At 43.7% G+C, this 115343-nt stretch carries 94 protein-coding genes and 2 pseudogenes (2 of these 96 running past the window's edge); 39 read left to right on the top strand and 57 right to left on the bottom strand.

All coding sequences use genetic code 11. The features are described from left to right. The 10 genes from pyrH to BM294_RS01045 form a co-directional block, all read left to right on the top strand. Window positions 1–659, top strand: partial view of a UMP kinase gene (gene pyrH, locus BM294_RS01090; protein ID WP_091204051.1) — the 3' portion only. 46 nt of this gene lie to the left of the window's left edge; the window shows 659 of its 705 coding nt (coding positions 47–705); its start codon lies beyond the left edge, outside the window; its stop codon occupies window positions 657–659. A 55-nt stretch (window positions 660–714) separates the two neighbouring features. Further along, on the top strand, window positions 715–1269 hold the full coding sequence (gene frr, locus BM294_RS01085) for a ribosome recycling factor (RefSeq protein WP_091204049.1): 555 nt from the start codon (window positions 715–717) through the stop codon (window positions 1267–1269). Between the two features lies 1 nt (window position 1270). Further along, window positions 1271–2023 (top strand): isoprenyl transferase, encoded by a 753-nt coding sequence (locus BM294_RS01080; protein WP_091204048.1) that lies wholly within the window; start codon window positions 1271–1273, stop codon window positions 2021–2023. A 115-nt stretch (window positions 2024–2138) separates the two neighbouring features. Beyond that, on the top strand, window positions 2139–2990 hold the full coding sequence (locus BM294_RS01075) for a phosphatidate cytidylyltransferase (RefSeq protein ID WP_242944374.1): 852 nt from the start codon (window positions 2139–2141) through the stop codon (window positions 2988–2990). A 145-nt stretch (window positions 2991–3135) separates the two neighbouring features. After that, window positions 3136–4296, top strand: a complete 1161-nt coding sequence (locus BM294_RS01070; RefSeq protein WP_091204046.1) for a 1-deoxy-D-xylulose-5-phosphate reductoisomerase — start codon at window positions 3136–3138, stop codon at window positions 4294–4296. Window positions 4297–4493: 197 nt separating this feature from the next. After that, a complete protein-coding gene (locus tag BM294_RS01065; RefSeq protein WP_091204045.1) occupies window positions 4494–5828 on the top strand; it encodes a M50 family metallopeptidase in 1335 nt (444 codons plus the stop codon). A 112-nt stretch (window positions 5829–5940) separates the two neighbouring features. Continuing rightward, window positions 5941–6999, top strand: a complete 1059-nt coding sequence (gene ispG / locus BM294_RS01060) for a flavodoxin-dependent (E)-4-hydroxy-3-methylbut-2-enyl-diphosphate synthase (RefSeq protein ID WP_091204043.1) — start codon at window positions 5941–5943, stop codon at window positions 6997–6999. 204 nt (window positions 7000–7203) lie between these two features. Continuing rightward, the gene (locus BM294_RS01055) at window positions 7204–11808 is read left to right on the top strand and encodes a PolC-type DNA polymerase III (RefSeq protein WP_091204041.1); all 4605 of its coding nucleotides are present in this window, start codon (window positions 7204–7206) and stop codon (window positions 11806–11808) included. Window positions 11809–12227: 419 nt separating this feature from the next. Continuing rightward, complete coding sequence (locus BM294_RS01050; protein ID WP_091204040.1) at window positions 12228–13319, top strand: prephenate dehydrogenase; 1092 nt, start codon at window positions 12228–12230, stop codon at window positions 13317–13319. A gap of 598 nt (window positions 13320–13917) precedes the next feature. Then, on the top strand, window positions 13918–14256 hold the full coding sequence (locus BM294_RS01045) for a hypothetical protein (RefSeq protein ID WP_091204038.1): 339 nt from the start codon (window positions 13918–13920) through the stop codon (window positions 14254–14256). A gap of 104 nt (window positions 14257–14360) precedes the next feature. Here BM294_RS01045 and BM294_RS01040 read toward each other — a convergent pair whose 3' ends face one another. Beyond that, the gene (locus BM294_RS01040) at window positions 14361–15053 is read right to left on the bottom strand and encodes a GntR family transcriptional regulator (protein ID WP_175494390.1); all 693 of its coding nucleotides are present in this window, start codon (window positions 15051–15053) and stop codon (window positions 14361–14363) included. Window positions 15054–15286: 233 nt separating this feature from the next. Here BM294_RS01040 and BM294_RS01035 point away from each other — a divergent pair, with 233 nt between their 5' ends. From BM294_RS01035 to BM294_RS00905, 27 genes are all read left to right on the top strand, one after another. Next, window positions 15287–16387, top strand: coding sequence for a TRAP transporter substrate-binding protein (locus tag BM294_RS01035; protein ID WP_091204035.1), 1101 nt, complete (start codon window positions 15287–15289; stop codon window positions 16385–16387). A gap of 94 nt (window positions 16388–16481) precedes the next feature. Then, entirely contained in the window at window positions 16482–16973 is a 492-nt protein-coding gene (locus BM294_RS01030; protein WP_242944373.1) for a TRAP transporter small permease, read from the top strand. A 14-nt stretch (window positions 16974–16987) separates the two neighbouring features. Continuing rightward, window positions 16988–18280: a TRAP transporter large permease gene (locus BM294_RS01025; protein ID WP_091204033.1), complete on the top strand. Its 1293-nt coding sequence runs from the start codon at window positions 16988–16990 to the stop codon at window positions 18278–18280. 139 nt (window positions 18281–18419) lie between these two features. Beyond that, window positions 18420–18614, top strand: coding sequence for a hypothetical protein (locus tag BM294_RS01020; RefSeq protein WP_091204031.1), 195 nt, complete (start codon window positions 18420–18422; stop codon window positions 18612–18614). A 383-nt stretch (window positions 18615–18997) separates the two neighbouring features. Next, window positions 18998–21091 carry an elongation factor G gene (locus tag BM294_RS01015; RefSeq protein WP_091204029.1) on the top strand — a complete coding sequence of 698 codons (2094 nt, stop codon included), beginning with the start codon at window positions 18998–19000 and terminating at the stop codon, window positions 21089–21091. Window positions 21092–21373: 282 nt separating this feature from the next. Further along, the gene (gene plsX, locus BM294_RS01010; RefSeq protein ID WP_091204028.1) at window positions 21374–22426 is read left to right on the top strand and encodes a phosphate acyltransferase PlsX; all 1053 of its coding nucleotides are present in this window, start codon (window positions 21374–21376) and stop codon (window positions 22424–22426) included. A gap of 33 nt (window positions 22427–22459) precedes the next feature. Continuing rightward, window positions 22460–22699, top strand: coding sequence for an acyl carrier protein (acpP, locus tag BM294_RS01005; RefSeq protein WP_091204026.1), 240 nt, complete (start codon window positions 22460–22462; stop codon window positions 22697–22699). Between the two features lie 302 nt (window positions 22700–23001). Beyond that, window positions 23002–23709, top strand: a complete 708-nt coding sequence (gene rnc / locus BM294_RS01000) for a ribonuclease III (protein WP_091204025.1) — start codon at window positions 23002–23004, stop codon at window positions 23707–23709. Then, the gene (smc, locus tag BM294_RS00995; RefSeq protein WP_091204023.1) at window positions 23690–26974 is read left to right on the top strand and encodes a chromosome segregation protein SMC; all 3285 of its coding nucleotides are present in this window, start codon (window positions 23690–23692) and stop codon (window positions 26972–26974) included. Before rnc ends, smc begins: the two co-directional genes overlap by 20 nt. 40 nt (window positions 26975–27014) lie before the next feature. Then, on the top strand, window positions 27015–27887 hold the full coding sequence (gene ftsY, locus BM294_RS00990) for a signal recognition particle-docking protein FtsY (RefSeq protein WP_091204022.1): 873 nt from the start codon (window positions 27015–27017) through the stop codon (window positions 27885–27887). Between the two features lie 469 nt (window positions 27888–28356). After that, entirely contained in the window at window positions 28357–28671 is a 315-nt protein-coding gene (locus BM294_RS00985) for a sigma factor-like helix-turn-helix DNA-binding protein (protein WP_091204020.1), read from the top strand. Continuing rightward, complete coding sequence (ffh, locus tag BM294_RS00980) at window positions 28661–30058, top strand: signal recognition particle protein (RefSeq protein ID WP_091204019.1); 1398 nt, start codon at window positions 28661–28663, stop codon at window positions 30056–30058. The genes BM294_RS00985 and ffh overlap by 11 nt, the downstream gene beginning before the upstream one ends. Before the next feature lie 185 nt (window positions 30059–30243). Beyond that, window positions 30244–30483 carry a 30S ribosomal protein S16 gene (gene rpsP / locus BM294_RS00975; protein ID WP_091204017.1) on the top strand — a complete coding sequence of 80 codons (240 nt, stop codon included), beginning with the start codon at window positions 30244–30246 and terminating at the stop codon, window positions 30481–30483. 19 nt (window positions 30484–30502) lie between these two features. Next, the gene (locus tag BM294_RS00970; protein ID WP_091204015.1) at window positions 30503–30730 is read left to right on the top strand and encodes a KH domain-containing protein; all 228 of its coding nucleotides are present in this window, start codon (window positions 30503–30505) and stop codon (window positions 30728–30730) included. Between the two features lie 62 nt (window positions 30731–30792). Beyond that, window positions 30793–31311, top strand: coding sequence for a ribosome maturation factor RimM (gene rimM / locus BM294_RS00965; protein WP_091204013.1), 519 nt, complete (start codon window positions 30793–30795; stop codon window positions 31309–31311). Next, window positions 31308–32090 (top strand): tRNA (guanosine(37)-N1)-methyltransferase TrmD, encoded by a 783-nt coding sequence (gene trmD / locus BM294_RS00960; RefSeq protein WP_091204011.1) that lies wholly within the window; start codon window positions 31308–31310, stop codon window positions 32088–32090. Before rimM ends, trmD begins: the two co-directional genes overlap by 4 nt. Window positions 32091–32385: 295 nt before the next feature. After that, on the top strand, window positions 32386–32733 hold the full coding sequence (gene rplS / locus BM294_RS00955; protein WP_091204010.1) for a 50S ribosomal protein L19: 348 nt from the start codon (window positions 32386–32388) through the stop codon (window positions 32731–32733). Window positions 32734–32813: 80 nt separating this feature from the next. Then, window positions 32814–33341: a signal peptidase I gene (gene lepB, locus BM294_RS00950; RefSeq protein WP_091204008.1), complete on the top strand. Its 528-nt coding sequence runs from the start codon at window positions 32814–32816 to the stop codon at window positions 33339–33341. A gap of 93 nt (window positions 33342–33434) precedes the next feature. Beyond that, window positions 33435–34319, top strand: a complete 885-nt coding sequence (gene ylqF, locus BM294_RS00945; protein WP_091204006.1) for a ribosome biogenesis GTPase YlqF — start codon at window positions 33435–33437, stop codon at window positions 34317–34319. Between the two features lie 313 nt (window positions 34320–34632). After that, window positions 34633–35298: a ribonuclease HII gene (locus BM294_RS00940; RefSeq protein ID WP_091204005.1), complete on the top strand. Its 666-nt coding sequence runs from the start codon at window positions 34633–34635 to the stop codon at window positions 35296–35298. 11 nt (window positions 35299–35309) lie between these two features. Further along, window positions 35310–35828, top strand: coding sequence for a YraN family protein (locus BM294_RS00935; RefSeq protein ID WP_091204156.1), 519 nt, complete (start codon window positions 35310–35312; stop codon window positions 35826–35828). 145 nt (window positions 35829–35973) lie between these two features. Continuing rightward, the gene (gene trpS / locus BM294_RS00930) at window positions 35974–37119 is read left to right on the top strand and encodes a tryptophan--tRNA ligase (RefSeq protein ID WP_091204003.1); all 1146 of its coding nucleotides are present in this window, start codon (window positions 35974–35976) and stop codon (window positions 37117–37119) included. Beyond that, on the top strand, window positions 37119–37688 hold the full coding sequence (locus BM294_RS00925) for a Holliday junction resolvase RecU (RefSeq protein ID WP_091204001.1): 570 nt from the start codon (window positions 37119–37121) through the stop codon (window positions 37686–37688). Before trpS ends, BM294_RS00925 begins: the two co-directional genes overlap by 1 nt. Before the next feature lie 105 nt (window positions 37689–37793). Next, entirely contained in the window at window positions 37794–39155 is a 1362-nt protein-coding gene (gene trkA, locus BM294_RS00920; RefSeq protein WP_091203999.1) for a Trk system potassium transporter TrkA, read from the top strand. Window positions 39156–39169: 14 nt separating this feature from the next. Beyond that, window positions 39170–40618 (top strand): TrkH family potassium uptake protein, encoded by a 1449-nt coding sequence (locus BM294_RS00915; RefSeq protein WP_091203997.1) that lies wholly within the window; start codon window positions 39170–39172, stop codon window positions 40616–40618. Between the two features lie 393 nt (window positions 40619–41011). Next, window positions 41012–42475 (top strand): sensor domain-containing diguanylate cyclase, encoded by a 1464-nt coding sequence (locus BM294_RS00910; protein ID WP_091203996.1) that lies wholly within the window; start codon window positions 41012–41014, stop codon window positions 42473–42475. A 179-nt stretch (window positions 42476–42654) separates the two neighbouring features. Beyond that, complete coding sequence (locus BM294_RS00905) at window positions 42655–43584, top strand: SGNH/GDSL hydrolase family protein (RefSeq protein WP_091203994.1); 930 nt, start codon at window positions 42655–42657, stop codon at window positions 43582–43584. Window positions 43585–45017: 1433 nt separating this feature from the next. On the opposite strand, the gene BM294_RS00895 is transcribed toward BM294_RS00905, so the two are convergent. Further along, window positions 45018–45575 (bottom strand): SH3 domain-containing protein, encoded by a 558-nt coding sequence (locus BM294_RS00895; protein WP_091203991.1) that lies wholly within the window; start codon window positions 45573–45575, stop codon window positions 45018–45020. Window positions 45576–45854: 279 nt separating this feature from the next. After that, window positions 45855–47153, bottom strand: coding sequence for a phosphopyruvate hydratase (gene eno / locus BM294_RS00890; protein WP_091204154.1), 1299 nt, complete (start codon window positions 47151–47153; stop codon window positions 45855–45857). A gap of 427 nt (window positions 47154–47580) precedes the next feature. Between eno and BM294_RS00885 the strand changes: the two genes are divergently transcribed. Continuing rightward, window positions 47581–48654, top strand: coding sequence for a tyrosine-type recombinase/integrase (locus BM294_RS00885; protein ID WP_091203990.1), 1074 nt, complete (start codon window positions 47581–47583; stop codon window positions 48652–48654). Window positions 48655–48692: 38 nt separating this feature from the next. On the opposite strand, the gene BM294_RS00880 is transcribed toward BM294_RS00885, so the two are convergent. The 22 genes and pseudogenes from BM294_RS00880 to mreD form a co-directional block, all read right to left on the bottom strand. Then, window positions 48693–50132: a sensor domain-containing diguanylate cyclase gene (locus BM294_RS00880; RefSeq protein ID WP_175494389.1), complete on the bottom strand. Its 1440-nt coding sequence runs from the start codon at window positions 50130–50132 to the stop codon at window positions 48693–48695. A 106-nt stretch (window positions 50133–50238) separates the two neighbouring features. After that, window positions 50239–50667, bottom strand: coding sequence for a hypothetical protein (locus BM294_RS00875; protein ID WP_091203987.1), 429 nt, complete (start codon window positions 50665–50667; stop codon window positions 50239–50241). Between the two features lie 39 nt (window positions 50668–50706). Next, the gene (gene lexA / locus BM294_RS00870; RefSeq protein ID WP_091203985.1) at window positions 50707–51369 is read right to left on the bottom strand and encodes a transcriptional repressor LexA; all 663 of its coding nucleotides are present in this window, start codon (window positions 51367–51369) and stop codon (window positions 50707–50709) included. Window positions 51370–51603: 234 nt separating this feature from the next. After that, window positions 51604–51963, bottom strand: coding sequence for a ribosome silencing factor (gene rsfS / locus BM294_RS00865; RefSeq protein WP_091203984.1), 360 nt, complete (start codon window positions 51961–51963; stop codon window positions 51604–51606). Window positions 51964–52151: 188 nt separating this feature from the next. Continuing rightward, window positions 52152–52787 carry a bis(5'-nucleosyl)-tetraphosphatase (symmetrical) YqeK gene (gene yqeK, locus BM294_RS00860; protein WP_091203982.1) on the bottom strand — a complete coding sequence of 212 codons (636 nt, stop codon included), beginning with the start codon at window positions 52785–52787 and terminating at the stop codon, window positions 52152–52154. Window positions 52788–52883: 96 nt separating this feature from the next. After that, on the bottom strand, window positions 52884–53507 hold the full coding sequence (nadD, locus tag BM294_RS00855) for a nicotinate-nucleotide adenylyltransferase (protein WP_242944372.1): 624 nt from the start codon (window positions 53505–53507) through the stop codon (window positions 52884–52886). Between the two features lie 437 nt (window positions 53508–53944). Then, window positions 53945–54241, bottom strand: a pseudogene (locus tag BM294_RS16525) (YhbY family RNA-binding protein); the annotation flags it as partial. Further along, entirely contained in the window at window positions 54238–55623 is a 1386-nt protein-coding gene (gene obgE / locus BM294_RS00845; protein WP_091203978.1) for a GTPase ObgE, read from the bottom strand. The pseudogene BM294_RS16525 and the gene obgE, both read right to left, overlap by 4 nt. Window positions 55624–55773: 150 nt before the next feature. Beyond that, complete coding sequence (gene rpmA / locus BM294_RS00840) at window positions 55774–56037, bottom strand: 50S ribosomal protein L27 (RefSeq protein WP_091203977.1); 264 nt, start codon at window positions 56035–56037, stop codon at window positions 55774–55776. A 30-nt stretch (window positions 56038–56067) separates the two neighbouring features. Continuing rightward, window positions 56068–56373, bottom strand: coding sequence for a 50S ribosomal protein L21 (gene rplU / locus BM294_RS00835; protein ID WP_031553068.1), 306 nt, complete (start codon window positions 56371–56373; stop codon window positions 56068–56070). 130 nt (window positions 56374–56503) lie between these two features. Beyond that, window positions 56504–59197, bottom strand: coding sequence for a C40 family peptidase (locus BM294_RS00830; protein WP_091203976.1), 2694 nt, complete (start codon window positions 59195–59197; stop codon window positions 56504–56506). A 190-nt stretch (window positions 59198–59387) separates the two neighbouring features. After that, window positions 59388–60299 carry an RluA family pseudouridine synthase gene (locus BM294_RS00825; RefSeq protein WP_091203975.1) on the bottom strand — a complete coding sequence of 304 codons (912 nt, stop codon included), beginning with the start codon at window positions 60297–60299 and terminating at the stop codon, window positions 59388–59390. Continuing rightward, complete coding sequence (gene lspA, locus BM294_RS00820) at window positions 60296–60850, bottom strand: signal peptidase II (protein ID WP_091203974.1); 555 nt, start codon at window positions 60848–60850, stop codon at window positions 60296–60298. Before lspA ends, BM294_RS00825 begins: the two co-directional genes overlap by 4 nt. Window positions 60851–60870: 20 nt before the next feature. Beyond that, window positions 60871–61965 carry a 3-dehydroquinate synthase gene (gene aroB, locus BM294_RS00815; protein WP_091203973.1) on the bottom strand — a complete coding sequence of 365 codons (1095 nt, stop codon included), beginning with the start codon at window positions 61963–61965 and terminating at the stop codon, window positions 60871–60873. Window positions 61966–62165: 200 nt separating this feature from the next. Continuing rightward, window positions 62166–62681 carry a cell division protein SepF gene (locus BM294_RS00810; RefSeq protein ID WP_091203972.1) on the bottom strand — a complete coding sequence of 172 codons (516 nt, stop codon included), beginning with the start codon at window positions 62679–62681 and terminating at the stop codon, window positions 62166–62168. A 156-nt stretch (window positions 62682–62837) separates the two neighbouring features. Beyond that, on the bottom strand, window positions 62838–64193 hold the full coding sequence (locus tag BM294_RS00805; protein ID WP_139225827.1) for a biotin/lipoyl attachment domain-containing protein: 1356 nt from the start codon (window positions 64191–64193) through the stop codon (window positions 62838–62840). Window positions 64194–64291: 98 nt separating this feature from the next. Then, window positions 64292–64711 carry a twitching motility protein PilT gene (locus tag BM294_RS00800; protein WP_091203970.1) on the bottom strand — a complete coding sequence of 140 codons (420 nt, stop codon included), beginning with the start codon at window positions 64709–64711 and terminating at the stop codon, window positions 64292–64294. Between the two features lie 165 nt (window positions 64712–64876). Continuing rightward, window positions 64877–65893 (bottom strand): D-alanyl-D-alanine carboxypeptidase family protein, encoded by a 1017-nt coding sequence (locus BM294_RS00795; protein ID WP_091204152.1) that lies wholly within the window; start codon window positions 65891–65893, stop codon window positions 64877–64879. Window positions 65894–65904: 11 nt separating this feature from the next. Then, window positions 65905–66294 (bottom strand): methylglyoxal synthase, encoded by a 390-nt coding sequence (locus BM294_RS00790; RefSeq protein WP_036609125.1) that lies wholly within the window; start codon window positions 66292–66294, stop codon window positions 65905–65907. A gap of 23 nt (window positions 66295–66317) precedes the next feature. After that, the gene (locus tag BM294_RS00785; protein ID WP_091203969.1) at window positions 66318–67460 is read right to left on the bottom strand and encodes an FtsW/RodA/SpoVE family cell cycle protein; all 1143 of its coding nucleotides are present in this window, start codon (window positions 67458–67460) and stop codon (window positions 66318–66320) included. A gap of 4 nt (window positions 67461–67464) precedes the next feature. Beyond that, window positions 67465–70338 (bottom strand): penicillin-binding transpeptidase domain-containing protein, encoded by a 2874-nt coding sequence (locus tag BM294_RS00780; protein WP_091203968.1) that lies wholly within the window; start codon window positions 70336–70338, stop codon window positions 67465–67467. A gap of 11 nt (window positions 70339–70349) precedes the next feature. Further along, the gene (mreD, locus tag BM294_RS00775; protein WP_330389735.1) at window positions 70350–70790 is read right to left on the bottom strand and encodes a rod shape-determining protein MreD; all 441 of its coding nucleotides are present in this window, start codon (window positions 70788–70790) and stop codon (window positions 70350–70352) included. Here mreD and BM294_RS16175 point away from each other — a divergent pair. Continuing rightward, window positions 70729–70899, top strand: a complete 171-nt coding sequence (locus BM294_RS16175; RefSeq protein WP_242944384.1) for a hypothetical protein — start codon at window positions 70729–70731, stop codon at window positions 70897–70899. The two genes, mreD and BM294_RS16175, sit on opposite strands and share 62 nt — an antisense overlap. Before the next feature lie 488 nt (window positions 70900–71387). On the opposite strand, the pseudogene mreC reads toward BM294_RS16175, so the two are convergent. The 32 genes and pseudogenes from mreC to BM294_RS00610 form a co-directional block, all read right to left on the bottom strand. Further along, a pseudogene (gene mreC, locus BM294_RS16665) lies at window positions 71388–72206 on the bottom strand (rod shape-determining protein MreC); the annotation flags it as partial. After that, window positions 72196–72897 (bottom strand): RadC family protein, encoded by a 702-nt coding sequence (gene radC / locus BM294_RS00765; RefSeq protein ID WP_091203965.1) that lies wholly within the window; start codon window positions 72895–72897, stop codon window positions 72196–72198. The pseudogene mreC and the gene radC, both read right to left, overlap by 11 nt. A gap of 111 nt (window positions 72898–73008) precedes the next feature. Then, window positions 73009–74289 (bottom strand): methionine gamma-lyase family protein, encoded by a 1281-nt coding sequence (locus BM294_RS00760; RefSeq protein ID WP_091203964.1) that lies wholly within the window; start codon window positions 74287–74289, stop codon window positions 73009–73011. Further along, entirely contained in the window at window positions 74253–75254 is a 1002-nt protein-coding gene (gene miaA / locus BM294_RS00755) for a tRNA (adenosine(37)-N6)-dimethylallyltransferase MiaA (RefSeq protein ID WP_242944371.1), read from the bottom strand. Before miaA ends, BM294_RS00760 begins: the two co-directional genes overlap by 37 nt. Window positions 75255–75270: 16 nt before the next feature. After that, window positions 75271–77649, bottom strand: a complete 2379-nt coding sequence (gene mutL, locus BM294_RS00750; protein WP_091203963.1) for a DNA mismatch repair endonuclease MutL — start codon at window positions 77647–77649, stop codon at window positions 75271–75273. A gap of 330 nt (window positions 77650–77979) precedes the next feature. Next, window positions 77980–80658, bottom strand: a complete 2679-nt coding sequence (gene mutS, locus BM294_RS00745) for a DNA mismatch repair protein MutS (RefSeq protein WP_091203962.1) — start codon at window positions 80656–80658, stop codon at window positions 77980–77982. Window positions 80659–81219: 561 nt separating this feature from the next. Further along, window positions 81220–82674 carry a tRNA (N6-isopentenyl adenosine(37)-C2)-methylthiotransferase MiaB gene (gene miaB / locus BM294_RS00735; protein ID WP_091203960.1) on the bottom strand — a complete coding sequence of 485 codons (1455 nt, stop codon included), beginning with the start codon at window positions 82672–82674 and terminating at the stop codon, window positions 81220–81222. Window positions 82675–82821: 147 nt separating this feature from the next. Next, a complete protein-coding gene (locus tag BM294_RS00730; protein WP_091203959.1) occupies window positions 82822–84108 on the bottom strand; it encodes a glutamate-5-semialdehyde dehydrogenase in 1287 nt (428 codons plus the stop codon). 97 nt (window positions 84109–84205) lie between these two features. Then, complete coding sequence (locus tag BM294_RS16425; RefSeq protein WP_175494388.1) at window positions 84206–84520, bottom strand: DUF896 domain-containing protein; 315 nt, start codon at window positions 84518–84520, stop codon at window positions 84206–84208. Window positions 84521–84686: 166 nt separating this feature from the next. Then, the gene (gene proB, locus BM294_RS00720; protein ID WP_091203958.1) at window positions 84687–85556 is read right to left on the bottom strand and encodes a glutamate 5-kinase; all 870 of its coding nucleotides are present in this window, start codon (window positions 85554–85556) and stop codon (window positions 84687–84689) included. 202 nt (window positions 85557–85758) lie between these two features. After that, on the bottom strand, window positions 85759–87402 hold the full coding sequence (locus tag BM294_RS00715) for an NAD(P)/FAD-dependent oxidoreductase (RefSeq protein ID WP_091203957.1): 1644 nt from the start codon (window positions 87400–87402) through the stop codon (window positions 85759–85761). A 97-nt stretch (window positions 87403–87499) separates the two neighbouring features. Further along, a complete protein-coding gene (srtB, locus tag BM294_RS00710; RefSeq protein ID WP_091203956.1) occupies window positions 87500–88258 on the bottom strand; it encodes a class B sortase in 759 nt (252 codons plus the stop codon). A gap of 274 nt (window positions 88259–88532) precedes the next feature. Continuing rightward, window positions 88533–89360: a hypothetical protein gene (locus BM294_RS00705; protein ID WP_091203955.1), complete on the bottom strand. Its 828-nt coding sequence runs from the start codon at window positions 89358–89360 to the stop codon at window positions 88533–88535. 14 nt (window positions 89361–89374) lie between these two features. Continuing rightward, the gene (gene srtB / locus BM294_RS00700; protein WP_091203954.1) at window positions 89375–90124 is read right to left on the bottom strand and encodes a class B sortase; all 750 of its coding nucleotides are present in this window, start codon (window positions 90122–90124) and stop codon (window positions 89375–89377) included. A 195-nt stretch (window positions 90125–90319) separates the two neighbouring features. Continuing rightward, window positions 90320–91603, bottom strand: a complete 1284-nt coding sequence (locus tag BM294_RS00695; protein WP_091203953.1) for a DUF7601 domain-containing protein — start codon at window positions 91601–91603, stop codon at window positions 90320–90322. A 186-nt stretch (window positions 91604–91789) separates the two neighbouring features. Continuing rightward, window positions 91790–92386: a signal peptidase I gene (gene lepB / locus BM294_RS00690; protein WP_242944370.1), complete on the bottom strand. Its 597-nt coding sequence runs from the start codon at window positions 92384–92386 to the stop codon at window positions 91790–91792. Continuing rightward, entirely contained in the window at window positions 92386–92622 is a 237-nt protein-coding gene (locus BM294_RS00685; RefSeq protein ID WP_091203952.1) for a hypothetical protein, read from the bottom strand. The genes lepB (BM294_RS00690) and BM294_RS00685 overlap by 1 nt, the downstream gene beginning before the upstream one ends. Window positions 92623–92646: 24 nt before the next feature. Continuing rightward, window positions 92647–97965 (bottom strand): vWA domain-containing protein, encoded by a 5319-nt coding sequence (locus tag BM294_RS00680; RefSeq protein WP_091203951.1) that lies wholly within the window; start codon window positions 97963–97965, stop codon window positions 92647–92649. A gap of 310 nt (window positions 97966–98275) precedes the next feature. After that, window positions 98276–99646: an aminoacetone oxidase family FAD-binding enzyme gene (locus BM294_RS00675; RefSeq protein WP_091203950.1), complete on the bottom strand. Its 1371-nt coding sequence runs from the start codon at window positions 99644–99646 to the stop codon at window positions 98276–98278. Between the two features lie 73 nt (window positions 99647–99719). Further along, a complete protein-coding gene (locus BM294_RS00670) occupies window positions 99720–101465 on the bottom strand; it encodes a putative polysaccharide biosynthesis protein (protein ID WP_091203949.1) in 1746 nt (581 codons plus the stop codon). Beyond that, a complete protein-coding gene (gene ybeY / locus BM294_RS00665; protein WP_091203948.1) occupies window positions 101462–101959 on the bottom strand; it encodes an rRNA maturation RNase YbeY in 498 nt (165 codons plus the stop codon). The genes BM294_RS00670 and ybeY overlap by 4 nt, the downstream gene beginning before the upstream one ends. Before the next feature lie 121 nt (window positions 101960–102080). After that, window positions 102081–103124 carry a PhoH family protein gene (locus BM294_RS00660; RefSeq protein ID WP_091203947.1) on the bottom strand — a complete coding sequence of 348 codons (1044 nt, stop codon included), beginning with the start codon at window positions 103122–103124 and terminating at the stop codon, window positions 102081–102083. 259 nt (window positions 103125–103383) lie between these two features. Further along, complete coding sequence (gene rpsU, locus BM294_RS00655) at window positions 103384–103560, bottom strand: 30S ribosomal protein S21 (protein ID WP_005539624.1); 177 nt, start codon at window positions 103558–103560, stop codon at window positions 103384–103386. A 262-nt stretch (window positions 103561–103822) separates the two neighbouring features. After that, window positions 103823–106528 (bottom strand): alanine--tRNA ligase, encoded by a 2706-nt coding sequence (gene alaS, locus BM294_RS00650; protein WP_091203946.1) that lies wholly within the window; start codon window positions 106526–106528, stop codon window positions 103823–103825. A 90-nt stretch (window positions 106529–106618) separates the two neighbouring features. Continuing rightward, window positions 106619–107164 carry a hypothetical protein gene (locus BM294_RS00645; protein WP_139225826.1) on the bottom strand — a complete coding sequence of 182 codons (546 nt, stop codon included), beginning with the start codon at window positions 107162–107164 and terminating at the stop codon, window positions 106619–106621. Between the two features lie 426 nt (window positions 107165–107590). Continuing rightward, the gene (locus BM294_RS00640; RefSeq protein ID WP_091203944.1) at window positions 107591–109219 is read right to left on the bottom strand and encodes an MBL fold metallo-hydrolase RNA specificity domain-containing protein; all 1629 of its coding nucleotides are present in this window, start codon (window positions 109217–109219) and stop codon (window positions 107591–107593) included. 592 nt (window positions 109220–109811) lie between these two features. After that, window positions 109812–110525 (bottom strand): ABC transporter ATP-binding protein, encoded by a 714-nt coding sequence (locus BM294_RS00635; protein ID WP_091203943.1) that lies wholly within the window; start codon window positions 110523–110525, stop codon window positions 109812–109814. Window positions 110526–110537: 12 nt separating this feature from the next. Continuing rightward, on the bottom strand, window positions 110538–111299 hold the full coding sequence (locus BM294_RS00630; protein ID WP_091203942.1) for an ABC transporter ATP-binding protein: 762 nt from the start codon (window positions 111297–111299) through the stop codon (window positions 110538–110540). 1 nt (window position 111300) lies between these two features. Next, window positions 111301–112377: a branched-chain amino acid ABC transporter permease gene (locus BM294_RS00625; RefSeq protein ID WP_091203941.1), complete on the bottom strand. Its 1077-nt coding sequence runs from the start codon at window positions 112375–112377 to the stop codon at window positions 111301–111303. Window positions 112378–112383: 6 nt separating this feature from the next. After that, entirely contained in the window at window positions 112384–113265 is an 882-nt protein-coding gene (locus tag BM294_RS00620) for a branched-chain amino acid ABC transporter permease (protein WP_175494400.1), read from the bottom strand. Window positions 113266–113523: 258 nt separating this feature from the next. Further along, window positions 113524–114738 (bottom strand): ABC transporter substrate-binding protein, encoded by a 1215-nt coding sequence (locus BM294_RS00615; RefSeq protein ID WP_091203938.1) that lies wholly within the window; start codon window positions 114736–114738, stop codon window positions 113524–113526. 531 nt (window positions 114739–115269) lie between these two features. Then, window positions 115270–115343 carry the 3' portion of an NAD(P)H-dependent glycerol-3-phosphate dehydrogenase gene (locus BM294_RS00610; RefSeq protein ID WP_091203936.1) on the bottom strand. 934 nt of this gene lie beyond the right edge of the window, so only the last 74 of its 1008 coding nucleotides appear in the window; the start codon falls outside the window, past its right edge; the stop codon is at window positions 115270–115272.

The following is a 115343-nucleotide window of genomic DNA, read 5'->3' as shown; positions in this document are numbered from 1 at the left end:
TTGCCGGTGAGAAACATTTCGGTTTTGACGATGATACCATCAGAGAGGTTGCTCAGGAAGTCAAGTCAGCTGTTGATGCAGGTGTTGAGATTGCTATCGTTATCGGTGGCGGAAACTTCTGGAGAGGACGTCAGTCAGAGGCTGTTGACCGCTATAAGGCTGATCAGGTCGGAATCCTCGCCACAGTTATGAACTGTATTTATGTATCAGAGATATTCCGTACACAGGGTATGAAGACCAGGGTTATGTCATCCATCCAGATCGGAGATATGGCTGATCTCTTCAATAAGGATGAGGCTCTCAAGGCTATGTCAGAAGGTGCGGTTGTATTCTGCGCAGGCGGCACAGGCCATCCATACTTCTCAACAGATACAGGTGTTGTACTTCGTGCTGTTGAGCTTGAATGCGATGAGATCCTCCTTGCCAAGGCCATCGACGGCGTTTACGATTCAGATCCTAAGGTTAACCCTGACGCCAAAAAGTACGATGAGCTTTCTATACAGGAGGTTGTTGACAAGCGTCTCGGCGTCATCGACCTTGCAGCTTCAGTTATATGCATGGAGAATCACATGCCATTGGCTATATTCTCACTTAATGAAAAAAACGGTATTTCCAATGCTCTAAAGGGGAAGATCACCGGAACAAGAGTCACTGCGTGATTTATAAAATAATATAATGAACATTTCCCCGAAAAGGGGTTTAGGAGGAATAATTATGGATGATCAATTTACTATTTATATCGAGAAGATGCACAAAACTCATGACAATCTGATGTCAGAGCTTGCAACTATCCGTGCAGGTCGTGCAAACCCTCATGTTCTTGACCGTATCATGGTAGACTACTACGGAACACCTACACCTATTCAGCAGGTAGGTAATATTTCCGTTCCTGAGGCTCGTCTCATCCAGATCCAGCCATGGGACAAGACTCTCCTCAAGGAGATCGAGAAGGCTATCAATATGTCTGAGCTCGGTATCAATCCTACAAACGACGGAACAGTTATCCGTCTTGTTTTCCCGGAGCTTACAGAGGAAAGACGTAAGGAGCTCACAAAGGACGTAAAAAAGAAGGGCGAAGAGGCCAAGATTGCTATCCGTAATATCCGTCGTGATGCCATGGATCTTGCCAAGAAGCTTGAGAAGTCTTCTGAGATGACAGAGGATGACCTTACACGTGCAACAAAGGACATTCAGGAGCTCACTGATCATATGTGCGAGAAGATCGACAAGTCAGTAGAAGCTAAGAATAAGGAACTCATGACAGTCTGATATGGAAAACATTAATGATATCATAGACAGTGAAGGGAGAAATATCCCTTCACATATCGCCATAATTCTGGACGGTAACGGACGCTGGGCAGAGAGAAAAGGGCTTCCCAGAGCCATGGGACACAAACAGGGATGCGAGACTCTTGAAACCATCGTTGCGGATTGCGCCAGACTCGGTGTCAAATACCTGACGGTTTACGGTTTCTCCACAGAGAACTGGAAGCGCTCAGAAGAAGAAGTCGGCGCACTTATGAAGCTTTTCCGTTTATATATGGTTAAGCTCATTAAGGTTGCAAACGAGCACAATGTCAAAGCCCGCATGATTGGTGAGAGAAGCCGTTTTGCTCCTGATATCCGTGAGGGTATCGAAAAGCTGGAGCAGGAAACCTCACAGAATACAGGTATGACATTCGTTTTTGCCGTTAATTACGGTTCTCGTGACGAGATAGTCCGTGCCATAAGAAAATTCACTATTGAGGCCGTCAAGTCAGGAAAGACCGAGGAAGAGATCGAATCTCTGACAGAGCAGGAGTTTGCAGGATACCTCGATACAGCCGGTATGCCGGATCCTGATCTTGTCATCAGAACCTCAGGTGAATTCCGTATATCCAATTATCTTCTTTGGCAAAGTGCGTATGCCGAGTACTATATCACGCCTGTACTCTGGCCTGACTTCAACAAAGAAGAACTGCTCAAGGCCATTGACAACTTTAACAGCCGTGAGCGTCGTTTCGGCGGCAGATTAAAAAAATAATTTATGACTCAGGCTTCTTTTATAAAAAAGAAGCCTGTCTTTGTTGTTAACTGTATTAGTACATTTGCTGCATTCCGGCAGCATGTACAGTATCTTTGATCACTCAGGAAAATATATGACAGAAACAGATAATTTGAAAAAAGATCATAACGAAAAGAAGATGAGTTCATTCATCACCCGTCTTATAAGCGGTATCATACTTGTGCTTTGCTCAGTTGTGATAGTACCTATGGGCGGACCATTGCTCTTCCTTCTTACATTCTTCACCTCAATGATCGGACTGTATGAACTCTACAGAGTATTTGGCATCGAAAAGAGATCATTGGGTTTCATAGGATATCTGACCACCATAAGCTACTATGTTTTGGTATGGTTCAATATAAATGACTATTTCACCATCATGATCGTGCTTAGTCTCATGGCACTTATGGCTTTTTATGTTATTACCTATCCCACCTACAAGATTTCAACAGTAGCAAAAGCATTTATGTGTGTCTGCTACGCCGGTATCATGATGAGTTATCTCTATCAGACAAGGGAGATGCCTGACGGGGCTTATCTGGTCTGGCTGATATTCCTTGCAAGCTGGGGTGCCGATACCTGTGCATATTGCGTCGGCATGCTCTTCGGCAAGCATAAGATGACTCCCATACTCAGCCCGAAAAAGTCTGTAGAAGGCGCCTTTGGCGGAGTTATAGGTGCTGCGCTTTTAGGTTTTATCTACGCAAGTATCTTCAAAAGCAGATTCACTTTCATCATAGATCCTGCCGCCACCTGTGCAATAGCCTGTGGTATCGGTGCACTTATATCCATGGTGGGCGACCTTACAGCTTCCGGAATAAAGCGCGACTACTCCATAAAGGATTACGGAACCATCATTCCGGGACATGGCGGAATCATGGACAGATTTGATTCAATGATCTTTACCGCTCCGGCAGTATACTTTGCACTGACATTTTTAAATTAAAGGAAGCGCAGGTTTTCACAAAACTATCACGTTTTGAATATAGATTAAAGTGATCATATTCATATACCATAAACTCTAATGTATTATGTCAGACTCCCCGGAAGGATACTTCGAAAGTCTGATACTGAAAACGGAGAAATTATTCATGAGAAGATTAGTTATTCTTGGTTCTACAGGTTCCATTGGAACCCAGACCATTGACGTCATAAAGGATGATCCAGAGATTGTTGTTACAGGTCTCGCTGTTTACGGATCCATCGAGAAACTTCGTGAGCAGGTCGAAAAACTGCATCCGGAAACCGTATGCATCTATGATGAGACAAAAGCTGAAATATTCAGATCCTATGGTCTGCCGGTGAAAGTTCTTTCAGGCATGGACGGCCTCATAGAGATCTCCACCATGCAAAGCTGTGATGAAGTGGTGGTATCTGTTGTGGGTATGATCGGCATTCAGCCTACCATAGCAGCCCTTAAGGCTCACAAGAAGGTGGCTCTTGCCAACAAGGAGACCCTCGTTTGCGCAGGTCACATCATCATGCCTCTCGCTGAAGAGTGTGGCATCGAGATAAAGCCCATCGATTCTGAGCACAGTGCCATCTGGCAGTCTCTTACAGGAGAGCCGCACAATCGTATAGAACAGATTCTTCTCACCGCTTCGGGCGGACCTTTCAGAGGAAAGAAGAGAGAAGATCTTCGCGGCAAAACCAAGGAGGATGCATTAAAGCACCCCAACTGGGCAATGGGAAGAAAGATAACCATAGATTCTTCAACCATGGTAAACAAGGGACTTGAAGTACTTGAAGCCCATTGGCTCTTTGATGTACCTGTAGATATGATAAAGGTTGTGGTACAGCCTCAGTCCATAGTTCATTCAGCGGTACAGTATGTTGACGGTTCAGTCAAGGCACAGCTCGGTCTTCCGGATATGCGCATCCCTATAGAGTATGCTCTTTATGCTCCTGACCGTCATCCGCTCACAGAGGACAAGCGTCTTGACCTTGCAGAGCTCGCCACACTTACCTTTGAGAATCCGGATATGGAGACATTTAAGGGACTTGCCCTGGGATACCGTGCTGGAAGAACAGGCGGTTCCATGCCTACTGTATACAATGCAGCCAACGAAGAGGCCGTAGCAATGTTCCTTGAGAATCGTATAGATTTCCTTGAGATAGCAGATGTTATCGAAGAAGCCATGGACGCTCACGAGAAGAATCTGGTGGTTTCACCTACCCTTCAGGAAATTCTCTCTATAGAAAAGTGGGCAAGAGACTTCGTAAAGACCAATTCTATGGAAACACTGACTTAATCAGTGTTTTCCATAGAACCTCCGGCGTCGGGACACGGATTTTCAAAAGAAATTGATGCTTCGCATCGAAAATCCCACCGGGGAAACGCCTTGATAAGCGTTTCCTTAAGATGATAGTCCTTTAAACAAAGATATTAACTGACTGTCTTTATGTCAGCTATAATCGGAAAAAACATATATTTATAGAGGAGAACTACTTGAGTATCATCGTCGCAATTTTAGGTTTAAGCTTTTTGATATTCTTTCATGAACTGGGACACTTTCTGGCAGCCAAACTCTGCCATGTCGGTGTCCTTGAGTTTTCCATAGGCATGGGGCCAAGAATCTTCAGTCGTGTGTGGAAAAACACCCGTTATTCACTGAAGCTCCTTCCCATAGGCGGAAGCTGCGCCATGCTTGGAGAGGATGCTGCCGGTTCAGGAGATTTCTCTACAGCAACAGGCGAGGAGATTGAAGAAGAGGAGCCGCAACAGGAGTCCGGGTCTGATACGGAACTTACCGTCACGGAGTCATCTGATTTAAGTCAGGACACATCCGTCACATTGAGCGCTTATGAAGAGTCAACAAGAGAAGATACTTCTGAACAAATCGGTTACGAAATCAAGAACAGAGACCCGTGGATAGACTATGACGGAGTACGTTTCCGCCGTTCTGAGATCCAAAAATACTCATTCCAGGACAAGCCTGCATATCAGAGATTTTTCATCTGCATAGCCGGGGTACTGAACAATTTCATACTGGCAGCCATACTGGCAGGCATTATCGTCTTTTTCTGCGGCTTTGACAACCTTTATGTAGCAGGTTCCGTGGATAATGCTCCTGCCGCAACCGCAGGATTCGAAGACGGAGACTCATTCCGTTATCTAGGCTATCATGATAAGCATTTATCCTTCGTACCGGGTTACAGAGATCTTTCAATCTGGCTTTACATCAATTCAGAAGATTTCGATGATAACACACTGCTTGATGCGGTAGTCATCCGTAACGGTGAAAAGAAAACCATAACCTTCAAGCCATACTATAACGAAGAAAACAGTCGCTACATGCTTGGACTCTCTTTTTACGGTGGAAGATTTGCGGCTGGAAATCTTTATGAGTTTTTAACAGATACATTTTATGAAGTACGTTATAATATGACCATCGTTTTGCAGAGCCTGGGTCTGGTGCTTCGCGGAAAAGTTCACAGAAACGAAGTCATGGGGCCTGTGGGCGCTGTAACTGTCATGGGTACAACGGTGGAGAAGTCAACGGAATTTGGCCTTTTAAATGCCTTCCTGGTGCTTCTTGCACTCCTTGTCATGCTGTCATCCAATCTCGGCATCATGAATCTTTTGCCCATACCGGCACTTGACGGGGGACGTTTGATATTCATCCTGTTTGAGATGATATCGAGAAAACGGCTTGATCCCGATCTTGAAGGCCGCATCAATCAGATAGGAATGATCGCCCTTCTTGCTCTGATGGCATTTATCATGTCAAACGATATCTGGAATATTGTTTCCGGCGCTTACGCGTCTATACTCGGTGGATGATTGCCGGAATACCGGCATTTCTCCGGATGTGCCTGAATCAACAATTTCCGGGTCTGATCATAATTAACTACTATTTATGTCGGGGAAAACCCGACGGAATGGAGATTTATATATGTTACCAAGAGAAAATACACATGTTGTTTCCATAGGAAATGTCAAGATCGGAGGTAACAATCCTGTTGCCATCCAGTCTATGTGCAACACAAAAACAGAAGATATCAAAGGCACTGTAGAACAGATTCTCAGGCTTGAAAAAGCAGGTTGTCAGATCATACGTTGTACAGTGCCTACCAATGAGGCTGCAAAGGCTCTTAAGGAGATCAAGAAGGAAATTCACATCCCTCTTGTTGCAGACATACATTTTGATTACAAGATGGCTATCGCCGCAATGGAGAACGGTGCAGACAAAATCCGTATCAATCCGGGAAACATAGGCTCCATCGAAAAGATAAAAGCTGTAGTAGACTGTGCGAAGGAGAGAAATATCCCTATCCGTGTCGGAGTTAATTCCGGTTCCCTTGAGAAGGATCTCATAGCAAAGTACGGCGGACACGTTACCGCTGAAGGTATCGTCGAGTCCGCTCTTGATAAGGTAAAACTCATTGAGGATATGGGTTATGACAATCTGGTTATTTCCATCAAGTCCTCTGATGTTCTTATGTGCGCAAAGGCTCATGAGCTTATCGCTGACAAAACCAACCATCCGCTTCATGTAGGTATCACAGAGTCGGGTACCGTGTGGTCCGGAAATATCAAGTCATCCATCGGCCTCGGCATGATACTTGGTCAGGGTATCGGTAATACCATAAGAGTTTCATTAAGTGCCGACCCTGTAGAAGAAATCAAGTCCGCAAAACTTATATTGAGAACCCTTGGTCTCCGTACCGGAGGAATCGAGGTTGTTTCCTGCCCTACATGCGGAAGAACCAACATTGATCTCATCAGTCTGGCAAATGAAGTTCAGACTCTTGTAGAAGAGTATGATCATAAGAATCTCAAGGTAGCGGTTATGGGCTGCGTGGTTAACGGTCCGGGAGAGGCAAAGGAAGCCGACATCGGAATCGCCGGCGGCAAGGGCGAAGGTCTCCTTATCAAAAAGGGCGAGATCATCCGAAAGGTACCTGAAGGCGAGCTTCTCAGCACTCTCAAAGAAGAAATAGCAAAGATGTAAGAAAAAAACTGCTGTATCCGATAAAATACAGGCAATCCCCGTGTTTTATCAGTGACTCCGGCCAGGGAAACGCTTTAATCAGCGTTTCTCTAAATCGTGCACTAAGGAAGCATTATTGGATCCCGGAAATATCTCTTTATATCAGTGAAAGGGTCTCAACGCAGATTACCGTGGAAACGAGGGCGCTGAGACAAAACGAAACCTATGAAAAAGTTTTTCGAAGTATTTGAAACTCTCGAACTTAGTGCAGAGCTCGAGAGTTTATTTCGTGACACATATGTGACTCGTGTGACCATTACGAAAGATCACAAAATGATCCGCATCTACATCACAAGTCCACATCTCATCGACAAACGATCAGTTTTTGCAGTAGAAAAGATCATCAAGGAACAGCTTTTCGGTCGAAAGCATATCACCGTCAAAATATCTGAAAATTTCCATCTGAGTTCTCAATATAATGCGAGAACTCTTTTTGACATGTATAAGGACAGTATCCTTATAGAACTGAAGAACTACAACATCGTCCTTCACAATATGCTGACCAGAGGAAAGCTTTCCTGGCAGGATGACGATACATTGGACCTCACTGTCCCAAACTCTCATCTATACAAGGAGTCAGCCAAGGAACTTCTTCATGTCTTAAAGCGTCTGTTTGAGGATCGATGCTCTATAGCATTCAATCTTAACATGCTTTATGAGGAGAAGAAGATAGAGTATCCACAGGAGCTTGACAGGAACTATGTTCCACCTGAGTTCAGAGGTGACACCGACGAATCAAGACGTCGCAGGGCGGAAATACAAAAGGAAGAGGGCTTCATGAAATCCCGTGATGTCTTCAATATATCCGGCATGGATATGGCAAGCGGCGGAAATAATCAGGCTGCTGCCATGGCCGCTCTCGAGGCTCAAAAGGCCAGAATGGATGCCGAATTTGCCGCAAATGGCGCACCAAAGAGCAATGATCAGACGAAAGCAGCTTCTTCAAACGGAGCAGCTAATGGCTCCTCACAACCCGGAAGCAATCGTTTTGGCGGCGGAAACGGACAGTTCCAGCGTAAAAAGCGTGCATTCAAGATGTCCGAAAACGAAGAGGTTCTTTACGGAAAGTATTTTGAAGGTGAAGCTGTACCTCTCAGTGATATAGATGCAGGCTCCGGCAATATCATTATCGCCGGAAACATTTTCCTCGTACACGATCCTGTTCATACAAAGACCGGCAAGAATATCCTCAAGTTTGACATAACAGACTACACAGATTCCATCACCTGCAAGATCTTCGTGGATGACGAGGATATGGAACTTGCCAATGCTTTCATAAAGGCAGGAACCGGACTCATGATCAAGGGTTCGGTATCTTTTGATACCTTCGACAAGCAGGTTGAAATGAGTTTTGTCGACGGTATCCTTAAGCACGACATCAAACGTGCAAAGCGTACAGATGACAATCCTGACAAGCGTGTAGAGCTTCATCTTCATACAAAGATGTCTGATATGGATGCTGTATCCGATGTCAGTGAATATATTAACACCGCCATATCTTTCGGTATGAAAGCCATGGCCATCACTGATCACGGAGTGGTTCAGGCATTCCCGGATGCCAACCTTCATCTGAAGAAGACAGGTCATGATAAGGACTTCAAGCTCATCTACGGCTGCGAAGGTTATCTTGTCGATGATCTTGAGACCATAGTTGTAAATGATAAAGGTCAGGAACTCTGTCACGATACCGTTGTTTTCGATATAGAAACCACCGGTTTCAACTCAGACACCGACCATATCATTGAGATCGGTGCGGTTAAGCTTCACAATAACGAGATCGTGGATCGCATGGATGTTTTCGTGAATCCCGGAGTTCCCATTCCGTTCCGTATCACAGAGCTTACATCCATTGACGACTCCATGGTTATAGGTGCAGATCCCATCGAAGTGGTTCTTCCAAAGTTCCTTGAGTGGTGCGGTGACGCTGTCATAGTTGCCCACAATGCCTCTTTCGATACAGGCTTCATCGGTAAAAATGCAAAGCGTCTGGGACTCACTTACAATCCCACCATCATTGACACCGTAAGTCTCAGCCGTTTGCTGCTGCCACAGCTCAACAGATATAAGCTGGACACTGTTGCCAAGGAGCTTAATGTTTCCCTTGAACATCATCACAGAGCCGTGGATGATGCAGGATGCACAGCCGAAATCTATATTAAAGAGATCGAAATGGTTAAAGCAAGAGGCTGCACAAAGCTTGCCGAAATCGATACTCTCGAGTACGACCATGCGGCAAATGTCATGAAGCTTCCGACATACCACATCATACTTCTTGCAAAAAACGATATCGGGCGAATAAATCTTTACCGTTTGATATCAGAAAGCCATTTGCATTACTTCAAGTCAAGACCTCGTATTCCGAAGTCTCTGCTTCGTGAGTACAGAGAAGGTCTCATCATAGGAAGCGCATGTGTAATGGGTGAAGTCTTCGAGAACATGCTTCGTGGCGCGGATGATGCACAACTTTTAAATATTGCCGCCTTTTATGACTATCTTGAGATACAGCCATTGGGCAACAACAGCTTCATGCTGGGAAGTGACAAGTATTCCGCAACCACCACTCAGGATCTCATTGACTACAATATGAAGATCATTTCTCTTGCGGATCAGCTTGGCAAACCTGTATGCGCAACCTGCGATGCACATTACGTAAATGAAGATGATGACATCTATCGTAAGATCATTCAGGCAGGTCGTGGATTCGATGAAGAAGAAAGTGATGCAAAGCTTTATTTCCGTTCCACAAAAGAAATGCTTGATGAGTTTTCTTATCTTGAGCCGCAAAGGGCAAGAGAGATAGTCATTGACAATCCGAACATGATCGCAGATATGTGTGACCCCATAAGTCCGGTTCGTCCGGATAAGTGTCCTCCGGTCATCGAACACTCGGATGAAACATTACGACAGATCTGCTATGAGACCGCCCACAGAATGTACGGGCCCGAGCTTCCGAAGATAGTGGAGAGCCGCCTTGAGACAGAGCTTAACTCCATCATCAGTAACGGATACTCGGTTATGTACATCATCGCCCAGAAGCTGGTTGACAAGTCAAACGAGGATGGATATCTGGTTGGTTCCCGTGGTTCCGTAGGTTCTTCCTTCGTAGCCACCATGTCCCATATCACGGAGGTTAACCCTCTGAGTCCGCACTATGTGTGCCCGGACTGCTTCTGGTATGATTTTGATTCACCGGAGGTCAAGCAATACTCCGGTATGGCAGGTTGTGACATGCCGCCCAAGAAGTGTCCGAAGTGCGGTGCCGAACTTAACCGTTGGGGTTTTGATATTCCTTTCGAAACCTTCCTGGGATTCAACGGAGACAAGGAGCCTGATATCGACCTTAACTTCTCCGGAGAATACCAGGCCAAGGCACATGCCTACACCGGCGTCATCTTCGGAGACGGGCATACCTTCAAAGCCGGCACCATCGGTACACTTGCGGATAAAACGGCTTACGGAATGGTCAAAAAGTACTATGAAGAAAGAGGTGTCGAGAAGCGTACCGCAGAGATAGACAGACTTGTTCAGGGATGCGTTGGAGTCCGCCGTACCACCGGTCAGCATCCGGGCGGAATCGTAGTTCTTCCTCACGGTGAGGATATCAATACATTTACACCTGTACAGCACCCTGCAAATGATATGTCTTCGCCTATCATCACTACGCATTTCGACTACCATAAGATCGACCATAATCTTTTGAAGCTTGATATCCTCGGGCACGACGATCCTACCATGATACGTCGTCTTCAGGATCTCATAGGTATCGACCCGGTTAAGGACATTCCTCTTGACTGTAAGGAAGTTATGAGCCTGTTCCAGTCAACGGAGGTCTTAAACATTGAACCTAAGGATATTCACGGTGTCAAACTCGGATGCCTTGGAATCCCCGAGTTCGGAACTTCCTTCGCCATGCAGATGGTTGAGGATACAAAGCCGAAATATTTTTCTGACCTTATCAGAATTTCGGGTCTGTCTCACGGAACTGATGTATACCTGAATAATGCACAGGATCTCATCAAGGATGGAGTAACCACTCTGCAGCAGGCGATCTGTTGTCGAGACGATATCATGGTTTACCTCATGCACAAGGGCATGGATCCCGGCGAGTCCTTCAGTATCATGGAGGCTACACGTAAGCATAAACCTCTGAAGGACAGTTGGTGTCAGGACATGCTGGACCACGATGTTCCCCAGTGGTACATCGATGCCTGCAAGAAAATCAAGTACATGTTCCCGAAGGCTCATGCCGCAGCTTACGTTATGATGGCATGGCGTGTTGCCTGGTGTAAGGTGTTCCACCCAATCGAGTACTACACGGCTTACTACAGTATCCGTGCCGACGGTTTCGACTACGATAAGATGTGCGGTGGACTTGATAAACTCAGGTTCTACATCGATCAGTACATGAATATTCCGAAACCTACCAACACAGAAGCCGTGTGTCTCCGTGACATGCGTATCTGTGAGGAGATGTATGCCCGAGGAATTGAGTTTGCACCTCTTGATATCTATAAGGCAAAGGCCAAGGACTTCACCATAACTCCGGATAAGAAGATCATGCCGAGTTTTACATCCATGGCAGGTCTCGGAGAAGCCGTTGCCCAGGGTATCGAGGACGGAGGAAAGAGCGGAGTTAAATATCTCAGTAAGGACGATTTCATTAACCGTACTCACTGTCCTAAGGGATTCGTGGAGAAGTTCAGTGAACTCGGGCTTCTCGGTGATATACCGGAGTCTAACCAGATGAGTATTTTTGATTTCATGAGCTGAGGGATTGAATCCTATAGCTCTTAAAACTCGCGTATAGTTCATCAGATGTAATTCATTCCACCTGTATATCTTCATCAGAACCGGGCAGCTGACGGTTTCATGAGCCCGTCAGCTGCCCGGTCGCAATAATATATATTTAAGTTTACAGTTAATAGAATATGATAATTTAAACAGTCGGGTATTTTGGTATAATGGTTTATATCAATCACCCGACTGTTGAACTATCCGCAGGTATAAGTTGTAAAGTATTTTTACTAACTTATCTGATGGCTCAGACAGGATTTCATATAAATCCTATATAAATCCGATTAATGAAAGTACCGTGGATTTAAAAATCTGATTGTTTTGTTGACTTTTGCACTTAAACGCGTTAAAGTGTGTAAGTGTTTTAAATAATAACGAGAAGAGGGAAGCTAATTATGAAAACAGCAGCATTTATTGGATTTGGCCTCATCGGAGGCTCCATTGCAAAGGGACTCAAAAAGAAGGATCCTTCCATCCGCATCATGGCTTATGCAAGAAACAAGTCAAATCTTGAAGTTGCTCAGGAAGAAGGAATCATCAATGTAGTGTTGGACACTCCTGACAGCGAAAGAATTTCAGAGGCTGATATCGTATTCCTTTGCGCACCTGTAGAAACCAACATTTCCTACATGGATAGCATCAGTAAGCTTCTGAAAGAGGGCGCTGTACTTACAGATGTAGGTTCTACAAAAACGGCGGTTTGCAACAAGGCACTTGAGCTTGGACTTCAGGCCAAGTTCATCGGTGGACATCCTATGGCAGGTTCGGAACAGACCGGTTATAAAGCTGCAACAGATTATCTTTTCTCAAATGCTTACTATATCATCACACCGATATCAGACCAGAATCCGAGACTTGTTGATACACTTCGAGAGGTAGCAACATCCCTTGGAGCAATCCCTATCATAGTACCTGCCGAGAGACATGACAGAGCGGTGGCTGCGGTTTCACATCTTCCGCACATCATCGCAAGCTCACTTGTTAATATTGTGAAGGACTCTGACGATGAATCACACCTTATGAAAACTATCGCAGCAGGCGGTTTCAGAGACATTACACGTATCGCAAGCTCAAGTCCGGAGATGTGGGAGCAGATTTGTGACACGAATTCCGTTCCGCTTGTAACACTTCTCGACAGCTACATTGAGTCCCTTCAGGATATCTCAACTTCACTAAAGAAGGAGGTATCGGACAAGAAGATTCTTCATATGTTTGAGAGTTCAAGAGCCTACAGGAACTCTATTGACTCAAAGAACAAGGGTGCCCTGACACCGGATTACAGCTTCTCCGTTGATATCGCAGATGAAGTCGGTGCTATTTCCACTATATCAGTTATCCTTGCATCAAAGGGTATCTCCATAAAGAACATCGGCATCAACAATGCCCGTGACCATGGTGAAGGCGCTCTCCGTATTTCCTTCTACGAGGAAGAGGCAAAGGAGCAGGCAATCACGACACTTAGAAGATATATGTATGATATAAGATGAATACCTACCGGATTAACCGGAAATATATAGTACGTCAGCACCATTGTGCTTGATTTATAGATAAGCCATTATGGCTGACTGACTATTCAAAAAGTATAATGCCAGACTGAAAAATGTCTTTATTTCCAACCGATGTGAGCTATACTAACAAAATGATATCCTTCAGTAGGTTTTGTTAAAAAGAAAGGTTCTTTATATCTTGGGGTCATGGAGAAATGGAGAAGCATAGGGATTCAGTGAAAGCGGAAGATAAATAAATATAAGACTGGAGCACAAAAAAAGAACCTCGAATCCATGAAGCTCACGCCATTTCATCTACCGTTCTTTGTTCGTCACGAATCGTTTTGGATCTGTGAAGCACTCGCCACATCTCTTTAACTTGTTTATATTGTACTGATTTATATACAATTTGTCAATACCAAAATATTGCGATTTTAAGAGAGTTTATAAGCACTCGTTACACTTTCCGTGAAGAAAGATGATTTTTAACTCAGAAAAAAACACATTTAGTTCACAAAATCATGTTAAACTGCTTGAGTTTTGTCCCCGGATTTCAGACAAAAGACGAGGATAATATTTCAAGAAAGGTGGAAGGGAAATGAAACTTGAAGAGTTACAGGCAAATGAAGGCGCAGGTATGACAGAACTCAGAATGACTCTTATGGAAATAGCAAACAATATCAGCAGAAGTATCAATGGGCATTGGTCTGTAGAACCCGATATAAGAGCGGTAGAACCATTTTGCGCATACAGGATCAACGCCAATGAAACCGGCTACGAATTATGCCGTTTTTACCCGTTCCTTGATGCCGATGGTGAACTGCTTATTTCTATCAACTCAACCAGAGTAAATCTGAAATGCAGATATGAGAAAAATCTTGTGTCAGCAATGTATGATATAATCATAAAAAGTGTTTTACCGGCAAAAGCAGTTTAAAAAGCTTTTATCATCACAAGTTATCTTTATCGAATATCAACTTCACAAACAAACCGGAGGCATAAAAGTCTCCGGTTTTATTTTATGAGGATACTTTTGGTGCCCTATGATTTTATGTATCGATTCAATTCATCAGAATATATTCTCGAACCCAATCTTCGAATTCCGCCATATAAGTGTCTGGAAACTATACCTTCTATAGCATCAGAATCTGAACGTTCTATTGCATCCATGAGCTCGGAGTGTTCCTGTAAAACATCGGGGATATTATTTCCACCCATTAGATCTAGTCGTATAAATCTTGAATATCCAGGTTTGGGCTGGCTTATTACATCCCACAGTATTTCTTTATGCATATATTCGAAATATACCTTGTGGAATTCCAAATCTTTGGAAAGAAGTTCATTCATTTCTTCGGGATTTTTTTGAGAAAGGTCTCCCGCAGCTTTGACTGATCGCTCAAAAGCCTGTTGATAAAAACGCAGCTTTTCAATCTGAGGTGGAGTAATAGTCTTTATAAAATCTCTAATGACTTTAACCTCGATGGCAATTCGCATATAAATAAACTGATTCACTTCCTCCAAATCTATAGATGTCACTTTAGTACCAACATGAGGAATTATATCAAGGAAGCCTGCCTGAGCCAGACGCTGGAGGGCACTTCGTATTATGGTTCTGGATACATCGAACCGTGCACTGAGGGCATTTTCACTTAATATCTCCTCAGGCTTTATCCTTAGTGTGACCAAATCATTTTCAAGGATTCTATATATTTCTTCCGAACTATATTTAGACATAATACAATTTTCCTTTAAAACGCTCATTGATGTATACAAGAAGAATTATATCATAAAGTATAATCATCCGTGTAGTATATAACTCAATTTATGCATAATGCACATATTTTCAGCCTTAATGCTGTAAATATCTAATGTATTGACAACAATTTAATTATGAAATAGAATCAAAATATAGAACTTGTATACAAGCAATGTGAGATTTGATTTTTTTATACAAAGGGAGAAAAGTAATGAAAAAAAGATTTCTGGCAACTTTATTGACAGCTACTATGTCTATAGCAATGCTTGCCGGCTGCGGCGCATCAGGAGCAGCATCGACATCAACCGCAGCAGCAAATTCATCTACCGAAACAACTCAGGCTTCCGGTGAAACAAAGGCTGCTGCAGAAGTTGAAAATCTCGGTGATTTCACAATGATCGTTGGACACGCACAGCCTGAAGGTAATCCAAGATTTGTTTCCATGGAAAAGTTTGCTTCAGATGTTGAAGAGAAGACAGGCGGTCATGTCAAAGTTACAGTTTACGGAAATGGTCAGCTTGGCACAGAAAAAGAGATGCTTGAGCAGGTAGTACAGGGAACCGTTCAGGGTATGAGAGGCGGACAGTTTGATTTTTCACCGAGACTTCTTATGTTTACAGCGCCTTTCCTTACACAGAACAGAGCACAGGTTACAGCACTTTTACAGTCAGATCTCGCAAAAAGCGTATGCGCTGAAGCCGAGGAATCTACAGGAACAGTAATTATCAACCTCTGCGATGCCGGCGGATACCGTCAGTTCTCAAACAACAATCATCCTATAAAGACTCCGGATGATCTTAAAGGTCTCAAGATGCGTACCAATGGCATGAAGACCATTGATCTTACCTTCCAGGAGATGGGTGCTTCAACAGTATCTGTTCCTTATGCCGATCTTTACATGGGGCTTAAGACAGGTGTTGCTGATGGACAGGAAAACCCTTGGGTAAATGTTGTCGGTATGAAATTCTATGAGGTACAGAAGTATTTCACAGCGGTTAACTACCAGTTCCATCCGGATCCATTCTATGTAAATGCTTCATGGTGGAATTCACTTCCTGAAGAGTATAGAAACATAATAAGCGAATGCGCAACTGAAATGGGTGAGTATAACGACCAGCTTATTGATGAGAATTCCGAAGCTGCAAAGCAGGAAATCATCGCATCAGGTGCAGAAGTTTATGATCCTACCGAGGATGAGCTTCAGGCTTTCAAGACAGCTGCCGAGCCTGTATACAAGAAGATGATAAGCGAAGGAATCTGCACTCAGGAAGAGATGGATCAGATGCTTGAAATCGTAGCTAATGCAAAGTAACAGCTGCAAAACCGAATAAGATCTTAAAATAGCGCACTATCCTTATGTGCGCTATTTATATGGAAACCTATTAATAGAAGATTAGGAGAATATCGTGAAACAGTTAAGGAAATATGGACGGTGCCTGTTTAATGTTTATTTTAATATCGGAGTGATAGCCCTGGCTTTACTTGCTGTATCGGTTTGTTTTGCAGTTATAATGAGATATTTCTTTTCCAAGAGCTGGAAAGAACTTTCAGAGTTTAATGTAACGCTTTTTGCATTTACAACTTTCTGGGGAATGGGGATAAATGTCATTAAGGGCGAACATGTAATGATTGACATTCTTTATAACTCTTTGAAACCGGGGATAAAAAAGATCCTTAATATTGTAAATCTCATTATTATGCTCATCGTTGATCTTGTGTTTACAGTTCAGGGCTTCAATTATGTAGCTATGGCAGGAAAGCAGATCAGCATGGGTATGGAAATTCCCATGAAGTATATGTACGGAATCATGCCGGTAAGCGGAGTTATCTGTGCGATCTGTATCATTGTGAAGTTGATTGAAGTTTTCCTGCCCGAAGATCAGGCAGAGGCAGCGTGAGGAGGGATACGATCATGGCAATGGTAATACTTTTAGTACTGTTGATCATATTTGCGATAATAGGAGTACCCCTGGCGTTTGCCATTGGTGCAGCATGTATCACTTATATTGAGACATTTTCGCCTAACTTTATAAGTATGATACCTCAGAGAATATGGAATGGTACTTTTTCCGAACTAATGATAGCAATGCCTCTGTTTATGCTTGCTGGTGAGCTTATGAATGTCGGCGGAATCACAGACAGACTTATGAATTTCTGTACCGTTTTAGTTCATCCTATAAATGGTGGTCTTGGAGAGGTGAATGTTGTAGCTTCCATGATATTTGGAGGAATTTCAGGTTCATCTGTTGCAGATACATCTGCTCTTGGATCAATCGAGATTCCCGCAATGGAAGATGCGGGATATCCCAGCGGTACTGCCGCCGGAATCACTGTTGCATCATCAACCATGGGAATGATCATTCCTCCATCAACACCTATGATTGTCTATTCGATGATTTCAGGAGGTTCGGTTGGCGCTTTGTTTATGGCGGGTGCTATTCCGGGAATCCTCATCGGTATCACACAGCTTATACTTGTATATATTCTTTCGGAAAAGAATCATTGGCATCCAAAGAAAACAAAGATTTCAGGCAAGGAAGTAAAGCAGGCTTTATTTGAAGGTCTTCCGGCACTTCTTCTGCCATTGTTCATAATCATCTGTGTATCAGGCGGAGTATGTACCGCTTCTGAAAGTGCCGGTGTAGCGGTTTTGTATTCATTGATTATCGGATTCTTTATTTATCACGAATTAACATGGGCAAAAATCTGGGCTGCTTTAAAAAAGAGCTTTATACAGAGTTCTTCCATAATGATAATCATTGGATTTACAACTATTTTTACATGGGTTCTTACAATGCAGGGAGTCCCTCAGATGGTTGCAGCATTTTTTGAGGGATTGAATCTTCCGAGATTTTGCGTAGCAATCATATTTGTTCTGCTGATTCTTATGATTGGAACATTTATCGATGTTTCTCCTGCCATACTGCTTCTTACACCGATTCTTTTACCGGTTATGCATGCGTATGGTTTTTCTACACTTCAGTTTGGGGCAATCATTATAACCGGACTTGCTATAGGCCTTGTTACGCCCCCTGTAGGAATGTGTCTGAATGCATGTAACAAGATAAACGGCATGCCGGTTATTGAAATATTCAGACATGCACTTCCGTATATCACCTGTAATATAGTTGTTCTTGTTGCTATAGCAATATTTGAACCTCTCACAACATGGCTTCCGCTAATGTTGGGATATAGCTTAAACTGATTGAAATAATACTCCTTAAATACAAATCAGGAAATGATTGAGTCATGAATTATCCCTTGAAATCCTACTACTTATAACTGATGGAGTTGTTGCCGAGTGATAATGTAGTAACTTAGGAAATAGTATTGAGGGATTTATTATGAACGAAGAAGAGTTAAAGAGACAGCTTGCTGAAGCCGGTGGCATTTCGGTGTGGATGAATAATAGTGATCCCGTTGCTGCAGGAATGAAGATGGCCAGTCTTGCGCATTATTTAAAGGATAAGCCTGATGCTGAGCAACGTGCGATTATCAATGACATTAGGATCAGAGGGATAGATGATGCTTTGAAATGAACCTGTCCGGGTGTCTATGATTCAGTGCCTGTTATTATGATGCAGATAAGCCAATAGTCATAAATGTAAAATCGAAAGCTTGTCATTCCGGTTTTCATGAAATCGTTGCATCCAATAAACATTTTTCATATCTGTTTTTAATTTTTCATATCATCCTTCAGGCATTTCGCCCGAAGGATTTTTATTTTGTTTTTATATTCTTTATACATATTTTCCTAAATTCTTGTATTAACCTCTCTTTTTTAGTAAAATACTTACATATTACATACTTCGTATGCATACAGCGGTTTGGGAAGTCGTGAAATCCGGACCGCAGCGCCCGGTCACTTGCCGAAGGCGAATATAAAAGTGACAGGCGTTTGAGAAGACAGGAGGTAAGACTTATGAAGGTATTTGACACCGGCAACATACGTAATGTTGTTCTCTTGGGACATGGCGGCGCAGGAAAGACAACTGTAGCCGAGGCGCTTGCTTACGTAACCGGCACAACAAGCCGTATGGGCAGCATCCCAGAGGGCAACACAGTTTCAGATTTTGACAAAGAAGAAATCAAAAGAAAGTTTTCTATCTCCACATCAACCATCCCGGTTGAATACAAGGGTGAGAGCGGAGATTTAAAGATCAATATACTCGACACTCCGGGTTACTTCGATTTCGTGGGCGAAGTAGAGGAGGCTATCTCAGTTGCTGACGCAGCCATCATCGTTGTGAACTGTAAGGCAGGCGTAGAGCCCGGCACAGTCAAGGCATGGGATATCTGTGAGAAGTTCCACATTCCACGTATGTTCTTCGTAACCAACATGGATGATGATCATGCATCATTCCGTCAGCTGGTACTCGATCTTGAGAAGCGCTTCGGCAGATCTGTCGCACCTTTCCAGATTCCAATCCGTGAAAATGAAAAATTCGTAGGTTTCGTAAACGTAGTTAAGATGGAAGGACGTAAGTTCACCAATCTCAACCAGTATGAAGCCGCAGAGATTCCTGACTATGTAGAGAAGAACCTTAATATCGCAAGAAATGCGCTCCTTGAAGCGGTTGCCGAGACTTCCGACGAGTTCATGGAGAAGTATTTCGGCGGTGAAGAGTTCACAGTCGAAGAGATTCAGGCTGCATTAAGAGCAAGCGTAAAGACCTGTGAGATGGTTCCTGTACTTATGGGTTCCGGCATCAACATACAGGGATTCAATGTTCTTCTTCAGGTTATCGACAAGTACTTCCCGGCTCCGGACGAGTTCGAGACTGTCGGCGTTGACGCTTCAAACGGCGAACGTTTCACAGCGAAGTACAATTCAGATGCCACACTTACCGCTAAGGTCTGGAAGACCATCGCAGATCCGTTCATGGGCAAATATTCTCTGCTCAAGGTTTGCACCGGAACCCTTACACCTAACACTGAAGTTTACAATGTAAACAAGGAACAGGTTGAAAAGGTAGGAAAGATCTACATACTTCGCGGAAAAGAGAATATAGAGGTTACTGAGTTAAAGGCCGGAGATATCGGTGCAGTGGCAAAGCTTACTGTTACCGCTACAGGCGACACCATGGCTGACAGAAATGCTCCTATCATTTACCATGGACCTCAGATTTCAAAGCCTTACACATATAAGGCTTATCGTGCCGAGAACAAGACTGATGAAGATAAGCTTTCAACAGCTCTTGCACGTATGATGGACGAGGACAAGACACTGAAGACCGTTGCAGATCCCGGTAACCGTCAGTCACTTATCTACGGTATAGGTGATCAGCAGCTTGAGGTTGTTGCATCCATGATCAAGGAGCGTTTCAATGTAAACATTATCCTTGAGAAGCCAAGATTCGCTTACAAGGAGACCATCAAGAAGGTTGCCAAGGTTCAGGGCAGATACAAGAAGCAGTCCGGCGGACACGGTCAGTTCGGCGATGTCATCATGCAGTTCGAGCCATCAGGCGATCTTGATACACCTTACATCTTCGAAGAGAAGGTATTCGGTGGTGCGGTTCCCAAGAATTACTTCCCTGCTGTTGAAAAGGGTATCCAGGAAGGGACAGAGAAGGGACCTCTTGCAGGTTACCCTGTAGTTGGTATCAAGGCTACACTCCTTGATGGTTCATACCATCCTGTAGATTCTTCCGATATGGCATTCAAGACCGCTGCCAATATGGCATTCAAGGATGCTTTCATGAAGTGCCAGCCTGTCATCCTTGAACCTATCGCAGCCGTCAAGATCACCGTTCCTGACGCAAACACAGGTGATATCATGGGCGATATGACAAAGCGTCGCGGAAGAGTTCTCGGCATGGAGTCTATCGGACAGGGCAAGCAGGTCGTTCAGGCTGAAGCTCCTATGTCAAGTCTCTACGGCTACAGCACAGACCTTCGATCAATGACCGGTGGTGCCGGTGATTACGAGTATGAGTTCGTAAGATATGAGCAGGCTCCTGGTGACGTTCAGAAGCAGATCGTTGAGGAGAATGCTGCTGAGGCAGAAAAGTAAAACTGAATTTAAGAGTTTTCAACTCCCTTGCCCTTCCCGGTCAAGGGAGTTTTAGTGTATAAATCCAAGGCGTGATCGAAGCGTCCTTTATGTCAGAGAAAATCGATCACATCAGTATGTTCCGTGCCCGGCAATGCTTTATCCCCCTACTTGACGCAAAACATCGTGCATATTAGAATAGCAAAGTATGTATAAAGCATTACTATGCCCATAAGCGGCATGATTAGTTGACTGCCAAAATCCCAAACATGGCGCAGCAACAATACATCAGATTGGAGCAAGATGGTTAGAATAGCTATAGATTGTATGGGCGGAGACAATTCACCTTCCGCCATCGTTAAAGGTGCACTTGATTCTCTCAAGTCAACAGCCGATACAAAGCTTTTTTTATTTGGACCCGAAGAAGCCGTAAAGAAGGAGCTTTCCTATGCAAAGGAGTGCGGAATCAGCGAGACCGAGCTTTCTGAGCGTGTAGAGGTCATGGATGCCGCAGAGGTCATCACTCTTCATGAATCACCAGTCACCGCAATCAGACGAAAGAAGGACTCAAGCATCGTCAAGGCCCTTCACTTTATAAAAGAAGGCAATGCTGACGCTTTCATCTCAGCCGGTTCCAGCGGAGCCGTACTTGCAGGCGGGCAGCTCATCGTCGGCCGTGCCAAGGGAGTACCACGTCCTCCATTCGGAGCACTTATCCCGACTCAAAAAGGAGTTACCCTGCTGCTTGACAGCGGTGCCAATGTTGACTCAAAGCCTGAATGGCTTGTTCAGTACGCCAAGATGGGCACCATTTATATGAGAGAAGTCGTAGGCATCAAAAATCCTGTTGTAGGTCTCGTAAATGTTGGTGTCGAGGAAGAAAAGGGTAACCAGCTCGTCAAGGAAACCATGCCTCTTCTTAAGGAAGTAAAGGACATCAACTTCAAAGGCTCATGTGAAGCAAGAGACATTGTTTTCGGAGAGTGTGACGTAGTCATCTGTGATGCATTTGTGGGCAACTGCATTCTCAAGATGTACGAGGGCGTCGGAAAGATGCTTCTCGGCGAGATAAAGAGTGCCATCAAGTCCAGCCCGATTTCACTTCTGGGCGGTGCGCTCATCAAGGGCTCTCTTAAGAACACACTCAAGAAGTTTGATGCAAAGCAGTACGGCGGAGCGCCTGTACTCGGTCTCAAAGGACTTGTTGTAAAGGTACACGGCAATACCGACGGACGCGAAATCACACACGCGGTTCAGCAGTGTTACGATTTCGTAAAAGCTGATGCGGTGGCAAAGATTGCCGAAAGCATCGAGGCTGAGACTGCCGAAAAGGAAAACAGTACAGTAAACCCTTAATAAAGTCATCATGGTGACAGATTGGAGAATATTATGGAATTTGAAAAATTAAAAGAGATCATCACAAAGGAAGTTTCACATGTTGAAGCTGACAAGATCACTCTTACAGCAAAGTTTGTAGATGATCTTGAGATGGACTCGCTGGATGTTGTTCAGGTGGTTATGGCCATCGAAGAGGAGTTCGGAATCGAAGTTCCCGATGATGCTGCAGAGCATATGATCACAGTTCAGGATGCTGTATCAGCCATTCAGGAAGCTGTAAAGAACAAGTAAAACATGATTCGGGTGAGCTTCAGATCCCTCATGTTTTCCTGCGATGCCTAATGAAACGCTGATTAAAGCGTTTCCCCGGCCGGATTTTCGATGTGAAACATCAACTTCCTTTAAAAATCCGTGCCCCGGCGCCGGAGGCTCTTGGCAAAACACTGATATAATCAGTATTTTGCCAAGTTGAATTCTTTTGACACGCATCACTATATACGTTCAGAATTATGTGAGTGGCATTTCGTGTCACTCACTGATTTACTTTCCGGTCGTTACATAACGGCCTATCACAAAACCATAAAGGAGAATTAATGAACACCAATTTAGAAATGCTCCAGGACGCGCTGGGGTATCATTTCAATGATGTAGGACTGCTGAAACATGCTCTTACTCATCCATCATTCAGCAACGAAAACGGAGAACCCAAGGAAGCATCAAATCAGAGACTGGAATTTTTAGGAGATGCTGTTCTCGAGTTGATATCAAGCGTATTTCTTTTCAATCGCACTCCTGTATTACAAGAGGGTGTCATGACCAAGGTTCGTGCCGCGCTGGTATGTGAGCCAACACTTGCAGAAGCTGCCCGCAAGGTAAATCTTGGTGATTACATCATTTTAGGCAAGGGTGAAGCAAGAGAATGTATCAACAATCGTGATTCAGTCATTTCGGATGCATTTGAATCTGTTATAGGTGCAATGTATCTGGATGGCGGTTTTGAGCAGGCAGAGAAATTCGTGAAAAAATTTGTGCTGTCTGACATTGAAAATACAGGCCTTTACAGAGATGCCAAGACTGTTCTTCAGGAATATGTTTCACAGAACAAGATGGAACTGGAATATAAGGTCATAGAAGAGTCCGGACCATGTCACGACAGATTCTATCGTGTACAGGCCATCCTCGACAACAAGGAGTATGGTATCGGTGAAGGCTCAAGCAAGAAGAAGGGTGAGCAGGGCGCTGCCTACCAGACATTAAAGCAGATTAAGGCGGAAACCGGATATGTATTTAAAATCTATTGAGATTCATGGCTTTAAGTCCTTTGCAAACAAGACTGTCCTCGATTTCAGTAAAGGAGTCACAGGTATAGTAGGACCTAACGGCTCCGGAAAATCAAACATCTCCGACGCAGTACGTTGGGTACTTGGTGAACAGAAGGTCAAGCAGCTTCGTGGTTCATCCATGCAGGATGTCATCTTTGCAGGTACCCAGCTTCGTCGTCCCCAGAGTTCCGCATTTGTAGCTATAACTCTCGACAATTCCGACAGAATTCTGAATATCGACTATGATGAAGTGACTGTTTCGAGACGTCTGTACCGTTCCGGTGAGTCCGAGTACATGCTTAACGGTACCGAATGTCGTCTCAAGGATGTCAACGAGCTCTTCTACGATACCGGTATCGGTAAAGATGGATACAGTATCATCGGACAGGGTCAGGTAGAGAAGATTCTTTCCGGTAAACCGGAGGAACGCCGAGACCTTTTCGATGAAGCAGTAGGTATCGTTAAGTTCAAGCGTCGTAAGGCTTTGGCTGAGAAAAAGCTCAGCGATGAGCAGGCCAACCTCACCCGTGTCACTGACATTCTGAATGAGTTGGAACGTCAGGTCGGGCCTCTCAAGAAACAGTCCGACGAAGCAAGACAGTACCTCTCTATCCGTGATGAACTTGTCAATGCAGATTCAAACCTCTTTATCCGCGACATGGACGATACCCTGAAGGGTCTCGATTCTGTCAATGAAAACGCCAACACCGTCAATGACGAGTTGGATGCCGTAAAGAAGGAATCCGAAGAGCTGAACGGCAAGTACACAGAGATTGAATCAAAAATCAGAGCTCTGGATGAAGAACTCAGCCGGGCAAAGGATGAGATCAACAAATCAGACCTTTTAAAGACCAATCTCCGCGGACAGATAGATGTCTTAAACGAACAGATAAATACAGAGAAGAACAATGCCCTCCACTATACCCAGCGTATCAATGCATTACAGAAGGATATGTTCGACCGCATCTCTCAGATTGAGGATAACCTCAGTCTCCTGAAGTGGATAAAAGAACAGATCAGTTTCATCAAGGATAATAAAGCCGGCACCGACGAGATGATGGAGAATATCGATCTTGATCTCGAGATGATCCGCTCAACCATGGATGAAACAGAGCTTACGGTATCATCCTGTATGGGGGCTGATTTCCAGCTTGAAGACCGTCCTGTAAAGGAGTCCGAAAAGGCTTCCAATATAAAGAGTGACGGATTCCTTTCAAACATTGAAGAGCAGCGCAAAGAACTGGAAAGACTTAACCTGAGACTGGAAGAGGTCAAACAGCTGATTGCATCAGATTCACAGCTCGTTATGAAACTTGGCGAGATGAATCAGCAGTTACGCGATCAGATAAATCACAAAACCCGTGAGCATGACAGTCTCCGCAACCGTCTGGAAACTCTCCGCAATCTGGCTGAGCGTTATGAGGGCTATGGTAATGCCATAAAGATGGTCATGGATCGTCGTGATCAGGAGCATGGAATCCTCGGCGTTGTGGCAGATCTCATTGAAGTTCCAAAGGATTATGAAACTGCCATTGAGACAGCTCTAGGCGGTTCCATTCAGAACGTGGTAACCGAAGACGAAAATACCGCCAAAAACATGGTACAGTTCCTCAAGCAGCACCGTTACGGTCGTGCCACATTCCTTCCTTTGACCAACATTAAAGGAAAACGTGACGAGAACTGCGAAAGAGCAAGTTCCGAGAAGGGGGCCATCGGTCTTGGATGTGACCTCATCAAGTTTGATTCGAAGTATAAGACGCTTTCCGAGTACCTTCTCGGAAGAGTTCTGGTAGTTGACAGGATTGAAACCGCGCTTCAGATTCAGAGGAAGTACCGCCAGTCCCTTCGTATCGTTACTCTCGAGGGTGATCTTCTTAATCCGGGAGGTTCAATCTCCGGTGGTTCCTTCAAGAACAATTCGAACCTTATGGGACGTAAGCGTGAACTTGAAGAGATAGAAGAACACATCGAGACATCAAAGAAGACCATCGATGAACTCAGTCGCAAACTTTCGGATTCCGAAAGCAGACGAGACATTGCCAAGGCATCTGTCGAGTCTCATCGTCAGGAGATAGAAAAGCTCACCATCGAGCAGAATACTCAGACCATGGCCATTGCTTCACAGATCAATGTCGAGTATTCTTCACTTTCGACACGTACAGATTTCGTCACAGAGAATCTTCACAGACTCAACTCTGAGCTCGAAGATATTACCGGCGAAAAGGGTATGATGGAGGATTCACAGCAGAATTCCGACAGTGTTCTTCAGGGAAAGGAAGAGAAGATCCGTGAACTTGAAGCATTGATTCAGAATGCCGACACCGCAGCCGAAGCTCTCAACGGACAAATGGCAAAAAATGAAGAAAGCAAGGCGAAACTTCAGGAAGAGCGTGCCTCATTCTTCCAGAAAAAGGACGAAATATCGGTTCGACTCCTTGATATGGAAAAGGAATCCATGCGTGTCCAGAACAAGAAGGAAAAGCTGGATGAAAAGATCGATAAGCTCACCAACTACATGTTTGACGAGTACGGTCTCACCTACGAAGAAGCAAAGAAACGTTATTCCGATGAGTACAAGAACACCAACGAGGTCCGCACACTTGTTAATCAGTTGAAGGGGCAGTTAAAGGCTCTCGGTCCTGTTAACCTTGATGCCATTGAGCAGTATAAGGAAGTATCCGAGCGATATGAATTCCTGAATAACCAGTACCTTGATCTTACAGAATCAGAGAAATCTCTTAACGAGATCATCGAAGAGCTTGATCAGGGTATGCGTAAACAGTTCAATGAAAACTTCAAACTCATACAGGAACAGTTCAACAAGACCTTCAAGATACTTTTCGGTGGCGGACAGGGACGACTCGAGCTTGACACGGATGATCCGGATGTTCTTACAGCATCCATCTCCATCATCGCAGAGCCGCCCGGAAAGAAGCTTCAGAACATGATGCAGCTTTCCGGTGGAGAGAAGGCCCTTACCGCCATAGCTCTTCTGTTTGCCATCCAAAGTCTGAAACCTTCACCATTCTGTCTACTTGACGAGATTGAGGCGGCGCTGGATGACTCAAACGTATCACGTTTTGCAGAGTATCTGCACACGCTTGTACAGACACAGTTCATCGTCATCACACACCGTAGAGGTACCATGGAGAATACCGACCGTCTGTTCGGTATCACCATGCAGGAGAAGGGTGTATCAACTCTGGTATCCGTAGATCTGGTACAGGATCAGCTGGACGCCTGATTAAGGAAAAACTCATCTATCACAAAGGAGATATCAGCTCATGGCTAATTTCTTTTCAAAACTTATAAACAATATCTTTCAGTCCAACGAAGTTGCGGATGACGCATTCTACGAGGATCTGGAAGATGCGATGATCATGTCCGATGTAGGCGTCACTACAACCCTGAAGGTTATTGACGCTGTAAAAACCGAAGCTTCCCGCCAGGGAGTGAACACCACCAGAGAAATCAAAAAGATTCTTCGTGATTACCTTTACGAACTGATGCGTGTGGATGATTCCTACTATGACTTTGAGAAACAGAAAAGCATCATTTCCGTCATCGGTGTAAATGGCGTCGGAAAGACTACTTCCATCGGAAAGCTCGCAAAGAACTTCAAGGACCAGAATAAGAGAGTTATTCTTGCGGCAGCCGACACATTCAGAGCCGGTGCCATTGAGCAGCTCAAGGAATGGGGAAACCGTATCGACGTTGATGTCATAGCACAGAAGGAAGGTTCCGATCCTGCCGCAGTAGTATTTGATGCCCTTCAGTCATTCAAAAGAAAGAATGCGGATCTCCTCATCATTGACACAGCGGGAAGACTTCATAATAAGAAGAATCTCATGCAGGAACTCGGGAAGATCAACAGAATCATTGATAAGGAATTTGCCGAAGGCTACAGAGAGACACTTGTAGTTCTCGATGCCACCACCGGACAAAATGCCATGTCACAGGCCGAGATATTCAAAGATGCCTGTGAAGTAACAGGCATCATCCTTACAAAGATGGACGGAACAGCCAAGGGCGGTATCGCACTTGCCGTGCAGTCAGAGCTTGGACTCCCTGTAAAGTATATCGGTGTAGGTGAAAAGGCTTCTGATCTGCGACGCTTTGATTCCAAAGAGTACGTGGATTCCATATTCGAGGATTGATTTTACTGATTTTGGGCAAGTTTCCCCAATAATAATCCTGCATTAACCAGATGATCAATGGAACGGCTAAAGAGAGCTCCGCGTTTCAACTTGAACGCCACTGGGATTGAGCAGGTGGATTGCATTTTATAACGGGACGCTTCGGTGGAAAAATCTGAAACAGCCCCCTAAGAAACACCAGGCCCCCGGCAGTTTCTTAGTATTCCTGATGAATACTAAGAATTGCCGGGGGAAACAAGGAAAAATCCAAGTGTTTCTAATGGGACTGTTTTGATTTTTCACACCGTAGCTTTACGTTATAAAATCGCACCCCACCTGCTCAATCCTATCATCGCTCAGGCCAGAACCGTGCACCATCTTTAATCTCAATAAACATAATTATTTTCAAAACAAAAAAGCGCCTGTCAATATTTTTTGTTGACAGGTGCTTTTTTTATGTTATACTAGCAAAGGTTTGAGGGAGAACTCTATGGATGATTTTGTAGTACGCGGCAATCTGTATGAGCTTTACGGCGGATTGCTCAATGAAAACCAGCGAAAGGTTTATGAGTACCACGTAATTGATGATATGAGCTTCACAGAGATCGGTGAGGAGCTCGGCACATCAAGACAGGCTGCTCAGGAGCTTTTCAGAAGAGCTGATAAAAAGCTTCAGGATACAGAAACCACTCTCGGACTTCAATCCAAACTCAGGCATATACGTGAACGTGCTGTAATGATACTCGAGCACACAGAAGATAAAGAAATCCAGAAACTGGCAGGAGAAATCATAGATGGCGTTTGAAAATCTGACAGACAGATTAACCAATATATTTTCCAATCTCGGTCATAAAGGAAAGCTTACCGAAGATGATGTAACACAGGCACTCAGAGAAGTACGTATGGCGCTCCTCGAAGCCGATGTCAACTTCAAACTTGTTAAGGACTTTATTGCCAAGGTCAAGGAGAAAGCAATCGGAGAAGAGATTCTCAACAGTCTTACTCCGGCACAGACAGTTGTAAAGATCGTCAATGATGAACTCACATCCATGATGGGTTCTGAAACTACTGAAATCGTGCTTAAGCCCGCGAGTGACATTTCCGTTATCATGATGGTAGGTCTTCAGGGTGCAGGTAAAACAACAACAGCTGCAAAGCTTGCGGGAAAGTTCAAGTCAAACGGACGTACACCTGTGCTTGTAGCCTGTGACATTTACAGACCGGCCGCCATTGACCAGTTGAGAGTCAATGCCGAGAAGGTCAATGTTCCTTTCTTCTCACTGGGAGATAAGGTAGATCCTGTAGAGATAGCAAGACGGGCTATCGTCGAGGCAAAGGAAAAGCACTACAACGTAGTTATCCTTGATACCGCAGGTCGTTTACAGATTGACGAAAGGCTCATGGATGAGCTTGAAAACATCAAGAAAGCTGTTTCGGTTCAGTGGACAGTACTGACAGTCGATGCTATGACCGGTCAGGAAGCCGTTAATGTTGCCGAAACATTTTCAGACAAAGTCGGCATAGACGGTGTCATCCTCACCAAGTGTGACGGTGATACACGAGGAGGTGCCGCACTTTCCATCAAGGCCATGACAGGTAAGCCTATCTTGTACCTGGGTATGGGCGAGAAACTTGATGACCTTGAGCAGTTCTATCCGGACCGTATGGCCGGAAGAATCCTCGGCATGGGCGATGTGCTTTCCCTTATCGAGAAAGCTGCCAAGAATATCGACGAGGAGAAGAGCCGTGAGTCAATGGGCAAGCTTACAAGAGGTAAGTTTGACTACAACGACTTCATGGACCAGATGGATCAGATGTCGAAGCTTGGTGGCCTCGGCGGTATCCTGAAGATGCTTCCAGGTCTATCCGGACTCGGGGATATCGATATGGACGATACCGAAAAGCAGCTCGGTAAAGTTCGTGCCATCATCCAGTCCATGACAGCAAAGGAAAGAGCCAATCCCGATCTCATCAATCCTTCCAGAAAGCGTCGTATCGCCAATGGTGCAGGAGTAGATATTGCAGAAGTCAATCGTATAGTTAAACAGTTCGAGCAGATGCGCAAGATGATGAAGCAGTTCGGCGGTGCTATGCGAAGCAAACACGGTCGCGGGGGCTTAGGCGGTTTCGGAGGTCTCGGTAATCTCGGAAATCTGGGCGGCTTTGGTCGCGGGGGAAGATTTCCTTTCTGATGCACTCACCGTCAGTGAACAATCGCAATATAAATTAAGTAATTGATACATTTAAACTGAATCAATCAAACACCGGGGTGTATTGTATTCCATACAGCCCGAACAGAAGCATTAACCATAGATTTAACAGTAATCAACTGTTGATCATATATACATTTATTTTTTGAAAAATAGGAGAAAAAACCATGTTAAAGATCAGATTAAGAAGAATGGGACAGATTCACGCACCTTTCTACAGAGTAATCGTTGCAGATTCAAGATCACCAAGAAACGGTAAGTTCATCGAGGAGATCGGTACATACAACCCATGTGTTGAGCCATCAGAGATCAAGATTGATGCTGAGAAGGCTAAGCAGTGGATTTCAAACGGTGCACAGCCAACTGAGTCTGTAGCAAAGCTTCTTAAGAGAGCCGGAATTAACTAATCCGCCGAGAGGAGACCTAATGAAGGAATTACTCGAAACAATTGCCAAAGCCCTTGTTCAGAATCCTGACGATGTTTCTGTCGTTGAGGAAAACAGGGATGGTGAGATCGTCCTGACCCTTTCTGTGAATGAGCAGGATATGGGTAAGGTCATCGGACGTTCAGGTCGTATCGCAAAGGCAATCCGTTCTGTTATGTCTGCTGCCGCTAGTAAGGCAGATATCAAGGTATCCGTAGATATAAAATAATCATTGATTACTCAGTATAGTTTTTTACTATGCTGAGTTTTGTTGTTAATATAAAGGAAATTATGCAGGAAAAACTTAGAGTCGGTACAGTAGTTACCACCCATGGTCTTAAAGGCGAAGTTAAGGTTTATCCGACAACTGATGATCCGGATAGATACTATGATTTAAAGAAGGTCTGGCTGGATCGTTCAGGTTCAATGAAGGATATGATCCAGCTTGAAGTACAGAATGTAAGATTTTTCAAGAATCTTGCCATCGTCAAGTTCGCAGGCTTCGACAACATAGATGATGTCATCCCGTTCCGTAAGGGAGAGCTTTATGTAGACAGAGCCGATGCCATCCCTCTCGCTGAAGGCGAATATTTCATCGGAGACATCATTGGCTGCAAGGTCATCACTGATGAAGGTACAGAACTCGGAACCGTTAAGGAGTTCATCGAAACAGGTGCCCATGATGTCATGCTTGTAAAGACAGAAGGAAAAGACCTTATGATTCCTTATTGTGAGCCGTTTATACTTGAGAAGGCTCCTGAAGAAGGATATATCAAGGTACACCTTATACCGGGACTTTTAGATCTATGAAGAATTATTACGTGATGACACTTTTTCCGGAGCTCATCGAAAATGTCACAAAAGAAAGCATTTCCGGAAGAGCTATCAAGTCCGGACTTATGTCAGTTACCGCTTTCAATATACGAGACTATACAAAAGACGCCCACAATCATGTGGATGACTATCCCTACGGCGGTGGAGCCGGTATGCTCATGCAGGTGCAGCCGGTAGTAGACTGTTACAAGCACATAGTCAACAAGATCGGACACAGACCGGCTAGAGTCCTTTTCATGTCTCCACAAGGCAGAACATTTGATCAGAAGATGGCTGAGGAACTGGCACAGGAAGAAGATATCCTGTTCCTTTGCGGTCACTACGAGGGCATAGACGAACGCGCACTCGAGATTCTGGATGTTGAAAATGTTTCCATCGGAGATTATGTACTGACAGGCGGTGAACTACCTGCCCTCAGCATGATAGATTCCATTTCCCGCCTGGTTCATGGAGTACTCAATAAAGACGAGTCTCATGAAATCGAAAGTTTCTCTGACGGACTGTTGGAATATCCTCAGTATACAAGACCTGAAAATTTCGAAGAACATTACGTTCCAAAGATCCTTCTTTCAGGAGACCACAAAAAGGTTGATGAATGGCGTCATCAGATGAGCCTTGAAAGAACCAGAGAACGCCGCCCGGATCTGTATGAAAAGTACGTTGCGGAGCATCCCGACGAGTTTGCTCCAAAGAAGCCGAAAAGGCGTCGCAGAAAGACTAACGGTACGGAAACACAGTCAACTGACAGTATCTGAGGAAACACTGATTATATCAGTTTTTCCTCAGAGTCTCCGGCACCGGGGCACGGATTTTCAAAGGAAGTTTACACTTCTCATCGAAAATCCGTCCGGAGAAACGCTTTAATCAGCGTTTCCTAAAAATAGTCTAAATTCGCTTGCATTATGCATGGATGTATGTTAAATTACAAAAGTTGTGACTAAAAGAGATATTCCTCTGACGGTTCCGATGCTCGGAATAGGGGATTCCGGATATATAAGGCCGGACGAGAAATCCGTGAATGAATGTCAAATAGTATTAGGAGGTAGCACAATGGCAAACAGCGATATCATCAAGAGCATTGAGCAGGGTCAGCTTAAGGCTGAGGTTCCCAGCTTCAACACAGGTGACACAGTAAAGGTTTACAACAAGATCAAAGAGGGTAACCGCGAGAGATTACAGGTTTTCGAGGGTACAGTTCTCAAGATCCAGGGTGGTTCAAACAGAATCACATTCACAGTTAGAAAGACATCTAACGGTGTAGGTGTTGAGAAGACCTGGCCACTTCACAGCCCAATGGTTGAGAAGGTTGAGGTTGTTAGAGCTGGTAAGGTTAGAAGAGCTAAGCTTACATATCTCAGACAGCGTACAGGTAAGGCAGCTAAGGTTAAGGCTCTGTAATCTGTTATTGATTAAGATCTTTTGGGGTGTTCCGTTTACGGGATGCCCCTTTTCTTAATTAACCAAATCGAGGGATCATTATGCGGGAAAAGAGTTTCATACAAAAAACAGTACATACACTAACCAATATATTTGTTCTTATCGCGCTGGCCTGGTTCATAGTACACAGTTTCCTCACTACCGTGGAGATATCAGGGCACAGCATGGAACCGGGCTTATCATCCGGTGAGATCGCACTGGTCGATACATTGAAATACAAGTTCTTAAAGCCTTCACGCCTTGATGTGGTTATTTTTCAGAAGAATGATTCTACAGAGAATATCAAAAGAGTCGTAGGTCTTCCGGGCGAAACTGTGGTCATCCAGAATGGCCGTATATACATAAACGGAACACTTCTTGAAAGTGATAAAATATCAAACATTTCCCTTGCCGGCATTGCAGAAAAGCCGGTTCAGCTCATGGAGGACGAATACTTCCTTATCGGAGACAATGCCGACTCTTCCGAAGACAGCCGTTTTATCAACGTCGGAAATGTTCATAAATCCCAAATCACCGGTAAGGTCTGGTTCATATTATTACCTTTAGATAAAATAAATTTTGTCAAATAAAACTTCGGAGAAAAACTCCGTATTTCCTCAGTTTGCAGTTTTAAACATGGACAGTAATTCAGTCCGTATCTGTACCTAAAAAAGGAGATTTAAATGCATATTCAATGGTATCCCGGTCATATGGCCAAGGCAAAACGAAATATTCGCGAAGATCTGAAGCTTGTAGACCTGGTTATCGAAGTAGTTGATGCCCGTTGTCCGGAGTCTTCAAGAAACCCGGATGTAGACAGTTTTGCAAAGGAGAAATCACGTATACTTCTTCTTAACAAAGCCGACCTTGCAGATAAGAAGGAAACCAAAAGATTTGCTTCCTACTATGCAAAGAAGGGCTTCTATACTATGGAAATCGATGCCAGAAACAAGGGAAGCCTCAAAAAACTCCCATCACTTATCGATGAAGCATGCCAGCCGCTGATTGAAAAGAATCTGAAGCGCGGTATCAAAACTCCAACCATCAGAGCCATGGTTCTTGGCATTCCAAATGTCGGTAAGTCAACATTTATCAATACCTATGTTGGAAAGGCAATGGCAAAAACCGGAAATAAGCCCGGTGTCACCAGAGGAAACCAATGGATCAATGTGGGCAAGCGCCTTCAGCTTCTTGATACTCCGGGTATCACCTGGCCAAAATTCGAGCGCGAGATAGTCGGTCTCAACCTTGCCATGATCGGATCAATCAACGATCAGATCATCAACATTGACGAGCTGGTATTTTACCTTTTGAAATACCTGGTCCGTTACTATCCTGATGCCCTCACAAACCGCTATGGAGAGACTGTAACCGATGACGAGGAAGCTATCAAAGTATTCGATGCCATCGGAAAGAAGCGCGGCTGCATCAAGAAAGGCGGAGACGTTGACTATTCAAAAACCGCCAAGATAATCCTTGATGATTTCAGAAGCGGACGTCTCGGAAACATTACTCTGGAACATGTTCCTGGTGGTATTGATGACGAACAGGATCAATCCGAAACCTAATAATATGCACTTTCGATACCGGCATCAGCAGTATTTCCCATTAGACTGCGTGGTTGTGGTACTTATTTAAATTAAAGTATACCGATTCCTGTATCGAAAGTCAGTGCCGGAAAAAACGTCCTTACGTGCTCTATCGAAACACCGGCTCATTAAAAGTTGCTTTGCGAGAGCCGGCGCTACAAAGCAGATTGGACACATCAAGAAGCCTGTCACCTAACTTGCGTGCGAGCAAAAGAAGGAGACAGGCTTATGGCTTTTATGTCATACATTATTTAGAAAGGGCATGTCCGAATAAATATCGGATTCAGTATATATGAGAGAATTAAAAGGTGAACGTTTGGAAAAAGAGCTTGAACGTCTCAAACTGATGCATGAATATGAGGAAGCTCATTCTGAATATGCTTTGATTGCAGGTATTGACGAGGCAGGAAGAGGACCGCTTGCAGGACCTGTTGTTGCCGCCTGCTGCATACTTCCAAAAGATGCGGTGATACTTTACCTCAATGACTCAAAGAAACTCAGTGAAAAGCGCCGTGAAGCCCTGTTTCCTGAAGTAATGGAGAAAGCTTTGGCCTACGGAGTAGGCATAGTCGATGAAGAACGTATCGACGAGATAAACATACTTCAGGCCGATTATGAAGCCATGCGTATAGCCATAGACAAGACTTCGACAATGCTTAAAGAAAAGGGACTGGGAGAGACTCCTGAGCTCCTCTTAAATGATGCGGTTGAGATTCCCGGTGTCGAAATCCCTCAGATTTCCATCATCAAGGGTGATGCAAAGTCAGTGTCTATAGCTGCTGCAAGCGTACTTGCGAAAGTCACCAGGGATCACCTAATGGCAGAGTACGATGAAAAGTATCCGGGTTATGGATTTGCCAAACACAAAGGTTACGGCACAGCGGCCCACATAGCGGCTCTCAAGGAGTTAGGGCCATGCCCGATACACAGAAGATCTTTCATAAAGAAATTTGTTTAATGATTCCGGACATGACAGAAAACAGAAAAACATCTGACAGTGAGAAAACATTACCCCCTGTATTCAGTTCCTATAAAAGGCCTTCTCACTATGGAAGAATCTCTTCGACGGAATATTCATCAGGAGCCCGGGCAGATAAAAGGACATCATCCGATAACAAAAACAATGTCCGTTCGGAAGCAAGGCGGGATAATCACCTGAAGGGGTTTCTATCAGAAACAAAAGCTTCCTTATATCTTGAAGAGAATGGGTATACGATACTTGAGCGCAATTTTCGATTCCATAAGAATGAAATCGACATTATCGCAAGGGACGGCCAGTTTCTCGTTTTTGTTGAAGTAAAGGCCAGAAAGAGTTCCCGGCATGGTTATGGCTGCGAAGCTGTAGACATTAAAAAGCAGAGTCTGCTGAAGAAAGTTGCCACTGCCTACCTGATGTCAAAGCATCTCAGTCTCACAGGGACTCCATGCCGTTTCGACGTCATTTCTATAGACGGGGACTCCATAAGTTTGTTTAAAAATGCATTCTGATATGTTATAATTTACGGAAATGTGTTGATGTGCAGCCATTTGAAGGAACTTACGGGCATCTCAACAACAGTGAGGTTAAACCTCAGCTGTGCGTGTCAAGAGCTTTGACATTCACGTAATTATATGTATTTTACCGGAGGCACACATGTTAGCTAAAGACAGTGAAAAGAAAATAATCCTTACCGGAGACAGACCAACCGGAAAGCTTCATCTTGGTCACTACATCGGTTCTCTCAAGAGAAGAGTTGAGCTTCAGAACTCAGGTAAGTTTGATGAGATAAATATTCTTGTTGCAGACGATCAGGCACTCACCGACAACTGGGCAAACCCGAAGAAGGTTCGCGACAACATCATCGAGGTAACACTTGACTACCTTTCAGTCGGTATCGATCCTGCAAAGTCATTCATATCAATTCAGTCCGCGATTCCTGCACTTCACGCACTGACTTTCTACTATATGAATCTGGTTACAACCCAGCGTCTTTCCAGAAACCCGACAGTAAAGTCAGAGATGCAGATGCGCGGTTTCAGCGGTAATGATTCCGACGATAACGAAGCAGGTCTCCCGGCAGGTTTCTTTACATATCCTGTATCACAGACTGCAGATATCACAGCATTCAAGGCAACAACTGTTCCTGCAGGTGAAGACCAGATGCCGATGGTTGAGCAGTGCCGCGAGATTGCTCACCGCTTCAATACTATCTATAAGTGCGATGTTCTTGTTGAGCCGGATATCCTCATTCCTGATGTTGCGGCCCAGAGAAGACTTCCGGGTATAGACGGCAAGGCCAAGATGTCAAAGTCTCTCGGAAACTGCATTTATCTGTCTGATGATGAGGCTTCTGTAAAGCAGAAGATCATGAGCATGTATACAGATCCTACTCATATCAATGTTGCAGATCCGGGTCACGTTGAAGGCAATATGGTATTTACATACCTTGATGCTTTCCTTCGTGATGACAGTCAGTTTGCGGATTACCTTCCTGATTACAAGAACCTTGACGAGATGAAGGAGCATTATCAGAGAGGTGGTCTTGGTGACGTCAAGTGTAAGAAGTTCCTTCTCAAGGTTGTTGAAGAGATGCTTACACCTATTCGTGCCGAGCGTACAAAGTGGGAGAAGGATATCGCTTCTGTTTATGACATCCTTAAGGAAGGTACAGACCACGCAGTCAAAGTCACAAATCAAACTCTCGCAGAGTGTCGTGAGGCAATGCGCATCAACTATTTTGATGACAAGTCTACTATGGTTTCCGATTGGAGCGACTGGCTTAACGAGAGCCGTAAATAATGGGCACATGGAAATCCAGAGGTCTTCGAGGTTCACAACTTGAAGACCTCATTAATCGCACAAATGATGCGTATTTCGACAAGCACCTTGCAGTGGTGCAGAAGATTCCCACTCCTATCACGCCTATCAATATGAATGAAGACCACACTCAGATAACACTGGCATATTTTGACCAGAAATCTACTGTGGATTACATTGGCGTAGTTCAAGGCATTCCTGTATGTTTTGATGCGAAGGAATGTGCCAAGGATCTTTGGCCTCTTCAAAACCTCCATCCACATCAGGTCAGATTCATGAAGGCCTTTGAGGAGCAGGGTGGAATAAGCTTTATCATTCTTTCTTTCACTACAAGAAATGAAACCTACTATATTCCATTCAGAGACATACTTTACTTTTGGGAGCGAATGGAAAACGGTGGCAAAAAGTCCTTCAATTATGACGAACTTGACCACAATTATTCCATACGTTCACACAAGGATATGTTCGTACATTATCTGGAACCGTTGCAGCGGGATCTGGATGAGAGGGATAAGGCAGGTTCAGGAGAAGAGGATAAAACCAATATTTAGTAATTATGTATAAGTCCCGTCAATACTTCTGCACAGGTGATTCTGAAAAAATATTTCATTTCACATTTGCTATTTGACCGGACTTATTCATTAATGGAGATTTGTATGAATATAATCGTTGTAGGTTGCGGCAAAGTCGGTCTGACTCTGGCCGCACAGCTCAACAAGGAAAATCACAACATTACAATCATAGATCACAACGAAAAGGCTCTTCGCCATGCTGTGGATACCATCGATGTAATGGGAATTAACGGAAACGGTGCCATGCTGAAAACACAGCAGGAAGCCGGAGTTAAGAATGCAGATGTTCTCATCGCTGCCACTGATTCAGATGAGATAAATATGCTTTGCTGCCTTATCGCAAAGAAGGAGGGTAACTGCAGCACCATAGCACGTATCAGAAATCCGGAATATACAGATGAGATCACATATCTTCGTGATGAACTTAACCTGGCTATGGTCATCAATCCCGAAATGGCGGCAGCCAAGGAAGTTTCAAGACTTCTCCGTTTCCCGTCAGCCATGAAGATTGATAGCTTTTCACGAGGAAAAATCGACCTTATCAGAGTTAAGGTTCCTGAACACAGTGAAATCTGTGGCATGAAGATCATGGATATCTCCAGAACTCTTGGCATCAATCTCCTGATATGTTCAATCGAAAGAGGTGAGGAAGTTATCATTCCTTCAGGTATCCATGAGATCATGGAGGGGGATGTCATCAGCTTTATAGCAGGTGCACAGCAGGCAAACTCCTTCGTAAAGAAACTGGGCATCAGCTTCTCACCTATAAAGGATATCATGATCGTAGGCGGCGGTCGTGTGACTTACTACATTGCAAAGTCAATGAAAGCTTCAAAGCTCAAGGGTAAACTCAAAATCATTGAGATCGACAAGGATAGATGCGATTTCCTGGCAGACGAGTTCCCTGATGCCACAATCATAAACGGAGACGGAACAGATCAGGATCTTCTTATCCGTGAAGGTCTAGAGAATACAGATGCTTTCTGCTCACTTACAGGCTTTGACGAAGAGAATATCATGCTTTCTCTTTATGCCGGAAAGATGTCACATGCACGTCTTGTCACAAAGATAAACCGTATCTCTTTCGATGATGTTGTCAATGAGCTCAATCTAGGCTCCATCATTTATCCAAAGCAGATTGTTGCAGACTACATTGTTCAATATGTTCGAGCTCTTCAGAATTCACAGGGTTCAAACGTTGAAACTCTGTACAAGATTGCAGACGGCAAGGCTGAGGCTCTTGAATTCAAGGTTGGAAACAACAATGAGCTCATTAAGCATACATTTGCCGAGCTTAAGTTCAAGAAAAATGTCCTTATCGCAGCCATCGTTCGAGGAAACAAGCTCATCACACCGGGAGGTTCTGATTACATGCTTCCGGGAGACAATGTTATCGTTATCACCACCAATACCGGATTTAACGATCTTAAGGACATTCTTGCATAAGGGAGCTTAGTTTAATGAACATCAATATGATCGTATATGTACTTGGATGGGTATTACAGCTCGAGGCGGCGCTGTTGCTTCTGCCCATGGTTTGTGCATTGATTTATAAGGAAATCTGGGCTTTCCACGCACTGGGAGTTGCTGCTATTATCGCTTTTCTCATCGGCACCCTGGCCACATTAAGGAAGCCCAAAAGAACTTCCTACTATATTCGTGAAGGTTTCGTAGTCTGCGCTTTGAGCTGGATGGTGATGTCTCTGATAGGAGCATTACCATTCTATATAAGCAAAACGATACCTCATTACATCGACGCTGTATTCGAGATAGTTTCCGGTTTCACAACAACCGGAGCCTCGATTCTCAGTGACGTTGAACATCTCGGCAAGGGACTGCTTTTCTGGCGTTCCTTCAGTCACTGGGTAGGAGGCATGGGTGTTCTCGTTCTGGTTCTCACCATTCTTCCTCTTGGGGGAGGATACAATATGATGATCATGAAGGCCGAATCCCCCGGACCTGATGTCAGCAAGATGGTTCCCAGAGTTGCAGACACGGCAAAAGCACTTTACAAAATCTACTTTTTACTGACATTGGCGTGGGTGATAATATTTATGCTCAGCGGAATGTCACTTTTCGATTCACTGTGCATCGCCTTCGGTTCAGCCGGAACGGGCGGTTTCGCTGTCAGAAATTCAGGAATGGCCGACTACAGCATGTTCAGCCAGTTCCTCATCACTATAGCGATGCTGATGTTCGGTGTGAATTTTAATGTTTACTACCTGTGCGAAAAGAGAAAGTTCAAAGATGCGCTGGGATGTGAAGAAGCAAGGATGTACCTGATTTTTGTCTTATCGGCAACCCTTTTTATCGCTTTCAACATCCTTAAGCTGTGTGGAGGAGACCTGATTTATTCACTGCATCACAGTTTTTTCACTGTTTCATCTCTGATAACCACCACAGGTTTTTCAACATTGGACTTTGATACATGGTCGCAACCATGCCAGATGATCATACTATTCCTTATGTTTAGCGGTGCCTGCGCAGGCTCCACCGGTGGTGGAATCAAGGTATCACGAATCATGATCCTGTTTAAGGAGATTGGAAAGGAACTTCTTGTACTGATTCATCCTGAAGCTGTAAAGCACATTAGAATGGAAGGCAAGAAAGTCGATAAATCCGTTGTAGCTTCGGTTAACAGCTACCTCGTGATGTATGTATTGATCATCCTTGTTTCAATTTTCATCATTTCATTTGACGGCTTTGATTTTGTCACCAATTTCTCAGCAGTCGCAGCAACTTTCAACAACATCGGACCGGGTCTCGGTGCAGTCGGACCTGTCAGAAACTATGCAGAGTATTCTGATCTAAGTAAGATAGTCCTTACTATAGATATGCTGGCAGGAAGACTTGAGATTCTTCCTATGATGATTCTGTTCCTTCCGAGAACATGGCGAAAGGGAAACTGAGTTATCAAGACTATAATATAAGTCAAGGGACAAAAGCCTGTCCCACATATCAAGCTTGCTTGAGAATGGGGGATAGGCTTTATGGCCCGCCCAACATGATTTATGGCAGATTCCTAAAGGAATCTGCCATAAATCCCTGTCATTTCACAGTAAATAATTATAAAAAACCTGCTCCTTAAGCTTTAAATGCCAAGGTGAGCAGGTTTTCGTATATATTCCATTAATTTTCACGTCAAATTTGTCGAAGTCTATTGATAGAATGAATGATATTTCGGCATTTGTCATATAATGGAATAAATGCCATAAGGATTTGCCGCTCACTGATGATGCGCAGCACGCATACACGGTATTATGTTGGCAAAGCAAAAAAAGAGAGGAGGCTAAGGATTTATAATGAGCAGGAAATACAAACACTCATTGCGCTATAAAGCCGCACTCTTTATCGTGATAATCACATTTATTGTCAGCTCCGCTTCCATACTGGCAGGAGCACATATTATCAACAATTATATTACGAGACGATACAAGCTTAAAGCCACTGAGCTCGCTGCAACCATTGCTGCGACAATAGATGGCGATACTGTCATGCGTCTTAAAGATAAGATAATTGAAATCTATGACAAAACAGAGCCTAAAGTCAGTACAGAATACTGGGATTCTGATGACTTCAATGTATATATTTCCCGTTTTTCATCTATTGAAAACGATTCAGACTATCTGGCTTTATTGGAGTATCTGAGAAAAGTTCATAATGTAAACGAAATACAGTGCACATATATAAGTTGGGTTGATGCTGACACAAAGTCGGTTTTGTACCTTGTAGACTCAGCTATGGAAGATCAGTGCCCACCGGGAAGTTTTGACCCACTCTTTGAAATAAACAAAAATATCCTTACGAATCCCGATGCTGGTTTTCCTGCATACATGACAGATACAGAACTGTACGGAAACCTTGTCACTGCCGGAGTTCCCATCTATACTTCCGATGAAAAGATAGCAGGTTATTCATTTGTAGACATATCAATGAAGAATATCGATCAGGAGCAGAACAGGCAGGTTTTATGGCTATTCCTTATGGATGGATTCATTTCCTTGATCATATGCTTTATATGCATAAAATATGTCCATAGAACCGTTACAAGCCCTATAAACAACCTCCGTGACGCTGCACTCAGTTATTCCGGCACAGACAGAAAAAATTCTCTTACCAGCTCCCGATTCCTTGAGTTGGACATACATACAGGCGATGAGATTGAACAGCTCTGTGAATCCATGAAACAAATGGAACGTGATATGAATGACAATATTACCAGCATTATTTCCATGACCAATGAGCTGACCGAGAAGAAGATAGAAGTTTCACAGATCAGTAAAATGGCAAGAACAGATTCATTGACAAGTGTTCACAACAAGCTTGCCTACGACGAAGCCGTTTACAATCTTACAGAAGAAATCAAGGCTGGCAATACTGTTTTCGGGCTTGCAGTATTTGACCTGAATAATCTTAAGGCCATAAACGATACTTACGGTCATGATCGAGGTAATGATTACATTATCCATAATGTACGTGTAGTTTGTGAAGAGTTTAAATACTCGCCCGTTTTCCGCATCGGCGGGGATGAATTCGTGGTCGTACTAAAAAATGCCGACTATGAAAACATTGATTATCATTTGGCTAAGATTGATGAGTTAAACAGTCAGTCAGCCATGGCTTTCGAAATAAATGATTGGGAGAGAACCTCAATCGCCTTTGGATACGCGCTTTATGACAGTCATCAGGACAACAGTGTTGCTTCGGTATTCCATAGGGCAGACATGGCTATGTACAAGAAAAAGAAGATAATGAAAGGGCTGTGACTGAAACGGCGTAAACAGTCATATAATGTGTCAGATTAAAAATGATATCTCTATTGATAATGGCCTTTTAATATCATTATGCTGATAGTATGGTAAGGAAGAAGGAGTTCGGCAATATTTAATTGTTGCCTTATAGTGTGTAGTAGACACTACACCTCTATTCGGAAGGGGAAAATATTATGAAAAATAGAACTATTACCGCGGCATTGCTGATTACAACATTATCCGTAACACCTGTATTAAGTTCATATGCAGATACGCAGAGGCTTTCTGAATCTGCAAATGAAGCATTTCCAACTGTTCCCGAAACGGAAAGCACGGGTATATATACACCCGGTTTGACACAAACAGATTACGCGCTTACAGGATCAGGAGAGGAAACAACAGCAGGAACATTGACAGAGGAAGAAATTCTTCGGGAACAGCAGAACAGAGCATGGCTTGAAGAACAGAAACGACTTCAGGAAGAAGCATTGCATGCACAAAAAATCAGCGAATTTTTCAAGGATTCTGTTGTTATAGGCGACTCGGTAGCTCAAGGCTTTGCAAATTATGCTGCAAATAATAGTGCATTTCCTGTGTTTCAGAATCTTAAATTTTTAACCCGTGTCAGTTATTCTGTTCATAATGCCTTTATGAACATTTCCGGCAAATCCAAACATCCCATATATCAGGGACAGCAGATGTATGCCTGGGATTCCTTAAAGCTTATGGGAGCAAAACACATTTATACTTTCTTTGGGCTGAATGACCTTTGGGGAGGTACAGACCAAACTGTGGCAAAGTATATTCAGTATATTACGAGAATACAGCAGGAGATACCTGATATAAAGATCACTATTGTAAGTACAACACCCATATATAAAAATGCTAAAGAGGACTTTAACAATGACACCATCCGTGCGTTTAATGCGCAGATGGCAGCATTGGCAGCAGAAAACGGTTGGGGCTATATAGACATAGCGTCAAGGCTCTATGACAGTGAGGGAAATCTTGCAAAACAATATTGCAGTGATAAGGGGATTCACCAGACAAACGCAGCTTACAGGATTTGGCAGACCGCCTTTGAGGAGTATGCTGAGGCACACCTTGATGATAATCAATCGTAGTCTACTGACCATCACGAAGAATCATCTGAACATGCAGGATACATGCAGGATGAAAGCATTGTTAATAATTATGTGGGAAGTGAGCGTTTACATTTACAATTGATAACACATCGCTATACGTCACTTGCAAAGGTAAACGCTCATTTGAGCATTAACTGTTGCAATTAAGCATTTAACATTTCATTTGACGGACCTATCACACTTGAATGAAAAAGTTAACGAGACCTTTTGTGGTATAATAATCCATGAAAGTCTCGTTAACTTCTTCAATTTAGGGACGGACCTATCACTATGCGTCATCATCATTTCGTTAAACTGGTGTTTCGCGCAATATTGAATTATGAATTATTTGGACAATTTCGAACTAAAATTTGACATGGACACCCGCCCTGTTCAGACCCTGATGTCTGTATCCTGCCTCAGAAATAAAAATATCAAAACCAGATATTTTACTGCCGATGGTTCATATTCCGAAATAAAAACCGGAATTGAATCTCTTCGTGCCGAATCAGTATGGATAAATCAATTCAGGCGCTTTTATATTGAACATCCGGACAGTTTATTCTTCCTTAGTATAATTACCGGCAAAAATAAAGAATCCTGCAATACTTTGGATCAAATATTGATTGATAGGAATTCTTTTTTAGAATTAAAATCCGAAATTCAAAACCGTCGTATTTCTGACAGCTTTGAAACTTTTAATTCACTTCCTTTATCGCCACTGTTTTATCTCGAACGTATAAACGATACCGGAACCGTTTTTCTTTATACTATTTACTCTATTCCTGTATCTGAATTAACAGATAATATTGTATACAATAAAATTTATTCATTATGCATGCAAGGCGATTTTTTCCTTCATGAACATGGTATTTACAATAATGATCCGGAACATGCACTTTTGTACACAAGACAATACGTTCATGACGGTCTGTTGGTTCATGATACCGAATATCCCTGGTTTCAAAAGAAATATGAACTGATAGGCAACATCCAGTCAGCTGCCTCACTTTTTATCATGATCAGCTCTGTTCTTCTCATGAACGAAATCATAAAACTTCCATGTGGTTGGCTTGTTTTTACATTTCTCATTGCTTTGGGTGTCTATATATTCATCGTATCACGCAGAAATACAAAAAAGGGTTAGAAAATCGGCATCTTTTAAATGTTGCCGTTTTAATGATATTCCAATACACTTTTCTTATATACAATTTCGGAAAGTTATTTTGTTTCATGTAAATGATTTAATCTATGAGTCGATTATCCCGTCCATGAAAATAATATTCATGAGTCGGCTGTCTTCTCATCCATGCCATTTGGATTTTTATGATTATATTATCTTTACAAAACAAGACCTGTTCTTATGCTGCAACCGCATCAAGAACAGGTCTTTATATCCTTAAACAATATTTATTGATTACCCCGAGCAAACATCAACCTACAGATTCTGTATCAACCAGATATTGCAAAACATAACCGGTGATTCCATCATATGTAACCCGGTAAAACATATCATTTGCGTATGAAATATCCTTTACCATCGATCCTGCAGGTATCTGTACATATACCATAGAATCGGTACTGGGCAGGCTTCTGAGACTTGCAGAATAATCTACATTTACTATCCAGCCATACCTCGACACATATGTCTGAGGCTCATAGTAATCAAGATAATCAGCAAGTATAAATCCATCAAGACCATTGTAGTCCACATATAAATAGCCATTTCCTACATCGGAAATAAATGTAACACATTCGCCCACCGGAACCTGAGTCACAATATCAGAACTCATAGTCGGATAAGTTCTTAATGACACACTGACATCACATAAGACCACATACATAGGATCACCTTCCGTAACAGTATACTCATATGTCGAATAATACGGAACGTATGTAACATCATAATCTCCCCAATCTGCATAAACCGTTACAGGTAGTAACAAAGCCAATACTGCCACCATAATTATAATCCGCTTACGAAAATCCATAATTCATACCTCACTCAACTAAAGCTTCTGTTTATTGTTTCTTTTGGTTATTGATATTACCGCTATCATTATACTCTCTATATAATCTCACAACTCACATTTATGGAATTTTCATTTATTATGCATTAAATCTTTAAAATTAATTTTCTAATGTACCCAACAATTTAATAGCTCCTCTTTTCCTGTCTGATGTTCATTTAACCGATAAAAATCAGCTTAAAACGACAAAAAGGCGGTACAGCCTAAGCTGCACCGCCGGAAAATCATCTCAATATAAGATTATCTCTTAACGTTGAATGCGTTGAACTGAGGATAGTCAGCACCATCACCAAGAGCCTCCTCGATACGAAGGAGCTGGTTGTACTTAGCTACACGCTCTGATCTTGAAGGAGCACCTGTCTTGATCTGGCATGTGTTAAGAGCTACAGCAAGATCTGCGATTGTTGTATCCTCTGTCTCACCTGATCTGTGAGAAACAATAGCTGTGTAGTGATGCTTGTGAGCAAGCTTGATAGCATCCATTGTCTCTGAAAGAGAACCAATCTGGTTAAGCTTTATAAGGATTGAGTTAGCAACTCCAAGATCGATACCCTTCTGAAGTCTCTCAACATTTGTAACAAAAAGATCATCACCAACGAGCTGAACCTTATCACCAAGAACCTTGGTCATCTTCTGCCAGCCTTCCCAATCTTCCTCATCGAGACCATCCTCGATAGAGATGATAGGATACTTCTCTGTAAGCTTCTTCCAGTGCTCGATGAGCTCGTCAGTTGTGAAATCCTTACCAGCCTTTGGAAGGTGATATACACCCGGCTTATCGCTCTTCCACTCAGAAGATGCAGCATCCATAGCAAGTACGAAATCCTTACCAGGCTCATAACCAGCCTTCTTGATAGCTGCTACGATGTAATCAAGAGCTTCCTCATCTGAAGCAAGGTTAGGTGCGAAACCACCCTCATCACCTACAGCTGTTGCAAGACCGTTAGCCTTGAGCTCTGACTGAAGTGCGTGGAATACCTCTGAACACCAACGAAGACCTTCCTTGAAGCTTGGAGCGCCTGCTGGCATGATCATGAACTCCTGAGCATCGATGTTGTTTGCAGCGTGTGCACCACCGTTAACGATGTTCATCATAGGAACAGGAAGCTCACAGCCGGCAGCACCGCCAAGGAACTGATGAAGAGAAACACCAAGAGACTCAGCAGCTGCATGAGCTGATGCAAGTGATACAGCAAGGATAGCGTTAGCACCGAGCTTTGACTTATCCTTTGTACCGTCAAGCTTTAACATAGCTGCATCTACTGCATATACGTCTGATGCATCTACACCCTGTAAAGCGTCATTGATAAGAGTATTAACATTCTCAACAGCCTTGAGAACACCCTTGCCTACATAACGGCTCTTATCGCCATCACGAAGCTCAAGAGCCTCAAACTGACCTGTGGAAGCACCACTTGGTACGGCTGCTCTTCCAACAGTACCGTCTGCAAGAGTTACCTCAGCCTCAACTGTTGGGTTAGATCTTGAATCAAGAATCTCACGTGCGTGAACATTTACAATTTCCAAATAATCATTCATGTCATTTACCTCTTTCGCTCTGAACAACAGTCCTTTAATATTTCGCTTCGCGAAGGACTGATGCTGCATATCAGGCATTCGCAAACACCTGACATTGTCTCTTTGGTCTCTCATTGTACTTGACCAAGTGCAATTATATCACCGAGAGTAGTACCTCGCAACCGCAACATAGTTTAATAATATGAAAATAATAGGCATTTCGTATGTCAATATGTTTAAATTTCGTTCTATTTGTTTGTTAAATACGTCATTATTTCGCAAAACCTTTTAACTCTCTCCCGTTTCTATTTGTTATAATAGACAAAGAATGTGAAATTCAATCGCTTGTTTGTGAATTTATTATCATATATGTGTAAAATATATCAATGCAGAAGCATTTTACTTCAAAAACAACAATCAGCGAAAAATAATACTCAGGAGGGCATAAATGGCCTTAAAATATCATGAACAGGTTGACAGGGATAATACAATTAAACTAAGAGAACTTCTTTCTGAACTTCCAAAGTTCTGTACCACTTTCTTCAGAGGCATCGAGCAAAGAACCTCATCAAGAACACGTATCGCATACGCATACGATCTGAAAGTTTTCTTTCAGTTTCTTATTGATCAGAATCCTTTATATAAGGGTCGTAAAACTTCGGATTTCAATTTGGATGATATTGATAATTTATCGGTTCTTGATATCGAAGACTACATGGAGTACCTGAAATATCGAAAACAATCAAGAAAAGATTCTAAAGGCAATGTCATTGTCAGCGACGTTATCAACAGCCGTACAGCAATTAAGAGAAAGGTTGCTTCACTACGCACCTTTTACAATTATTTCTACAAAAATCAGCTTATAAAAAATAATCCGGCCGCTCTGATACAGATGCCCAGGCTTAAAGATAAAGAAATAATCCGTATGGATGTAAATGAAGTTGCTGATTTTCTGGATGAAGTCGAAAACGGAGACGGACTCACTAAAAGGCAGCAGATATTCCATGATAAAACAGAGCTTCGCGACAGTGCCATGATGACACTGATGCTTGGAACAGGCATCCGTGTTTCAGAATGTGTGGGACTGAATATCGGAGATATAGATTTCAATAATGATGGTATTCATATACATAGAAAAGGTGGAAAGGAAGTAACTGTTTACTTCGGTGATGAAGTTGAAGGAGTCCTCAGACGATATATGGATTACAGAAAACATATCATTGCAGAAACCGGTTCCGAGGACGCTCTGTTCCTCTCCCTTCGTAACCAGCGAATTACCGTGCGTTCAGTTCAATACATGGTGAAAAAATATGCAAAAACTGTTACACCACTTAAGCATATAACGCCACACAAGCTTCGCAGTACCTACGGAACAAATCTTTATAAAGAAACCGGAGATATTTATCTTGTAGCGGATGTTCTAGGACACAATGATGTAAATACAACAAAAAAACACTACGCCGCCCTCGAAGATGAGCGTCGCCGCAGCGCTAGAAACAAAGTGCATCTCAGAAACGATTAACTAAATGGAAGGTTCTTTGAGAACCTGCCATTTAATTGTTAATTACTGTTTTTCATAAGTTCTTCATGTATGCGACGTTTATTCTCATACATACGCATATCAGCTATCTTTCTAAGTTCATTGGGATTGGTTCCGTCAACCGGTGCCATCGCAAAACCCGCACTGATGCCGATATTTATGGTATATTCATCCGTTTCCAACACCGGCTTTTGAAATGCCTCATCCAGACTTCTGAGAATATCCTTGTATTCCTCTTCTGAGATATCATCATCCACAAGTATAGCGAATTCGTCTCCGCCCAACCTGTAAACCTCATAATCAGAAGCAGCTGAAAGTCTTCTGGCAGTTTCTTTAAGGACTTCATTTCCAACCATATGCCCGTAATTATCATTGGCATGCTTAAAGAAATTGAGATCCACATAAAAAATACCGAAATGATCCTTTAATCTTGACGTAACCTTGAGAGACTCTCCAAATACACGTCTGTTTTTAAGACCGGTCAACTCATCATGGCTGCCTCTGTAATCCAACAGCTGAAGCAAGGTATGATTTCTTATTCTAAAACCTATAAAATGAGAAATCGTCCTTATAAGCTTGATAGTATCTATCTTTTCATTGGCCACATAATTGATTGTACATAAAAATCCCAGGAGCTTATGTTTATTGTCATAAAAAGGTGCACAGACAAATCTCTCTACTCCACCCTTCATGAGAGCATCATATACAGCCGGTTCGCTTTCCTTCAAAGTGGCAGCATCATCTATCTGTATCACTTCATCATCATTGAGATAATGTCTCCAGTTTATGAAATACTTCTCAAAGCTCAGGCTCTGCAATCTGTCTATATATGATTCGGCACCTTCCGTACACCACTCAAACCTGGCATCCATAGTCACATCATCAGTGATCATGATATACAGTCTGTCAGAATGTATGATCAGGCTGAGTTCTCTCAGCATATTATTCATGATGTCTTCAAAAACGCCTTCACTGCTAATCATTCTTGCAATCCGCACGATAGCATCATCAGTAGTGGAATTACGGCGAAGAAGTTCTCTCTCCAAATGGCTGTCATCAATGAATGTGCTGACCACGATACAACATCCGTCTATATTGGTTGGAGCAATGGTAAACTCTACCCAATGCCCCAGTGAATAACTGTATATGGTATGATGCTTTTCTTCTCCGAAGTAAGCTGCACGATAAGTAAAATACAGCAACTCTTCGCAGTTATCGGAATAGGTATCCGTCAAATGCTGGTTCAACAGTTTATCCTTTTCATATCCGACTCCCTGGCAATATCTGTCATTGGCATAGAGATACTTTGCATCCACAGCTCCATCACCTTCCGGATTCATGATAACGCGAAAAACGGCATAAGCTACAGGAAGATTCTTTTGTATCTCAGACATCTTATCGAAGAGCATAAATGCACTTTTGATCAATGAACCATCTGTTTCAATACTGTTAATATCCATCCTCATCGCCTTTCCTAAAACAACCTGTATACCATTTATACGGGTCACAGGGTTACACACAATGCTTTAGAAATTATGCAAAGACTTCAAAGTGTGAGATCATGATTTAAAACATATTACTGTTGTTCTCATGCCATTTACCGGCATTTTTAAGTGCAGTCTTCCGATTGTATAGTGTTCTAACGGAAACGGCGGCAAACTCCGCCGTTTCTTTAGTATTATGGCTTTGAGAATACTCGTAGACTTCAGCGACCGTAACCCTGGTCTCTTTTCTTTTAAACCACCCTGCACCTCTGGTCCTGTGGTGTTCATGTATACCCACTTCCACATTTATGAAACCGTCCTTATGTCTTCCGGTTCTTTTCTCGACACTGCTCTCAAGAAAATGCACATAAATACCGCAAGCCTTCAGTTTATCCGAAAGCTCAGCTATATCATGTTTCAGATCATCAACGGTTTCTCCGTCTCTCGGGGCCATCCTGAATCTGTGATACATGATATCGTATCCGAATGTGTCTTTTTTCTTCTCGATCATAAGTATATTCCTATATGTCCGTTTGTGTATACTGCTTAATCACTTCACGCCCATGCGGATAAGACCGATGACCTTGCCAAGAACCTGACAGTCAGGAACAATAATCGGATCCATGTTGTCATTCTCAGGCTGCAGTCTGATATGTCCGTTTTCCTTGTAGAAACGCTTAACAGTGGCACTGTCATCAACCAGCGCAACTACAATCTCTCCGTTATGGCAGGTACTCTGTTGTTCAACGATAACCTTGTCACCGTTCAGGATACCGCAATTGATCATGGATTCACCCTTGACAGTAAGCATGAAGACTTTTTGATTTGGGAGCATATCCACAGGAATAGGATAATAATCTGTGACATTCTCCTCGGCAAGTAAAGGTATACCTGCTGCAACTGTTCCGATAAGTGGAACCTGCGCAACTTCACGATCAGGAACTATAGATTCTGAAGGTTCAGCATGAAACTCAGAGGTTGTGATCATCAGTGCTCGTGGATGCGCCGGGTCTTTCTTGATAAGTCCCATCGTCTCAAGATCATTGATATATGTAAACACACTGGATGTAGACTTAAGTCCTACTGCCGCACATATATCTCTGACTGAAGGCGGATAATTTCTTTCAATGACACACTGCTTGATATAATCAAACACCGCCTGCTGCTTAGGGGTCATATGATTTGCATCCGGCTGTTTTTTATGTCTGCCCATGGTAAACTCCTTTTTAAACAGTTACTACTTTTATATGGATTTTATCACAAACATCTGTTCATGGCAACCTAGATTAAACATTTGTACGAAAAAATCCCTATTTGTAAGGAATGTGTCAGGTTTCATCAAAAAACCTAAGTTCCTCACAAACAGGGATTATAGCCACACATGAATGTGCATTTTACTTAATCATATCATTTAATTAGATATGTCTTCTCCTGATCCGATCAATTATCAGATCTCATTCACATCAACGACCTTCTTACCGTCTGACCAGATACGCTCAAGGTCATAGAACAGACGCTGATCCTTATCAAAAACATGAACGATTATGTCATTGTAATCAAGAAGAACCCATCCGCTGTCAGGAACTCCCTCCTTACGTCTCAGGTCGAACTTAAGCTCTGCCATCTTATCCTCAACAGCGTCGCTGAGGGCATCAACCTGTCTGATATTATCGGCGGTTGCAATCACAAAATAGTCCGCAATGACCGATACCTCAGAGATATCTATAACAGTAATGTCATATCCTTTCTTATCGGAAATGGCATCATATGCTGCCTTGACCATTGTCTTTGATGTTTCACTAGCCATTAAATATTACTCCTTTAAATAGAATTATGCTCGTGTCAATTGTCTTGTAATGTTAACAGAAAGTTCTACGTATCCAAGGGACGTGTTTACGGAATCGTCCAGGCAGAACCATTCGTTTTCGAAATGCACCTTTCCACACCTGGTTCCGCAAAAAACTGCCGTCAGTCCTCCCAAAAGAACTTTATCATCTATATCGGTAACTCACGGTTTTTCATAAGTTCTTTATAGTAATTATACGTATCATAGGAGTCCTTGCAGATATACCCTCCGGACTCTTCGAGATAAGTGATGGTATCATGATTTATCTCATAAACAGCTCTATCAAGATCTGTAAATGCAAGCATCCGTATCTCCGGAAGTCTCTCTGCCTTAAATCTTCTCGCCTCAATATAATCGGACACAAATACTATAGCCTCGAGAAGACTCATATCCGGCCTTCCAAGGGTATGATAGTATATAGACGATAAAATATCCTTATCCTCTATTCCGAACTCTTTACGGGCATATACGGCGCCAAATACCGAGTGTATAACCTGAGGCGCTTTCAATATGTCTTCAGTAAGCTCAACATTTTCCTTTTTGCAAAGCTTAATAAGTTCTTCATCAGAAAACTGTTTCGCACAGTCATGAAGAAGCCCTGCTACCTCCGCCTTGTGAAGATCAACTCCGTATCTCATAGCAAGACATACACAGGTGAAACTCACACTGAGAGAATGTTCATACCTTTCCGGTTTCAGAATCTTCTTCAGTTTCTTTCTGTACTCGTGAATATCCGAAATATCCGGATTCACGCCGTTTTTCTTTGCCTTCTTATCTGATGCCATGTCAGCCTCCGGTTAAAATACTGGTGAAATCATATCACGATGTAATGGTCAATAGTATCAAAGAACTTGCCTGCACGATGGTTTGATGCCTTATGATCATTTATACAGATGTTTTTCCTCTATATAATGCATAACCGCTTCAGGTACCAACAGGCTAATGTCTCTGCCCTCAGCCACCATCTCACGAATCATGGTACTTGATATATCCGTTTCCGAAAAATCCAGAACTTCGATATCAGCCTGAAACCTTTCCCTCAGATAGTTCACCTGTTCCTGAAAACTCCTCTGACCATCAGGATAATGTCTTCCTGCCACAACAAGTGTGCAAAGCTTCATGATGTTTTCCGGATGCCACCAGGTATCTATCTGGTACATTGAATCCGCCCCGATGATAAAATAAAAGTGAATATCCGGAAACTTTTCACTAAGCAGTTCCAATGTTTCAGCCGTATAGGTTTCTCCCTCTCTTTCAAGTTCAAACAATGAAAGTCTGAAACCCGGATGCCCCGAAACCGCCAGAGAAGTCATGTCACACCTTAGCTTCGCCGGTGTAACATTCTTCTTTTTCTTAAAATACGGATCCCTGGCAGGCATGAACCATACTTCATCCAGAGAAAGTTGTGAAAGAGCACACTGTCCAAGAGACAAATGAGCATTATGAACAGGATCAAAAGTACCTCCCATAATTCCGACTTTCTTCTTTATATTCTGACATTTCACAGATGACTCCTGCGAAACCTTAGTACCGCACATGACTGCACCTCTAAATCCCTGAACTCACCTTAAAACCAATGTTTTTCAGGGAAACGCTGATTAAAGCCTTTCCCTGACCGGATTTTCGATGCGAAGTATCAACTTTCCTTTGAAAATCCGTGCCACGACGCCGAAGACACTGAGGAAACACTGATATAATCATTGTTTCCTCAGCTTCAGCCATCCTAAGCATAAGACTTTCATTCTGCCCTATGCATAAGATAATGCAGTTCTTATTCTACGTCGTTATCGAACTCCTCATCGTCCTCTTCAACAAAACGGAGGCTCATACCGCTGCGTGAAGCCTTATTCTTGGCTCCTGCGATTTCAGTGTTATGATTCCTGCGCTTTCCGACATTACCGGGCTTTCTGCTGCCGCTCTTGATCTCTGCCTTGGAAATCTCAAACTTTCTCTTCTTAAAGTCAGGATTAGGTTTGTAAAGCACGATCTTACGACCGATAACCTGAACCACCTCTGACTGTGTACGTCCTGCAAGAGTATGAGCGATGGCCTTTGGATCATCATCACAATTCTTGAGAATATTTATCTTGATAAGCTCATTCTTTACGATGTTTTCTCTGACTGCATCAATAAGTTCCGGTGTAATGCTGTTCTTTCCTATAGAAAGTACCGGCTCGATGGTCATTGCAGCGCCCTTTAATTCAGAACGCATCTTACTGTCTCTGATATATTTCTTCATTCTTCTTCTCCGTTCTGTTTTGGCTGATGACGCTTAGGGAATGCTGTCTCGATAGCACTTTCCATATCCCCCTCTTCGTATGCGTCTGTATCATAGTACTCAAAGGTATGTCCATAGATTCTGATGGTATCACCTTCCTGAATACCCATCTTCTTAAGCTGCTTGATAACGCCCTGTTCGTCCATAAAACGCTGGAAGAACTCGAAGCCCTTTTCAACCTGAAGATTGGTGTAGCCAAGCATCTTCTCAATCTTAGGTCCTTCAACGGAGTATGTATTGGCATCAAGTTTCTTGTACTCGATATCAAGCTGCTCCTTGTGGCCTAATGTCTCGAGATCCACTTCGCTCTCGTAAACCTCAATCTCCTTGGCCCCGGCTTCTTCTACATATGTCCATGCAGCCTCAAGAAGATCACGGAGACCGGTATTGGTCGCTGCAGAAATTGCAAAAACTTTCACACCCTGTGGCTCGTAGATTTCTTTGATTCTGGTTACAGCACTGTCTGTTCCCTGCTCATCGATGATAAGATCAGTCTTATTGCATGCGATGATCATAGGCTTCTTCAGAATCTCAGGATCATACTTCAGAATCTCATCATTTATAGTCTTGATATCCTCTACAGGATCTCTGCCCTCGCATCCGGAAGCATCAACAACGTGAATCAGAACTTTGCAACGCTCGATATGACGAAGGAACTCATGTCCGAGGCCGATACCCTCAGATGCACCCTCGATAAGGCCCGGGATATCAGCCATTACGAATGAACGGTCACCCTTAAGTCCTACTACACCAAGATGCGGAGTAAGTGTTGTGAAGTGATAGTTTGCGATCTCCGGTCTTGCGTTTGAACACATTGAAAGAATGGTTGACTTACCCACATTTGGAAGTCCTACAAGACCAACGTCAGCGATAACTCTGAGCTCAAGCTGTACCCAGATTTCTCTTGCATCCTGACCGGGCTGTGCAAACTTGGGAGCCTGCATGGCAGGTGTGGCAAAATGCATATTGCCGAGGCCGCCCTTTCCTCCCTTTAAAAGTACCATGCGCTGATTGTCTCCGGACATATCCGCAATTATCTTCTTCGTTTCGAAATCACGAATGATGGTGCCCTCAGGCACTTTAAGAACCAGATCCTTACCGTTCTTTCCGTGCATGCGCTTTCCGCCACCTTCCTCACCGGGAGTTGCGACGTACTTCTGACGATTACGAAAATCCTCAAGGGTATTCATACCCTTATCTACCTCGACGATGATATCGCCGCCCTTTCCGCCGTCTCCACCGTCAGGTCCCCCACACGGTACAAACAATTCACGTCTGAAGGAAACGTGACCGTTTCCGCCTTTTCCACTTTTGATGAAAATTTTTGCAATATCTGCAAACATAAATTTTTCTCCTTTCCCAAGGGCATCCCCGCGCCGACTGAATAGATGCGTCGCTAACCCTCAGAGAGCCAAAATAAAATTGAAACAATGTATAAAACCCCCGCGCCGAAATATCGGCACAGGGGTAATAAACAGAATCACTAAGCTAAATTACTCAGCATCCTTTGGCAGTACGGATACCTGCTTTCTGTCTCTTCCAAGGTGGCTGTACTTAACTACACCGTCAACCTTTGCAAAAAGAGTGAAATCGTTGCCAAGGCCTACATTAAGACCTGGGTGAATTCTTGTTCCGTTCTGCTTGTAAAGAACATTACCAGCCTTAACGAACTGACCATCTGCTCTCTTCTGTCCAAGTCTCTTGGACTCCGAATCTCTACCATTCTTGGTAGATCCCATTCCCTTATGATGAGCCATGATTATCCTCCAATAAATACTATGAAAAAATTAGCCAATAGAATCAATCTTTACTTCTGTAAAGAGCTGTCTGTGACCATTCTTCTTATGGTAACCAGACTTTCTCTTGTACTTGTAAACGATGACTTTCTTAGCCTTGCCATTCTTAGTAACAGTGGCTGATACCTTAGCACCATCTACGACCGGTGTTCCGATCTTCATAGCGCCATCATTAAGAACAAGCACCTGATCGAAAGTAACCTTGTCGCCTTCCTTTACATCAAGTTTCTCAACTCTAATGATATCGCCTTCGCTTACCTTGTACTGCTTTCCACCTGTAAGGATTACTGCATACATTACGAGGGTCCTCCTTTTTATCATTACTCGCTGGCTTTGGTGGTGATAAATATCACACTTAAACCTCGCCACGCGGCATACTCAAGTAATTTAATTGTTTACCCCAAAATTGTCAATGGGTTTTGCATAATTAATTTATTAACTTTCTATAATATGGATAACTTGCTGTCACCTCATTGACGGAGACATTATTCGCCGATGAATTCTCATGTATAACTATCATTTTTCCGTTTGCGCCCCATCCAAGGAACATGACAACATGGGAATCTGCACCGACACGTATAACTATATCTCCAGGTTCAAGATCCGCACGCCTTATACTTTCTCCCTCACCGACCAGAGAACCGGAGCTGCAGGATCCGTTTAGATTGTTATTGATGGCCGACCAGTAAACCCACTGGACCCATCCTGAACAGTCAAGTCCTCTGAGAACACGTCCACGGTAATCCGACTGGACGACGGAGCCGAAATTGTTCTTCTCGTAGTTCTTTCCTGCTGCCTTTCCGCCCCAATAGTAAGGCACCTTTCCGACAGACTCAAGAGCAAACTTTATGACCTTCTTTCTGTCCCCGGAAATATCATCGGGCAGTCCGTCAAGATATCTGGATATCTCTTCCTCCGTGAGAGGATTCTTAGGATCAATGGTCGAAATGGAGAACCCATAAGTCTTGAACCAGTCTCTGGAAACCAGCCTTTCCACTTCAGAGATACTCTCCTCAGTCCATCCCTGCCAGCCTGACGTTCCGTCCGAAGCCAATGTTTCATCCATGTCATCAATCATACCTTCATTGGGTTTTTCCACCGTTTCCGGCTGATTTTCTCCTGACTTTTTCAATCCCTCCGAACCTGATTTTCCAGACTTTACGCCTGCCTTTTTTGACTCTGCACCGGATGTTTCATCAGTCGCTTTTTTCTTAGTATTCTCTGCTGAATCAGATTTACCGGATGTTTCAGTCTTTTCCTCATGAGCCTTCACATCCTCAGCTTCAGAATCTGTGCTCTTTGGCTCAAACTCAATAGTTTTCAGACCCTTCTCATCCTCAAAACCCTTTATGGTTACGCTGACATAAAGATCCACATGTCCCGGGCAATAGTTCTTACTCTTTACATCAGTCTCGGAATTGCTGTCCTTCTTCTCTGCCTCAGCCTCCAAAGCTTCCTTTATAAGACTCAGAAGCATTGTATCATCCATATTGCGAAGATCATCCACAGAGTACTTTTCTTTGAGAATCCGTTCAATGTTTCCTTCGGAAGTAACGTCACTTTCCTGAGTGGATTCCTCTGTTGAAGCATTGGTGGATTCAGCGGTGTTCACATTCTCTGCCACAGATTCCGAAGTATCTCCGGCAGCCGCATCCTCAAGTAACACCTCACCCTCCGATACTTCATTAACGGTTTCCGTGGCAGCATTCGGATTGCCGGGCAATGGCAGTGTATCCAAAGGTGTAATCGCAACACTTGTGTCTCTTCCGGCAGCCGCTACAGATCCGCCTCCGCTTTGGATAACTTCCTGCGGAGCACTTTCTACAGCGAAATCCTCCATCAGTACGGATCCGTTACTTCCGTACCCGGGCTGCATTATAAATCCTGCAGAAGTCTCTGCAGGATTTGCATCAGCAGAAACCGCTGTTTGTGAAGATGAGGTATCCGTTGCTACGGAATCATCCACTTTTTCACTTGTCGAATCAGCCAAAGCTGCAGTTTCAACCGCCTGTGACGAGGCCACAGTTTCATTTCCTGCCAGAGAACTTTCCACGGCCTGATTCGAAGCACCTGAAATAATTTCACCTGATACAGCTTTAGCAGAGGTACTTTCGCCTGACGCATAATCCCCCGACGAACTTTCAACCGATGAGCTGTTTGCTGATGCAGTCTCACCGGAAGCGGAATTCAGTGACCCGCTATCGCTTTCCGGAGATTCCACTTCAGAATCCACCTTACTGAGATGTTCCCTCAGGATTTCAAGAATCTTATCCGCCTTCTTCGCATCGTCAGCTTCTTCCTTTGCCGAACGGTTTATACAACCGTCATCATAGTAAACACTGCCAATGCTCATCTTATAGCTTCTGGACTTGCTGTAAAGCTCCCGACAGTACTCCTTGAATGTCTCCACATCAAGATAGTCATGATGGTAGCAGTAAACCGACGCCATAGACATGATATCCTTTACATTAGAATATTCGTTTACTCTCTTTCCGTCAGAATTGTAGAAAGAGACATTAACATTCTTAAATGAAGAAATGTACCATGTGGCAGGATTATCCTTATCATGAGTGGAATCCTTGGGATTGTACTTTCCCATGACACGACTTCCGCTCACCCCAAGTCTTCCCGCAACTGTCCTCGGAGAGTCACCTGCAATGTCATAAATGTCTGCTAGATAGGCATTATCCTCCTTCATCAGTTCCTTGTAAACTTCTCCTGCATAACTGTTCAAAGGATCCGACTCATCGGCCCCTTCAGGGAAAATGTAAGCGAGATTCAGCTTATCAGCCTCCGGTACAAACACCTCTTCCGTTTCTGCTTCGGTTGTATCACTCGTTGTATTCTCCTGCGTTATCGGGATCTCCGACGGGGTCGCAGCCCGGGGAGTCGTTTCTTCCTCTTCGCCACCGCCAAATGCTCCAGTGGCAAGTCCCACTATAAGCCCGGTGGCGAGCATCATAATGATGATCAGAAGCCACTTCCTCACATCCCGAAGATCCCGGGATTTCACATATCTTTCAAGTAAAGAAACCGCATTCTTCACTCTCTTATCAATTTCAATATTTTTCTTATTAGATTTTTTGTTCTTTTCTTTTCCTGACTTATTAAACTTAGACATAAACCAAACTTTAACTGCTCAACTGTTTTCAGCCCCGACTATCAGCCATGAGGGCAAACATACATATTTAGTTTAGCATATTGTATGCACGGAAGTTTTAAAAAACACGAACATTTTTGGAAATAAATTCCACATAAAAACAAGTGCAGATATCAGAGATAACATTTCTCTAACATCTGCACTTGCGAAATCACTTTCTAAGCTTCTCCAGAAGCTTTTTGAAGTACTCCGGATATTCTGAATCAAACTCCACATACTTCCCTGTAGTCGGATGTGTGAATCCCAGCACCTTCGCATGTAGGCACTGTCCCTCAAGTTTAAACGGGCACTTCTTTGGGCCGTAAACGTCATCCCCCAAAACAGGATGCCCGATAGACGCCATATGCACACGGATCTGATGGGTACGTCCCGTTTCCAGCACACACTCAACAAGTGTATAATCACCAAAACGCTCCAAAACCTTATAATGAGTCACTGCATCACGACCGTTTACCTCATCGATAGCCTGCTTTTTACGATCATTCTTTGACCTTCCGAGCGGCGCATCCACTGTTCCGGTATCCTCTTTTATGTTGCCGCAAACGATAGCTGCATATCTTCTTGTGATGGAATGAACCTTTAGCTGCTCTGCCAAAGACCTATGAGACTTATCATTCTTGCAAACCACCAGAAGTCCTGTCGTGTTCTTGTCTATACGATGAACGATGCCCGGACGCATGACTCCGTTTATGGTACTGAGTTCGTCACCGCAATGATTCATGATGGCATTCACAAGCGTGCCCTGATAATGTCCTGCCGCAGGATGAACCACCATCCCCTTAGGCTTATTGACTATCAGAAAATCGCTGTCCTCATAAACTATATCAAGCGGAATGTCCTCTGCCACAACATCAAGGCTTACAGGTTCCGGCATATCTATAAGGAGAATATCTCCGGCCTGAACCTTTGCACTTGCCTTGCAGCTTCCGCCATTAAGCTTTATACGATCTTCCTTTATAAGCTTTGAAGCATAGCTTCTGGATATCTCAAGATCTTCAAGTGTCCCGAGAAACTGATCAAGACGTACACCGCTTATCTCTTCAGAAACTTTAATCTCTATCATTTCTCCTCCGGTGTGGCTTCACTATGTGAAGAAACAGCATTTTCCTTTTTTACAGGTCTCAAAAATGCAAAATCCTCATCCTTATAGTAGAAAAGGAACAGCAGAACCATCACTATACAGCCACATGTCACATAAATATCCGCAACATTGAAAACCGGAAAATCTATAGGGCTGAAATATATAAAATCAACTACATACTTCTGACTGACACGATCGATAAAATTACCTATGGCACCGGCAAAAACAAGTTCTGCCACCAGAAGCATAGGATAAAAATGTCTATCCTTTAAAGGAGTTTTGTAAACCGCATACAGGATACCGAAAAGCACCACAATAGTGATGATATAGAACATATACTGTGCGCCCTGGAATACACCGAACGCAGCACCCCTGTTCTCTACATACAGGAAATACAGTATATTCTTTATCACCGTGATCCGCTCACCTCCCTGAAGATACTCTACAGCAAGCTGCTTTGTGTACTGGTCAGGTATGATAAGTAAAACTGCTACCGCTAAAAAAAGAATAATTCTTTTAAAACTTGATTTCATAAATTTCCTCTAAAACATCTTTAATTTAATGCGAATCCTCTCTCGATATATTGAAGCGCAGAGAGCATCTGCTCATCCGAAACCTCATGAGAGATAAAGGCATCGCCCACTGAATGAAGCAGGATAAAACGCACATGCCCTTTATCCATCTTCTTATCCTTACGAGTGGCAAGAAGGATATCTCTATGATCCATCTTCCTGAGAACCGTCTCAAGCCCAACAGCCTCCATAAGCTTTCTTACAGAATGCTCTTCCTCCTCTGTGACAGTGCCGGAAATAAACATGGCAGCAATGCATCCGAAAGCAACACACTGACCATGGCTGTAGGAAAACTCAGAGCACTTCTCTATGGCATGTCCGAGAGTATGTCCGAAATTAAGAAGCTGTCTTTCCCCCTTTTCCTTCGGATCTATCTCAACCACGGCTCTCTTAATAAGGTTGCTCTGATAAACTGTTTCCTGAAGAACCGAAAGATCCCTGTCTTTAAGCTCCTCCACATGTTCTGTGAGATAATCAAAATAATCTCTGTTTCTGATAAGTGCATGCTTTATAACTTCACCCATGCCGGAAGCATACTGAATATCATCAAGTGTTGTCAATGTTGAGACATTGCTATAGACCAGTGACGGCATATGAAATGCTCCCACCATGTTCTTGTAAGCCCTGAAATCCACACCGGTCTTGCCACCGATGGAACTGTCGACCTGTGCCAGTAATGTTGTAGGAATCTGGATAAACTTTATCCCTCTCATGTATGTGGCAGCGGCAAATCCGGTCATATCTCCCACAACTCCGCCACCCAAAGCTATAAAGTAGTCATTTCTGTCAAAGTTCTCCTGTATGGCTTTCTCATAAATCTGAGCTATGGAGTCAGTATTCTTGTACTGTTCTCCCGGAGTCAGTATAACCTCAGACACCGAGCTGAAACACTCAGCAAGAACAGCCTTTACTTCCCTGAGATATAAAGGGGCAATGTTGGTATCTGTGATTATAAGTGCACGCCTCTCACAGACATCCAGTTCTGAAACAGCACTTTTCAGAGCATCAAAGGATTTCTCAAGAAAGATATGATACGAAAATGAATTCTCATAATTTACATCCAAAACTTTTGACATGACATCCTCCCTCAAATTAAAAGATGATGTAAAGAGGCATAAGTACCAAATCACGTGCTTACATGTTGATTTGACTTTATGACCTGCCCGAACATCATCCAGTGTGTGATAAGCTGCATGAGAATAATCATAGCACAAGATGTCTCAAAACAAAACAAAAGGCATATCCCCTAAGGATATGCCTTTCATAACATACACTATCAAACCCTGAGATTGAATCCACTCATGTTAACGTCTGATCCGCCGGCAAGAATATTCTGAAAATCTCCGGAAAGCTCAACGTTCTGAGGTGTAGCAATGAAGATATAATTTGATATCTTCTGAAGGTTTCCATCCATGGCAAATGCTGCTCCTGAAGTGAAGTCGATGATTCTTTGAGCTATCTCCATATGAAGCCCTTCCATATTGAGAACAACTGCCTTACCATCAAGAAGATAGTCGCAAATGTCTCTTGAATCATCCATAGAAGTCGGCTTAATCATAGTAACTTCCATACCTCTGTGTGACTGTGACTGTGGCTGCTGCTTTTTGGTGAACAATGTAGGTCTTGCAGGTCTGTCTTCTTCCTCGTCGTTATCTGCATTGCGCTTTATGAAAAAATTGCCCCTCTGCTGAGGCTCATCATCGTAGTCATCAAATTCGTAGTCGTCATCAAGCTCGTAATCATCGTCCTGATTAACTCTCATGTTTTTCATTATGTTACTGATAAAACTCATCTTAATTCCCCCGTCATGAACGATAGGCATAACTCGTCTAATATGTCTATTGTATACGAATTTTTTCCCATGTCAACATGATGATATAATACGTAAAACAATAGAAATGGCTTATTATGGTGATGTCAGAAAATTGTAATATTTCAGGAAAATATATCACTGATAAACGAGCTGACCGTCGCTCACAAGCGAAGCATCCATAACTATATGATCATACACTGCGATGCCGTGATCGGTATTCTTTTCGACTATGACGTATTCGTTATTCTGCTCAATCGGAACTATCTGTCTGAAAACACAGTAGCCACGATTTATATTGTAAACACCCTGAAGGGACTTCACCGGTCCCACATGATAAGCATTGGCACCATCCGTGCCGCTCTCCATGCCGGGCTTGATTACAAAATCGTTAAGTCTCACTCCTGCCTGATCCTGACTCTCCGGTACAGTCACATAACAGTACTGGTCATCAATCCTGTATATCTCGCTTTCGACAAACTCTGTTGTAGTTCCGGAGCCATCCTCCGCAACTATCTGTCTGTTGAAGCCTGTGGATCCGTCCGGATTTATCACCATAAAGTCCTTCGGAATGATGAAGAAGTCCTTCTGGGTAATGGCTGTAAGCGGAAGTTTAAGTCCTCTCTTGTTGTTTGTAATGATGGAGAACTGGACAAATCTCTCATTACAGAATTCTTCCATAAACTCCTTCATATAGAGTTTTCCATAGTTGTTGCCATCAGCTGCGGTATAAATATCAAGCTGGGCATCGGACTTCACGTCCTTCTCCGGGAAGTAGACCTGAACCTTATGTATATCCTGATACTTTTCCTTAAGTTCATCGTTTACAGGAAAAACCAGATACCAGTTGGAGCTTGTAATGATCTTATACGCCGGTGTTCCACCTTCTATAAGAGAACCCGGTTTTGTAATGTTCATCTTATAGCCGTTCATGGAAAAGATATCCGCTGTAACCGCATCAGGTGTAAGTCCTTCTTTGCCATCCACGGAATAGGAAACCACGCCTGCCTTATCAGCATGAACCTGAGAATAGTTGATACCAATCTCTGACACAACCGAGTCAAGATCCTGTGCATTGGAAATGTTTGTATACTCCATCGCTGTGGCATCCAGTGAGAACTTGACGTCATATAAATAGGAAAAATTGGAGTTCCTGAAAGTCTGTGAGAACTGTGACAAACGATATCTGATATCTGAAACCTGCTCTCCGGACATCTCCTGTGTGAGTTCAGGGTGATCCTTGAGATAAGCCTCAAGTGCTCCGGTCTCATCTATCATATAGACATTGGATCCGGCAGCCACTCGTCTGCCGTCCTGTATGAAATAATGTATATATCCGGATGAAGAAGCATCCACTGCCTCTTCTTCACGAATAGCTACCCCCGTGTACTGCTCCTGCCTTACTATGTTGCCATCCAGAACCTCATAGAACCTCACCTGATCCCTGGTGACATATGAGTACACACTAAAAACAATGTAGAGAAAGATGATCATGAAGATCACCATCCCTACATTGAGTCTAGGCAGATTATGATGTTTTATTACGTTAGATGTATCTTGCTTTTCTACTGCTGCCATTGTTTACGTATAACTTAAAGTGAAATAGCTACATCTCTCTTCACACTATCCGGAAGCTCTTCGGCATCCATGGATACGCTCAAAACGAATGTGATCTTGTACTTCTCGCCAAGGTCCTCAAGACGCTTGATGCAATTTGAAATGTCTGCGCCTTCGAGAGATGAAAGCTTAAGGAAACTATCTAGGAACATATATTCAAGATCGTGATCCTGAGAAATAATACCACTTACGAAGCCAATAAATGCGTCCTCTGAATCGATAGGATACTCGTTTACATTAATAAGACGGATCTTATTGTTCAGTTCATACATATGTTGTGCGGACTTATCGAGGAAATCAACGCTTCCGTTTGCTTCCTTAACAACACTGTTTGCCTTATCAAGAAGCTGCTTAGTCTTTCCTTTGCCTCTCTTGCCTACAATCAATTGTACCATAGTCAAGTACCTCCTAAACTTTGTAGTTTCAGTATAGTACATTAACCGAGCTAATTCAAGCAACAATTACCAAACAAAGTTGCCGAAACAGCCATTCTTTTGTACAAATCATCCTTAACATATGCATGTTCAAAAGCACTGAAACAAACTTTTTTAATGGTTTATTTAACGTGCCTTTGAAATAAGGTTTGTCATGTTTTTATACAGCTCGTCCTTGGTCTCCGCCTTCATAACAGTTGAGATATATTCTTCACCTGTGGATGTCTTCTGAACACCCATGGTAAGGCAGTAACCTGCGGCATTGGTGGTACCGGTCTTTCCGCCCAGTACTTTTAATCCCTCCGGAGTCTCGACCTCACCGAGCATATACCTGTTTGTAACGCTCCAGTTCTGTGTCTTAGGCATACCGTTGGAATCCTTATAACTCGGGCTGTAATTCACGGTACCGACTATCTTCCTGAACGCATCATACTTCATGACTTCGTTCATGGTGAGATAAATGTCATAAGGGGTTGTGTAATGGTTGTCATCCGGAAGTCCGTGAGGATTGACAAAATGGGTACCGGTTGCACCTATCTCAAGTGCCGTTTGGTTCATCTCATCCACGAATGCATCAACAGAACCGCAGGTGGCCTCGGCAATCGCAACCGCCGCATCATTACCGGAAGGCAGAAGCATTCCGTACAGAAGATCCTCAATAGTCAATGTCTCTCCCGGTCTGATCCATGCTTTGGATGAACCGGAGACGTTGATATCCGAATTCTTTGTCACGGTAAACTCCTGTTGCAGGTCGTCAAAATGTCTCAGACACACAAGGGCTGACATAACCTTGGTTATGCTGGCCGGATATGTCCTTACATAAGGATTCTTGTATGCAACAGGCTGTGGATCCTCCTGTCCGAAAGGAACAATGAGAGCCGCCTGTGCTGTGATTTCATCTGCATTGAACGTAGTCTCTCCCGGAAGTGCCAGTCCCACGGAGAACCCATCCGCATGTGATGTCTCTGTCATCGCCATGTTTATAGAGTTCATGCGCATAAGGCCCATGTCTGCATCATACTTTTGTTCCAGTTTCTGACCGCATCCGGATAAGGTCAGCAAACATAAAAGAACCGGAAGTGCCATATGAATATGGCCTCCTCCGGATCTAATCTTCTTTTTATCAGAAAAAAGTTTCGTCATCGATATCATCCTCAGATGTTTCTCCACTCGAGATCGCCTCTCTCAAGCGCCTTGATAAGAAGCTCTGCTGTAGCAAGATTGGTTGCTATAGGTATATTGTAGGTATCACAAAGCTGTACAACAGAATTGACCTCAGGCTCCTGTGCCTTCACATGAAGAGGATCTCTCAGGAAAATAACCATATCAAGATTGCCCTGCTCTATCTGTGAAGCAAGCTGTCTTGAACCGCCTGTCTCTCCCGGCAGGAACTTATGTATACGAAGATTCGTAACTTCCTCAACGAGAAGTCCGGTTGTTCCGGTTGCATAAAGCTCATGCTTACTTAATATACCACGATATGCTATGCAGAAATTCTGCATCAGTTTCTTCTTTGAATCATGTGCGATTAAACCAACATTCATTTTTTTAACCTTTCTATGGCTCGTCAAACCACGCCGTCTCTACGTTGCAGCGCGACGTTCAATACTAAGCCCATTCCAATATAGACTGATATCAATGAGCTTGCGCCTCTCGAAAAGAAAGGAAGTGTAATACCGGTGTTCGGGAAAATACCGGTTGCAACTGCGATATTGGTATATGTCTGAAAGCCTATCCAGGCCATCATACCTACGCATATCAGGCGCCCACTCATTTTTTTAGCCTTTGATGCTATTATAAGGCATTCAATTATAATCAACAAGAAAATTATAACAATAATTATAGAACCTCTGAATCCAAGTTCCTCTCCGATAACCGCAAAGATAAAGTCATTATCCTCTTCCGCAAGGAAGTTTCCGTTCTTTACAGAGAAAATCGAGTCATTATTGAGACCTTTTCCACTAAACTGTCCCGAACCTATAGCCATGATGGAATACATCTGCTGATAGAATGTCTGGCTGTTGTCAGAGGGATTCAGGAATGTAAGTATTCGTTCTGCCTGATATCCCTGCAAAAACGGAATGCGGTCATACAGGCCGGACTTGAACAGGTATACAAAAAACAAAACAAACGGCACAGTAGAAAGCAATACTCCCACTATCCACTTATAGCTGATATTTGAAGCAAATACTATAGCCATAATGATGACGGACATGATGATGGCCGTACTAAGGTTCGGCTGAAGCAAAACCAGACTTATAGGCACAAGATATGTGGTAAAAGCTATAAGTATGGTACGCGGAGAATTGATCTGGTCCTTTGCCTTATGAAAATAGTATGCGTAAAAGATGATAAGTCCTATCTTTACGAACTCAGCCGGCTGGATCTGTCCGAGAAGCGGAACCTGTATCCATCTTACCGCTCCGTGTCCTGATGCTGTACCGTAGATTTTAACCCCCAAAAGCATGAGCACCGAGAACAGATAAATAAGGTGTGACTGTCGCACTATACGACGATAGTCTATAAGTGACAGCACGATGCAGACTATAAGCCCCGCAAAAGAGCCTATGATCTGTCGTACTACCTGTGAATCACGAAAATCCGCTGCTCCAATGGCTGAACGCATGATAACGACACCAAGGATATTGAGTGTCACCATATACAGAAGCAACCGATAATCATAGTTTTTTAAATTATAATCAAATTTCATGATTTTAATCCGATACGTTCAATGCAGAAATATATGAAGCATCTCTGGAAAGAATCGCATCAAGACTATCCTTTCCGTAACAATAGTTATATACGTTGTTTGCCAGATTCGCAGCATTACCGGATGAATATCCGTACGGGATATTAACGGTAACGGATATCTCGGGAGCGGCATAAGGCGCATAGGAAACGAATACCGCATGGTTTCCTCGATCTTCACGTTCCTGTGCCGTACCTGTCTTTCCGGCTATAGGGATGTCCTGTCCCTGGAATACTCTCTTTGCAACACCTTCTGTGATCATCTCACGAAGACCTCTATGCACCGCATTCCATGTAAGTTCACTGAAATCAAGCTGTCTCACAACCTTTGGTTCTATGGTTCTCACTACAGTACCATCGGGAGCCGTGATCTTATCAAGCACAGAAAGATCAAACACTGTTCCGTTGTTGGCAACAGCGGTAATGTATCTCGCCAGCTGCACGTCATTGTATGCGTGATTACCCTGTCCCATGGCAGAACGTTCCGGATCGTAATCGGATATACGGGGCATGGCCTCATCTATCTCTACACCGGACAACGAATCAAGTCCGAACAGGGATGCATACTTCTGTATGCGTTCAAGTCCCAAAGCCTGATTATAGTTTCCGTTCTCATCAGTGGAGAGCATATGTCCTACAGCAGCAAAGAAAAAGTTGCAGGAATTCTTGATTCCGTCAATGACATTCTCTCTGCCATGACGCTGAGGATAAATCCAACACTTGATGTGAGGAGTTACCTCTTCATATACACCTGTACAGTCAATGACTGTATAAAGATTCAGTACGCCTTCCTGAAGAGCCGCAATGGATGTCAATGGCTTAAAGGTAGAACCGGGAGCGAGCTGAGTCTGGGTAGCACCGTTAAGAAGGGGCAGCGAAAGGTCTGCATTACACTTCTTGAGATAATCCGCTTCTGTGATACGGTTATTGTCAAAACCCGGATACGTGACAAGTGCTCTCACCTTTCCGGTTTTTACATCGGTAACGACAACTGAACCGTTGCAGGGATCAAGAGCAAGCTGCGCCGGTGTAAGTTCTATCTTTCTGACCTTGGAAATAAGGAATGTATATGCAAAGTGCTCATCCCCCGTAGCGAGTCTCTGATAGGACTCAGGATCCTCCTTCAAAACTCCCTGCTCGAAAAGAGCCATGAGGAGTGTATATCCGGGAATAGTTTTGTCTGCAATGGCATACTTATAAAGAACCTTATCAAACTCAGGATCATTGTTGAGATGTTCTATCAGAAGCTGAACGAACAGCTTGTAGATATTCTCTGTATCATAATAATCATCAGAAAGCTCAAGCTTTGAGGTATCAAGCCACGCTTCATCTATACCTTTTATGATGAAATCACGAAGATTGATAGTATCATCCTTCCACGCCTGATAAGCTTCCGACTCACGGTATGCCTGATTTGAGGCATCTATGATTCCTGAATCCTTTCCGGTCATGTAATCATAAATATAAACAATATACGCCTGCATATCCTGCGGCAGTTCCTTAAGTCCCTGTGTTGTAGGCGACAATAATTCCGACTGTATCTCAACCAGCTTGTTCTTCTTGTTGGCAGCAAAAGTAGCTGCTATGCTGCGTTCTGCCTCACCGGCTTCGGGTAATCCGAAATGAGCCGAATCAAGAACATTATTGTTTATAAGCTGAAAATATGCATCCTTAACCGGAATTGTGATCTCAGACTGCTCAACATTGGCATTAAGGTCACTCAGATCCTGCTCTGTGATCTTGGAAGCAAGTACGCCCGCAAGCTCCTGCTCTAAAAGATGATAGATGGCTATCTGGTCATTGGCCGAAATTGTCGTGTATATATCATTTCCGGCTGTTGCATCGGTTTCCGACACGACATCAAGAACGGAGCCAACAGAATTGAGATACATCTCGCGGGAACCCTTCTTGCCCTTAAGCTCGGATTCCATGCTCTTCTCAAGTCCCCAGACGCCTACAATATCGTTAAGCTCGTAGGAAGGATCTTTCTTCCTGAGTTCTTCAAGCTGGTCAGCCCGAACCTGTCCGGTATAGCCGACGATGTGACTGAGGTAAGGTGCATAATTGTACTTTCGAACGGAAACATTCTCTATATCAACGCCCTTAAGCTCGCCCTTTGCCTCAAGGATCTCGGCAACGCACTCTTCGGAGACATTTTTAACTATGGTTGTAGTCTGATATCTCTGATATGCCGTGAGACGCAGAGTATAGAAAATGTTAATCATATCCAATGCTGTCTCATCGGAGATAACCACAGTATTGCCGTCAGGATCCTTTATATCGTCAAAACGGTATCTCTTTTTCGAAAATTCAAAGGCCTCTGCAGCATCCCAGGTAAAATCCTTATCGCTCAGATCAGAAATATTTCTGCCCCTGATATTCGCGATGAATCGCTTTCTTTCATCCTCAGAGCCTGTAGTAAAGTAAGGCACGCGTTCATCATCAAGTTTTATCTTGTACTGCCCCTCTATAGAGTAGCCGTACTTTTCAATGATTTCAGCAAGCCTCATAAGCATGAAGTTTCTGCTGTTTATACCTGCATTCGTAGTGTCATACGAACCGTTATCTGCGATGGTAATGTTGTACTGAAGTTCATTGTACGCAAGCAGTTTACCGTCTCTGTCATATATATTGCCGCGGGTTCCGTCAGTTGTAACCTCTGCCAGAGTTCTTTCCTGGTAGTTATCGAGGTACTGCTGACCGTTAACTATCTGAAGATTGAACAGTCTCAGACCCAAAACCGCAAAAAGTATCGAAAATATAAGACCAAGGGCGAACAACCTTGAGCTTACAAACCGGACCGTAAATTCTTTTATGGCCTCGAGTATCTCTTTAATCAAAGTCTATGCTCCTATTCATCAATCTTTTCCGAAGCTGTAAATACAAATCTGTACAGTATCAATGTCACCATAAGTGAAAACACAATGGCAGGCAACACTACATGTACAAGATAATACGGCAGGTCATACTTGCCTCGTATCAGGAAACGGAAAATATAAATATAAACATGATAGATAAATTCATTAACTACGCACATAAGCATCGGCAATGTTATGTACTCTTCGTAATAGATATTGCTGAAGATTCCGTTTAAATATCCGATCACTACAAATATGAAACTGTAGAAACCGAATGGTCCTGAATAAAACAGATCCAAAAGCAACCCTGCACCGAGACCGTATATCATCCCGGGCAGATTACCATGAATAAATCCTATGGAAAATGTCAAAATGAGCAACAGATTTGGAGATGATGACAAAAAAGGTATCAGCGGAATGACACTTGTCTGTATCAGAAAGGCCAGAACCAGCGATAAGACATACATAACCACTCTGAACCTTTGTCGTGCCGCTTTTTTTGATGCTTTGTTTTTAAATATAGGTTTCATTCTGAAATATTAGTTAGGATTTTCCTCAATCAGTTCCTCATCGGCACCGTTTCCGGAATTCTCCGCACGGGTCTCCGCATGAGTTTCAACAGCCGCCGTTTCTTTCACAGTTTCTCTCTCGGTTTCTCTTTCGGTTTCTCTCTCGGCACGCACAGGTTCTTCATCCTCTGCTTCTGTTTCCCTGGTTTTCTTTTCGGAAGATTTCCCTGAAGATGTGTTTTCTCTTTCAGACTCCTCAGTCTCGCTCTCGTCTCTTCCCGAAGAGCCGGATGACTCCTGATTGACCGCCGGAGTACCTGCTATATCAGCCGCAGTGATGAGATCACCGTTCGGATCTACACTGCCATCTATCTCACTTAACGGTGTCAGGCCTTCCATACCCGCCCAAGTAGATGCAACGGTAATATTGCTGTCTCCGCTGTTGGCAGGAACATCCTTAATGCCGTCGCCGGAAGCTGTAGGGCTGAGTGAACCGTCATTCTCATCAAGGAAGCTGTCGCTCTTAAGCTGCTTTATGACAAGAACTTCGGAAAGGTCATTGAAATCCGCCGCCGGAATTAGATAACCATCCTTCATAAGCCGCTTATCATCTTCCTTTACGTCGACCGCATATCCAATGAGAATACCCGGTACAAACTTGGCAGAAATGTTTGAAGTTACGATTCGATCGCCTTCCTGAATGGATGCATCTTTTCTGATATCAGTGATCCTGAGTCGCCCCCGTTCATACAGCGTCAGATCCCCGGCCACGATACAGGTATCACTTGACTGGATACCCATGGCGGATACTCTTGACTCATCATCGATGATGGAACGTACCGTCGCGTAGTTGAGACCAACATCAGTCACAATACCGATAAGGCCGCCGTTTGCCATAACATTCTGATCAACACGGATACCGTCTTTGGAACCCTTATCGATACGGAATACCTGGAACCAGTTTTCCGAGTCCTTGGCAATGACTCTGGCGGCTATCTTCTCATACTGCATATACTCCTGATCAAGCTGATACAACTCTCTCAGTCTCTCAAGCTCACCGCTGTCCTGTGTGAGGCGGTTGTTCTGTTCTGTCAGAAGTCCCACCTTCTCACTCAGTTCCTTATTCTCTTTCTCGACTTCAGCAAGAGTTCTGTGTTCCTTCAGGTTCTCATAGATACCAAATCCGACTTTATTGACACCGGACTGGAACGGAACCAGAACATAACCTATAGTATTGCGGATAGGATTCATGATGCCGTCCTTAACCGAAGAAAGAACTATCATCATAATGCATAACACCGAAAGGACTATAAATATATACTTACTTTTTTTATTCTCCACTGATCAATCCCTGTTCCCTGAAACTGAAATAGACATTGTCCCCGATCACAACATGATCGACGAGGCCAATGCCGACAAGCTGTCCAGCACTATACAATTCTTCTGTAAACTGAATGTCATCCCTGGAGGGTGACGGATCGCCGCTTGGATGATTATGTACCATGATGATACACGAGGCACTGAGTCTCAGCGCCTCAATGAAAATATCCCTTGGCGAAACTGCCGACCGACAATTGGTGCCTTTAGAAAGCAGCTTTTCTCTGATAAGCTGCATATGATGATCCAGATAAAGAATCCTGACAACTTCATGGTCAAGATATCTGAGATCTTCCATGTAATAATCTGACACCTGACTGGCCTTTGTAAAGCACATATGATTTACACGTTTCTTACGATTCCATATCCTTCTGGCAATCTCGCCCACCACACTCAGCTGTACAGCCTTGACTTTTCCGATGCCGTTTACTTTCTGATACTCTTCCGGCCCGAAATGCATCATTCCAACCAGACCGTCATACTGCGGATTCAGATTAAGCACCTTCTCGGAAACCTCCATGACGGATGATCCATGGGTTCCGGTACGGAGCAACACAGCCAACAGTTCCCGGTCGGATAATGCTTCCGGCCCATACTGTAAACATTTCTCGTATGGCATCTCTTCAGATGTCAGTTTTTTTGATTTAAAATTCATTTTTTCTCCTGTCCCAGAGAGTCCAGGAGCCCACGATGTGTTATTTTAGCATAAAGCCCTGATTCAGTAAACACCCATGAAAGCCACGAGAGTAAGTCTTACTACGCAGCTTTATAAACTTATAAGTCCTCTGTCATACATTTTCTGTACCGCCATCATGATACCAAGCTTTGCATGATACCATGTGAGACCGCCTTGAAAATAAATATTATAAGGAGGTTTGATAGGACCGTCCGCAGAAAGCTCAATAGAGCTGCCCTGTACGAAAGCACCTGCTGCCATGATGACCTTACTGTCATATCCCGGCATATCATCAGGATAAGGTGTAACAAAGCTGTCTACAGGAGCCGCTGCCTGTATTCCCTGGGCAAAGGCAACAACAGCCTCCTCAGAGCCAAGTGTTATGGCCTGAATGATATCATATCTCACACTGTCAGCAGTCGGATGACAGGCAAAGCCGAGCTTTTCGAAAACCTTTGCAGCAAATATAGCGCCCTTTTCAGCAGCCGCAGTGATAGTCGGAGCCATGAAAAGTCCCTGATAGAAACTCTTGTTTGTATCAAGTGAAGGACCTACTTCCTTGCCGAGACCCGGTGTTGTGAGTCTCACTGCACATCTCTCGATGCACTCCTTTGTTCCTGCAATGTAACCGCCTATAGGTGCAAGTCCTCCACCCGGATTCTTGATGAGTGAACCTACCACCATGTCTGCGCCAAAAGCTGTAGGCTCTTCCTTTCTCACAAACTCACCGTAGCAGTTATCCACCATGCAGATAACATCCGGTTTGATGTCCTTTATAAACTTTATAAGTTCGCCGATCTGCTCCGGTGAAAATGTATCTCTTGTGGCATATCCCTTTGATCTCTGGATCTCTACAAGCTTTGTCTTTTCATTGATAGCGTCCTTAATGCCCTCATAATCAAACTGGGAACCCGGCAAAAGGTCAACCTGACGGTAGGAAACGCCATACTCTGCAAGACTTCCCACTGATGGTCTGATACCGATAATCTCTTCCAGAGTGTCATAAGGCTTTCCGGCAGGACAAAGAATCTCGTCTCCCGGTCTTGTATTGGCAAAAAGAGCTGTAGAAAGTGCATGTGTACCGCAAACTATCTGTGAACGGACAAGTGCGTCCTCTGTTCCGAAAAAGTTGGCATAAACCTTCTCAAGGGTATCACGGCCAATATCATCATAGCCATAGCCTGTGGTTCCGTAGAGGTGAGCCTCCGAAACCTGAGCATCCTGCATTGCCTTTATGACTTTGAGCTGATTGAACTCAGCTATGTCGTCTATCTCCTGAAATCTGTCCTTAAGTGTACGAAGCTCCGTCTCGCAAAAATCATAAACCGAAGGTTTTATCCCAAGAGACTCAAACATTTCTCTGTTATCCATTCTGTAATCCTATCTTTCTTATAATCAAAATCCTTTATATTCACAAAGTTCACATTACGTTCTCTCTTGAACCATGTGATCTGTCTTTTAGCGTAATTCCTCGAATCCTGCTTTATCTTCTCGACAGCTTGAACGATTATAGCACGTTTTTCCGATGCCGCAAGATTTCCCTTCTCTATAGCATCAAAGGCTTGAATCAGTTCACGGTATCCTATTCCCTTCATGGAAGTTCTTTCCATCGGGAGATGAAGATCATAAAGCCACTTCGCTTCCTCTACGAGTCCCTGCTGAACCATCTGATCAACCCGGCTGTTTATTCTCTCATAAAGCGATTCTCTGTCATCAGTAAGAACAAAAAATGCAGGATTATAGATTGCCTGCTTCTCACGCTCTTCTTCATTATGTTGAGAAATCGGCGTTCCGTGAAGCTCGTAAAACTCCAATGCTCTTATAACGCGGCGTATATTGTGCTCATGAATCTTTTCAAGAGAACCGGGATCCACCTCCGAAAGCTTCCTGTACATCGCCTCCGGTCCTCCGGGCTCCTTTGCCCATGCCTCAAGTCTGTCTCTCACTTGCTTATGGGCACCCTCATCCTCTTCAGTGAAGTCAATTCCATAAAGAAGTCCCTGAATATAAAATCCGGTACCACCGGCCAGAATAGGCACATGTCCTCTTTCATAAATGCCTTCAATGGCTTCTGTCGCCATCTTCTGGAAAAGGCTAACGTCATAATCGCTGTCCACGTCGATAATGTCTATGAGATGATGAGGCACCCCCTCCATCTCTTCCGCTGTCACCTTGGCACTTCCTATATCAAGTTTTCTGTATACCTGAACAGAATCCGCTGAAACCACCTCACCTAAAAGCGCCTTTGCAAGAGCCACGGAAGTTGAGGTTTTCCCGACAGCTGTAGGCCCGGCAATGATGATAAGGGGTTTCTTACTTAAATCTATTTTGCTCAAAATGATTTACCCTTCATTAAACTATTCTTTTAAATTTCTTCTCCAGCTCATACTTCGACATGGAAATGATGGTCGGGCGTCCATGCGGACAGGCATAAGGATTTTCCAGCTCCAGAAGCTCCGAAATCAGAGCGTCAGCCTCCATGAGACTCAACTTGTTGTTTCCCTTCACTGCCGCCTTGCAGGACATGGAAGCTATCTTATAATAGATGGAATCCGGTGTAGTCATTCCGGTTTCATCACTTAACCCGTCAAGCATCTCAAGAAGAAGTTCCTTCTTTCCTATCTCCGGAAGATCCGTCGGAACTGCGGAAATGCTGAAATCTCTTCCTCCAAGATCGCTTATTTCAAAGCCAAGATTCTGGAAATATTCCTCATACTCATTTAGGAGAACCGCCTCTTCGGAGGTCAATGTCACAAGGATAGGCGGGTTCAGATACTGACTTGCAGGTTTACGCTCCTTTAAACGCTTCATCATCCTCTCAAAGTTAACCTTTTCATGAGCCGCATGCTGGTCAATGATGTAAAGCTTGTCATCGTACTCTATGAGCCAGTATGTCTCAAACACCTGTCCGATGATTCTGTGCTGGATCCTTGCCTTTTCACTCAGGAACTTATCTGAGAACAGTGTCTCCTGCTGCGGCTTCGCAGCAGGTGTCTTCTGTTTATCACCGGAATTCACAAAAGCTTCATCATTGTCATGATTCTGATAGAGATCAGGTTCATTTGAAGAAGTACCCTGATCGCCAGTAAAGTCTGAAATATTATATTCAGATTTACTGGCAGTATATCCGGTCTCTCCGGAAGCATTTCCGGCGGATGCAGTGACAAATCCTTTGTTTTCGCCGCTAACAGGTCCGTAGTTCTTCTCAACCTCGTCTGTCGCCTTCTTGAAATCAGAAAGTCCGAATCCGGAATTGTGTTCAGCAACTCCTGCACCTTCGACTGAACTGCCGATGCCTTCGCTGCTGTGCTTTTCCGCATAGTCTCTTCTGTACCGGCTGTATCCGCCGCCGGCATTGCCTGACCAGACGCTTTTTTCACTTACACCTGAAGCCGAGGCACTGTTCTCATACTGCATAAAGCCGGTGCCGAACCCGGAAGGTCTGAACGTCTCTTCCGGAGTTTCATTTACAGCTCCTGTACCGGCAACATTCTTTCCATCTAAATATATATCCGACTTTGGCTTCGCCTCAGGATGTATCTCCGGTCTGAGTGCCTCCTCATACTGCCTGTTTGTGGTATCCTCCCTGTTTCTCTCGAAGGGTTCCACGTGTGGTAATGTCTTTTCCTTTTCTTCTATCTCAACATGCGGGTCGATGTTTGCCTTTCTGGAAGTATTCTCGTCGCGGCCGAAGTTCTCAAGGTCAGTATTCAGTATAAGTTCGGTTTCTCTGAGTGAGTTCTGTACAGAATCCACTATAGAATTGTATACAAGCATACCGTCCGAGAATCTGACCTCAAGCTTCTGCGGATGAACATTGACATCCACTATTTCAGGATTCACATCCACCATAAGCACAGTAAACGGAAACTTGTGCTGCATAAGAAAAGCATGATATCCGTCCTCGATGGCCTTTGTCACCATGGGATTCTTCACGAAACGGGAATTTACAAAATATATCTCAAAATTGCGGTTTGCTCTTGTAATCACAGGTTTACCGATGAAACCGCGCACTGTAACAGCCGGAAGTCCTGTAAGCTGGGAGCGCTGATACTGACGGTTCACTGTGATAAGCTGATTAGTAACGTCACGACCGTAAATCGAGTAAATCACATCAAGAAGTGAGCCGTTTCCGAGGGTTGCAAGCCTCTGACGTCCATCCTGAATGTATCGGAATGCAACCTCGGGATGGGCAAGCGCCTCCTTCTCAAGGATATCCTGAATACGTGCGGCTTCTGTCTGTGGACTCTTCAGGAATTTTCTTCTGGCAGGAACATTTTTGAAAATGTCTCTGACGATAAAAGTAGTCCCGTCCGGCGCACCAATTTCAGAGAAATCTTTCTCCACTCCGCCTTCAATCTCATAATGCGTTGCCATAAGCGCTCCGGGAGTCTTACTGATAAGCTCAACTCTTGAAATACTTGCGATGGATGCCAACGCCTCACCACGGAATCCGAGTGTCTGAATGTTCTCCAGGTCTCTCGCTTCCTTTATCTTAGAAGTAGCATGTCGTAAAAATGCAGTCCTTATATCATCCTTATCGATTCCGCCACCGTTATCCGTGATACGGATCATGGCGATTCCTCCGTCCCTGACCTCTACAGTAACAGAAGTGGAACCCGCATCGATGGCATTTTCCAAAAGCTCCTTCACGACGCTGAGAGGTCTCTCGATAACTTCACCTGCTGCAATCTGATTTATTGTTTCATCACTTAGAACTTTAATTTTCATAACGCTCGTCCTGTCTCTCTATATTCAGTCTAAACGAAATAACATCTCAACATAACACATTGTACCGAAGTCTGAGGTCATCCATTTTAAAGCGGGCGCTTCGGCAGAATAATCTAAAATCGGACCCCTAAGTGGCTCCGGGTCCTCGACAATGTCAGAGTTTTCCTGACAAAAACTCTGACTTGTTGAGGAATACAAGGAAAAATAACCAAGAGCCTCCAAGGGGTCCAATTTTGATTTTTCATGCCTTAACTTAACGCTTTTCAATGGATGCCATGGGGCTCCTGTTACTGATGATCTTTTACCTTTGAAACACTGCAATAAATTATATCAAACACCAAATTTTGATTTCAACTCATACAGAGTGTTCATTGCATCAAGCGGTGTCATATGATCAACATCCAGTTCCTTAAGGAAATCCATGGCCGCAGTCACATCAGCTCCGTACTCCTGAGGCTTTTCAGCCACCTTAAGCTTATCTTCTGACGGTGTCTTCGCCTCGTTTCTTCCCGCAAGGAATCCATCCTCGTCAAATGCTTCCTGTGTGAAACTCTCGCCTGTCTCAATCGTCTTGGCCTTTGCAATGATATCCGCGTCACTAAGCTCCGCAGCTATGACCTTCGCCCTGTCGATAACCGGCTTCGGAACTCCGGCAAGACTCGCAACATCAATACCGTAAGACTGATCGGCTCCTCCCGGAATAATCTTACGAAGGAACACTATATCCTGATCGTGATTTGTCACCGCGATACAGTAGTTATTTACACCCTCAAGCTTACCCTCAAGCTCTGTAAGCTCATGATAGTGGGTAGCAAAAAGCGCCTTTGCCTTAACCACCTTTGCAATGTATTCAACCACCGCCCAGGCAATACTCAGGCCATCAAAGGTACTGGTCCCCCTTCCGATCTCATCAAGAATCAGAAGTGACCTGGTTGTGGCATTTCTCAGAATATTGGCAACCTCGTTCATCTCTACCATAAAGGTCGACTGTCCGGAAGCAAGATCGTCACTCGCTCCAACACGGGTAAAAATTCTGTCACATATAGAGATTTCAGCGCTCTGTGCAGGCACAAAAGAACCGATGGATGCCATAAGTACGATAAGTGCCACCTGTCTCATATAGGTGGACTTACCCGCCATGTTAGGTCCGGTGATGACAGCGATACGATTGGCACTGTCGTCAAGGACTGTATCATTGGCCACAAACATACCGTCCCTTATAAGCTTCTCGATAACAGGATGTCTTCCATCCTTTATATTGATGATACCCTTCTCGTTGATCTCCGGACGGCAGTAATTGTTGTCCGTAGCCACCTTGGAAAGAGAAATGATACAATCGATAAGCGCCACATAATGTGATGTCTTCTGAATACGCTGAATGTTTCCGGCGATAGTATCTCTCACATCGCAGAACAGCTCGTACTCCAGCTGATTAAGCTTCTCCTCGGCACCGAGGATAGTGTTCTGAAGCTCCTCCAGCTTGTCGGTAGTATATCTCTCACTTCCTGTAAGGGTCTGCTTTCTGATGAAGTAATCCGGTACCAGATCACGGAAAGTATTGGTGACCTCAAAGCAGTATCCGAAGATACGGTTATACTTTATCTTGAGAGACTTGATGCCGGTCTTTTCTCTTTCAGACGCCTCAAGATCCGCAAGCCACTGCTTACCATTGACACGGGACTCCTTGTAATGGTCAACCTCCTCATGATAGCCTTCCTTTATGACACCACCGTCTCTTGATGACAGTGGCGGATTCTCCTCGATAGCCTTGTCAATAAGCTCATAGAGATCTGTCATAGGGTCAATGCCGTCATGAATCTCCTTCACAAGAGCCGAATTAAAGTTCGAGAGCTCCTGAATGATATCCGGAAGCATTTTCAAAGACTGCTTAAAAGCTATTAGATCACGTGGATTTGCCGATTTATAGCAAATGCGGCCCAGAAGTCTCTCATAGTCGTATATGGTATTCAGATACTCGGCTATCTCCTCACGGTCAATGTAATGTGAGCAGAAGTCTTCAACTGCATCCTGACGTGAAAGAATTGCCGCCTTGTCGATGAGAGGCTGCTCCAGAAAACGTCTCAGCATTCTGGCACCCATGGCGGTCTTTGTTTTGTCAAGAACCCAGAGAAGTGAACCTCTCTTTTTCTTCTCCCTCATGGTCTCGGTAAGCTCCAGATTGCGCTGGGTTGCTGTATCAATGATCATGTACTGATCGCTGGAGTAATATCTGATATTTGCGATATGCTCTACTGTGCTTTTCTGTGTATCGTAAACATATCTTAATGCTGCTGCCGCACTGAGTCTTGCCAGATCCCTGTCGGAGAGTCCGATACCGCTGATGCTTGCATGAAAATGCTCCTCCAGAAGCGCCGTGGCCTTCCCGTCATCGTAGACTTCATCCGGAAGTTCTGTAATGATAAGTCCGAAACGATTCTTGATGTCATCGGTATCGATACCGGAAATCATAAATGCCTGATTGCAGACAATCTCTGCCGGAGAAAATCTGCTGAGTTCATCCATGACATCCTTCTCATCAGAGCATGTGGTAGTCATGAACTCACCGGTGGTAATGTCTACACTGGAGATACCGAAACCTGTAGAATCATAGAAGATGCTCATGAGGAAATTGTTCTTTGTCTCGTCAAGTGCCTGCTCGGATGTAAGTGTACCCGGTGTGATAACCCGGATAACGCCTCTTTTTACAAGCCCCTTTGAGAGCTTTGGATCCTCAAGCTGCTCAGCTATGGCAACCTTATATCCGCTTGACGCAAGACGTGCCACATATCCATCCGCTGCATGGAATGGAATACCGCACATAGGTGCTCGTTCTTCCATTCCGCAGTCTTTTCCGGTAAGTACCAGATCGAGTACGGATGATGCGGTTTTTGCGTCCTCAAAGAACATCTCATAAAAATCACCTATGCGGTAAAACAGAATACAATCCGGATACTGCTTTTTCGTCTCCAGATATTCAGTCATCATGGGTGACATCTTCTTTTCAGCCATCTATAAGTTCGTCTCCTTTTTAAAATAAAAAATACCGGGCGTTTCTATTCCAGGGTTGTTCCTATACGACAGAAAATGCAGGGCGGGCACAGGACCACTCGATTGAAAGAACAGTTTGCTTGTCATGTTCGTCCCGATAGCACTTCGTGCTCTCGGATACGTACAGACTGCGCACTCTTTTCTTTCAACTCGCAATCCAGGTGCCCATCCCTTGCATTTTCGTCTGACTTCAATATATACCGAAACCAGCCTCGCCACTTGTGGCAAGTTCCTGACAGGAACTTGTCATATAGCGCCAGCCTATCGCATAGCGATTTTCATTGGCTGGCGTTCCCACCGCCTGGGGGGGCATCCTCATTGCTCATGCAATGAGGATATTTCAATATAGAGAAAATGCCATTAGATGGCGCTAAAGCGCCGGGCATTTTCGTTTGATTTCGGCTAACGCCGAAACCAGCCTCGCCACTTGTGGCAAGTTCCTGGCAGGAACTTGTCATATAGCGCCAGCCCATTGCGTAGTTTTTTTTTTTGGTTGTCGTTCTCTCCGCCTGGGGGGCATCCTCATTGCTCATGCAATGAGGATATTTCACCAAAATAATAAAATCCTTTGCTCTCTGTCAGTTTCACCATCTGCATGGTTCCGATGAGGCTCTTGTCCCCCGGGAAGTGTACAAGCACGCTGTTGGAAAGTCGTCCTGTCACATAGCCTTCCTGATTCTTGTTCTCATCCTCTACGAGAACCTCCATAACCTTACCGAGATCTCTTGTCTCATTTTCAGCAGAGCTGTCCTGAACCACCTTGAGAAGTCTGTCAAAACGCTCCTTAACAACGTCCTCCGGGACCTGATCCTCAAACTTTGCAGCAGGTGTGCCGGTACGCTTACTGTAGATAAATGTATATGCAGCGTCGTACTTGCACTCCTTAACAACCTCGATGGTATCCTGGAAATCCTCCTCAGTCTCTCCCGGGAAACCTACGATGATATCTGTGGTAAGTGTTGCCTCAGGAAGAGCAGTTCTTATCTTTCTCACTAGCTCAAGATAACTATCCTTTGTGTAATGTCTGTTCATACGTTTAAGTATAGCACTTGATCCTGACTGAAGAGGCAGGTGAATGTGTCTCTCTATGATAGGATGAGTTCTCATTACCTCGATGAGTTCATCCGAAAAATCCTTAGGATTTGAAGTCATGTAACGAAGTCTCTTAAGACCCGGAAGCTCCGCAACAGCCTTTAAAAGTTCAGGGAATGTGGTTGAACCCGGGATGTCGTTGCCATAGGAATTGACATTCTGTCCAAGGAGCATGATCTCAAGGCAGCCGTCAGCGATAAGCTTCTCACACTCTCTCAGAATATCGGTAGCATTACGTGACTTCTCACGGCCTCTTACATAAGGTACGATACAGTATGTACAGAAATTGTTGCAACCGTAGCTGATATTTACAGAACCCTTGAACCTGAACTTTCTGTCTGACGGAAGGTCCTCAACGATCATCTTTGTATCGTCGATGACTTCTACAGTACGCTTTCCTGTAACCAGTGACTTATACAGAAGTTCTGCCAGTTTGTATACATTGTGAGTACCGAATACAAGCTTTACATAAGGATAATGCTTACATATTCCTTCAACCTCATCTTTTTCCTGCATCATGCAGCCTGTGATACCGATGATCATGCCATCACGCTTCTCATACTGGTGCTTGAGTCTTCCCACACGGCCGTAAAGCTTCTGATTGGCATTCTCTCTTACTGTACAGGTTGTGAAAAGTACGATATCTGCATCCCAGTCATCCTCTGTAGCTGTATAGCCGCACTTCTCAAGGATTCCCAGAAGCTTCTCGCCGTCCTTGGCTGACATCTGACATCCCATAACCTCAACCATGCAGTGTGCCTTATAGCCTTCCTGCTTCTTTATCTCAACAAGCTCACGTACTCTGTCCATGAAGTAGTACTGTCTTGCCGGCTCCTCCTCGGGCGCCTGTTCGATGATTTCCTTGTAATCAATAATGTATTCCATAAAACCTCATTGTTAATCCCAGGGGATTAATAATCCTCTGGGATACTAAAAAAAATATAAACTTATTAAAACACTAACGCCCAATGACTCATCATGTATTTTGTGCCATTCATACGATACTTATATCCGTCAACCGGAGGAATCCTCTCATCTGGTCTGTCCGTTTCCGTATATCTTGTACTTATATGTCGTAAGTTCCCTAAGTCCCATAGGACCTCTTGCATGAAGCTTTGAGGTAGAAATGCCTATCTCCGCTCCAAATCCGAAACATCCTCCGTCTGTAAAACGGGTGGATGCATTCCAGTAAACGCAGGCGCTGTCTATGCCGTTCAGAAACTTCTCTGCTTTTGCGGCATCTTCCGTGATGATAGCCTCACTGTGATGCGTGCTGTTCAAATTGATATGCTCTATAGCTTCATCTGTACTGTCAACCGTCTTGACAGAAATCTTGTAGTCAAGATACTCTGTGGCAAAGTCCTCTTCCGTTGCTTTATTGACAAGCTCCATACGAAGACCTGCCCCTTCAGTCCCGGAAGCCTTCTTTAACACCTCAAAGGATGCTTCATCCGCGTAGGTGATAACATCTTTTTCCTGAAGCTTCTTTACAACAGGAACAAGTTTCTCAAGAGCATCTCTGTCGATCACCAGCGACTCGCACGCATTACAGACACCTATTCTTTGGGTTTTGGCATTATATACGATAGGAACCGCCTTGTCGATATCTCCGGTCTTTTCTATATATATATGACAATTGCCTGCGCCGGTCTCAATGACAGGAACAGATGCATTCTTCACAACTGCCTGAATGAGGCGCTGTGATCCGCGGGGAATGAGAACATCAACGTAGTCATTCATCTGCATGAAACGATTTGTGGTTTCGTGATCAGTAGCCTCTATAAGCATGAGTCCGTCCGGATCAACTCCGCCTGACGCCATTGCACTTCTTATAACCTCTGTTATGGCAATGTTGGAATGAATGGCATCTGAACCACCCTTAAGGATAACGGCATTTGATGTTTTAAAGCAGAGTGACCATGCATCGCTTGTGACATTGGGACGGGCTTCATAGATGATGCCTATAACCCCGATGGGGGCTGAAGTTTTCAAAAGCCTGAGACCGTTAGGACGTTCAATGGTTTCAAGTACTTCCCCCACAGGATCGGGAAGCGCCGCAATATCCCGGAGAGCCTGAGCCATATCCTGCAAACGTTCTTTCGTAAGACGAAGGCGATCCTTGAGACCATCGCTCATGCCCGATTTCACGGCATTATCAAGGTCTTTTGCATTACCTTCCAGTATCTTCTGCACATTCTCATCTATAAGAAGCGCATCTGCTGCACTCAAAAGTACCGCATTCTTCTCATCTGAAGAAAGCGCAGCAAGTTTGCGTGATGCCGATTTAGCTCTCTGCCCGATTAACAAAAGATCAGTCATAGAAACCTCCCTTGTTGAAATTTCGTTCACAAATGACATAAGTGTCAAAAGTGTTTGTCACTCACTGATGATGCACAACTCGCATACATTCGTATGCTCAGATGTGAAGATGACTGGAAACCTCGGGATTTGCCGCGCTGACTTCTATAACGCTTCGCTCCTCGTTAGTAAGCTCGGCATCCGTCTTCTCCATGGCCTTCTTAGCCTTAGCCTTGGCATCGCCGGACTCTGCACCGGTTTCACTCGCATTCTTTATATCCTTTAAGTAAACACCAAGGTTTGCCTTAACGGAATCGATATATGCTCTTCTGAGCCTGGCCTGCTCGTTCTTTTCCTCAGCGGTAAGTCCGCCACCTTCCTTTGACTTATGATAAAGCTCGTTGATTCTTGCTATTTCTTTCTCTGTAATCATTTATATCCTCTGTTTCATAAAGACTTACACGGGAATGCTGACAAAACACCTATCCCACATTGCCGGTTTACCGGAAGATTGGTTTATCACATCCGAAAACCTGAGTCTTTGAATTATAATCAAAAATTCTTCATCCGTATACGGATGCTTCTGTATTTTTAAAGATTCACTTTTCTGTTCTGGAAATGTATTCCTTCAGATCAAAGTCCTTATTCTTGTGCGCGGCGAAAAGAGTGCCAATGTTTTTGCCCTCCAGAATATCACTGATGACCTCAGCTCCCGTAAACCTTGCAATGACCATATCCGCCCCTGAATCCGTTGAGATCCGGGCTGCCGCAAGCTTTGCTGACATTCCACCGGTACCGACATTGGAACCGCTCTTTGATTTACCCATCTCCAGAATCGTTTCATTGATTTCAGGAATAAACGGGATGAACTCAGCCTCCGGATTCTCATGCGGGTCATCGGTGAAAAGCCCGTCGATATCCGACAGAAGTATAACGAGATCAGCATTGACTACGGCTCCTACTATGGCCGCCAGCTGGTCGTTGTCTCCGAAGGTCTCCACCTGATTGATCTCAGATGTAGAGATAGTGTCATTTTCATTAACAACAGGAACTGTTCCAAGATTCAGAAGTTCCTCGAAGGTATTCTTTGTATTGTTGCATGACTCCGGAATCAGCATAACATTCCTCGTAAGGAGAATCTGGGCCGCAATGACACCGTACTCCGAGAAAAGTTTCTGGTAGGTCATCATAAGACGTGCCTGTCCGACAGCGGCAAATGCCTGCTTTTCCTCCATGGTGCGGGGACGCCTGTGTATGCCGAGAGCCTGTCTGCCTGTTGCGATGGCACCGGATGAAACAAGGATCACATCCTTGCCTTCACCGTTCAGATCCGATATGACTCTCACAAGCTTCTCTATCTTGGAAAGATACAAACCGCCTGTTTTTGCGTGAGTAATACTCGCAGAACCAACCTTGATAACGATACGTTTCTTATCTTTAAGTAAAGCGCGCATTTCTTCGTTTGTCATATGGACCTCCATTCATATGCATGACACAGACTTTTAAGCCTCACGCATGACTTTGCATTTCATGCTCACGTCATGCTACAGAAATCTCGAATCCGCACTGCCGCGCTACTTCTCGATTCCTGTTGTCGTGTCATATATCAATTCGCTTATGTTTACAAGCAAACAAAACGAACTGATGCATGACACAGACTTATGCAGAAGTTTACAATGAATTATAATGTTTTACAAGCGCCTCGGCGGTTTTCATTCCGTCCATGGCAGCGCTCATGATTCCGCCGGCGTAACCTGCGCCTTCGCCACATGGGTAGATTCCCGGGATATTGGACTCAAATTTCTCGTTTCTCGGTATCCTTACAGGACTTGAAGTTCTCGCCTCTATACCGGAAAGGATGGTATCTTCTCCGGAAAAACCTCGTAGTTTATGTTCAAAGTTCTCCATGCCCTCAATAAATGTCTCATTGAAATCATTGAGTGAGGCATACTTTGAATCTTCCTCAAATTTAAATATGTCATTAAGCTTTGAAAATCCGTACTGTCCCTTTATCTGGGGTTTCACTTTTCCAAGACTTTCTTCTGTACTTGACACATCCTTCTTGAAATCGCCATAGGTCTGAACCGGCACCTTTCCATCGAGAAGTCTGTAGGCTCTCTCCTCAAGTTCTCTCTGCAATCTGATTCCGCCGAGAGGTTCCTGCTCACCGTTATAATCCGATTTACGGACTGAAACAATGATGGCTGCATTGGCATTGACACCGTCTCTTGCGTGGTAGCTCATACCGTTTACGCAAAGTTTTCCATCCTCGGATGAGCTGTTCACCACATAACCGCCCGGGCACATGCAAAAGCTGTATACACCGCGGCCGTTCTCAGCAGAAGTATGAGTTACCTTGTAGGCTCCCGGTCCCAGGGCAGCCAATGTCTTCTCATCTACATCTCCATAGAGATCCTTGTTTATCATGGACTGAAGGTGCTGAACACGGAACCCCATGGCAAAGTCCTTGGCCTGCATACCGAGTCCTGCTTCAAACAGTTCCTCATAGGTATCCCTTGCGGAATGACCGATGGCAAGGATTATCTTTCTGTCTTTATCTCTTTCCTTATCATAGGTAAACTTTGTGTTGAATCGGATCTCGCCGCCAAGCGCCTCTATCTCACGACGAATATTCTTAACTATATCCACCAGTCTGTCTGTTCCAACATGTGGTTTTGCATCTATTATTATAGAAGAATCTGCTCCGTAACCCACGAAAAGATTGAGGATAAAGCGGCTTCTTCCGTCCTTATCCTTCACAAGCGTATTTATCTTTCCGTCAGAGAAGGTGCCTGCTCCCCCTTCGCCAAACTGAGGGTTTGACTCACTGTGAAGCTCACCCTTTTCCCACAGATCCTGAACATTTCGGATTCTCTCATCAACATCCGCACCACGCTCAAACACAACAGGATGCATCCCGGCACGTGCAAGGATAAGTGCCGCAAACATCCCTGCAGGTCCGAAACCCACAACCACAGGTCTGTTCTTCTCATCTTTAAAGAACTCCCGTCTCTCAACGCCTGCTATTCTAGCATTAAGCTTCGGCTCCTGATACTCGGTCATTTCATCTATGCTGATATCTCTGTTTCTCAGCTTCTCCACCAGCTTCTGCTCTTTCTTTTCGTCAAATGCTGTCTTTATCAGAACTGTGTAGCTAAAGGAGATGTCCGGCTTTTTTCGGGCATCGATGGAACGTCTCACAACCTCCAGATTCTTTATCTCTTTTTCATCTATCTTTAAAAGTCTGGCAGCAGCGGCTTTAAGCTTCGCCACGGGGTCAGTGACTTTAAGTTTCAACTGGTTTATCTTGATCATGTTTTTTCCTTTGAATATGTTATTGATAACGTACAATTCGGTTTATTGTAACATATCATAGAGGGTATGAGTATATGGGGGAATAAAAAAGAATAGTTCATTTTGTAGCGCAATCCACGAGTCTGCCGATCACCAGCGCGCGTCCATTGGTACTTGCATCGACACAGGTCGAGAGCGCGATGAGTCTGTCTGTTGGCCTGATATCCATATCTTCGCGGATATTTGTCGCATTCTTCTTAATATAGCTTATGAACTGTTTCATATCCTCTTCGGATTTTTTATTAATGACATTGTACATAACATCATCGTATGCATCAGTCTCAACGCAGGCCCAAAGTTCGATTCCGTAGGTCATGTCCGGAAGATACAGACTTCCGGTCTTATGACGGTCAAAATATTTCCTGTCGATAAACTCCATTACGTCACCAAACATTGCGCCATTATCCATATGATGTCCGTACACAAGATTATATGGATCGCTGAAATCCCGACTGTTCTCCATTGTGAGGAAAATCGAACCGGACAGCGAAAAGTTTCCGTAAATGTCTTTGTTGACATACTCCATATCATCCTTGCCGACCACCACCGGGTAGTCAACGTGAGTATCATCCAAAGCTATCCATCCGATGACATCCTTGTTGATCTGCATCAGTTCTTCCAGTGTCGGATTCTCCTCTCCGGGTCCGCCATACGGCTTGTACTTCAAGAGATCATCATCAAGAAAAGCACCTCTGTAAATGTTGTAGGTATCCCAAAGCGCATAACCGCTGTAACTGATGGCAACCACCACGAACAACATCACAAAAATGTTTAATATTCTGTTTCCTACTCTTGCCACAAAAGATATTTTCTCCAAAACATCACTCCAAATTCCGTCTGTTTTACAAATACCCGGACAACTTCTGCCCGGGTAGTATTATCCTGGATGCATCACTAAATGCCGCAATTCATAAATACACGGCCCTTCCGATGTGATGCAATAAACCAGTTGATTCCGGTCTAAGCTTTCACTCAGGAACACTCCCGAACCAAATCACCAGACCCCTTATTTCACTAAAGGGGCATCGACATCCTTTTTCGAATGACAACGCCCCTACATATTATAAATATATTATGATCCGCACTTCCAATCACTTCGTTCTTCTCTTCACAAACGCCATGATCCAACCGGCAAAAACTGCCACTGCTGTGATACAGCAAAGAGCCGAAACCATCATGAAGCTGTTGTCACCTGTCTTAACCGCACCTCTTGCTGCTCCGAGAACACGACCTACAGGACTGTTCTCTACTGCATCACGGGCTGCACCAAGAACCTGACCGGCAGGGCTTTCATCAAAAGCATCTCTTACAGCTCCGAGAACGCTTCCGTCTGAAGAAGAGTCACTTGAACCGTTTCCGCTCCCACTGCCTGAGCTTCCGCCACTTGAACCACTTGAACTACCGCCACCGTTACTTGAAGTCTTATCAGAATCAGTGTTTTTATATACATTTACGAATTCGGCAGCTTCCTGCTTCTTCGTTGTATCATCATCCTTATATACCTTGACAACCGAAGCCTTTAATCCCTTGTTGTCATAATCATTCTCTACAAAAACCACAGCTGTGTATACTGTCTCATCATAGATATACGCATCTGTCTCACCTGCAACCTGTCTGATCTCATACTTGAAACTTACAGGCTCTGTAAATGTCTTTGTAAATGCCGCCTCAACTGTCTCGCCTTTTTTAGCGTCTACTGTTAATGTATTCTGGTCGAAATCATCCGCTCCGTCAATCGGTGTCAGAGTAACCGTCACCTTTTCAGAAGAAGCCTTCTCTCCGTCAAGTGTGATCCTTACAGGAATCTTTACATCCGCTTCATACTTTCCTGTCGCTGCAAATGCAGAAACATTAAGAAATAAAGCAAACAGCAGCATCAGGAATGCTCCCATATAGTTTTTTCTCAATACTCTACTCATCCTTTACGAGCCTCCTAATCAGTTTGCTCAGTTGATATCATGCGGCCCAAAACAACTGCTCGTCCGTTAGTTTGAGCATCAACACATGTCGATAAGCTGATGATCCTGTCATCCGCTTTTACATCAATATCTCTATAGTGTGTAGCATTTTCCCTGATATAGGTCTGAAATCCATCCATATCGTTCATGGCATCAACGACATTGTAAATATATCTGTCGTATGCATCACATTCAATCAATGCATAAATCTCTATATCAAATGTCTCATCAGGCAGAAAAAGCTTACCCGTCCGGTGTTTGTTGAAGTAATCTTCATCTATGAACTCCATGACGTCACCGAACATACCGCCATTGTCCATGTGATGTCCGTACAAAAGATTGTAGGAATCACTGAAATCCTGTTTGTTGTGAGCCGATATAAATATAGCCCCGGAAAGTGAGAACTCTCCGTATACATCCTTGTTGACATACTCCATATCATCGCTGCCCTGTACTACAGGATAGTCGATATGAGTATCATCTACCGTTATCCAGGCTTTAACGTCCCTGTTGATCTTTCTTAATTCCTCAAATGTCGGAGCATTATTACCCTGAACCCCGGGTTTAAACTTAAGAAGGTCACTTGATACGAAAGCACCGCTAAATGTTGAGTATACATCCCACAGAGAATATCCGCCGTAGGCAAACATCGTAAGGATCATAATTGAAGCTATGAATCCAAGTATCTGATTGCCGATTCTGGCAAATGCTGCAGCTCTTTCCATCAGGCCTCCCCTTTACATATTTACAATTCAGAAAATCTTATGACTTGAATGCCACTGGTATTGTCGCTCACCGATCAATGCCAATACCCACATCCATGTGCAATTGCTGATTCTTTTAATCAGTGAAGTGTTCACCTTTGGGAACACCTCACCGTATCTTTCAAATCAATTTTCTTTAAAAAACTTAATTATGTATCAGTCCTCGAAAGACTCTCTCTTACGAAGGAATGTTGCTGCTGCGCCACCTGCAAGAGCTACCATAAGAGCGTATGGAGCGATATCCATAGCAACACCTGTAGGAGTTACGTTCTCACGATTGTTTGTGATTGTATATTTAGCACCGTCACTTACTACATTAAATGGGGTTGCATCCTGATAATCATTGACAATGTCAAGTGCTTTTGTTGTATTCTGGGCTTTATCGCCTGTGCCATTATCTGTGATTTCATAAGTTGATTTATAACCATCCTTGCGTGCCTCAGGCTCAGCTATATAAACATCATAATCTTCTGTAATACCATGAATCACAAAAGACTCTCCACTTGATAACTGTATCTGTCTACCATTATTAGAATTTATTGGATCCGCAAGTTCTTTTCCGTTTAAATCAGTAATGGCAAAATACTGCTCCTCAGAAGCAGCAACACCTTTTGTTAAATTCTTCTTTGGCTTAACTGCAATATTAACAGCAAACTTCTTCTCCTGATTACCGGCATTACCTGTTACCTTATTTGTAACAGTAAGATCATGTGTTGTATCATAGCTCTTACCAAAGTCATTTGTGATTTCAGTAATTTTAGTACCATCTGCCTTAGCAATTATTACATTTTTATCTATCTTAAGAACTGCTTTCTTCTTATTTGTCACAGGATCAGTAACATATACGTATGATCCATCTTCATTCTGCTCATTTATAACACTCACATACATATAGTATGTAGTATCATCATACTTGATACCTGTGTACTTACTGTCAGTCTCTGTAACTTTGAATGAATAAACACCTGTTGCATCGAAAATATCCTGTGGAATAGATACCTTAAACTCAGATGTATATTCACCTTCACTATTAGGCTCTATCTTTGTAGCGGTAACATTACCTTCTTCATCTTTTTCATCAGTAAATGGTGCGAACTTTGCACCTGTAACTGTTATTTTTTCTGCCTGACCGGCTGTACCCTTTGTCACAGAATACTTCTCACCTTCAAGTGCCTTAAGCTCACCATTTACTACTTTTTTAAACTGTACAGAACTAGCATCTTCTTTTTTACGATCATCAGCTTCAACAGTAAGCATAAATTCTGTCTCAGGTGCATATGTCTTTTTATCTGTTGTTAATTTCTTTCCGATAGTAAGTTCTTTAACACTAGATGCTGCTGCAGTCTCAACCTCATCATCAGCGAAAGCTGAAAAACTCATGGATGCTGCAAGCATACCTGTCATAACAAGTGTTGCGAGTTTGTTTACATTCTTTCTCATAACTACTAACCCTCTTTTACTAATTAATATCCTATGGTTTCTTTTTATCCAAATAAGTACTGCAATATATAACCCCAGCGCATCAGATGTCTATACATCCTTACAAGTACGCCTATAAGATGTATAGGCGCCTGATACGGTCTTACATATTCCATACTTGTTTGTTCGTGTTTTCCGGATAAGTCCTCACAGATTTGATCGCCTGATGATGGTGATAACCTTACCCTTGATTTCTGATTTCTTCACTGCTCCGAAGTAACGGCTGTCTTTAGCTCCGTTTCTGTAATCGCAAAGGATGAAATATTCATCATTTGCGAGTGTCAGCGGATACTCCACATAGTCATCATACTTAGGTGTAGCGTAGAAAATGTCACTCTCAATCATCGTGCTGTCGTTGATCTTAAGTGCTGAATCATCAGTGACTTCAACCTTATCTCCTCCCTTAGCCACGATTCTTCCGGTATAGGTCTTTCCTTCCTTTTGAAAAACCACAACATCATCGGAATTGATACGTGTCTCAAGTCGGTAATAAAGCATCAGATCACCTGCGCTGATTCTTGGTTTCATGTCGTCATTAGCCATAGGCTGCAGTCCGAAGATAACGAAAAACATGATATATATCATGACAATCATCACTAGAAGTCTCGAGATAAATGACTTGATATCTTCAATCTGACTCAGTCTCTTTCTTCTGCTTCTTATCGCCTTGTCGACAACAGAACCTTTGGCCAATGCCTTCTTTTCGGGAGAACTGTTTCCATGAGCATCGTTTTTAGCACTCATCATCGTCCTCCACCTTCCATATTCAGTTTTTCTTTCAATGTTTTTATCTCGAGATCACGCTCCTCGAGGAGTGTCCGGTATCTGGTTTCCTGAGCATCGAATACTGATTTGTATTCATTGTTCAGGTCCTCGATTTTCTTCCAGACACTCTGCTCATCCACCCCTCCGAAAAGGGATTTCCGGAACCTCATCTCTTTGATAAACTCTGCAATATCTTCGAATGATTTTGATGCCATTTCTTTTGCCTTTATAACTACTTATCAGTCCCAATACAAACGACGTCTCTGACGACCATATGCAAGGAATGCCAAAGCTCCAAAACCTGCAAGTGCAAGGGCTATGAACGGGTATGGACTATCCGAAAATCCTGTCGGTGTAACTACCCCCTTCTTATTTACATAATCAACAAGGTTAACCTCACTAAGCTTAAGTACATCTGTAACTGCACCCTTCTTCTCAGTGGTCTTATTCTTTTTCCATGCTGATTCTGTGTCATAATCTTCATAACCTGTTCCGGTCTTTACCTCAACGACCTTGTAGATTGCATCTGCCGGCAAAGTGATGGTTAAAGAAGCTTTATCATTGATTGTTTCCGGTGTAACAGTGAACAGATATGCGCCCTTATAATCGCCATCTGTCTGTTTCTCCATTCCCTTATCATTGTTAAGACTCAGTATGTAATCCTGCTTTTCGGAAGAATCTCCACGAACTGCTGTCTTTGTCACATCCTTGTATGTTTTAAGCTTTGTTCCGGCTTCATCTTCATAGAGGTAAATTGCAAATGTAGTTGCCTGAGCATTAGACATATTTCCGGTGAAGGTATTGGAAACGGTAAGTTCATCAAACGCCAATTTGTTTGTTGCTGTAATCTTTCCGGATTCCGACTTCGCCCTGACCTTCTCTGTATTTCCATCCCGATACTTTTCAAGTTCAACCATAAGTTCCATTTTTGTGATTATTCCATCACTGATTGAAACATTATAAAGCACTCCATCTACATACATAGGATGATAAACCTTATCTTCAAGCTGGAAATGCTTGTTACCGCTCTTCTCATCGAACTTATAATAATGGCCTTCATCAAGTACGTAATACTTCTTAACCGTTCCGTTATCGTTAAAAGTAACAGGCGTGTTTCCCGGAGATTTAAATAAATCATCTCCAGCCTTATCAGGCACTGATACAAGAATTCCCGGAGCGACAGCCTTTCTTTCATTATGTTTCCAGATTATCTGATTGTTCTGTTTGTCTTCTGTTGCGGTAAAGCTATTGTTCTCAGAATTTTCAGGATCTGTAACAAATGTAATTCCTGATATATAAGGTTCAGGAGTGTTTTCCTCATCCTTAAAACTATCCTTGTACAAATCAAGAGAAATTAAATTGTCCTTATTAACAAAACTCTTCTGAGCTTCATCTGTTATATTGTTAAGCTGCCAAATCTTCTCAACACCAAGATCAGTTACGGAAATATTGATCGGATCTGGATTAGATAATTCAAAATCAGGTTTTTTAATCGGAGCATTGTTTTCACCGGTCACCTCATTTAGCACAGAATACTTAACATATGCCTGAGTGTTTGTGGTCCAACCCTCGTCGATTGTCTTCTGATCCTGTGCCGAAATCTCTTTTCCATTTGAACTGTCCGCAACAGCATCGAATATGCCCTGATCCGGCCATACAATAAAACTTGCCGAATATGTTACACCATCCAATAACTTATGGTTTGCACCACCCACCTGCCAATCAACAGTAGGTGTACCCTCAACTTCACCAAATTTTGCAGCATTAGCCTTAACAGTTTTTAGTTCATCATCAAGTTCTTTTGAAAGTTTCTCTGCCTCTGCCTTTGTGATTCCAAGCTTTTCCTTAAGACTCTTCGATGATGAATCTATCTTTTCTCCATTCTTGGTCATGTAGACATCGTATTTTAATCCCGATGTGATTATTCCATTATCCGACGTTTTAATACTTGTAGCTGTATGGCTTGTGATTCCGTCAGTTATTCCAACATTTGTGTATGATATGTTCTGGGTTATCTCATTACAAATCTTGTCAAATGCAGCATTTAATTTAGTCTGGTCCCAAGCATCGAAATAATTGTTTGTCTTATCTGCATCATTATCAAACAAAGATTTCATATGGTTTTCTGCTTCAGTTTTACTAAATGCGTTTACTACATAGAGTTTTTTGTTTGCATTTCTGATTGACTTTGCGGCTGTTTGCGCAGCAGTCAAACAAATATCACTAGGATCTTCGTCACCTAAACCATATACACGGTACTTTCCATAATGATCTAAAATACCAGGTTGTGTAAAGTCACTGTTTAGATACTTTACATCACTCGTATCCCCGTTAGCGTTTATCCTGAAAGTCGGTGCCCCATCTGATACAAAAATTATGTATACAGGGTAGCCATTCTTAAAATCATATTTGTTTGCTTCCAGCAGTGCGGCTTCCCAGTTTGTTCCGCCTCCTGCTTTCTGCTTATTTACTTGTTTCTCAAAAGCAGCTAACGATGTATATGATTTACTTGATATGTCTTTTACAGCGCTGGAAAAAGTGATAAGTCCGATTTGAACATTATCCTTTACTTTTTCATTATTTTTTAACAGTTTTTCAGCAAGATTGTTTATGGCGGTCTTAGCAATTGTCAATCTGCCATTACTATTTTCATCCATACTTCCGGACACATCTAAAACCACAAGTACATTAGCTTTTCCTGAATTTAAGTCTTTAGATTCTGATTTTCCCTCAACACTGAGTGTCAATGTGTAAGTGCCGTCATTATTCTTATTTGCCTCCAACTTCTTCTCTGCCACAGGTTTACCAAACTTATTCGGATCAAGACGTCCGCCCTCCGGATACTCTGTCTTTTTATATATCAGGAAAATATCTGTATTATAATCAACAGCTGCAACTCTTTTTCCATTCTCATTATAAAAATCAACTTTGTGACCAAAGATACCCATGTCTCTCGCGCTAACTGTCGCAACAACATCACCGGTCGCACTACCAAGTCTGGCCTCCTTATACTCATAGTCTGTCACTCCGCCTTGTACTCTTGATAGTACAACATCTCCATCTCCAAGATCCTTAAAGGGAACGTTTTTAACGGCTGTAAGTTCCTGTCCGTTCTCCTTAACATAATGCACGGTGATATTATATGTATCAGTCGCCAAAAGTAACCACCATGTCCAGGTTATAGTGAATGTAGAGAAGCTCTCAACTTCAAACTCTGCGATTGCACTTGTAACTTCTACTGCGCTGCTTTCTTCGTCATCCTCAGATGTCTCCGGGTTCACCTTAAGATCAGCCTCTGAAATCTGCTCGTCGTTTTCATCGAGAACCTTGACATCCTCAGTTGCAGCTACCTTTTCAGTTTTCAATGTGCTGTCTGTCTCTTTCAAGTGATGAACCTCAAGTGAAGATGCATCTATCTTCTTGAGAAGGTCTTCATCGTTAAGAGTGATTCTTACCTTCACAGGCTCGGAAGGTTCTACTTCCTTGCCCCAGAAATCTGTGAAATTGATATCAAGTGACTGTGAGTTGTCATAGATATCATTTTTCTTAAGCTCTGCTACTTCTTCATCAGAAAGGACATCTTTTGAATCTCCCTTTTCCTCCGGCTTGTAAAGCTTTTTAGCATTGAGGGTTGGAGTGCTCTTTCCGAAAGCATTCTTTGGTGCAAATACTTCTACGGTGTATCCGTCGACCTCAGTCTCGTAATGAACCTTTCCAAGTTCATTGATGGAGTACTGAGCTATCTTTGCAACCTTGATGCATTCCATGGCTGCTTCTTTATTTTCTTCAACAGCCTTCTTCACTTCAGCGATGAGTTCCTTTGCAAAGTCATCGTATTCTGAATCGATTTCAGATGCAGAAGCAACCTTGGGCCTCTTGTCTGTATTCTTTACATGAGCCTCTGTTTCCTTTGTTGCTGTGGTCTCAGTCACAGAAGTTTCGGCGACAGTTGTTTCAGCCATTGCGCTTTCTGCAACAGTTGTTTCTACGGCAGTAGTCTCTTCAACTACTGCTTTTGTTTCTTCAGAAGTGATCTCTTCAACTGCTTCTGTTTCAGCTGCTAATGTTGTCTCCTGAACAGCTTCAGCAACCGCTTCTGTTTCTTTCTCTTCTACATAAGCTGCCGTTTCCTCTTCAGGAACATACTCACGATTCTCGTCTGATTCATCATCTGCAAATGCTACTATTTTTCCGAAAAACTTGTCTGCAACATCATGAATAGCTGCTGCGATCTTCTCAGGAATGGTTTCCTTTGTTTCAGACTTATCGGTCTTTTCCTGAACTTCCTGTTTCTCTGTCTCAGCCTCAGTCTCTTCGATAACCACTACAGACTGCTCATCGTCACCACCGAAGGCCTCTGTTGCCATAACTTCACTTGCTTGAGAGTCAGACCCATCTATAAAAATCTTCTCATTAGAAGCTTCTGTAGTCCCGGTTCCTGTCTCAGATGAGATCTCTGTTTCATTGGCACCTGTATCAGGCTCCTCAGTTTCTGCAGTCTTTGTTTCAGTCACATTTGCATCTGACTCTACAGTTTCTGTAGTCTCTGTTTCAGTAACCTTTGTATCTGACACTACGGTTTCCACAGCTTCTTCAACAACTTTTGTCTTTGACTCTACAGCCTTTCGAGTTGTCTCTACTGTAACTGCTGTATCTTCCGATGCCTTTATTTCTGTCTTGTCAGTCTTCTTTACGGTAGACGCAGTAGCCCTGGAATCAGTCTTCTTGATGCCAGCCTCATCAAGGATCTTCTTGAGAGCAGCTTTTCTACCGCCAACCTCAACCTTATCATACGTGACGCCATCAACATTCAAAGTAAACTTAACAGTTCCTTCAGATTCATTGACAAACATGAATGTAATCTTTTCGTTGCCTGTAAGTTCATAGTCCAAGTTGTCGACTGCAACCTGCTCAGGATCAACGTAAACTGCATCTTCTCCACCGTTTACCAGAGTGTCTACATCTGATGAAGGCTCGTAAAGAATGATGTCCTTGTCCGTACCATAGCGGAACTCAACATCCTTTGATGCGGTTTCTGCATCTTCTGTTACTGCTGTTTCATCTGTCGCTTCAGTAACTTCAGTTCCTGTTATTTCTTCTGTTGTTAAATCATTGAAATCATCTTTGAGATCAACTTTCGCTTTCTTCGCGTCCTTCTGAACGAATATGCGGAGTTCCGCATCAGCCTCACCGGAAAGAGTATCCTTGACAGAATCAGGAACTTCTACTACATAAAGTCCCGGATTCTCGTTGAAGAATGCTTCATATTCTCTAATGGCCTTTTCACTGTCCGAGGTTGCACCCAGGTAATCCTGTGCATCGAAGAGACGATTCTCACGGATAGCTGTAAGAGCCGCTTCCTTCAAATCCTCGCTTAAAAGGTCAAGTACAATTTTCTTAGTAAAAATTCCGGAAACGGAAGCACTAGACTCTGTAACTTCCTCTGAATTCTTCGCGAAGGCCGGTATCTGTACCGCTGATACGACAAGGCTCGCAGTGAGCAGAGTCGCCAATCCCTTCTTGAACTTTCCCCTGATAGAATTTTTCTTTTTTTTCATAACTACACCCTAATATTAGCACTTAAAAATTTAGTACCTAATGCCGAAAAACAGCGGCTTTCTTAATATATCAGAACGATAGTTAGACTTTCACTTAAATTATGGATCAAATTTATAATTTGGTAATTAAATGTTAATACTTATTATTACTATTTAAGATAAATTGCACCAAATAAGTGTTAATTATTTAACGTTTTTAACAAAAATCCACAGACAAATGTGATTTCAAGGCATAAAAAAACCGCTCAAGTTTCATAAACTTGAGCGATCATCTCACATTTTACACTTCCGGACCACAAAAGCATCCTTATCATTTTCCGGCTGCTCTTCCTGCCAGATATCCTGAGCTCCAGGCCCACTGGAGATTGTATCCTCCGCAGATTCCGTCTATATCAAGAATCTCCCCTGCGAAATAAAGGCCTTTTACTAATTTTGATTCCATGGTTTTAGGATCGACTTCGGAAGTGGTGATACCGCCTGCTGCGCATTGAGCATTTGCAAAAGGATTCACCTCTTCACACTCCGCTTTATAACTTACTGTCAAAGCGCTAAGAGAATTGAGCTGCTTCTCGGAAAGTTTTGAAACCGGCAGTTTCCTGTCAATATTTGCCAGCTGCAAAAGCACATTTCCAAGCTTCTGATTGAGAAGCCCTGTAAAGAACCCGCCCATATCTCTATGTGAAAGTCTCTCTGCCCTCTTTTTATAATAGGCATATATCTCTTCCTTTTTATCGGTAATATGCGGAAGGAAGTTGATATACACTACCGCCTCCTTACCTTCTCTTAGTCCATAGGCCACATATCTTGAAATCTGAAAAACCGGAATACCCGAGATTCCATAGTCGGTAAGCTGAAGTTCTCCTTCCTCTGTAGCAACAATCTCTCTGCCAACTTTCACAGTAAGCTTCGCATCGGTTCTTACTCCGGCCATATCTTTATACTGTTTTCCCTTGCACTTTACTGCTGTAAGTGCAGGTACAACAGGCACCATGGAATGCCCCATAGACTTTGCCCAGACATATCCATCCCCTGTGGAACCGGTTTTGGGCACAGCTTTGGATCCGGTGGCAACAATCAGTTTCTTTGCCCGAATCACGGAATCATCGCCCTCGATTTCAAGTACAAAGCCATCGGATGCTTCCGCCTTTTCGGCATACTTTGAAGTAGCCGAACTTTCCGCCAGATTGGCTGATTTTTCCAGATTCGCAGCGGAATCTGGTTTCCTCTTATGCTGAGGCTTCAAATCAGCAGGCCTTTCTTTTCTTATCCTCCTGATAAGTGTGTCAAAACGAACCTCGACTCCGGCCCGGATAACTTCATCCCAAAGTGCCATAACCATAGAGGACGCCTGGTCGGAATTCGGATACACATAAGCGCCTCTGTACTTAGGCTCGATTCCCAGTTCACAAAACCACTCCACAGCCCTTTCAGGTCCGAACGCATCAAGCGCAAACTCGGCAAATTCAGGGTTTTGTCCTCTGTACTTCCCTCCAGCAAGACCGGTCATATCAAGATTTGTATAGTTGCATCTTCCGTTTCCTGTTGTGGCCAGTTTTTTCCCCGGCTGGGAATTCCTCTCGATGAGAAGAACCTTTGCTCCCGCCCCGGCAGCTTCTATAGCCGCCATCATACCGGCAGCCCCGGCACCTATGACAGCCACATCTATTCTTTTATTTACCATACTTATCCGTCAAATATTCAAAAAATCATTTCCGTCAGTTATCAATCCGTTTTTCCTTAGATATTCTATTTAATTAACGTACAAATCTCTTCAGTCTTCCGCCAAGGGGCATATTGTCGAGATCTTCCTCAGTGAAAGCATTCATCCTGATCAGCGCACCGAAGTACACGATCACTGCCAGCACCACCGCAGGTGCCACCATGATAGCACAACCTATACGACTGTATCTCTCAGCCTCAGGAAGAACCATGCGGATTCCAAAGGATGTTCCAAATGCAACTATTCCCATGAGGATTCCGGCAATAGTCGGAAGCACGTAAGTTTCTCTCATGCCGTGTCTCATACGCACATGCTTCTTGATAGCCACCTGATTAAGGAAGCACATCATGAATGCAAAGATAATGTTAGAGAGAACCACTGCATAAATGCCCATACCCGTAAGCATAAGTCCGATAAGACAGATCACGTGCATCACAAGTGACATCAAGGCGTTCACAAGAGGAATGCTTAAATGTCCAAGTCCCTGAAGGATAGCATTGCTTATGGTAGACATGGAGTAGAATACCACAGCAAGTGCGCCTATCCTTGTAAGCATGATGAGAAGTTCAACATTCTTTCCCGGGAAAAGCATGCGGCAGATCGGGTCAGCCAGTGCACAGAGTCCGATGGTGGACGGGATTGCGATAAGCATGGTGAACCTGATGCTGTATCTGACTCTCGATACCGTATCCTTTCTGTTGTGAGCAGCCACTGCCCTGGTAAGACTCGGGATCAGCGATGATGAAAGTGCATTGGCAAGTGCAACGGGAATATTGAAAAGAATGTGATATTCGCCGAAAACTCCCCACTGTGCAACGATCTTATCGCCATTACCGAGATAGGTCATAATGTTTCCGAATATAGCATCATCGATAACCGATGAAACATTGTAGACAGTTGACGAAATCAGTATCGGAAGCATCGTTCCGGCAAGAAGCATACCTATAGCGCCGTAGCTTTCAACCGGGCTGTCGTCTTTTCTTATATTTCTGTGCATTTCCCCTCTCTGTGAAAGGTACAGAATTATAAAAAACAGAAGGGCCGTCAACGCTCCCGCTCCGGTACCAATGGCACCACCTGCAGCACCGAAAGCGGTACCGTACTTGTCGCTTTGGTATACAAGATTGGCAGTCTGCCCCTGCTTGAACAGGATACTTGCAGCAAGTATAGATACGATAGCATTGAGTATCTGCTCAAGAATCTGGGATATCGCTGTCGGCACCATATTGCCGCTGCCCTGGAAATAACCTCTCAGGATTCCGAGGTATGCCATGATCCAGACCGTCGGAGCCAGTGCACGAAGGGCGAATCGGCAGAACGGTTTCTTCAGGAAAACAGAAGAAATAACATCCGAACCGAACCATAGTGCGCAAAACATGATGCTTCCTATGATGGTGGCATAAAAAAATGCCGCCTTCAGAACTCTGTGGGTATTTTTGTATCTGCCCTGAACCAGATTTCCGGATACTATCCTCGAAACCGCGGTAGGCATGGAAAAACTCGACAGAATCAGAAGCAGCGTGTAAATGCTGTAGGCGCTGGTGTAGTACCCGTTTCCTTCATCTCCGATGATTGCAGTAAGGGGCACCCTGTAAACCATGCCGATGATCCTAACAACGATACTGGCTACAGCAAGCAATGACCCCTGTACGATGAAGTTGTTTCTTCTGTCATGGTCTGCTCTTTCACTAAAGGTTCTCTGAACTCTTAGACTTTGTGATCTCGAAGTCCTGTACTCCGTTGTACGTCTGCCCCGACTTTCTCTTATCTGATCACTCATCTGAAATAGCCCTTTCCTTCCAATATTTCTTTCTGTCTTCTCTCCATCTCTATGCGCTCATCATCAACCATGTGGTCGTAACCAAAGAGATGAAGCATGCTGTGAGCCACAAGGAAAGCCAGCTCACGTCTCTCCGTATGACCGTACTCCGCAGCCTGAGACTCGATACGATTCTGATTGAGAACTATATCTCCGAGAAGCAGTTCCCCTGTATCCGGGTTGAATATATCAGAATTCTCCTCGTCAATCCTGTCAAAATCCGCCGGGTTCTCCCAGTCAACCATAGGATATGAAAGCACATCCGTAGGGGCGTCTATACCTCTGGTCTCCCTGTTAAGTTCGTGAATGCCGTCATCATCAGTGATAACCACACTCACTTCACAATCATAAGGGCACTTCTCATAGTCTATGGCCGCCGCTATGATTTCTTTGATTATATCTTCAAACTGAAGGTCCAGTTTTTTTTCAACTTCAAAATCTATATTAACTGTCATTTTAAAACTCCTGTATAACAGTAAAATGTTTTATCTTCTGCATCATCACGAGTCCATCCGGCTTAATCCCCGGTCAGCATACCTGATCATCGAGAGTTATATTCCTGCCAGAAAACAGAAATCATCCTCTTCTATGGCGGGTTTCATTCCTCTGCTCACCAAAGTCTTTCTCGGACGTTTCTCTTTGCCTTGCTCTCTTTGCGCGTTTCTCCTCATCCTTCTCGTAGGCATTGACGATGCGCTGTACAAGCGGATGTCTCACAACATCTGCACTGGTAAGCTCAACAAACTCGATTCCTTCAACTCCCTTGAGAACTCTCATGGCATCCTCAAGTCCTGACTTCTTTCCTTCTTCAAGATCCTTCTGTGTCAGGTCTCCGGTGATGATAACCTTTGAACCGAAACCGATACGTGTAAGGAACATCTTCATCTGAGCCGGTGTTGTATTCTGCGCCTCATCAAGAATGATGTAGGCATTGTCCAAAGTACGTCCTCTCATATAGGCAAGAGGCGCAACCTCGATCAGCCCCTTCTCCGAATTGGACTGATACTGCTCAGCCCCCATGATGGAATAAAGCGCATCGTAAACCGGTCTCATATACGGATCCACCTTTGACTGAAGATCGCCGGGCAGGAAACCAAGCTTCTCTCCGGCCTCAATGGCAGGTCTTGTGAGGATGATGCGCTGCACCTCCTGCTGACGGAAAGCTGTGATAGCCATAGCCATACCGAGGTAAGTCTTTCCGGTACCTGCAGGTCCGATTCCGAAGGTGATCATGTTGTTTCTGATAGCATCAACATAATCCTTCTGTCCGATGGTCTTGGGCTTTACCGGCTTACCGAGGACGGTTCTTGCCAGTATATCCTTATCGATCTCAATCATCTGATTGCCTTTGATCTTCTCGGAAAAACTGAGAGAAATGGCATAATCCACATTCTGCTCGGTGATGGTGTTTCCACGCTGGCTAAGCTGCAAAAGCTTCTTGATAACTTCCTTCGCTTTCTCGGCAGCTACCTCTTCTCCGATGATCTTCAATACACCGTTTCTGTCGATGATGGTCACATCAAAGGCTCTTTCTATCTTTTTTATATTAAAGTCCAACTGTCCGAGCACGTTCATTTCGTGCTCCATAGGGATATCCATAATTGACTCTACAATTGCCAAGAAACGCTTCCTCCAGTAATATTTTTGTTTTAGTCCTTTGCATCCACATGTAACTCCTGTACCGGACAAACGGGATACCTTCCCGATACTTTTGCTCATATGCGGAATTATACCGTTTCTGCATAATGTCTACACTATGCTACGGTAAAAAGATAAATCTGCAAGTCAAACAGATGCTACAATGTTGCGAAATATCTCTAATACGAGAAAAAGCCCTGAATCATCTCTGAATCAGGGCTACATAATCATATATTTACGATTAGTTGAACTTACGCTTTCTAGCCGCCTCAGACTTCTTCTTACGTCTTACAGATGGCTTCTCGTAATGCTCTCTCTTGCGAATCTCCTGCTGAATGCCAGCCTTAGCGCAGTTTCTCTTGAATCTACGTAAAGCGCTGTCAAGAGACTCGTTCTCTTTTACGATAACATTTGACATGCTGAAACCCAAACCTCCCTTCGGGTACAAACTCTGAATAATTATAACACATGATTCACATTCGTCAAGCATAAACCTTTATCAAATTTATGTTTCCTGTCAAAATGTTGGTCAGCATTATGTATTATACCTTGAAACCTTTAAAGATTTCAATATCTATTTTCAACAAGTGCATAACAAGGCCGCTGCCGGAATGCTTTGCGCAATGTGCCACTGCATCCCCGGCCTGCATACACATGGTTGACTGCTTCATAAAATCACATCATTTAATCTGCTCTTTGATAACTTCCTGAGCTTTCTCTACAGCCTCATCGATTCTGGAAGCATCCTTACCACCGGCCTGAGCCATGTTAGGACGTCCTCCACCGCCGCCGCCTACGATAGGAGCCACTGCCTTGATGAGGTTACCGGCATGTGCGCCTGCCTTTACAGCTGCATCTGTAGCCATGGCAACCATGGATACCTTGCCGTCCTTGTCAGAGATAAGAAGCACTACGCCTTCCTGAAGCTTGGCCTTGAGATCATCACCAAGGTTACGAAGCTCGTTCATATCAACTCCCGCAACATGTGCTGCAAGGAACTTCACCCCGTTGACTTCTGTTACATTGTCCATAACATTGCCAAGTGCGTTCTTTGCCTCCTTGCTCTTGAGAGCTTCGTTCTCACTCTTAAGGTCCTTGAGTTCCTTCTGAAGTGACTTGATGTGCTCCGCAAGAGTTGCAGGTGTAGCCTTAACGAGCTCGGCTGCAGCATTGATTTCCTTTTCAAGGTTCTCATAGTACTTACGTACATTCTCGCCTGTAAGAGCCTCGATACGTCTTACACCGGCAGCAACTCCGGACTCGCTTACGATCTTGAACTGACCGATCTGAAGTGTATTCTCAACGTGAGTACCACCACAAAGCTCTACAGAGAAGTCACCCATACGTACAACTCTGACCTCTGCACCGTACTTCTCACCGAAAAGTGCCATAGCGCCTGACTTCTTAGCCTCTTCGAGAGTCATGACATCTGTTCTTACCAAAAGACCTTCACGGATCTTCTCATTAACAATATCCTCAACTTTCTTGAGTTCTTCCTTAGTCATAGCCTGGAAGTGTGAGAAGTCAAATCTGGTTCTGCCTGCATCCTGGAATGAACCTGCCTGTTCTACGTGAGTTCCGAGAACTTCACGGAGTGCCTTCTGAAGAAGGTGTGTAGCAGAGTGGTTTCTTGAGGTATCCATACGATTTGCAGCGTCAACCTTAAGAGTAACTGTATCGTTAAGCTTGATCATACCGTTTTTCATCACACCGATATGTGCGATCTTATTGCCTCCGATATGTTCTGTCTTCTTAACTTCAAATACAGCAGCACCATTTCCGAGCTTTGCAGCCTCATCCTGAGAATCCTCGCCGAGAACGATAACACCTGTGTCTCCTACCTGACCGCCCATGGTTCCGTAGAATGGTGTAGCCTCAGTAATGATGGCACCCTCTTCACCGTCCGAAAGAGCCTCAACAACAGCTTCCTCTTCACCGAGAGATACCATGGATACAATTTTGCTCTCCATCTCAAGCTTATCATATCCATCGAATGAACAGCTGATCTCAGGATCAAGCTCGTCATAAACTGTTGCAGCGTGTCCGCTGTACTCAGACATCTTTCCGGACTCAAGTCTGTCCTTACGTCCCTGCTTCTTCTGCTTCTCCATGGCAGCCTTGAAGCCCTCTTCATCTACTGTGAAGCCCTTCTCTTCAAGGATCTCCTTTGTGTTGTCAACAGGGAATCCGTATGTATCATAAAGCTTGAATGCATCCTCGCCTGAAAGCACCTTCTCGCCTGATGCGGCAAGTGCTGCTTCCATCTCTTCAAGGATCTCCATGCCCTGCTCATAAGTCTTCTCGAACTTCTCTTCCTCAGCCTTGACTACGCTAAGAATGAAATCCTTCTTCTCATCAAGCTCAGGATAACCATCCTTTGAAGTCTCGATAACCCTCTCAACAAGTGTAGGAAGGAATGAACCCTTGATACCAAGCTTTCTTCCGTGACGAACTGCACGACGGATGATACGACGAAGTACATAGCCTCTTCCGTTGTTTGAAGGCATGATACCGTCTGAGATCATAAATGTCATTGATCGTGAGTGATCTGTGATGATACGTACAGATACGTCAGACTCATGTGTCTCAGGCTTGTCATACTCTATTCCGCCAGCGATCTCACAGATAAGGTCTCTAAGACTCTTAAGTGTATCTACATCGAAGATAGATGCCACATCCTGAACAGCTACAGCAAGTCTCTCAAGGCCCATACCTGTATCTATGTTCTTCTGTACAAGATCTGTGTAATGATTCTCGCCATCGTTGTTGAACTGGCTGAAAACAATGTTCCATACTTCCATGAAACGATCGCCTTCTCCTCCCATCACATCCTCAGGACCGTTGCCGTACTTCTCTCCACGATCATAGTAGATCTCCGAACATGGACCGCAAGGGCCTGAACCATGCTCCCAGAAGTTATCTTCTTTGCCGAACTTATATATACGTTCTGCAGGAATATGCATATCGTTGAGCCAGATGTTGTAGGCTTCTTCATCGTCAACATAAACTGACGGATAAAGCCTCTCCGGATCAAGTCCCACACGTTCTGTAAGGAACTCCCATGCCCATGGAATAGCTTCTTTCTTGAAGTAGTCTCCGAAAGAGAAGTTTCCAAGCATCTCGAAATATGTACCGTGACGTGCTGTCTTACCTACATTTTCAAGATCACCGGTACGGATACACTTCTGACATGTGGTAACTCTGCGTCTAGGCGGTATCTCCTGTCCGGTGAACCATGGCTTCATAGGTGCCATACCGGAATTGATGATAAGCAATGAATTGTCATTATGTGGAACCAGTGAGAAACTGTTTAAGCGTAAGCATCCTTTCTCCTCAAAGAAGTTAAGGAACAGTTCACGTAATTCATTTACGCCTCTGTACTGCATTATAATATCTCCTCGTTTTTCTAAAACATTCTGGCCATTTATGGCTAATAATAAATAGACATTAACTTGTAAAATATATCACAGGGTATTTTAACTTGCAAGATAGGATGAATAATCTTTAACAAGGTCCATGCAATGCTCTCTTGTGAGCTTAATGTACCTGTCCAGATAATCAATCTTTTCTATGACACTTACCTTATCATGCCCCACAGCCTTCATACACTCGTGATTTCTCGAAACAAGGAATGTATTTTCCGAATCAAAGTACATCTTCTTCTCATTTTCCATCATTCCACGGGAAATGTCATCTCCAAGTGACTTAAGTTCCCTGTCCCAGAGGCCGGCAATTTTCTTGTATGCATCAACGTGGGCTTCATCCTGTTCCATGCCGGAGGTCTGGTCATACAACATGTCCATCTCTTCAAAATGATCATTGTATTTCTTCAGAAGATCCACGGCATTTTCTCCTGTTTCCTCTATCTCGGAAGCAATGATGAGCTGTTCTTCCGTTTCCTGAGGCCGGGCAGCAGTCATGGCAGCCGCTTCGTAAGTCGCAAGTTTGTTTTTCAGAATTATCTTTACCCCAAGGGTTATGATGGTACACACAAGCATCAGCACCATTATCTCCCATAACATTCTATTCGAAACTCTTCGCATACGTCCCCTTCCGAAGCATAATCCCGTGTCCTTAACAATCCTTACATCTATGGTAAAAGTGTTGATCTATTGAAAGTTTTGCTTTCGTTAAGTCATCTCTATTACAGAAAATGCAGGGCGGGCGCCGGCCCACATTTTCTTACCATACTGTTGGATATACAGATACATTGATTAGTAAATGAAAATCATTTCATCGGCAACTATTATGACATATTTCCGACATTTTTCACAACAGATATTAAGACGTGAGTGTCAAAAGTATTTGCCACTCACCGATTAGCGCCAACGCACACATTCGTGCGCGGTTGTATAGCTAAACACGGTATTAAGCAGAGCTCCATTGCCGTCTATGAACAAAATATCAGAGCCACCCTCCCGGGTGGCTCCTCATTCACACGTTCGTGATTATCGTATCCATTTGTCATACAGATTGAGCATCTGATCCGTAAACTTGGCGAGATCCTTGTTGGTGCCTCCGTAGTTCGCCTTCACCGCAGTAAGAAGTTTATTGTATGCAGACATAAGCCTGTCATACGCGGCATCGGAGGACTTTCTTCTGCCGGGGATACCGCTTGATGAGTACTCTATAATTCTCACAGCCTCCACCGGAGCTCCGATGATCTCCCATTGATTCGATGCAAGGTCGAAAACCGAACCCGAATACGGGCACTCCACCGTATATCCGAGCCTTTCATTTATAAGTTCCGAAAATACCTTCATAGAGCCATCGTCACCGTGCACCAGGAATACTCTGTCCGGCTTATTGAGATCGTAGGCAGATATCCATTTAAGAAGACCTTCCTGATCCGCATGTGATGACATGGCAGGCATGCGGGCAATCTCGGCTCTTACAGCTATCTCATCGCCAAACATCTTTACATACTTTGCGCCATCAAGAAGTATCCTGCCCAATGTTCCCTCGCTTTGATATCCGGCGAAAACGATGGTGGATTCCGGCCTCCAGAGATTGTATTTGATATGATGGCGGATTCGACCGGCATCACACATTCCGGATGCGGAAATGATAACCTTTGGCGTATCGTCAAAGTTGATCATCTTTGATTCTTCCGATGTGATCGAGAGATTCAGTCCCTTGAAGGAAATAGGGTTTATTCCCTTCATGACAAGTTCCTTCGTCTCATCGTCATAGCACGCTGCAAGATTCTGGGTGAATACATGAGTCGCTTCAACCGCAAGCGGGCTATCCACGTAAACAGGAAAGTCTCCGTGCCCCGTCACAAGCTTATTGGCCTTTATCTGTCTGAACAGATAGAGGAGCTCCTGCGTTCTTCCCACTGCAAATGCCGGCATTACCACATTACCGCCTCTGTCCAGTGTCCGCTGTGTTATCTCCACAAGATCCTTGACATGATCGACATCTCTGTCATGAAGCCTGTCGCCGTATGTAGACTCCATGATAACATAGTCGGCATCGTGTATATATTGAGGATCTCTGATGAGTGGTTTGTCCGAATTTCCAATGTCTCCGGAGAATACCAGCTTCTTCGAGATGCCGTTTTCGGTGATCATCACTTCAATGGAAGCCGAGCCAAGAAGATGTCCGGCATCTATAAATCTGACTCTGACACCGTCTCCAAGCTCCACAACCTGGTTATAGTCTACGCCCTGAAAATGATCCAGAACGCCGTTAACATCATTTAAATCGTAGATCGGGAAGACGTCATTTACACCCGCTCTTCGTCCTTTCCTGTTTTTGTATTCAACCTCCTGCATCTGAATGTGTGCCGAGTCTCTGAGCATGATATTGGCAAGGGCTTCGGTAGCTTTGGTAGTAACGACAGTTCCGTTGAAACCGTTTTTGTATGCATAGGGAATCATGCCCGAATGGTCAATGTGCGCATGGGTCAAAAGAATGTAATCGACATCCGAATACTTGATGGGAAGCGGAACATTCTCATAATGATTCATCCCCTGCTCCATACCGCAATCAACAAGTATCTTGAGTCCTGCCGCATGAAGATAATGCAGCGATCCGGTAACTTCATGATTCGCACCAATGAAATAAAGCTTCATACTTCACCTCCCGGAAAAGACGACTCCGGTACACTTCCCCACAAATCCACTCCCAGTACCGGTGTACAAATACAGAAAAAAATCTATTGATATGATGACGCAAGGGTCAAAAGCACCAAATCACGTACTTGCACGTTGATTTGAGACTTTATGACCCGCCCGAACACGAATAATGTAGTCGTTTTGCATAGCAAAAGGACCCAAGTTTGAGTGTTCAGCAGCACAACTACCTTCGATATTAATCGAAGGCGCCAAGCGTCTTTGAGCGCTTCAAAGGAATCTGCAAGGATTCCTGCTTTAATTATATCAATAGATTTTTTTGAATTCTATGCTTCTATATTTATTTTTGAATAATATTTTTACATTTAACGATTCATGGGAAATAATTTGCTTCGCACTCAGACTTGCATTCATCTGTTAACACTGCTTTTCTGCCCGAATATCGGACACCCGAATATAAATCCAGCGAATGGCACGGATTTTCAAGGGGGAATTTATGCTTCGCATCGAAAATCCGGCCAGGAAAACGCTTTGATCAGCGTTTCCCTGATATTTATCCGTCCAATCCTGATTGCCCCGAATCAGTTCATCGTTACTCTGACAGATATGCAGCCTTTACCTTAGGATCGTTGGCAAGATCCTGAGCGGCACCCTCAATGGTTATCTTACCGGTCTCAAGAACATATGCACGATCAGCGATTGACAGCGCCTTATTGGCATTCTGCTCAACCAAAAGAACCGTAACTCCCGAATCATGTATCTTCTCAATGATATTGAAGATTTCATTAACATAGATCGGTGAAAGTCCCATAGAAGGTTCATCGAGAACCACCATCTCAGGATTGCTCATGAGGGCTCTTCCCATGGCAAGCATCTGCTGCTCGCCACCAGATAATGTTCCGGCCATCTGGTTCTTTCTTTCAAGAAGTCTCGGGAAATGCTCATAAACAGTTTTAAGTGTAGCCTCGATGCCGTCCTTATCCTTACGTGTGTATGCTCCCAGCATCAGATTCTGATATACGGAAAGTGTGGCGAAAACTCTTCTTCCCTCAGGAACGTGGGCAAGTCCGTCAGCCACAAGCTGATGTCCCGGAGTATGGGTGATATCCTTTCCGTTATACACTACACTTCCGGATCTCGACTGGATAAGTCCTGTGATGGTCTGAAGCGTGGTGGTTTTTCCGGCGCCATTGGCTCCGATAAGAGTAACGATCTCTCCCTTGTCAACATGGAAGGAAACGCCCTTAAGTGCATGAATCATGCCATAATATACATTGAGATCTTTTACATCCAGCATTACGCTCATTTCGTTTCCTCCTTAGTCACCGAGATATGCCTTTACAACCTCAGGGTCATGCAGCACATCCTGGGTATTGCCCTGCTTCAGTACCTGTCCGAAATTAAGTACCGTCAGTCTGTCGCAGATACCTGATACAAGCTTCATATCATGCTCGATAAGAAGGATAGTCATGTCAAACTTATCTCTTACAAGTCTTATGGTATTCATAAGCTCTTCTGTCTCGTTGGGGTTCATGCCGGCAGCAGGCTCATCAAGCAGAAGAAGCTTTGGTCCGGTAGCAAGCGCTCTTGCTATCTCAAGCTTTCTCTGCTGTCCGTAAGGAAGGTTCGATGCCTTGTATGTGCAGTAATCTTCCAGTTCAAATACACCGAGAAGTTCCATGGCTCTTTCATCCATTTCCTTCTCTACTTTACGGAACTTTGGTGTTCTGAAAATGCCATCCAGAGTCGAGTATCCGTGATTGTTATGAAGTCCGACTTTAACATTATCAAGAACAGACAGCTGTGAGAAAAGACGGATATTCTGGAAGGTTCTTGCGATACCCTTTTTGCTGATAGCCTCGCAGTCCAGACCTGTGATAATGTCTCCGTCAAGAGATATCTGACCGTTTGTAGGCTTGTAAACTCCGGTAAGAAGATTGAATACGGTAGTCTTTCCGGCACCGTTAGGTCCGATGAGTCCGTAAAGCTCATTCTTTTCTATCTCAACATTAAAATTGTCAACCGCCTTTAATCCGCCAAAGGAGATACCCAGACTGTCTACTTTAAGCATTGTAGCCATATCAATCCTTCTCCTTTCTTTCTGTCTTATTCTTCTTGAAGCTCATGAGAATTCTTTCACGATACTGTATCCATGATGGCGCTGATGTAAAGAGCATCATAAGGATAAGAACTATCGCATAAATAAGCATACGATAATCGCTGAGACCTCTGAGAAGCTCAGGAAGAACTGTAAGTACAACCGCTGCAACCACTGAACCACGTATATTTCCGATACCGCCCATAACCACAAATACGAGAATCATGATGGACTGGTTGTAACCAAAGTTCTTGGGAAGGGCCTGAAGTGAACTTAAGTTGTGAGCATAAAGCACACCGCCGACTCCGGCTATAGCTGCTGAGATGGTAAATGCCAGAAGCTTAAACTTTGTCACATTAAGACCGACTGACTCTGCTGCGATTCTGTTGTCTCTGATAGCCATGATTGCACGTCCGGTCCTTGAATTGATGAGATTGAGAACTATAAAAAGGGCCACAATAAGAAGAACCACACCTATGGTGAAGTTTGAGTTCTTGGGGGTTCCCGTGATACCCTGAGCACCCTTTATGATGATGTCTCCGCCCTCCATGTTGAGGTGCATGCTGTCCTCAAGTGAAAAATGCGCGCCTCTTGCGTCTATTCCAAAGTACAGAGCATTAACAAGGTTCTTGATGATCTCACCGAAAGCAAGTGTGACTATAGCAAGATAATCACCCTTGAGTCTAAGTACCGGGATTCCGATGATAAACCCGAAAAATGCGGCACTGACTGCGCCTATAACTATGGCTATAAAGAATCTAAGTCCCGCCGGCATGGCCGATCCTGACATAAGCATTGACCATGTGGCACTTGTGAAGGCACCGACACACATGAATCCGGCATGGCCGAGTGACAGCTCACCGGAGATACCTACAACGAGGTTGAGACTTACTGCAAGGATGGAATATATACAAAGCGGAACCAGAAGTCCCTTAAAAAGGGAACTAATGTTTCCTGTCTTAAGCATTATCTCCACAATCACATACGCGATGATAACCATCCCGAATGTGATGAGATTGCTTCTTGTGATCTTCTGTTTTTCAGCATTAACTTTATTCATCTGATATCACACTTTCTCCATGATCTTCTTACCGAGAATTCCTGTAGGCTTAACCAAAAGCACGATGATAAGCACAGAAAATACAATGGCATCTGAAAGCTTTGAAGATATGTAAGCCTTGGCAAGGTTTTCCAGAACTCCCAGAATGATTCCTCCGATAAATGCTCCCGGAATGGAACCTATGCCTCCGAGTACAGCTGCTACGAATGCCTTGATACCGGGCATGGCGCCTGTTGTCGGTGTAAGTGTCGGGTATGCGGAGCAAAGAAGTATGCCGCCGATGGCTGCAAGTGCAGAACCGATGGCGAATGTCAGTGATATGGTTCCGTTAACATCAACGCCCATGAGAGTGGCTGCGCCCTTATCTTCAGAGACCGCAAGCATCGCCTGACCGGCCTTTGTCTTGTTGATAAATGTAACCAGTCCAACTACGATGACCACACAGGTCACTATAGTAACTATGGTTTCTCCTGATATGGTCAGCTGTCCATCCGCAAGTTTAAGCGGCTTCATACCTACAAAGGAACTGAAACTCTTCGGGTTTGCGGTAAAGATGATCTGTGCAAGATTCTGAAGGAGATACGAAACACCTATGGCTGTGATAAGTACAGAAAGTGAATTTGCCTTACGAAGAGGTTTGTATGCTATTTTTTCGATAGTGATACCAAGTAATGTACACACCACCATGCTCACCGGTATGGCGACGACCACAGGAAGTCCCATACTGTTAAACGCGATAAAAGCCGCATAGCCACCAACCATAAGGATGTCGCCATGGGCAAAATTAAGCATTTTCGCAATACCGTATACCATCGTATAGCCAAGCGCTATGATCGCATAAACCGATCCAAGGCTAAGGCCATTGAGCAGATACGAAATAAAACTCATCATCTTGTTACCTCTTCGAACTAATTAATTATGCCGACAGGCTTCGGCATCGTCACATATATGAAGCCCACAGGACTTTTTAGAACTGCGCACTATTCTGAAATACCGGCTTGTCTCAATTCTGCCGGAAGGCCATATATAGAATTAAAGGGGAGCTCTATCATAGCAGCCCCCCTTAAGCTTAAAACTTATACTGATGTTGTATCAGAATGTATCTTCAGAAACGCTTTAATCAGCGTTTCCCTTAGAAAGCCGTACTTACTCTGCTGATACGTAAGCGCCATCCTTGATAACTACAGCCTTAGGCTCCTTATCAACATCGCCATTGTCATCCCAGGTCATCTCTGCACCTGTAATACCATCATACTTAAGGCTCTTCATCTGCTCCTCAAGAGCTGTACCGATCTCGTCAACCGACTTGTCAGGTGTAAGATTTGCAGCCTCTGCTGCAGCCTTCACGATATATACTGCATCGTAAGCATCTGCTGCGAACTGGATAGGTGTGCTGCCGTAAGCTTCCTTATACTTTGCAACGAAGTTCTTTGTTGCATCATCATCAGCGTCAGCTGAGAAAGGTGTAAGAAGCATGAGTCCTTCAGCAAGTGAAGTATCGAAGTTATCAAGGTCAAGGATACCATCCATTCCGTCTACTCCGAAGAATACAGGCTTGAAGCCCATCGAATCTGCCTGCTTAAGAACAAGAGCAGCTTCTGTGTAGTAGAAAGGAAGGAATGCGAGCTCAGCACCTGATGCCTGCATCTTCTGAAGCTGTGTTGAGAAGTCTGTCTTTGAATCAGCTGTGAACTGCTCTGTATCAACTACCTCGATGCCCTGATTTGCAGCCTCTGCAACGAATGACTCGTAGATTCCGCTTGAGTAAACGTCTGAAGAATCATAGAGTATAGCTACCTTTGTTGCTAACTTGTGCTCACCGATGTACTGAGCTGACTTGGCGCCCTGTGCAGGGTCAGAGAAACATACTCTGAAAGCATTGGCAGGCTTTGTACAGTCAACTGCTGAACCTGAAGGAGTGATCATAAACAGGTTATCGTTAACTGCTTCTGAACCGACCGCAATTGTAGGAGCAGATGTTGTAGGTCCGATAAGTACCTGCATACCCCAGTCCTTGAGTGAGTTGTAAGCATTGATAGCTTTCTCCTGATCGTGCTCATCATCAGCAGACTGGAACTCTATCTGATAGCCGTTGATACCACCTGCAGCGTTGATTTCATCAACCGCAACCTTGGTTCCATTGACAACTGCTGTACCGTAAACTGCCGCACCGCCTGTAAGAGGTCCCTGGGAACCGAACTTCCATGTAGCATCTGATGAAGCTGCCGCAGCCGCTGTCTCTGTCTTCTCTCCTGAAGCAGCCGCTGTTGTTGAAGCAGCAGAACCTGAACCTGAAGATCCGCATGCTGCAAGTGAAACAGCCATAGCACCTGTCAAAACAACGCTTAATAATCTTTTCATTTTAATCCCCTCCCATTTCTTAATAGGTAGGCATCAGTTCATTAACGATATGATCATCGCTGATACCCAATGCCGAATGTTCTTATGTCATCCGCGCATTCATGTTGCCTATGAGTTCGACTTCGTAAAGTCATGTTACAAAGTATGAGTCGACATACTTTTAATTTTATATAACCGAAAAGCCTGATTAAAACTTTTGATATAACTTACGTCAGGCTAAAACGGGTCCATCACATCTCATTTGCAACTGATTTGATGGTTAGATTATATTAAAAGGGAATATCCTTAGTCAATTGCTTTTATAACGTAAAATCAACTTATTTGGTTGTTTGATAACTTACAGTTATATGGACTATAAGCGTAGCGCAATGCTTAAATTTCGTATATGAACCTCATAAATATTTTTACAAAGTAATAGGGACGGGATTCCGGAGTCATAATCATGACACCTTATTCCCGTCCCTTTTGGATCTGTCGAACTGTTTACGTCAACCCGATAAACTATATTCTATTTTTATGTAAACCTTTACGTTATCTGTCAAATTTCAGTCCCGAATTCTCCAGTCGTCTGTCTCTCAGCATCAGATCATTCACCGCTTCTTCCG

It is taken from the genome of Oribacterium sp. WCC10, assembly GCF_900113415.1.
In the GTDB taxonomy this organism is placed as follows: Bacteria; Bacillota; Clostridia; order Lachnospirales; family Lachnospiraceae; genus Oribacterium.
Note: the sequence above shows the minus strand (reverse complement) of the source record. Positions and strands in the feature narration are given on the sequence as shown.

What these genes read in the sequence shown, in the direction of transcription:
- BM294_RS00985 (WP_091204020.1), top strand. Translation starts at nt 28,357, where the DNA reads ATGGATGATTTTGTAGTACGCGGCAATCTGTATGAGCTTTACGGCGGA.
- BM294_RS00925 (WP_091204001.1), top strand. Translation starts at nt 37,119, where the DNA reads ATGGGCACATGGAAATCCAGAGGTCTTCGAGGTTCACAACTTGAAGAC.
- BM294_RS01070 (WP_091204046.1), top strand. Translation starts at nt 3,136, where the DNA reads ATGAGAAGATTAGTTATTCTTGGTTCTACAGGTTCCATTGGAACCCAG.
- obgE (WP_091203978.1), bottom strand. Translation starts at nt 55,623, where the DNA reads ATGTTTGCAGATATTGCAAAAATTTTCATCAAAAGTGGAAAAGGCGGA.
- BM294_RS01055 (WP_091204041.1), top strand. Translation starts at nt 7,204, where the DNA reads ATGAAAAAGTTTTTCGAAGTATTTGAAACTCTCGAACTTAGTGCAGAG.
- BM294_RS00940 (WP_091204005.1), top strand. Translation starts at nt 34,633, where the DNA reads ATGAGAGAATTAAAAGGTGAACGTTTGGAAAAAGAGCTTGAACGTCTC.
- lexA (WP_091203985.1), bottom strand. Translation starts at nt 51,369, where the DNA reads ATGGGCAGACATAAAAAACAGCCGGATGCAAATCATATGACCCCTAAG.
- BM294_RS16175 (WP_242944384.1), top strand. Translation starts at nt 70,729, where the DNA reads ATGAGCAACAGATTTGGAGATGATGACAAAAAAGGTATCAGCGGAATG.
- BM294_RS01025 (WP_091204033.1), top strand. Translation starts at nt 16,988, where the DNA reads ATGGCAATGGTAATACTTTTAGTACTGTTGATCATATTTGCGATAATA.
- BM294_RS00810 (WP_091203972.1), bottom strand. Translation starts at nt 62,681, where the DNA reads ATGAGTTTTATCAGTAACATAATGAAAAACATGAGAGTTAATCAGGAC.
- rnc (WP_091204025.1), top strand. Translation starts at nt 23,002, where the DNA reads ATGAACACCAATTTAGAAATGCTCCAGGACGCGCTGGGGTATCATTTC.
- BM294_RS00790 (WP_036609125.1), bottom strand. Translation starts at nt 66,294, where the DNA reads ATGAATGTTGGTTTAATCGCACATGATTCAAAGAAGAAACTGATGCAG.
- BM294_RS00970 (WP_091204015.1), top strand. Translation starts at nt 30,503, where the DNA reads ATGAAGGAATTACTCGAAACAATTGCCAAAGCCCTTGTTCAGAATCCT.
- BM294_RS01020 (WP_091204031.1), top strand. Translation starts at nt 18,420, where the DNA reads ATGAACGAAGAAGAGTTAAAGAGACAGCTTGCTGAAGCCGGTGGCATT.
- mutS (WP_091203962.1), bottom strand. Translation starts at nt 80,658, where the DNA reads ATGGCTGAAAAGAAGATGTCACCCATGATGACTGAATATCTGGAGACG.
- trmD (WP_091204011.1), top strand. Translation starts at nt 31,308, where the DNA reads ATGAAGAATTATTACGTGATGACACTTTTTCCGGAGCTCATCGAAAAT.
- BM294_RS01035 (WP_091204035.1), top strand. Translation starts at nt 15,287, where the DNA reads ATGAAAAAAAGATTTCTGGCAACTTTATTGACAGCTACTATGTCTATA.
- BM294_RS00645 (WP_139225826.1), bottom strand. Translation starts at nt 107,164, where the DNA reads ATGTTATGGGAGATAATGGTGCTGATGCTTGTGTGTACCATCATAACC.
- lepB (WP_242944370.1), bottom strand. Translation starts at nt 92,386, where the DNA reads ATGAGTGCTAAAAACGATGCTCATGGAAACAGTTCTCCCGAAAAGAAG.
- BM294_RS00785 (WP_091203969.1), bottom strand. Translation starts at nt 67,460, where the DNA reads ATGAAATTTGATTATAATTTAAAAAACTATGATTATCGGTTGCTTCTG.
- rplU (WP_031553068.1), bottom strand. Translation starts at nt 56,373, where the DNA reads ATGTATGCAGTAATCCTTACAGGTGGAAAGCAGTACAAGGTAAGCGAA.
- smc (WP_091204023.1), top strand. Translation starts at nt 23,690, where the DNA reads ATGTATTTAAAATCTATTGAGATTCATGGCTTTAAGTCCTTTGCAAAC.
- BM294_RS00615 (WP_091203938.1), bottom strand. Translation starts at nt 114,738, where the DNA reads ATGAAAAGATTATTAAGCGTTGTTTTGACAGGTGCTATGGCTGTTTCA.
- rplS (WP_091204010.1), top strand. Translation starts at nt 32,386, where the DNA reads ATGGCAAACAGCGATATCATCAAGAGCATTGAGCAGGGTCAGCTTAAG.
- rpsU (WP_005539624.1), bottom strand. Translation starts at nt 103,560, where the DNA reads ATGTCAAATGTTATCGTAAAAGAGAACGAGTCTCTTGACAGCGCTTTA.
- plsX (WP_091204028.1), top strand. Translation starts at nt 21,374, where the DNA reads ATGGTTAGAATAGCTATAGATTGTATGGGCGGAGACAATTCACCTTCC.
- rpmA (WP_091203977.1), bottom strand. Translation starts at nt 56,037, where the DNA reads ATGGCTCATCATAAGGGAATGGGATCTACCAAGAATGGTAGAGATTCG.
- BM294_RS00630 (WP_091203942.1), bottom strand. Translation starts at nt 111,299, where the DNA reads ATGGCTACAATGCTTAAAGTAGACAGTCTGGGTATCTCCTTTGGCGGA.
- BM294_RS01075 (WP_242944374.1), top strand. Translation starts at nt 2,139, where the DNA reads ATGACAGAAACAGATAATTTGAAAAAAGATCATAACGAAAAGAAGATG.
- BM294_RS01015 (WP_091204029.1), top strand. Translation starts at nt 18,998, where the DNA reads ATGAAGGTATTTGACACCGGCAACATACGTAATGTTGTTCTCTTGGGA.
- BM294_RS00675 (WP_091203950.1), bottom strand. Translation starts at nt 99,646, where the DNA reads ATGGTAAATAAAAGAATAGATGTGGCTGTCATAGGTGCCGGGGCTGCC.
- trkA (WP_091203999.1), top strand. Translation starts at nt 37,794, where the DNA reads ATGAATATAATCGTTGTAGGTTGCGGCAAAGTCGGTCTGACTCTGGCC.
- BM294_RS00885 (WP_091203990.1), top strand. Translation starts at nt 47,581, where the DNA reads ATGGCCTTAAAATATCATGAACAGGTTGACAGGGATAATACAATTAAA.
- lspA (WP_091203974.1), bottom strand. Translation starts at nt 60,850, where the DNA reads ATGAAATCAAGTTTTAAAAGAATTATTCTTTTTTTAGCGGTAGCAGTT.
- yqeK (WP_091203982.1), bottom strand. Translation starts at nt 52,787, where the DNA reads ATGGCATCAGATAAGAAGGCAAAGAAAAACGGCGTGAATCCGGATATT.
- BM294_RS00910 (WP_091203996.1), top strand. Translation starts at nt 41,012, where the DNA reads ATGAGCAGGAAATACAAACACTCATTGCGCTATAAAGCCGCACTCTTT.
- eno (WP_091204154.1), bottom strand. Translation starts at nt 47,153, where the DNA reads ATGAATGATTATTTGGAAATTGTAAATGTTCACGCACGTGAGATTCTT.
- ftsY (WP_091204022.1), top strand. Translation starts at nt 27,015, where the DNA reads ATGGCTAATTTCTTTTCAAAACTTATAAACAATATCTTTCAGTCCAAC.
- acpP (WP_091204026.1), top strand. Translation starts at nt 22,460, where the DNA reads ATGGAATTTGAAAAATTAAAAGAGATCATCACAAAGGAAGTTTCACAT.
- rpsP (WP_091204017.1), top strand. Translation starts at nt 30,244, where the DNA reads ATGTTAAAGATCAGATTAAGAAGAATGGGACAGATTCACGCACCTTTC.
- BM294_RS00640 (WP_091203944.1), bottom strand. Translation starts at nt 109,219, where the DNA reads ATGAAGCTTTATTTCATTGGTGCGAATCATGAAGTTACCGGATCGCTG.
- BM294_RS00715 (WP_091203957.1), bottom strand. Translation starts at nt 87,402, where the DNA reads ATGATCAAGATAAACCAGTTGAAACTTAAAGTCACTGACCCCGTGGCG.
- ffh (WP_091204019.1), top strand. Translation starts at nt 28,661, where the DNA reads ATGGCGTTTGAAAATCTGACAGACAGATTAACCAATATATTTTCCAAT.
- radC (WP_091203965.1), bottom strand. Translation starts at nt 72,897, where the DNA reads ATGAATTTTAAATCAAAAAAACTGACATCTGAAGAGATGCCATACGAG.
- BM294_RS00730 (WP_091203959.1), bottom strand. Translation starts at nt 84,108, where the DNA reads ATGACTGATCTTTTGTTAATCGGGCAGAGAGCTAAATCGGCATCACGC.
- BM294_RS01080 (WP_091204048.1), top strand. Translation starts at nt 1,271, where the DNA reads ATGGAAAACATTAATGATATCATAGACAGTGAAGGGAGAAATATCCCT.
- alaS (WP_091203946.1), bottom strand. Translation starts at nt 106,528, where the DNA reads ATGCAGTACAGAGGCGTAAATGAATTACGTGAACTGTTCCTTAACTTC.
- lepB (WP_091204008.1), top strand. Translation starts at nt 32,814, where the DNA reads ATGCGGGAAAAGAGTTTCATACAAAAAACAGTACATACACTAACCAAT.
- BM294_RS00670 (WP_091203949.1), bottom strand. Translation starts at nt 101,465, where the DNA reads ATGAGTGATCAGATAAGAGAAAGTCGGGGCAGACGTACAACGGAGTAC.
- BM294_RS00635 (WP_091203943.1), bottom strand. Translation starts at nt 110,525, where the DNA reads ATGAGCGTAATGCTGGATGTAAAAGATCTCAATGTATATTATGGCATG.
- BM294_RS00795 (WP_091204152.1), bottom strand. Translation starts at nt 65,893, where the DNA reads ATGACGAAACTTTTTTCTGATAAAAAGAAGATTAGATCCGGAGGAGGC.
- BM294_RS00625 (WP_091203941.1), bottom strand. Translation starts at nt 112,377, where the DNA reads ATGAATAAAGTTAATGCTGAAAAACAGAAGATCACAAGAAGCAATCTC.
- BM294_RS01040 (WP_175494390.1), bottom strand. Translation starts at nt 15,053, where the DNA reads ATGTCTAAATATAGTTCGGAAGAAATATATAGAATCCTTGAAAATGAT.
- BM294_RS00680 (WP_091203951.1), bottom strand. Translation starts at nt 97,965, where the DNA reads ATGAAAAAAAAGAAAAATTCTATCAGGGGAAAGTTCAAGAAGGGATTG.
- rimM (WP_091204013.1), top strand. Translation starts at nt 30,793, where the DNA reads ATGCAGGAAAAACTTAGAGTCGGTACAGTAGTTACCACCCATGGTCTT.
- trpS (WP_091204003.1), top strand. Translation starts at nt 35,974, where the DNA reads ATGTTAGCTAAAGACAGTGAAAAGAAAATAATCCTTACCGGAGACAGA.
- BM294_RS00685 (WP_091203952.1), bottom strand. Translation starts at nt 92,622, where the DNA reads ATGGCATCAAAATCATTCGAAGATATTGCAGAGTTTATCAAAGAGATG.
- BM294_RS00800 (WP_091203970.1), bottom strand. Translation starts at nt 64,711, where the DNA reads ATGGTACAATTGATTGTAGGCAAGAGAGGCAAAGGAAAGACTAAGCAG.
- mutL (WP_091203963.1), bottom strand. Translation starts at nt 77,649, where the DNA reads ATGAAAATTAAAGTTCTAAGTGATGAAACAATAAATCAGATTGCAGCA.
- BM294_RS00875 (WP_091203987.1), bottom strand. Translation starts at nt 50,667, where the DNA reads ATGATCGAGAAGAAAAAAGACACATTCGGATACGATATCATGTATCAC.
- rsfS (WP_091203984.1), bottom strand. Translation starts at nt 51,963, where the DNA reads ATGGCTAGTGAAACATCAAAGACAATGGTCAAGGCAGCATATGATGCC.
- BM294_RS00905 (WP_091203994.1), top strand. Translation starts at nt 42,655, where the DNA reads ATGAAAAATAGAACTATTACCGCGGCATTGCTGATTACAACATTATCC.
- BM294_RS00880 (WP_175494389.1), bottom strand. Translation starts at nt 50,132, where the DNA reads ATGGATATTAACAGTATTGAAACAGATGGTTCATTGATCAAAAGTGCA.
- ylqF (WP_091204006.1), top strand. Translation starts at nt 33,435, where the DNA reads ATGCATATTCAATGGTATCCCGGTCATATGGCCAAGGCAAAACGAAAT.
- BM294_RS00695 (WP_091203953.1), bottom strand. Translation starts at nt 91,603, where the DNA reads ATGAGAAAGAATGTAAACAAACTCGCAACACTTGTTATGACAGGTATG.
- BM294_RS00915 (WP_091203997.1), top strand. Translation starts at nt 39,170, where the DNA reads ATGAACATCAATATGATCGTATATGTACTTGGATGGGTATTACAGCTC.
- frr (WP_091204049.1), top strand. Translation starts at nt 715, where the DNA reads ATGGATGATCAATTTACTATTTATATCGAGAAGATGCACAAAACTCAT.
- proB (WP_091203958.1), bottom strand. Translation starts at nt 85,556, where the DNA reads ATGACAAACGAAGAAATGCGCGCTTTACTTAAAGATAAGAAACGTATC.
- BM294_RS00825 (WP_091203975.1), bottom strand. Translation starts at nt 60,299, where the DNA reads ATGATAGAGATTAAAGTTTCTGAAGAGATAAGCGGTGTACGTCTTGAT.
- BM294_RS00830 (WP_091203976.1), bottom strand. Translation starts at nt 59,197, where the DNA reads ATGTCTAAGTTTAATAAGTCAGGAAAAGAAAAGAACAAAAAATCTAAT.
- ispG (WP_091204043.1), top strand. Translation starts at nt 5,941, where the DNA reads ATGTTACCAAGAGAAAATACACATGTTGTTTCCATAGGAAATGTCAAG.
- BM294_RS01050 (WP_091204040.1), top strand. Translation starts at nt 12,228, where the DNA reads ATGAAAACAGCAGCATTTATTGGATTTGGCCTCATCGGAGGCTCCATT.
- BM294_RS00705 (WP_091203955.1), bottom strand. Translation starts at nt 89,360, where the DNA reads ATGAGTAGAGTATTGAGAAAAAACTATATGGGAGCATTCCTGATGCTG.
- BM294_RS01045 (WP_091204038.1), top strand. Translation starts at nt 13,918, where the DNA reads ATGAAACTTGAAGAGTTACAGGCAAATGAAGGCGCAGGTATGACAGAA.
- srtB (WP_091203954.1), bottom strand. Translation starts at nt 90,124, where the DNA reads ATGGAAAGAGCTGCAGCATTTGCCAGAATCGGCAATCAGATACTTGGA.
- BM294_RS00805 (WP_139225827.1), bottom strand. Translation starts at nt 64,193, where the DNA reads ATGATCATCTTTCTCTACATTGTTTTTAGTGTGTACTCATATGTCACC.
- BM294_RS00935 (WP_091204156.1), top strand. Translation starts at nt 35,310, where the DNA reads ATGACAGAAAACAGAAAAACATCTGACAGTGAGAAAACATTACCCCCT.
- BM294_RS00760 (WP_091203964.1), bottom strand. Translation starts at nt 74,289, where the DNA reads ATGGATAACAGAGAAATGTTTGAGTCTCTTGGGATAAAACCTTCGGTT.
- BM294_RS00620 (WP_175494400.1), bottom strand. Translation starts at nt 113,265, where the DNA reads ATGAGTTTTATTTCGTATCTGCTCAATGGCCTTAGCCTTGGATCGGTT.
- aroB (WP_091203973.1), bottom strand. Translation starts at nt 61,965, where the DNA reads ATGTCAAAAGTTTTGGATGTAAATTATGAGAATTCATTTTCGTATCAT.
- BM294_RS16425 (WP_175494388.1), bottom strand. Translation starts at nt 84,520, where the DNA reads ATGATTACAGAGAAAGAAATAGCAAGAATCAACGAGCTTTATCATAAG.
- BM294_RS00895 (WP_091203991.1), bottom strand. Translation starts at nt 45,575, where the DNA reads ATGGATTTTCGTAAGCGGATTATAATTATGGTGGCAGTATTGGCTTTG.
- ybeY (WP_091203948.1), bottom strand. Translation starts at nt 101,959, where the DNA reads ATGACAGTTAATATAGATTTTGAAGTTGAAAAAAAACTGGACCTTCAG.
- miaB (WP_091203960.1), bottom strand. Translation starts at nt 82,674, where the DNA reads ATGGAATACATTATTGATTACAAGGAAATCATCGAACAGGCGCCCGAG.